This window comes from Paenibacillus sp. 01T424, assembly GCF_056398745.1.
In genome coordinates this window covers 115,343-230,685 of the sequence record NZ_JBFTPZ010000004.1, presented here as the reverse complement: position 1 = coordinate 230,685, position 115,343 = coordinate 115,343, and the positions used below count along the sequence as shown (strand labels likewise).

At 43.5% G+C, this 115,343-nt stretch carries 91 protein-coding genes and 1 pseudogene (2 of these 92 running past the window's edge); 55 read left to right on the top strand and 37 right to left on the bottom strand.

Translation table 11 applies throughout. The annotated features are described in order from the left end of the window. The 5 genes from AC1DPK_RS05555 to AC1DPK_RS05535 all read right to left on the bottom strand — a co-directional run. Positions 1–170, bottom strand: partial view of a response regulator transcription factor gene (locus AC1DPK_RS05555; RefSeq protein WP_477509592.1) — the beginning only. The gene continues 1,402 nt to the left of window position 1, outside the view; 170 of the gene's 1,572 nt are visible here — the first part of the coding sequence; it begins with the start codon at positions 168–170; its stop codon lies beyond the left edge, outside the window. 3 nt (positions 171–173) lie between these two features. Next, complete coding sequence (locus AC1DPK_RS05550; RefSeq protein WP_477509591.1) at positions 174–2,012, bottom strand: sensor histidine kinase; 1,839 nt, start codon at positions 2,010–2,012, stop codon at positions 174–176. Between the two features lie 144 nt (positions 2,013–2,156). Continuing rightward, complete coding sequence (locus tag AC1DPK_RS05545) at positions 2,157–3,821, bottom strand: extracellular solute-binding protein (protein WP_477509590.1); 1,665 nt, start codon at positions 3,819–3,821, stop codon at positions 2,157–2,159. Positions 3,822–3,901: 80 nt separating this feature from the next. Beyond that, complete coding sequence (locus AC1DPK_RS05540) at positions 3,902–4,786, bottom strand: carbohydrate ABC transporter permease (RefSeq protein ID WP_441878201.1); 885 nt, start codon at positions 4,784–4,786, stop codon at positions 3,902–3,904. 18 nt (positions 4,787–4,804) lie between these two features. Beyond that, entirely contained in the window at positions 4,805–5,725 is a 921-nt protein-coding gene (locus AC1DPK_RS05535) for an ABC transporter permease (RefSeq protein WP_141500841.1), read from the bottom strand. 147 nt (positions 5,726–5,872) lie between these two features. Between AC1DPK_RS05535 and AC1DPK_RS05530 the strand changes: the two genes are divergently transcribed. Further along, positions 5,873–6,619, top strand: a complete 747-nt coding sequence (locus AC1DPK_RS05530) for a glycoside hydrolase family 16 protein (protein ID WP_477509589.1) — start codon at positions 5,873–5,875, stop codon at positions 6,617–6,619. Between the two features lie 185 nt (positions 6,620–6,804). On the opposite strand, the gene AC1DPK_RS05525 is transcribed toward AC1DPK_RS05530, so the two are convergent. Further along, positions 6,805–7,560, bottom strand: a complete 756-nt coding sequence (locus AC1DPK_RS05525; RefSeq protein WP_477509588.1) for an SDR family NAD(P)-dependent oxidoreductase — start codon at positions 7,558–7,560, stop codon at positions 6,805–6,807. A gap of 152 nt (positions 7,561–7,712) precedes the next feature. Between AC1DPK_RS05525 and AC1DPK_RS05520 the strand changes: the two genes are divergently transcribed. The 3 genes from AC1DPK_RS05520 (at position 7,713) to AC1DPK_RS05510 (ending at position 10,199) form a co-directional block, all read left to right on the top strand. After that, entirely contained in the window at positions 7,713–8,966 is a 1,254-nt protein-coding gene (locus tag AC1DPK_RS05520) for a helix-turn-helix domain-containing protein (protein WP_441878207.1), read from the top strand. Positions 8,967–9,055: 89 nt separating this feature from the next. After that, a complete protein-coding gene (locus AC1DPK_RS05515) occupies positions 9,056–9,628 on the top strand; it encodes a TetR/AcrR family transcriptional regulator (RefSeq protein ID WP_441878209.1) in 573 nt (190 codons plus the stop codon). 73 nt (positions 9,629–9,701) lie between these two features. After that, positions 9,702–10,199, top strand: coding sequence for a DUF2798 domain-containing protein (locus tag AC1DPK_RS05510; protein ID WP_477509587.1), 498 nt, complete (start codon positions 9,702–9,704; stop codon positions 10,197–10,199). Between the two features lie 107 nt (positions 10,200–10,306). Here AC1DPK_RS05510 and AC1DPK_RS05505 read toward each other — a convergent pair whose 3' ends face one another. After that, positions 10,307–10,918 (bottom strand): TetR/AcrR family transcriptional regulator, encoded by a 612-nt coding sequence (locus AC1DPK_RS05505; RefSeq protein ID WP_477509586.1) that lies wholly within the window; start codon positions 10,916–10,918, stop codon positions 10,307–10,309. Positions 10,919–11,147: 229 nt separating this feature from the next. Between AC1DPK_RS05505 and AC1DPK_RS05500 the strand changes: the two genes are divergently transcribed. Continuing rightward, positions 11,148–12,647: a DHA2 family efflux MFS transporter permease subunit gene (locus AC1DPK_RS05500; protein ID WP_477509585.1), complete on the top strand. Its 1,500-nt coding sequence runs from the start codon at positions 11,148–11,150 to the stop codon at positions 12,645–12,647. A 99-nt stretch (positions 12,648–12,746) separates the two neighbouring features. On the opposite strand, the gene AC1DPK_RS05495 is transcribed toward AC1DPK_RS05500, so the two are convergent. Further along, positions 12,747–13,349, bottom strand: a complete 603-nt coding sequence (locus AC1DPK_RS05495; RefSeq protein ID WP_441878217.1) for a TetR/AcrR family transcriptional regulator — start codon at positions 13,347–13,349, stop codon at positions 12,747–12,749. Between the two features lie 137 nt (positions 13,350–13,486). On the opposite strand from AC1DPK_RS05495, the gene AC1DPK_RS05490 reads away from it, so the two are divergent. Further along, positions 13,487–14,749, top strand: coding sequence for an MFS transporter (locus tag AC1DPK_RS05490; protein WP_477509584.1), 1,263 nt, complete (start codon positions 13,487–13,489; stop codon positions 14,747–14,749). Positions 14,750–14,835: 86 nt separating this feature from the next. Continuing rightward, positions 14,836–15,420 carry a Crp/Fnr family transcriptional regulator gene (locus AC1DPK_RS05485; RefSeq protein WP_441878222.1) on the top strand — a complete coding sequence of 195 codons (585 nt, stop codon included), beginning with the start codon at positions 14,836–14,838 and terminating at the stop codon, positions 15,418–15,420. Positions 15,421–15,425: 5 nt separating this feature from the next. Here AC1DPK_RS05485 and AC1DPK_RS05480 read toward each other — a convergent pair whose 3' ends face one another. Continuing rightward, the gene (locus AC1DPK_RS05480; protein WP_477509583.1) at positions 15,426–16,148 is read right to left on the bottom strand and encodes a DUF4386 domain-containing protein; all 723 of its coding nucleotides are present in this window, start codon (positions 16,146–16,148) and stop codon (positions 15,426–15,428) included. Between the two features lie 97 nt (positions 16,149–16,245). Between AC1DPK_RS05480 and AC1DPK_RS05475 the strand changes: the two genes are divergently transcribed. Next, on the top strand, positions 16,246–17,196 hold the full coding sequence (locus tag AC1DPK_RS05475) for an alpha/beta hydrolase (RefSeq protein WP_477509582.1): 951 nt from the start codon (positions 16,246–16,248) through the stop codon (positions 17,194–17,196). A gap of 69 nt (positions 17,197–17,265) precedes the next feature. Here AC1DPK_RS05475 and AC1DPK_RS05470 read toward each other — a convergent pair whose 3' ends face one another. Continuing rightward, the gene (locus AC1DPK_RS05470) at positions 17,266–18,156 is read right to left on the bottom strand and encodes a diguanylate cyclase domain-containing protein (RefSeq protein WP_441878228.1); all 891 of its coding nucleotides are present in this window, start codon (positions 18,154–18,156) and stop codon (positions 17,266–17,268) included. Positions 18,157–18,436: 280 nt separating this feature from the next. On the opposite strand from AC1DPK_RS05470, the gene AC1DPK_RS05465 reads away from it, so the two are divergent. The 3 genes from AC1DPK_RS05465 to AC1DPK_RS05455 all read left to right on the top strand — a co-directional run bounded on the left by AC1DPK_RS05465 (position 18,437) and on the right by AC1DPK_RS05455 (position 20,594). Then, complete coding sequence (locus AC1DPK_RS05465; RefSeq protein ID WP_477509581.1) at positions 18,437–19,246, top strand: SDR family NAD(P)-dependent oxidoreductase; 810 nt, start codon at positions 18,437–18,439, stop codon at positions 19,244–19,246. A gap of 125 nt (positions 19,247–19,371) precedes the next feature. Continuing rightward, on the top strand, positions 19,372–20,106 hold the full coding sequence (locus AC1DPK_RS05460) for an SDR family NAD(P)-dependent oxidoreductase (protein WP_477509580.1): 735 nt from the start codon (positions 19,372–19,374) through the stop codon (positions 20,104–20,106). A 68-nt stretch (positions 20,107–20,174) separates the two neighbouring features. Next, positions 20,175–20,594 (top strand): MarR family winged helix-turn-helix transcriptional regulator, encoded by a 420-nt coding sequence (locus AC1DPK_RS05455; protein ID WP_339205714.1) that lies wholly within the window; start codon positions 20,175–20,177, stop codon positions 20,592–20,594. Positions 20,595–20,740: 146 nt separating this feature from the next. Here the strand turns inward: AC1DPK_RS05455 and AC1DPK_RS05450 are convergent, their stop codons facing one another. Next, positions 20,741–23,359 carry an S-layer homology domain-containing protein gene (locus AC1DPK_RS05450; protein ID WP_477509579.1) on the bottom strand — a complete coding sequence of 873 codons (2,619 nt, stop codon included), beginning with the start codon at positions 23,357–23,359 and terminating at the stop codon, positions 20,741–20,743. 400 nt (positions 23,360–23,759) lie between these two features. On the opposite strand from AC1DPK_RS05450, the gene AC1DPK_RS05445 reads away from it, so the two are divergent. The 6 genes and pseudogenes from AC1DPK_RS05445 to AC1DPK_RS05420 all read left to right on the top strand — a co-directional run bounded on the left by AC1DPK_RS05445 (position 23,760) and on the right by AC1DPK_RS05420 (position 34,315). Further along, complete coding sequence (locus AC1DPK_RS05445) at positions 23,760–24,659, top strand: 3-hydroxyacyl-CoA dehydrogenase (protein ID WP_477509578.1); 900 nt, start codon at positions 23,760–23,762, stop codon at positions 24,657–24,659. Positions 24,660–25,214: 555 nt separating this feature from the next. Further along, positions 25,215–27,629, top strand: a complete 2,415-nt coding sequence (gene helD, locus AC1DPK_RS05440) for an RNA polymerase recycling motor HelD (protein WP_477509603.1) — start codon at positions 25,215–25,217, stop codon at positions 27,627–27,629. Positions 27,630–27,797: 168 nt separating this feature from the next. Continuing rightward, the gene (locus AC1DPK_RS05435; RefSeq protein ID WP_477509577.1) at positions 27,798–30,869 is read left to right on the top strand and encodes an ATP-binding protein; all 3,072 of its coding nucleotides are present in this window, start codon (positions 27,798–27,800) and stop codon (positions 30,867–30,869) included. A 196-nt stretch (positions 30,870–31,065) separates the two neighbouring features. Then, positions 31,066–31,539, top strand: a pseudogene (locus tag AC1DPK_RS05430) (TetR/AcrR family transcriptional regulator); the annotation flags it as partial. Between the two features lie 211 nt (positions 31,540–31,750). After that, on the top strand, positions 31,751–33,325 hold the full coding sequence (locus AC1DPK_RS05425) for a sigma-70 family RNA polymerase sigma factor (RefSeq protein WP_441878243.1): 1,575 nt from the start codon (positions 31,751–31,753) through the stop codon (positions 33,323–33,325). A gap of 45 nt (positions 33,326–33,370) precedes the next feature. After that, entirely contained in the window at positions 33,371–34,315 is a 945-nt protein-coding gene (locus AC1DPK_RS05420) for a hypothetical protein (protein WP_477509576.1), read from the top strand. 316 nt (positions 34,316–34,631) lie between these two features. Here the strand turns inward: AC1DPK_RS05420 and AC1DPK_RS05415 are convergent, their stop codons facing one another. Continuing rightward, positions 34,632–35,033 (bottom strand): RidA family protein, encoded by a 402-nt coding sequence (locus AC1DPK_RS05415; protein WP_441878249.1) that lies wholly within the window; start codon positions 35,031–35,033, stop codon positions 34,632–34,634. A gap of 465 nt (positions 35,034–35,498) precedes the next feature. Between AC1DPK_RS05415 and AC1DPK_RS05410 the strand changes: the two genes are divergently transcribed. Beyond that, positions 35,499–38,285: a glycoside hydrolase family 3 C-terminal domain-containing protein gene (locus tag AC1DPK_RS05410; protein WP_477509575.1), complete on the top strand. Its 2,787-nt coding sequence runs from the start codon at positions 35,499–35,501 to the stop codon at positions 38,283–38,285. A 117-nt stretch (positions 38,286–38,402) separates the two neighbouring features. Here AC1DPK_RS05410 and AC1DPK_RS05405 read toward each other — a convergent pair whose 3' ends face one another. Next, complete coding sequence (locus AC1DPK_RS05405; RefSeq protein ID WP_477509574.1) at positions 38,403–39,464, bottom strand: phosphatidylglycerol lysyltransferase domain-containing protein; 1,062 nt, start codon at positions 39,462–39,464, stop codon at positions 38,403–38,405. Positions 39,465–39,614: 150 nt separating this feature from the next. Here AC1DPK_RS05405 and AC1DPK_RS05400 point away from each other — a divergent pair, with 150 nt between their 5' ends. Then, positions 39,615–40,148 (top strand): isochorismatase family protein, encoded by a 534-nt coding sequence (locus tag AC1DPK_RS05400; protein ID WP_477509573.1) that lies wholly within the window; start codon positions 39,615–39,617, stop codon positions 40,146–40,148. Positions 40,149–40,216: 68 nt separating this feature from the next. Here the strand turns inward: AC1DPK_RS05400 and AC1DPK_RS05395 are convergent, their stop codons facing one another. The 3 genes from AC1DPK_RS05395 to AC1DPK_RS05385 are packed head-to-tail and all read right to left on the bottom strand — an operon-like array spanning position 40,217 to position 41,725. Further along, entirely contained in the window at positions 40,217–40,459 is a 243-nt protein-coding gene (locus tag AC1DPK_RS05395) for a hypothetical protein (protein WP_441878257.1), read from the bottom strand. Further along, entirely contained in the window at positions 40,456–41,007 is a 552-nt protein-coding gene (locus AC1DPK_RS05390) for an RNA polymerase sigma factor (protein WP_477509572.1), read from the bottom strand. The genes AC1DPK_RS05395 and AC1DPK_RS05390 overlap by 4 nt, the downstream gene beginning before the upstream one ends. A gap of 10 nt (positions 41,008–41,017) precedes the next feature. After that, entirely contained in the window at positions 41,018–41,725 is a 708-nt protein-coding gene (locus AC1DPK_RS05385) for a hypothetical protein (RefSeq protein ID WP_441878261.1), read from the bottom strand. A 165-nt stretch (positions 41,726–41,890) separates the two neighbouring features. On the opposite strand from AC1DPK_RS05385, the gene AC1DPK_RS05380 reads away from it, so the two are divergent. From AC1DPK_RS05380 to AC1DPK_RS05340, 9 genes are all read left to right on the top strand, one after another. After that, positions 41,891–42,547: a response regulator transcription factor gene (locus tag AC1DPK_RS05380; protein ID WP_477509571.1), complete on the top strand. Its 657-nt coding sequence runs from the start codon at positions 41,891–41,893 to the stop codon at positions 42,545–42,547. A 4-nt stretch (positions 42,548–42,551) separates the two neighbouring features. Continuing rightward, positions 42,552–43,991, top strand: a complete 1,440-nt coding sequence (locus AC1DPK_RS05375) for a sensor histidine kinase (protein ID WP_477509570.1) — start codon at positions 42,552–42,554, stop codon at positions 43,989–43,991. Then, complete coding sequence (locus AC1DPK_RS05370) at positions 43,988–44,755, top strand: hypothetical protein (protein WP_477509569.1); 768 nt, start codon at positions 43,988–43,990, stop codon at positions 44,753–44,755. Before AC1DPK_RS05375 ends, AC1DPK_RS05370 begins: the two co-directional genes overlap by 4 nt. A gap of 284 nt (positions 44,756–45,039) precedes the next feature. Then, positions 45,040–46,440, top strand: a complete 1,401-nt coding sequence (locus AC1DPK_RS05365; protein WP_477509568.1) for an ABC transporter substrate-binding protein — start codon at positions 45,040–45,042, stop codon at positions 46,438–46,440. Next, positions 46,433–47,329 carry a carbohydrate ABC transporter permease gene (locus AC1DPK_RS05360; RefSeq protein ID WP_477509567.1) on the top strand — a complete coding sequence of 299 codons (897 nt, stop codon included), beginning with the start codon at positions 46,433–46,435 and terminating at the stop codon, positions 47,327–47,329. The genes AC1DPK_RS05365 and AC1DPK_RS05360 overlap by 8 nt, the downstream gene beginning before the upstream one ends. A 52-nt stretch (positions 47,330–47,381) precedes the next feature. Then, positions 47,382–48,215: a carbohydrate ABC transporter permease gene (locus tag AC1DPK_RS05355; RefSeq protein WP_441878486.1), complete on the top strand. Its 834-nt coding sequence runs from the start codon at positions 47,382–47,384 to the stop codon at positions 48,213–48,215. A gap of 21 nt (positions 48,216–48,236) precedes the next feature. Then, positions 48,237–49,376 (top strand): efflux RND transporter periplasmic adaptor subunit, encoded by a 1,140-nt coding sequence (locus AC1DPK_RS05350; RefSeq protein WP_477509566.1) that lies wholly within the window; start codon positions 48,237–48,239, stop codon positions 49,374–49,376. A 341-nt stretch (positions 49,377–49,717) separates the two neighbouring features. Further along, positions 49,718–52,276, top strand: coding sequence for a winged helix-turn-helix domain-containing protein (locus tag AC1DPK_RS05345; protein WP_477509565.1), 2,559 nt, complete (start codon positions 49,718–49,720; stop codon positions 52,274–52,276). Between the two features lie 214 nt (positions 52,277–52,490). After that, positions 52,491–57,530 (top strand): cadherin-like beta sandwich domain-containing protein, encoded by a 5,040-nt coding sequence (locus AC1DPK_RS05340; protein ID WP_477509564.1) that lies wholly within the window; start codon positions 52,491–52,493, stop codon positions 57,528–57,530. Between the two features lie 282 nt (positions 57,531–57,812). Here the strand turns inward: AC1DPK_RS05340 and AC1DPK_RS05335 are convergent, their stop codons facing one another. The 3 genes from AC1DPK_RS05335 to AC1DPK_RS05325 form a co-directional block, all read right to left on the bottom strand. After that, the gene (locus tag AC1DPK_RS05335) at positions 57,813–59,459 is read right to left on the bottom strand and encodes a glycoside hydrolase family 19 protein (protein ID WP_477509563.1); all 1,647 of its coding nucleotides are present in this window, start codon (positions 59,457–59,459) and stop codon (positions 57,813–57,815) included. A gap of 272 nt (positions 59,460–59,731) precedes the next feature. Further along, complete coding sequence (locus AC1DPK_RS05330; RefSeq protein ID WP_477509562.1) at positions 59,732–61,534, bottom strand: CBM96 family carbohydrate-binding protein; 1,803 nt, start codon at positions 61,532–61,534, stop codon at positions 59,732–59,734. Between the two features lie 45 nt (positions 61,535–61,579). Then, positions 61,580–64,189: a CBM96 family carbohydrate-binding protein gene (locus AC1DPK_RS05325; protein ID WP_477509561.1), complete on the bottom strand. Its 2,610-nt coding sequence runs from the start codon at positions 64,187–64,189 to the stop codon at positions 61,580–61,582. A 249-nt stretch (positions 64,190–64,438) separates the two neighbouring features. Between AC1DPK_RS05325 and AC1DPK_RS05320 the strand changes: the two genes are divergently transcribed. Next, positions 64,439–65,311: a helix-turn-helix transcriptional regulator gene (locus AC1DPK_RS05320; protein ID WP_477509560.1), complete on the top strand. Its 873-nt coding sequence runs from the start codon at positions 64,439–64,441 to the stop codon at positions 65,309–65,311. A 103-nt stretch (positions 65,312–65,414) separates the two neighbouring features. Next, on the top strand, positions 65,415–65,714 hold the full coding sequence (locus AC1DPK_RS05315; RefSeq protein ID WP_477509559.1) for a hypothetical protein: 300 nt from the start codon (positions 65,415–65,417) through the stop codon (positions 65,712–65,714). A gap of 109 nt (positions 65,715–65,823) precedes the next feature. Here AC1DPK_RS05315 and AC1DPK_RS05310 read toward each other — a convergent pair whose 3' ends face one another. Together AC1DPK_RS05310 and AC1DPK_RS05305 are read right to left on the bottom strand one after the other, a co-directional pair. Continuing rightward, entirely contained in the window at positions 65,824–66,870 is a 1,047-nt protein-coding gene (locus AC1DPK_RS05310; RefSeq protein WP_477509558.1) for a bifunctional transcriptional activator/DNA repair enzyme AdaA, read from the bottom strand. A gap of 391 nt (positions 66,871–67,261) precedes the next feature. Next, the gene (locus AC1DPK_RS05305) at positions 67,262–72,118 is read right to left on the bottom strand and encodes an S-layer homology domain-containing protein (protein ID WP_477509557.1); all 4,857 of its coding nucleotides are present in this window, start codon (positions 72,116–72,118) and stop codon (positions 67,262–67,264) included. 409 nt (positions 72,119–72,527) lie between these two features. Here AC1DPK_RS05305 and AC1DPK_RS05300 point away from each other — a divergent pair, with 409 nt between their 5' ends. The 3 genes from AC1DPK_RS05300 (at position 72,528) to AC1DPK_RS05290 (ending at position 76,098) form a co-directional block, all read left to right on the top strand. After that, complete coding sequence (locus tag AC1DPK_RS05300) at positions 72,528–73,385, top strand: class II fructose-bisphosphate aldolase (protein ID WP_054025684.1); 858 nt, start codon at positions 72,528–72,530, stop codon at positions 73,383–73,385. A gap of 182 nt (positions 73,386–73,567) precedes the next feature. Next, positions 73,568–74,788: an amino acid deaminase/aldolase gene (locus tag AC1DPK_RS05295; protein ID WP_477509556.1), complete on the top strand. Its 1,221-nt coding sequence runs from the start codon at positions 73,568–73,570 to the stop codon at positions 74,786–74,788. Beyond that, on the top strand, positions 74,776–76,098 hold the full coding sequence (locus AC1DPK_RS05290; protein ID WP_477509555.1) for a D-arabinono-1,4-lactone oxidase: 1,323 nt from the start codon (positions 74,776–74,778) through the stop codon (positions 76,096–76,098). The genes AC1DPK_RS05295 and AC1DPK_RS05290 overlap by 13 nt, the downstream gene beginning before the upstream one ends. On the opposite strand, the gene AC1DPK_RS05285 is transcribed toward AC1DPK_RS05290, so the two are convergent. Further along, positions 76,082–77,002, bottom strand: a complete 921-nt coding sequence (locus tag AC1DPK_RS05285) for a LysR family transcriptional regulator (RefSeq protein ID WP_441878293.1) — start codon at positions 77,000–77,002, stop codon at positions 76,082–76,084. The two genes, AC1DPK_RS05290 and AC1DPK_RS05285, sit on opposite strands and share 17 nt — an antisense overlap. A gap of 198 nt (positions 77,003–77,200) precedes the next feature. Here AC1DPK_RS05285 and AC1DPK_RS05280 point away from each other — a divergent pair, with 198 nt between their 5' ends. Together AC1DPK_RS05280 and AC1DPK_RS05275 are read left to right on the top strand one after the other, a co-directional pair. Beyond that, positions 77,201–77,944, top strand: coding sequence for an SDR family NAD(P)-dependent oxidoreductase (locus AC1DPK_RS05280; protein ID WP_441878295.1), 744 nt, complete (start codon positions 77,201–77,203; stop codon positions 77,942–77,944). A gap of 59 nt (positions 77,945–78,003) precedes the next feature. After that, positions 78,004–78,759 carry an SDR family NAD(P)-dependent oxidoreductase gene (locus AC1DPK_RS05275; protein WP_477509554.1) on the top strand — a complete coding sequence of 252 codons (756 nt, stop codon included), beginning with the start codon at positions 78,004–78,006 and terminating at the stop codon, positions 78,757–78,759. Positions 78,760–78,837: 78 nt separating this feature from the next. Here AC1DPK_RS05275 and AC1DPK_RS05270 read toward each other — a convergent pair whose 3' ends face one another. After that, positions 78,838–79,491, bottom strand: coding sequence for a TetR/AcrR family transcriptional regulator (locus AC1DPK_RS05270; protein ID WP_441878297.1), 654 nt, complete (start codon positions 79,489–79,491; stop codon positions 78,838–78,840). Between the two features lie 221 nt (positions 79,492–79,712). On the opposite strand from AC1DPK_RS05270, the gene AC1DPK_RS05265 reads away from it, so the two are divergent. Then, positions 79,713–80,507, top strand: coding sequence for an SDR family NAD(P)-dependent oxidoreductase (locus AC1DPK_RS05265; RefSeq protein WP_441878299.1), 795 nt, complete (start codon positions 79,713–79,715; stop codon positions 80,505–80,507). 120 nt (positions 80,508–80,627) lie between these two features. Here the strand turns inward: AC1DPK_RS05265 and AC1DPK_RS05260 are convergent, their stop codons facing one another. Next, complete coding sequence (locus tag AC1DPK_RS05260) at positions 80,628–81,356, bottom strand: LysM peptidoglycan-binding domain-containing protein (RefSeq protein WP_477509553.1); 729 nt, start codon at positions 81,354–81,356, stop codon at positions 80,628–80,630. 407 nt (positions 81,357–81,763) lie between these two features. Here AC1DPK_RS05260 and AC1DPK_RS05255 point away from each other — a divergent pair, with 407 nt between their 5' ends. Together AC1DPK_RS05255 and AC1DPK_RS05250 are read left to right on the top strand one after the other, a co-directional pair. After that, positions 81,764–83,716, top strand: a complete 1,953-nt coding sequence (locus AC1DPK_RS05255) for an ABC transporter ATP-binding protein/permease (protein WP_477509552.1) — start codon at positions 81,764–81,766, stop codon at positions 83,714–83,716. Then, positions 83,713–85,527 carry an ABC transporter ATP-binding protein/permease gene (locus AC1DPK_RS05250; protein ID WP_477509551.1) on the top strand — a complete coding sequence of 605 codons (1,815 nt, stop codon included), beginning with the start codon at positions 83,713–83,715 and terminating at the stop codon, positions 85,525–85,527. The genes AC1DPK_RS05255 and AC1DPK_RS05250 overlap by 4 nt, the downstream gene beginning before the upstream one ends. Before the next feature lie 124 nt (positions 85,528–85,651). On the opposite strand, the gene AC1DPK_RS05245 is transcribed toward AC1DPK_RS05250, so the two are convergent. Both AC1DPK_RS05245 and AC1DPK_RS05240 read right to left on the bottom strand, forming a co-directional pair. Beyond that, a complete protein-coding gene (locus AC1DPK_RS05245; RefSeq protein WP_477509550.1) occupies positions 85,652–87,313 on the bottom strand; it encodes a sensor histidine kinase in 1,662 nt (553 codons plus the stop codon). A 7-nt stretch (positions 87,314–87,320) separates the two neighbouring features. Further along, positions 87,321–88,004 (bottom strand): response regulator transcription factor, encoded by a 684-nt coding sequence (locus AC1DPK_RS05240; protein WP_477509549.1) that lies wholly within the window; start codon positions 88,002–88,004, stop codon positions 87,321–87,323. A 225-nt stretch (positions 88,005–88,229) separates the two neighbouring features. Between AC1DPK_RS05240 and AC1DPK_RS05235 the strand changes: the two genes are divergently transcribed. From AC1DPK_RS05235 to AC1DPK_RS05210, 6 genes are all read left to right on the top strand, one after another. Next, on the top strand, positions 88,230–88,586 hold the full coding sequence (locus AC1DPK_RS05235) for a nucleotide excision repair endonuclease (RefSeq protein ID WP_076266468.1): 357 nt from the start codon (positions 88,230–88,232) through the stop codon (positions 88,584–88,586). A 209-nt stretch (positions 88,587–88,795) separates the two neighbouring features. Beyond that, entirely contained in the window at positions 88,796–89,773 is a 978-nt protein-coding gene (locus AC1DPK_RS05230) for a ring-cleaving dioxygenase (protein WP_441912931.1), read from the top strand. A 111-nt stretch (positions 89,774–89,884) separates the two neighbouring features. Beyond that, positions 89,885–90,226, top strand: coding sequence for a zinc ribbon domain-containing protein YjdM (locus AC1DPK_RS05225; protein WP_054025674.1), 342 nt, complete (start codon positions 89,885–89,887; stop codon positions 90,224–90,226). A gap of 209 nt (positions 90,227–90,435) precedes the next feature. After that, positions 90,436–91,125, top strand: coding sequence for an N-acetylmannosamine-6-phosphate 2-epimerase (locus AC1DPK_RS05220; RefSeq protein WP_477509548.1), 690 nt, complete (start codon positions 90,436–90,438; stop codon positions 91,123–91,125). A 3-nt stretch (positions 91,126–91,128) separates the two neighbouring features. Then, positions 91,129–92,028, top strand: coding sequence for an ROK family protein (locus AC1DPK_RS05215; protein ID WP_477509547.1), 900 nt, complete (start codon positions 91,129–91,131; stop codon positions 92,026–92,028). Between the two features lie 12 nt (positions 92,029–92,040). Beyond that, positions 92,041–92,895 carry a MurR/RpiR family transcriptional regulator gene (locus AC1DPK_RS05210; RefSeq protein ID WP_441878316.1) on the top strand — a complete coding sequence of 285 codons (855 nt, stop codon included), beginning with the start codon at positions 92,041–92,043 and terminating at the stop codon, positions 92,893–92,895. 139 nt (positions 92,896–93,034) lie between these two features. Here AC1DPK_RS05210 and AC1DPK_RS05205 read toward each other — a convergent pair whose 3' ends face one another. Further along, the gene (locus AC1DPK_RS05205) at positions 93,035–93,658 is read right to left on the bottom strand and encodes an acetate uptake transporter (RefSeq protein ID WP_430056472.1); all 624 of its coding nucleotides are present in this window, start codon (positions 93,656–93,658) and stop codon (positions 93,035–93,037) included. A gap of 187 nt (positions 93,659–93,845) precedes the next feature. Then, on the bottom strand, positions 93,846–94,988 hold the full coding sequence (locus tag AC1DPK_RS05200) for an acyltransferase (RefSeq protein ID WP_441878318.1): 1,143 nt from the start codon (positions 94,986–94,988) through the stop codon (positions 93,846–93,848). Positions 94,989–95,202: 214 nt separating this feature from the next. Between AC1DPK_RS05200 and AC1DPK_RS05195 the strand changes: the two genes are divergently transcribed. Further along, a complete protein-coding gene (locus tag AC1DPK_RS05195; protein WP_477509546.1) occupies positions 95,203–95,556 on the top strand; it encodes a VOC family protein in 354 nt (117 codons plus the stop codon). A 238-nt stretch (positions 95,557–95,794) separates the two neighbouring features. On the opposite strand, the gene AC1DPK_RS05190 is transcribed toward AC1DPK_RS05195, so the two are convergent. After that, entirely contained in the window at positions 95,795–96,451 is a 657-nt protein-coding gene (locus AC1DPK_RS05190; protein WP_477509545.1) for a TetR/AcrR family transcriptional regulator, read from the bottom strand. Positions 96,452–96,567: 116 nt separating this feature from the next. Between AC1DPK_RS05190 and AC1DPK_RS05185 the strand changes: the two genes are divergently transcribed. The 4 genes from AC1DPK_RS05185 (at position 96,568) to AC1DPK_RS05170 (ending at position 99,450) form a co-directional block, all read left to right on the top strand. Continuing rightward, a complete protein-coding gene (locus AC1DPK_RS05185) occupies positions 96,568–97,746 on the top strand; it encodes an MFS transporter (RefSeq protein ID WP_477509544.1) in 1,179 nt (392 codons plus the stop codon). Between the two features lie 176 nt (positions 97,747–97,922). Beyond that, positions 97,923–98,444 (top strand): GNAT family N-acetyltransferase, encoded by a 522-nt coding sequence (locus AC1DPK_RS05180; protein ID WP_339205651.1) that lies wholly within the window; start codon positions 97,923–97,925, stop codon positions 98,442–98,444. A gap of 58 nt (positions 98,445–98,502) precedes the next feature. Further along, positions 98,503–99,096 (top strand): DUF1349 domain-containing protein, encoded by a 594-nt coding sequence (locus AC1DPK_RS05175; protein WP_477509543.1) that lies wholly within the window; start codon positions 98,503–98,505, stop codon positions 99,094–99,096. A gap of 75 nt (positions 99,097–99,171) precedes the next feature. Next, on the top strand, positions 99,172–99,450 hold the full coding sequence (locus tag AC1DPK_RS05170) for a hypothetical protein (protein ID WP_477509542.1): 279 nt from the start codon (positions 99,172–99,174) through the stop codon (positions 99,448–99,450). A gap of 417 nt (positions 99,451–99,867) precedes the next feature. Here the strand turns inward: AC1DPK_RS05170 and AC1DPK_RS05165 are convergent, their stop codons facing one another. From AC1DPK_RS05165 to AC1DPK_RS05155, 3 genes are all read right to left on the bottom strand, one after another. Next, positions 99,868–100,797 (bottom strand): metallophosphoesterase family protein, encoded by a 930-nt coding sequence (locus tag AC1DPK_RS05165; RefSeq protein ID WP_477509541.1) that lies wholly within the window; start codon positions 100,795–100,797, stop codon positions 99,868–99,870. Between the two features lie 182 nt (positions 100,798–100,979). Next, on the bottom strand, positions 100,980–101,825 hold the full coding sequence (locus tag AC1DPK_RS05160) for an aldo/keto reductase (protein WP_477509540.1): 846 nt from the start codon (positions 101,823–101,825) through the stop codon (positions 100,980–100,982). Then, the gene (locus AC1DPK_RS05155; RefSeq protein WP_076266459.1) at positions 101,822–103,027 is read right to left on the bottom strand and encodes an MFS transporter; all 1,206 of its coding nucleotides are present in this window, start codon (positions 103,025–103,027) and stop codon (positions 101,822–101,824) included. The genes AC1DPK_RS05160 and AC1DPK_RS05155 overlap by 4 nt, the downstream gene beginning before the upstream one ends. Positions 103,028–103,183: 156 nt before the next feature. Here AC1DPK_RS05155 and AC1DPK_RS05150 point away from each other — a divergent pair, with 156 nt between their 5' ends. Further along, positions 103,184–103,588, top strand: coding sequence for a winged helix-turn-helix transcriptional regulator (locus tag AC1DPK_RS05150; protein WP_339205642.1), 405 nt, complete (start codon positions 103,184–103,186; stop codon positions 103,586–103,588). Between the two features lie 62 nt (positions 103,589–103,650). Here AC1DPK_RS05150 and pepT read toward each other — a convergent pair whose 3' ends face one another. Further along, positions 103,651–104,883 carry a peptidase T gene (gene pepT / locus AC1DPK_RS05145; protein ID WP_441878328.1) on the bottom strand — a complete coding sequence of 411 codons (1,233 nt, stop codon included), beginning with the start codon at positions 104,881–104,883 and terminating at the stop codon, positions 103,651–103,653. 171 nt (positions 104,884–105,054) lie between these two features. Here pepT and AC1DPK_RS05140 point away from each other — a divergent pair, with 171 nt between their 5' ends. Then, on the top strand, positions 105,055–105,762 hold the full coding sequence (locus AC1DPK_RS05140) for a DUF421 domain-containing protein (protein WP_477509539.1): 708 nt from the start codon (positions 105,055–105,057) through the stop codon (positions 105,760–105,762). Positions 105,763–105,817: 55 nt separating this feature from the next. On the opposite strand, the gene AC1DPK_RS05135 is transcribed toward AC1DPK_RS05140, so the two are convergent. After that, positions 105,818–107,341, bottom strand: coding sequence for a DHA2 family efflux MFS transporter permease subunit (locus AC1DPK_RS05135; RefSeq protein WP_441878334.1), 1,524 nt, complete (start codon positions 107,339–107,341; stop codon positions 105,818–105,820). A 1-nt stretch (position 107,342) separates the two neighbouring features. Next, on the bottom strand, positions 107,343–107,879 hold the full coding sequence (locus AC1DPK_RS05130; RefSeq protein WP_441878336.1) for a PadR family transcriptional regulator: 537 nt from the start codon (positions 107,877–107,879) through the stop codon (positions 107,343–107,345). Positions 107,880–108,131: 252 nt separating this feature from the next. Between AC1DPK_RS05130 and AC1DPK_RS05125 the strand changes: the two genes are divergently transcribed. Together AC1DPK_RS05125 and AC1DPK_RS05120 are read left to right on the top strand one after the other, a co-directional pair. After that, positions 108,132–108,731: a TetR/AcrR family transcriptional regulator gene (locus AC1DPK_RS05125; protein ID WP_441878338.1), complete on the top strand. Its 600-nt coding sequence runs from the start codon at positions 108,132–108,134 to the stop codon at positions 108,729–108,731. Further along, positions 108,718–109,803: a DUF418 domain-containing protein gene (locus tag AC1DPK_RS05120; RefSeq protein ID WP_441878340.1), complete on the top strand. Its 1,086-nt coding sequence runs from the start codon at positions 108,718–108,720 to the stop codon at positions 109,801–109,803. Before AC1DPK_RS05125 ends, AC1DPK_RS05120 begins: the two co-directional genes overlap by 14 nt. A gap of 104 nt (positions 109,804–109,907) precedes the next feature. Here AC1DPK_RS05120 and AC1DPK_RS05115 read toward each other — a convergent pair whose 3' ends face one another. Then, the gene (locus tag AC1DPK_RS05115; protein WP_441878490.1) at positions 109,908–110,846 is read right to left on the bottom strand and encodes a DMT family transporter; all 939 of its coding nucleotides are present in this window, start codon (positions 110,844–110,846) and stop codon (positions 109,908–109,910) included. A 216-nt stretch (positions 110,847–111,062) separates the two neighbouring features. On the opposite strand from AC1DPK_RS05115, the gene AC1DPK_RS05110 reads away from it, so the two are divergent. After that, positions 111,063–111,938: a LysR family transcriptional regulator gene (locus tag AC1DPK_RS05110; protein WP_441878342.1), complete on the top strand. Its 876-nt coding sequence runs from the start codon at positions 111,063–111,065 to the stop codon at positions 111,936–111,938. A gap of 53 nt (positions 111,939–111,991) precedes the next feature. Here the strand turns inward: AC1DPK_RS05110 and AC1DPK_RS05105 are convergent, their stop codons facing one another. Continuing rightward, positions 111,992–112,423: an NUDIX hydrolase gene (locus tag AC1DPK_RS05105; protein ID WP_441878344.1), complete on the bottom strand. Its 432-nt coding sequence runs from the start codon at positions 112,421–112,423 to the stop codon at positions 111,992–111,994. A 182-nt stretch (positions 112,424–112,605) separates the two neighbouring features. Between AC1DPK_RS05105 and AC1DPK_RS05100 the strand changes: the two genes are divergently transcribed. After that, positions 112,606–115,343 carry the 5' portion of an S-layer homology domain-containing protein gene (locus AC1DPK_RS05100; protein ID WP_477509538.1) on the top strand. 1,240 nt of this gene lie beyond the right edge of the window, so the window shows 2,738 of its 3,978 coding nt (coding positions 1–2,738); it begins with the start codon at positions 112,606–112,608; its stop codon lies off the right edge, out of view.

The following is a 115,343-nucleotide window of genomic DNA, read 5'->3' as shown; positions in this document are numbered from 1 at the left end:
ATAATATCGGTAATCACCAGATGAATGTTATGCTGACGCAATAAGTGCAGCGCCTCAATTCCGTTAGCGGCACAATAAATAGCATCAAGCTGCAGTGGAAATTGGCGCAGCATGGCCTGCAGGCCATCGCGTATGTGCTTTTGATCATCTACAATTAGAATATTGATCATGCCCTACCATCCTCCAAGATTCACATTTTCCCAAGGCAAACGTAAGGTTACACAGGTATAGGCGCCCTGCACACTGTCAATTGAAAGACCGCAGCCCTTGCCATAATGAAGCTGCAGGCGCTTATGCACGTTTTCGAGGCCGAGGCCGTTTTTGCTGGTCACAATTGGCGTATCTGAATCGCCGCTCAGCACAGCTTGCAGGCTAGCCAGCATCTTCGGATCAACACCCGCACCGTCATCGCGTATCTCAATTCGTAATAGGCTGTCATTCTCGACTTTTACGGTCATTTGTATGTGTACACTGCCGCCTAAAGGTGCCGCATGATGAACCGCATTTTCAACGATGGGCTGCATGCACATTTTAGGAATAGCATAGTGAAGCACCTCCTGCGGGAGATCCGCCGTCAATACGATGCTGCCGCCCTCCATAAAGTTAATGAATTTGATATAGCTTTCAATGTTGGCGAGCTCCTCACGGAGGGCGACGGTATCGCTTCGCCATTGCATGCTGTAGCGCAGCTGTGAGCCTAATGATACGAGCGCATCGGCGATTGCAGGCTGCTGCTGAACCTCCGCCAGCATCCGAATGGATTCCAGCGCGTTATACAAGAAGTGTGAGTTGATCTGCGAATGGAGCGAGTGCAGCTGTGCGTTTTTGGCAATGAGCTGCTTATCCACCACCTGCGTCATCAGACGACYAATTTCGTCCAGCATTTTGTTGTAGCTGATGGCTACCTCATCGATTTCATCACCGGTCTCGTGTTCATCTAGGCCGATATTAATCTTCGCATCCAATTGGCCTTTACGCACCTGACGCATAGAAGATAATACGCTGTCCAATCGGCGGAAAATGCGCCGGGTCGTATGCGATACGAGCAGCATGATAAGGAGCAATACACATAAAGCAATTACTACCACAAAGGCATACCAGCTGCGCGGACCCTTCATCAGTGCTTGATGGGAAGCAATATCCACAACATAAGCGTTCAGTGGAGCAATATAACGATAAAGCGCGTAGTAGGTTTGATCTCCTACTTGGACCTTCATGGGGCTATCCTGTTGAAGTACGTCCAGCTGCCGGTGAATGCTGCCAAGGATACTGTTCAGCCCCTCCCCAGCGGTTTGAGAAAATAGATGCTGCGGATTGTATATATTTTTTGAAGGGTTTGTTCCGTCCATGACAACCGAGAAGAAATCCCCTCCGCTCTCCTCCAGCAGGTCGTTGAAAAATACGCTGTGCTCGGCACGAATTTCCATAATGGTAGGAAACTTGTTCTGCTGGCCTTGAAGCCGTACCAATCGATAATAGGCTAGCGTATGCTCGCCATCCTTAAAAGCAAACAGGCGGTATGCTGCGCCGCCTTCATCTCGAAGGGTCTCCCAATAATCCTGCGGCCAAAACTTGTCATAATGATAAATTTCAGGCCAAATTTCGAACAGGTTAGGGTTATCGACATAAAAGCTGAGCTCACTGATCATCTCATGGCTTTCGATGATATTATGCATCTGCTCAAATTGATTTTGTTTAAATTTCACGAGGCGGAGGCCATCCCCGCGCATATTTGAGTGGATAAAATCCACGAATGCCTTTTGTGTCAGCGCTGTTGAGGAAGCGTTTTCAAACATGTCCATTTTGCTGCGCAGCTGTTCGTTCAGCCGTGCGACATGGCTGCTGCCGGTGGCCATAGCGTCTTTGTATAACTGGGCTTCCTGTATACGGATAAATAAAAAGGACACCAAAATGGCAGGGATCGCAATGACTAGGCTAAAGGCTAGAAACAGCTTTTGGGATATGCGGGCATTGCGGTAAAGCTTTCTCATTTTGGTCAGCATATACTTCATTTAACGGCCCTCCCTACCTCCGTAATATACCATATATTACAAACCGGCTGGTAGGTAACAAGGCGTTACTTACAAATGTGTAAGTAAAGTCGGAAATACCGGCCACCATTTCGGCAGCCGGCAGTAAATGGGATATAGGTGTAATTACTCCGCCATTTTTGCTTTTCGTACATCCAGCTCGGCTTGGCGATATTCCATCACCTTGTCGAAACCGTAACTCACGCGGCGGGCAAGAAAATTATCAAAGATTTTATCAAAGGCTGCTTCATCCTTAGCCGTAATCAGCTCAGGCAGCACTTCCTCCCAATTTTGAGAGATGCGTGACCAGGCTACCGCTACCTCAGAATCACCCAGTGGATCTAAGCCTTTGTAGATGCCGCTGTCAATATCGGCCTGCGCATTGGCGAAGTCCTCCATTTGCTTAATGACGGGAGCTTTCTCCGGTCTCCATTGGTTGATAATAACAGGGTTCCGCATCATCCAGTAGGTATCCATAATGCCGTATTCCTTTTCAAACTTTTCAATATCAGTTTCAAGCAATTTCACCATTTCAGCCTTCAGCTGCGGCTTGCCGCTCACCATTTCCCACGTCTCGCCTTCCTTGCCAAGGAATAAATCTCGTTGGCCTTCTTCGCTAGCTAGATACGTCAGGAAGCGGATAGCACGTTCAGGATTTTTAGTCGATTTACTAATCATTGTAACCATCCAGCCGTCCATGTTGCCAGGGAACAGCTTCGCAGAATCACCCTTGCTGTTCTGCGGTCCATCTACTGCAATGTAGTTGGAATCCGGGTTCCCGCTAGCGGCCAGCATCGGATTGACAGCCGTCATTCCCGTCCATTCGCGAATCATCATGAAGTAGCGGGCGTTGTTCGTTTTTTCCTCTACTTGCGTATCGGAGTCCACTAGGAAATCTACATTAATCAGTCCGCGCTCGTATGCTGTGCGGAAGGTTTTCAGCCAAGTGAGGTAATCTGGATCGGTAATGCGGTCGTATACTTTGCCGTCTTTTTCATGCGGAACAGCGAGTAGATTTTGCAGGTATTCACTCATCCCATAAGGAACATTCCCCTGTGCAAAGAAGGGACTAATCGGTTGGCCTTTATACTCGGGATACTTATCCTTGAGCAGCTGCAGTGCATTTAGAAAGCCCTCCGGCGTGCTCAAATCTGGTTTGCCCATCTCCTCGTACAGATCTTTTCTCACCAAAAAGGTTTGATTGGCGGCTGTCATGCCTGTTTCATGCATGAGATTAGGGCTATATGAGTCATTCGGAATGCCATACGTATTGCCATTTTCTTGACGATACCACTTCAGTGTGCCGTCTCCCGCCACCTTGAAGAAGTAGGGATCATACTGCTCTGCCAATTCATTTAAAGCATAAACATGGTCGCCTTCCCATAGTTTCTTGACAGCGTCTTCCCAAGAGCCCATAGAAATTAAGTCTGGCAGCTTGCCAGAGGTCATCATCAAGGTAATATGCTCATTCGCTTCACCAGAAGGAACTTCGAGCTTAATATTGACGCCTGTTTTTTCGGTTACGTACTTGGAAGTCAAGCTCTCTCCCCAGCTGTGGGCATACCAGGATGCGCCTACGAACCACGAGAGTTCGACTGGGCTGGTATCCAGCTGCCAAGCAGGCTGTTCGGGGCTCGGCGTTGATTCGCCTTGTGGCTGCTCGGTACTTTCCGCAGGGGTTGAGGTCGGCTTATTTTCGTTATTCTCCGATTTGGTACATGCGGCCAAGCCTAATGTAAGTATTACGGCTAAAACAATTACCATGCTTAGCTTGATGAGGTTGTGCTTCATGATATGAACACCCTTTCTTTACTGTTTTTTTATAGGTCCCATACGCCTCGCTAACGATCGCTTAGAGAAACGCACAGCACTTACCCTTTAATCGCGCCAATCATTACGCCTTTGACCAGATAGCGCTGAATAAAGGGATAGAACACGAGAATTGGCAGCGTTGCCACCATCATCGATGCAAATTTGATGGAGTTGCCAGGCAGTCTTGCGCCGAATTGAGCCATGGCTTGCTGCTGCATGAAGGACATGGAGTTCTCCGCAATGATTTTGTACAGTATGGTTTGCATAGGCAGCTGATCCTGCGAGCGGATGTAGATCACACCCTGGTAATAATCATTCCAGTGATAGACGGCTGAGAAAAGCGATATGGTAGCCAGTACGGCCATGCTGTTAGGCAATACGATTCGAAACAGAACGCCATAATCAGAAGCACCATCTACCTTTGCGGATTCCTCTAAGCTGTCGGGAATGGTGCGGAAGAAGCTCATGAATATAACCATATTGAAAAAAGTGTACATAGCCGGGATGATGAATACCCAAAAGCTGTCGTAAAGGCCCAGCTTCGTCATCAGAATAAAGGAAGGGATTAAGCCGCCTGAAAACAACATCGTAATCAAGGCGATTTTGAGATAGATTTTGCGGCCGATTAAGTTGGATTTGCTCATTCCATAAGCTACAATGGCGGTAAATAACACATGTACCGCTGTTCCTATCACCGTGCGCAGCGTAGTAATGTAGAAGCCGTGCATTAGACTTTTATCATTGAATACAACACTGTAGCTGGCTAGTGAAAATTCCTCTGGAAACCAGTTTACGGTGCCCAGCATGGCTTGCTCCGGTGCATTAAGTGAATTTATAAATACAAACCACATCGGGTACAGTGTTATGAAGCAAACTGCCAGCATCAGCAGCGCATTGCACACCTCAAATACTCCAATTCGCCGCAATCTTCTGCGTCTTTCCATGTATCTGCCCTCTCTTTCTTAAAAAATGCTGTCGCCAGTTAATTTCTTGGATGTGTAATTGGCTAAAAATAATAGTCCTAACGCCACAATGGAGCGGACAAACAAGACGGCTGTTGAGAAGGAATGGCGCCCAGATACCAAGCCCATATTATAGATGTATAAATCCAGGCTTTCGGCCATCTTCATGTTCATGTTGTTCTTCAACATAAAGATCTGTTCAAAGTTGCTGCCGAGTATCCCACTGACAGCGAGGATGAACAAAATAGCGATGGTAGGACGTATGCTCTGAATGGTAATATGCCACATCCGCTGCCAACGGTTGGCGCCATCGAGCTCCGCTGCCTCGTATAGCCCTGGATCAATGCCAGCGATTGCAGCGATATAAATGATGGCACTCCAGCCCGTTTCCTTCAGCGTATCGGAGAAATAGGTAATCCACCAAAAATACTTAGCGTCACTATTAAACAGAATTTCGCGATCCTGCAGTCCGAGCGCCATCATCAGTTGGTTGATGACACCGCCCTCGCCCAGCCAATTGAGCATAATGCCGCCAAAAATGGTCCAGGCAATAAAGTGCGGCAGGTATGAAATGGTTTGTACTGTGCGCTTAAATCGAATCGTCCGTATTTCATTAAGCATCAGGGCGAAAAAGATGGGAATGGGAAAACCTAGCAGCAGCTTGATGCTGCTCATCCCTAGAGTATTGCGGATCGAGCGCCAAAAACGGTCATCCGTAATAAAATCTTGAAAGTGTTTCAGCCCTACAAAGGGTGATTGCAGCATGGGCTTGGCGATACTGAAGTCCATAAATGCAATAATCAGCCAAAACATTGGAATATAACAAAAGATGAACATCCATATAATGCCTGGGATTACCATGCTTTGCAATTGCCACTGCCTAAAAAAAGTTTTTATTTGTCCCGTCCTGTATTGAAACATGTTCTGCGCCCCCTTCCTTTTCATCGTATGAAAATAGACCTAGGAAAAAAAGGCCATGATTTTTGACCCTATCCCATTTTTTTGGATTTGTTTGACTGGGCGTCAAAATTAAGTATGCTGTGAATAAATGAAGGGAGTGTGCATGGGATGAGCAAGCTTTTATGGGAGCAGGATTTTTTAAATAGAAACACCGATTTGAGCGCATGGAACATTCGCCTTGGCAACGATTTGCTTGATAATGATGGCAAACCAATAGACCCGGGCTGGGGCAATGGGGAACAGCAGTTTTATACCGGACATACTAACAATCTATATATCGATGAGTTGGGGCTAAACCTATGCGCGCGACTTGAAGTCATTGAACAAGACGGTCGACAATTTGCGTACACCTCGGCCCGTATAGATACAAAAGACCATCTCTCCTTTTGCTATGGAAAGCTTATCGTTCGCGCAAAGCTGCCAGTGGGACAGGGGTTATGGCCTGCCATATGGCTGCTCCCGCAGCATCAGGCTTACGGTCCTTGGCCTGCCTCTGGCGAGATTGACATTATGGAAGCTAAAGGCCGCTTGCCGAGGCAAGTATCCGGAACGCTGCACTACGGGAAGGATTGGGACCATAAGGTTACCGATGAGTTCTCCTACCAGCTTGAACAGGGAACCATTAACGAATTCCGTGATTATTCATTGGAATGGGATGCTGGCTCCATAAGGTGGCTGGTAGATGGGCATTGCTTCGCCGAGCGCCCTATGGAGCCGGGCATTATGCCCTTTGACGAGCCTTTTTATTTGGTGCTTAACCTTGCTGTTGGGGGCTGGTATGACAATGTGGCGGTGGATGAAACAGCGCTGCCAGCGGTCATGACAGTTTCAAACATATGGTTATATCAAAGTTGAAAAAATAGCTGCTTGGGGTCGTTTTTGGGGGAAGAAGAGTAGACGGAGTTACAACTGTAAAGCCAAGAATAATAGGGCATACCCGTATTGGGGATGCCCTATTTTCACTATAGTCTGGATGGGGGGAACCTTATTGGCGTATACTTTGAACGGTTTGAATTCAGCAAAGACGCATTCTCATTCGTTTAAAGTGTCAGCCCACCATCGACCAGTACGATGGAGCCCGTCATGTAGCTGGAGCGATCGGAAGCAAGGAATGTGACGACCTCCGCCAGCTCGTCCGGCTTAGCATAGCGGCCCATACGCATATTTCCGACTTCCTCTGGCACATATCCACCGGACATGAAAGCCTGTTCTACGCTCTTCGTCAGAGCCGTTTCCACACCACCTGGACAAATGCCGTTGATACGGATACATTTTTTCACATACTCGATTGCCGCACCTTTCGTCAGGCCGACAACCGCATGCTTGCTTGCGGAATAAGCGGATGCGCTGTGCTCACTTTTGACCCCAGCTGTCGAAGCGGTATTAATGATCGTTCCGCTTTCTTGCTCCTCCATTACCTTTAATACATATTTCATGCCGAGGAAGACGCCCCGGACATTAACGTTCATAATTCGGTCGAACTCGTTCTCATCAATATCCGCGAGCTTCGAGAACTTCTGTACAACGCCGGCATTGTTGAAGAAAATATCGATACGCCCGTAAGTATCGACGGCTGCTTTTACATAACGCTGAACATCCTCGCTTTTTGACACGTCGGCCGGTACGAAGATGGCTTCGCCGCCCTGTTCCTGAATCATTCGAACCGTCTCTTGACCGGATTCCTGATTAAAATCAACAGCGACAATCGTTGCGCCGTTGCTGGCCATTTTCAAGCTGCTTGCACGGCCGATGCCGCTCCCTGCTCCAGTAACGATAGCTATTTTATTTTCCAACATATGAGTTCATCCCTTTCGAGTGTAATAGCAAAGGATCTTTGCTTTCTTCATTGTAATGCGCTTTCATTTTTGAAAATTGTATTTTTCAACGATTTGTAGTACTTTCTTATCATCTACTTTTTTAACCTTAATCGTACCCAATGGAGGTTCGTATGAATAAGCTCTCTGAGCTGGTTGTTTTTGGCCAGCTTCTCTCTGATGTGATTGAAATCCCTGTATTTATCATTCATCCGGGTCGGACAATTGAAGCGGAGTTTGTAGACCGTTCGCTTCACTCTAATCCTTACTTTACATCCATTCGTGAACAGGTAGCCGGCTACGCTTATGCGCTTTATGCTGCAGAGCAGCCGGTTCATTTTACCCGATCACGTCTCCAATATTTTTTTGTGAATGCGATGGATGAGAACCAGCTTACTGGTACGCTTGTTGTTGGTCCGTACATGAATGAGAAGCCGCAAGAGGGTGAATGGAACGAGACAATAAGCTCCCTCCCCATTGATAACCGGAGGCATTTGCTGGAGTTGTACGAAGAGATTGCGCTGCTCTCCACGGAGCGCATAGCCGCATGTAGCCGAATGATTTATTATGTACTTCGCAGGCAGCTCGTTGATTCGTCGATCAGTCTTCTAGCGGATGCAATGTCGATGCAGGAACCGGTTGTGGAGAAGAAAGAGCCGGATGCTGAGCTGTCGCGAAGACGTCGCAGCGGTATGCTGCACGCCAACCTGTCGCATGAGCGTGTCATGCTGCATTATGTGCGTAGCGGAGAGCGGGAGAGAATAAGAACATTCGTCATGGAATCCATTATTGCCGAGGACGAGTTTGGCGTGCTGGCCAAGCGGAGCAGGATTCGAAGCGAGAAGAACCTGATGATTACGGGAATCGCCCTGATTTGCCGAGCTGCAATTGAAGGAGGAATGCACGAGGAGGATGCGTTTACGCTGAGTGATTTCTATATTCAGCAGCTGGAAGAGAAGGATACGCTGCAAGCAATAAGCGCCATCATGACTGAGGTGCTGTTCGACTTCGTTGACCGGGTCTCGGAGGTTCGCCGGGGTCACTACTCACCCGCAATACAGGATAGTCTTCACGAAATCGCTAACCATTTATACGGTGACATTACTCTTGAACGGCTAGCCGAGAGTGCGAATCTTAGCCCCAACTACTTGTCGAGCTTGTTCAAGAAGGAGGTTGGACTGACTATTTCCGAGTATGTCCAGCGTGAACGGATTGAGGAAGCGAAGAGGCTGCTCACACTGACCGATTACCCGATTACCGATATCGCAGCATGGCTGAACTTCAACGATCAAAGCTATTTCAACAAGGTATTTAAAAAGTGGAATGGAATGTCGCCGAAGGCATATCGGAAGAGCGAAAGGCGTCCGGCGCAAAAATATTCGGAATGAAGTGTAAAAAAACACTTACATCGGGGATAAATATTTTGTTATAATACCAAACAGACCAGTCGGTATGGTTTTGGGGGAGGTGTTTTAAATTGCATACAAAATCGCTAATCATTGAGAAGGCTACCGTCCTATTTCAGCAAAAGGGATACAAAAGTGTAGGTCTGAATGAACTTTTAAAAGTCTGCAACGTTACAAAAGGAGCGCTGTATCATCATTTTCCAAATGGTAAAGAAGAGCTGTTAATTGCTTGTTTGCAAGCTTTAAACGAAGCCATTACGACAGATATCGAAAATATTTTTAGAAGGTATCCATCAACCATAGAAGCCACACAAGGCATGATCGAAAAACTAATTCACAACTTAGAAACAGAAGGTACGATTACCGGTTATACATTTAGCAGTATTGTCAGTGAAATGGCCACAGTGAGTGAGCCTGTCCGCAAAGCATGCAGTGTGCTGTATGAAAATATTCAATATATTTACTATGTGAAACTTATAGCTGAAGGTTATTCTGATGAATCAGCTGCTGCTATTGCCTTGATGATGACTGCTACAATCGAAGGTGCTATGCTGCTTTGTTTAACGCAAAAATCATCAGCTCCCTTAAAAACGATCGCTAAAATGTTGCCAAATGTATTGAAGACCTTTAATACAGAAAATTAGTTATGTTGACTGTATCTGATCTGTATTTATTGAATGATTAAACAAAGAAATGTCTTTTGAAAGGAAGAAAAGAATGAACTTTGAAACAAGATTGCCGAGAAACGGAAAAGAGGGAGCGTTGTATGGTGCAATTATTTGTACATTGACCGTTCTGTTTATGACGTCATTAAATATAGTTTTAGCTTCCCGAGAATTTAATGGAGAAGTTGCCTTCATGATTCTTAAAACGCTTCCGATCATGTGGATTATTGTCATGATTTTGGAGCCTGTGTTTATTGGCCGTATCGCTGAAAAATTGGTTGATAAATTTACTGAACCAACGGACAGCTTTAATTCCAAAATAATGTTCCGTATCTTATTTACTGTTCTAGGAATGTCAGCTTGTATGACGCTTATTGGTCATATTGTAGGAAACGGATTTAGTTCAGAAATTTTTAGCAACTTCTTAACCAACTGGCCAAGAAACTTCTTAATTGTACTAATTGCAGAGAGCTTAGTCATTCAACCCATTGCGCGATTAGCGATGGTAAAGCTACATGCTGTCCAAGACAAAACAATGATGGAGTGTTGATGTCATCGCAACCATATAGCATTTAAAGCAACAATACTGAAAACATAAATAAGCTCTCAGTCGAACGAATCAGTTCTACTGAGAGCTTATTTATGTTTTCGGAAAAGTTATTCCAGATCTACGAGCTGTTCCGTATTTTGATGCAAACGGAACAGCTGAGAGAGCTGCTTGGCGAGAAAAAGCGGTGTATAAGGCATATCATTGCGAAGCCAGCAGACAATTGTACCAATAAAGGCGGAGGAGCCGTACCAGATTGCAATATCTTTGGATACGATTACGGCCGGTTTAGATGAGTTGTTGTTTTGGTACTCTCTTCTGCTGGTGATAAGATCAACAATTAAATTCGATAGCTTATCCGTGAAGATCGGTATGCGCTGCGAAGCGAGCAGAACCTTATAAAACTTAGAATTCTCAGCAATATGCTCGAGCACTTTAAGCAAAATGGACCAATCCAAATCAGTAGAACGAGGCTGATTTCTAATATCATGAAGAATAGTATGTATTTCATTAATCATGTCGTCTGATAATCTCTCAAGCATTTCCGGAATATCTCGGTAATGAAGATAGAAAGTAACACGATTGATGGTCGCGCGTTCCGCAATACGATTCACCGTTATTTTTTCTAGATCCGTCTCCTGCAGCAAATCTACAAAGGCATCTCGAATTAATTGACGCGTGCGAAGTACACGTGGATCCATTCGCGGTGATGTTGTTGACATAGGTACTCATTTCCTTTCCCTACAAATGATTTAAACGACAAGAATAGTTATTTATGTAGTTTATTCTCGGTATAGACGACAGAATCTGATGATCTGTAAACTAATAAACATTTTCAAAAAATCTGTAGTTTGTAAATTAGGCGCGATGTAATTATAATCTTTTACATTGAGTTTATTATACTACAAAGTGTTTATTAAATTCACGAACAATTTGAAGGGATTGAACATCATGAGTACAAGTTTAGCTTTTGACAGTAATTCAATTAAGAAAGGTCCCTTATTGTTTGTCATGATACTGGGTGCGTTCATCGCAGTTCTGAATCAGACGATAATGAGCGTTGCGCTGCCAGAGTTGATGATTGACTTTAGCATTGAGGCTTCTACAGCGCAGTGGCTGACAACCGGATACATGCTGGTTAACGGGGTACTTATTCCAATCACTGCATTCCTCATGCAGCGTTTTACGACCCGTGAGCTGTTTCAGTCTTCCATGATCATTTTTCTCGTCGGTACGATTGTTTCGGCAGTTGCGCCTAACTTCGACATTTTGCTAACTGGCCGCCTTATTCAAGCCGCTGGAGCGGGGATTATTATGCCGCTGTTAATGAATGTTATTCTGACCGTATTTCCTCCAGATAAGCGCGGAGCTGCCATGGGAATGGTTGGATTGTCTATTATTTTTGCTCCTGCAATTGGACCTGCAGTCGCTGGTTATATCATGGAGCATTATTCATGGCGTACGATGTTTTATGGAATGCTTCCAATTGTCGTCCTCATTATTGTAGTTGCTTATATTTTCCTGAAAAATGTAGCTGAACGAACCTATCCTAAAATTGATATTTTCAGCGTCATTCTGTCAACAGTCGGATTTGGTACCGTTCTTTATGGCTTCAGCAGTGCTGGAAGCAAAGGCTGGTCAAGCGCGGAAGTGATTGCATCGATTGTTATTGGTGTGGTTTCCTTGATTTTGTTTACATGGAGACAGCTGATTTCGAAGGATCCGCTTCTTGATCTAAGAGCGTTTAAATACAGCATGTTTTCTCTTACCACCATTATTAATATTGCTGTAACCATGGTCATGTATGCAGATATGATGCTGCTTCCGCTCTATTTGCAGAGTGCACGTGGATACACCGCTTTGGAGTCAGGGCTGCTTATGCTCCCTGGTGCGCTTCTAATGGGACTTATGATGCCGGTAACAGGAAAGCTATTCGACCGGTTTGGGGCAAAATGGCTGTCCATCATCGGTATGGCTATTACGATCATCACAACCATCGGCTTCGTTAATCTGACCGATTCGACTAGCTATACGTATTTAGTGCTGATGTCCACAGGACGACGCTTCGGTATGGCAATGTTCCTGATGCCAATCACTACGGCGGGTCTGAACCAACTGCCAGCAAGACTAAATGCGCACGGTACTGCAATATCTAACACCATCAAGCAGGTAGCTGGCGCAATAGGTACTTCTCTGCTTGTTACGGTTATGGCTAGCCGGACAAAGGCACATCTTCTAGATATGTCTGCAGCAGGCGACGCGGCTAATTTTTCGAAGGAGCATATTATGATGGAGGCTTCTATTCAAGGTATTAACGATGCGTATCTTGTCATCATTGGAATCGGAGTAGTAGGTCTGGTGCTTTCCTTCTTCATTAAGCGTGTAGGGCAAGCCGAGGAAGTAGAAGAAACTAAAATAGCTCTGAACCGAAAAACAGCTGTTGAGGCGTAAGGAATAACGGTAGTCAAGTTTCCTAAATGTTTGCTCATTACAAATTATTAAGAAGAGCCTCGTGACTACTCACGAGGCTCTTTTTTGGCTTGAAATCATCTAACTGGATTCGCGTAAGCATGCTGTTTTTAAATAAGCAGCAAAGCTCTTAATATTCATCCGGATATGCCGATTATTGCCTTCAAGCTTGCTCATCATAATGCCGCCCTGCATGATGGAAAGGGAGAAGGTAGCCAGCGCCTCTATATCAAGGTCTTCTTTGAACTCACCGCTTTGCACACCTTCGGATATAATTTTTCTTTTGGCTTCCAGCGTACCTTGCAATGCTTGCTGGGCTTTCTCGCGTAGGCCTGGATGACTGTCGTCGCTTTCGATAGCAGTGTTGAGGAGGGGGCAGCCCCCGATGAAGGGAGGCGCTTCAACGACTTTCTCGTATATATTTAAATATGCCAGCAGCTTGCCAGAGGCCGTTTCCTGCTGACTGATTGCATGAGCAAGCTGAGCCCCAACAATACGCCCGGCATAACTAAAGGCTTCATATGCAATCTCATCTTTACTGGAAAAATGACGATAAATGCCGCCTTTCTTAATGCCTGTCAACTCTGTTATATCAGATAAGGATGAGCCCGAATATCCCTTTTGGTTAAAAAGTTCAGCGGCTTTCGTTATGATGTAATGGCGTGTCTTTTCACCTTTCTCCATCGTCATCCCCCTCGTACGTAACTGTATTTGTACACGTAGTATATCAAACGAATTTGCACTCTTGCAAAACATAACATCTATGTTATCATAAAAGATACCGAACGGTATCTTTTATGAGCGGCAGGGGTGAAACGATAATGGGCACAACATGGTTTAAGGAATCCAGCTATGCATGGATTGGATTAGGGTCTCTTTGGATTATTGGATTTATTGGTGCATTGACCAGGTTCAGCATGTCTTTTTTTCAGGTGCAAATAGCAATGGATTTACAGATTAGCAGGGGATTTATTTCGATGGCATGGTCGACTAATTTATTAATTACAGCGATATGCGCTCCTTTGGGTGGCTGGCTTGTAGATCGTTACGGTGCAAAAAGGATATTGTTTATAAGTGCAGTCTTGAGTACCTTGGGTACTGGCGTTGTCGTGTTAGGGAACCAGCCTATCTTGTTTTTCATTGGATATGGTGTAATCTCTGGTTTAGCTGGTATTGGGCTGRCGACAAGTTATATATTGATGTTTGAATGGTTTAGGCATCATCGTGCTAAAGCAATGGCACTGCTTGGGAGTGCTTCCTCTGTAGGATTAGCGATTATTACGCCAATTTTCGTATCCGCGGGATGGCTGACTTGGAAGGATGCCTTTATGGCTTCTTTTGCCCTAGGAATAGTTGTGACATTACCTGTTATTTGGCTTGGAATTAAGAGCTCTCAACAGCAAAATATAAATAAAGCTCAAACGGATCATCCAGTAGAGGGCGTAGAGCATGAYATACCGCTTAAAGTAACAACATCACCTAAGAAATTTGTCTATCTTCCTATCTTTGTCGTTGTCGCTATTGCGCTGTTTACCTGCGGTATTAATATGGGTTCCGTCGAAATGAACTTGGTAGCTATACATCAGTTGGCAGAAGTGTCACCAAGTATGCTCGCCTTATCCATGAGTATACTTGGCATTATGGAAATTACGGGGGCTCTCATTTGCGGCTATTTTCTAGATCGATACAATAAATTAATGATGATGTCCATATTGTATGGCATACGTATTTTGGGTTTTGTTTTCCTCTTTATGCACTTGGGAAGCTCACCCATTGTATTTGCAATCGCGTTCGGAATTACTTACTTAACCGCAGTACCGGGAGGAATCCTTGTCATTAATGAATTTGCAAAAGGAAAAGGAAAACATACGGGAGTCCTTCTTCTATTCCATCAGGGAGGTGGTATAGTGGGGGCTTTAATTGGAGGCTTATCTTTCGATTATTTTGGGAGTTATCAGAACCTGATTGCCGTTGACATTCTAATCTGTATCCTCGTAACGCTGGGGTACTTCATATTATTTACGACCCATAAACGGAAGCTTCGAATCCCCAATAATAAGGTTGCAGCAAGCAAGGCGCTTTGAATTATTTTAAGGGCAGGTGCGCTTTAAAATTGGCTTTCTAGATGATATGCTGAACCGTAAAGCGGTACTGATGAAAGGATAACGAAATGAAAAGCATATTGTTTAAGTATATGACTAAATTCACGTCTCTTAGCGATGAGGAACAACAGGCTATCGTTGATGACATCCTTATCGAGGAATATAAAAAGGGAACAGTACTCCTTAGACAAGGAGATGTTCCCACAAAGTGTTATTTCGTGCTGAAGGGCATTGTCAGACAGCACTTAATAGATGAAGCGGGAAAAGAGGTTACATCGAATTTTTTCACAGAAGAGCAAGCCGTATCGATTTTTAATCGTCATCAGCAAAATAAGCCGTCCGCGTACACCTTAACTTGCCTTGAAGATTGTATATTGGTGGTTGGGGAGCTCGATGATGAAAAAGGCATGTTCAATAAACACTTACAACTCGAATCAATGGTACGCATAATGGTAGAAGAAAATCTGGGTGAGGTGCAAGATGAGTTGACATCATTCATTGCTTCTGCACCTGAAGAACGCTACAAAGCGCTATTACGAAAAAGGCCTCATCTCGTCGATCGTGTACCCCAACATCAATTGGCAAGCTATCTTGGCATAACGCCAGAGTCATTAAGCAGAATCAAGAAACGGGTCAACACCAGCGATAGTTAAGGAAGCTATTTTTCACTTTTGGGAAGTTTTCCTCCTCTGAGCAGCAGCCAAACTCCAAAGCCTAGCTCTCCTGCAATCATTGGCGCCATAAATACGACATTAAGTACATCAATTACCCCATCGTATTGTGAAAGAAACGTTTTGCTAAGGTGAACGACGATATAGCCTATTGAAGCAAGCAGCAATAAAATGCTGATCACTTTAGGAATACGGTTTGATTTTAAAGCCACATAGCCCACAATGAACAAATGCCCGCCAAAAACGATCAAACCAATAGACCAAATCGATTGGAATGCCTCAAGAAATAGCATCATAAGTGATTGCGTTTGTTCGATGTTGAATGAGACCGACTGGTCTGTATTTTTCGAGAGCAGAAATACAAGAATCAAGTTTAAAATGGCAATACCGAGTATTGTCGTATAGGTAAGACGGAGCCATGCACCTAGCAAGGAAAGGCTTTTATTCAATGGCTCTAGGAACACATAAAAAGCCCAGGTGACTAGAATGTCAGAAATCATAATGATGACCCAGCCAAAGATTTCTCCTTTGAAGAGGTTATTTGATGATACGATGTTGTTGAATGTGGTGCTGGCATCGCCCTCCACAATAAGGCTCCCATGGACAAAGCCATAGGAAAAAAATGAGGCAAGAGTCATGATGATGAGTGAAATGCCAGCCGTTAGAGCAGCAGTTCGCTGATTTGATTTTTCTTGTACGGTGATAGTCATAAGATAGCCTCCTATAGATCCTGTATTGTTTTCATTTTAACTAGGAGGAGTATGACTGGTCATTGACTTAAATCAAGGAAGAGGGATTTTTAAATTCATGAATACGCCTCAAACCTATAATCAATCGGTGGATTACTGGAAGCAATATCAGAAGTTTTTTCCTGAAGAAATGCAGATAAATGAAAACGGATTTCCAAAAGAAGAATGGATGACTTGGAACAATGTTCATATTCATCTGGATCGAATGCCTGCTCCGGATGCAAAATTAAAAATTATTTTCATCCATGGCGCTGGCGGGAATGGCAGATTGCTGGCTCCGTATGCACGAATACTGCAAACATACGGTTACGAAGTCGTATCTCCGGATCTGCCGCCTTATGGCTTAAGCTATACAAAATCGACAAAACAATTAGATTATCAACTTTGGATTGACATCCTTACGGCATTGATTGATGAGGAATTGAAGCAAGACGGTAAACCGATTATCTTGCTGGGTACTAGCATAGGAGGCATGTTAGCTTATCACACCGCTGTACAGAGTAAGAAAGTGAAAGGATTAATAGCAACAACTTTTGTTGATACGAGTGATTCCAGCGTTCGTGATCAATTAGCTCCTAACAAACTCATTAGCCGGTTGGGGAAATTTTCGATGGACAGTTTTCCTAAGCTGTTAGATTCCTTACATATCTCTGTTAATCGTGTATCTCGTATGAAATTAATTACGAACAATGTCGATTTGACCAAGCTTATTATGAATGATGCTCATGCCGCAGGAACGAAGATCCCTTTGCGCTTATTAAGAACGTTCTTAAATATGAAACCTGCAATAAAACCTGAGCATTTTGATGTTTGTCCGGTTTTGCTCGTCCATCCTCAATTGGATCCTATGACTCCGTATAGCTTCAGCAAACCATTTTTTGAAAAAATAAAAAGTAAAAAGGAATATGTAGCTTTAGAAGGGGCAGGCCATTTTCCAATTGAACAACCGGGGCTAGAGCAGATGAATGCTGCGGTGCTTTCTTTTTTGAAAACAATAGAGAACGAATAGTAAGTAGAACATCTATTCATATCGACTTAAAAAAGCCCTTTTGCGTAAAGCAAAAGGGCTGATATACGTTCATATGCTGTACGATTCTATCGCGATGGCGTTTGTCCCTATTTTTCTTGCATGGTTAATAACTTCGATGGAGTCTTCGATAATGCTCCGTATATTGGTAACATTTTTGGAATTTGCGACTAATCCACCGATATAGCAGCCCATGTTTTTGTTGCAGCCAATACTTGAAAAATCAAAGTTTATCATATCATCAATAATAGCTTGGGCAGTTTTTTGGATTTCTTCCTTTCCGGCTTTGGCAAATACAACGAATTCATCGCCATGAGCACGGCCAATGGCTGCCTGACTTAAAAAAGCTTTGATATTAGATTCAATGATTTGAAAACAAGCGACAATGACACGATCACCAACATCAAAGCCAAAATCATCATTGACCTGCTTGAAGTGGCTGATGTCAAATCGAAAAACGGCAATATCATCATTTTCTGCGCATAATTCCGTGATACTAGCAGCTGTTTCCAGAAACATTTCCATATTGGGAATGTTCTTTTTGATTTCATGGACGCTCGTTTGTTCGATTTTTAGCAAATGAACTTGTTTATCCATATTAAACCCTTCCTTCTCCAATATTAAGATGAGTCGATCAATTGCGATTTTCTTCTGTATTTGCTCATTTAAAGCAGAGGTAATCTCAATGCGCTTGCGTATCAACTGGTTAATAATTTTTGAGGTTTCGGTAGGTGCGATTAAAGCTTCCTTGATCTCATGCAGAGAGAATCCAAGATTTTTAAGTATGATGATCCAATTTAAATAATGAGCTTGCTCAGGGTCATAGCAGCGATAGCCAGTGAAAGGGTCGATTTTTGATGGTTTTAGAAGCCCTACCTCATCGTAATGTCGAAGCATTTTCGCGGTAACCTTATTTAATTGTGCGAATTCGCTGATTCTCATTTGGAACATCCTTTCATAGAGTACTCCGGCCGGAATAACTTATCATAAACATAAACCTTACCCTAGCAGGAAAGTCAATATTTACTTATAAAAGGACGTTATTCTGCCGAGGAAGGCACTAATATACAACCACACAAGTGCAAATTTACGATACCAAATTGTACCCTTGCACGATAATTATTAATTTGATAATATTTAGACATCAAATAGTTAGACGTCTAAATATAATGCAATCATATTACTTTATCGTGAGTGTCTCTAAGGAAGGGGTTTACGAATAATGGGAAGAATGAACGAGAAAGTGGCGCTTATCACTGGAGGAGCTTCAGGCATAGGCTTGTCCGCAGCTAACTTGATGGCAAAAGAGGGAGCAAAAGTAGTCATTGCCGACTTTAATGCTGAGGGGGCCAAAGAAGCTGCCGAAAATATTAAAATCCAAGGCGACGAAGCCGTAAGCGTATTTCTTGATGCCGGGGACGAAGTGTCCATTAAGGAAGCAGTTGAATTTACGGTACAACAATATGGTAAAATCACGAGCCTGTTCAACAATGTCGGCTCGACAAACCTGAAGAAGGATATAGATGTTGTTAACGTTGATCTGGATGAGTGGGATCGGCTTATGAATGTTAATTTAAAGAGTGTCTTACTCGGCTGCAGATTCGCTATCCCTCATATGATCCATGCTGGTGGAGGCTCGATTATCAATACAGCTTCTATGGCGGGTTTTCATGGAGATCAAGTTCGGGTTGCATACGGAGCTTCGAAGGCAGGCGTTATAAATCTTACCAAATATATCGCTACCCAATATGGGAAGAATAACATTCGTTGTAATGCAGTAGCATCTGGATTGATTTTGACGCCAGCTGCTAAAAATAATATGCCCTCGGAGGTATTGGATATCTTCGCTAAATATAACGCACTGCCTTATCACGGAGAACCGGATGATATTGGACATACCGTCCTGTTCCTGGCTTCAGATGAATCCAGATTTATTACGGGACAGACGATTCAGGTTGAGGGAGGGCATTATATTGCAAACCCATCCGTCCCTGATTTCGAGCAATATATGAAACTGGCACAGCATCCATGACAGCTGAAGATTGCGACTGAAGCGGCCAGCCAAAATATGCTGACATGAATTATAGAAATTCGCTATGCGGTTTTAATGATAGGAACAAATAGCAGATCAATCAAATTAAGTTAGGAGAATGCGATATGGGGAAATTGGATAATAAAGTAGCAATTATTACTGGCGGGGCATCGGGTATAGGCGAACACATGGTTAATCTGTTTGCACAAGAAGGAGCTATCGTTATTGCCGCAGACATTAATGAGGCAGCTCTTGAACAAGCAAGTCAAAAACAGAATGTTTACGGAATGAAATTGAATGTTGCCTCTGATGATGATTGGCATGCGCTGGCAAAGGATGTTCATGATCGTTTTGGTAAAATTGATATTCTCGTCAACAACGCTGGCATTTCTTCTGAAAAACCATACGAGCAAATCAATATCGAGGATTGGCAGAAAATGCTCTCCATTAATGGGTTTGGCCCATTTGCCGGGATGAAGCATGTCACTCCCTATATGGCAGCCCAAAAGAAAGGCTCCATCGTTAATATTTCTTCGTACACGGCTTTGATCGGCCAAGGCTTTAATCACTATTCAGCCTCTAAGGGTGCAGTTCGCGCGATCTCTAAAGCGGCGGCTACAGCTTTTGGCCGTCAAGGCATCCGGGTAAACGCACTATTTCCTGGGATTATTGAAACACCAATGACACAAGCTTTGAGTACCTCAAAGGACCTGTTAGACCGCTTAATCCAGGCCACACCTCTACAGCGTTTAGGCCAACCTGACGATATTGCTCAAGCAGCGTTGTTCTTAGCTTCTGATGATTCTTCGTATATTACAGGATCTGAGTTAGTAATTGATGGTGGATACTCAGCTCAATAATGTGTAATATGATGACAGCCCTTAATTTTAATTAAGGGCTGTCATTTATGTGCACCAAGGAGGTCTTTATGGAAGAGCAAACCATCTTCAATCTCATACATAACATGGATAAATTCACCAATAAAATGATTATTCAGTGGAACAAGTCATTCAATGAGGACTTAGGTGTTTCTCATGTGCTTGTGCTCGGCCATCTTAAACAAAACGGAAAGAGCAGGCCATCGGACATTGCAAAAATATTAGGGCTTACCCCGCCTACGCTTAGTTATTTATCGGAAAAACTTGTCGCCAAGAAATTAGTCGTCAGATTAATGGATGAGTCTGATCGTCGAATTATTTATTTGGGCATTACCGACAAAGGTGCAGATATTCTTAAAAGAGCACAGCTGGAGGGGCAACGGCTGCGTACAAATCTATTAGACAAATTGACTGAGCAGGAGCGGGAGCAGCTAGCCAACCTGTATAGTAAGCTGAATAAAGAGGACTAGATTTTCTGTATACGCAAGATTGTGGTTGCGGTGAATAGTACTGGTGTTTGTTAAAAAGAGGATAGGTAAAGCTTTGTAGCTACCTATTATTTAAAATATGCCTAAGACTGTCCAAAGGACGGTCTTAGGCATGTTCTTGTTTATGCTTATTTCTTTAATTGTAGCAAATTGATAATGATAGTTACTGCTTCGGCTCTTGTTGCCGTATCGTTGGGCACAAATAGGTTGCCGCTGCGTCCGCTTATGATTCCCAATTCCTTCACTGCGGCTACTGAACCTTTTGCCCATGCTGGAATTTGGCTATCATCAGCAAAATTTGTCACTGTAGCAGCTGTTGTATCTGCTTTAGCAGCTCTAGCCATCATAACCGCTAATTCTGACCGAGATATGCTCGCTGCTGGACGGAAGCTGCCGTCTTCATAGCCATTTACAATCTTCGCTTCGGATGCTTGCGCAATGGTCTTCTGAGCCCATTCTGCAATAGGATCTGTGAAGCTCAGTTTTGTATCATTATCGGCAGGTTTTAGCGCATTCATCAGCATAACTGCAAATTCAGCGCGTGTTACTGTAGCATTTGGTTTAAACGTTCCGTCGCTATAACCTTTGACGATCCCTTTGCTTACCGCTTGTTTAATCTGAGCTTCCGCCCAATGTCCTGTAGTATCACTAAAGTTGGACGAGTCTGATACTGGCAATCCCGTTGCTTGGTCTACAACGAGTACAGCATACTTCGTAAAGTGATCAACCTCTACAGCAATATGGCTGCCGTTAATTTTGCCGCCATTAACCTTCACCCATTCCTTCTTCACTTCATCAAAGTAGAAGATTGCGACCGTTTGATTACTGTTCAGTTTGGCTGAATCGAATGCAAACGTCAAAGTAACGGGTTTATTGAAGTTTTCAGGGAAGTTTTTTAGAACCTCATAGATCGAGCTCGCGAGAATCTCATGTTTGCTAAGCAGATTTTGAGAATTTAATACTTTCTCAATTGTTAATTTTAGCTCCTTGTTACTAGCACTGGCTGGAATGGTTATAATGAGCTCATTGTCCAATCTAACCTCGCCGGCTCTTCCAATAGGAAGCGTTAGGCTCCCATTCGTGGAGATGACTGGTTCGGAGCTGTTGCTTGAACCACCGCCGTTATTTCCATTGTCTACTGTACCATTGTCTTGAGCAGCTCTTGTTATCGTTGCTGTATATTTAGTTCCAGTGCCGTCCTGAGCAATGACGAATAGTTCAATCCGATTGCTGCCTACATTAAGGGGAAGCTCACTGCTTGTTTCTCCATTTGCTAAGCTAATCGGACCTGCTACAAGTACATTGGCACTATTGTATACACTTGCTGTCACAGTGCCATACGTTGAATCACTGACCGTAGCTGATATGGTAATGTTGGACAAAGAGTTAGGCACATTGCCCGTATAGGCGTATACATTTTCGCTTACCGTTTGATCTAATGTCACATTGCTTAAGGTTAATGTTTTCAAGCTTGCACTAGAGCTCAATGTTCTAAAATCAACCTCATTACCATAGCTTACTCCAATTTCATTTATCACATATGCACGTGCATAATAGATTGTAGCGGATTGAAGTCCTGTGAGATGAACAGAAAAGGCTTCTGTCCCATCTAATTCAGCTGCGGATTTTCCATCTATTACAGTAGGATTCGGATGAGTGGAGTATACGATTCCCCGTTCGGCAACCTCGCCGCCACCATCTGAAGTTACTGTTCCTCCTGCGACAGCCGACATAGAGTTGATTTGACTTACCTCTAGGTCCGTTTCAACAGTTGCAGGCTGAATAGAGGAAGCTACAAAACGGTAAGTATTGGAGTAAGTTGTATAACCATCGTCATTCATAGCTTCAACTTTCCAATAATAGGTTGTTCCTTCTTTTAACTCTATTTCGAATTCCTTCATATCTAAGTTGTTTTCTGCGATATGTTCAATACTCCACCCAGAATTAAATTCAGGATCATTACCTAAAATGAATTCATACGAAACGGCATTGGCAGCAGTCTCCCACTGGAAAGTTGGAGATAGGGAAGCGAATGTACCATCTGCTGGACCTATGAGGTGGGTATAACCCGGAAACAGTTCATTATTCAATAAAATCGGCTCATACTGAGCATGACGAATCATTGTATAGCTGCCTTGATCATCCGGAATAAATTGAATGGCTTGCTTCTCAGTCAGGCTCTTCTCTCTCAGAGAATACGTTACATAGTCGCCAATGTCACTTTCTTGTATTCCGATTAAGGCACTTGAACCAAATGATTTATTAGCTAAACTGATTCTGATTTCTTTATCGTCTGAATTGGTGGCCATAAGATTAGGGTATTGCAGTTGAATAACATTAGTAGATTCATATAAGATGACTTGGAAGGTTCCGAAGGGGTTCATATTAGAGTTGCAACAAAAGCGCATATTCGTATATTGTAATACAAATTTCCGATTTGGTGCTTCTCCAATCGTTTTGTAGAGGACTGTACCATCCAGCTCTAGCGAAAGATCAGCCAAAAAAGCTGTAATATAATGATTGGGACTCTCCAAAGGCAGTTCTTCTAAGCTTTCAGGTGTTCCGAAATCATTGGTAGGATTGTTGAACATGAGGAGGCCGTTGGTATTAGCATAAACCTGTTCATTTTTTGTCCCGTAGAAATCAAACGAAAATCCAATAGGAATAGCTCCGGACACACCATCATCCCAATCATCAAAGTCTATCTTGGTTGCATCCTCATAAATGGACTCAATAGGTTGATTCACAGGTAATACACTAGCAGCGTAAGCTTCTGAAGAATGTAGGGTAGACCCCCAACTTACCATAACCACAAAAGCTAAACCTAGCAATAAACCTTTACGTATGTTCTTGACTATCCGCACGTTTTACTTCCCCTTTTCCCATTTCAAAATGATTGGCGGCTCTAAACTTACGCAGTTCTCCCGCATCATTTAACGCCACTATCAAATATAAATTATTATTCAAGTTACAAATAGTGTGCGTTGTCACCAGTTTTGTCATATGACAAGTTTATTTATAGAAGGCAATATGACCTTTCAGGGTTAGGGTCGAGGCTTTATTTGCATGTGCTTCCTGAGTTAGGGAATATTAAAGATCGATTAAGCATGTGCAAATATGACCTATAACAAATGAAGGAGAAGTGTTATGAATTACAGGAATATCACCGTTGCCGGCAGCGGCGTATTAGGAAGCCAAATCGCGTACCAAACTGCTTTCAAAGGGTTTAATGTATCTGTATATGACATTAACGATGAGGCTCTAGAGCGTGCCAAAGAAAGAATTGTAAATTTGAAGCCGCGGTATCAAGAAGATCTTGGGGCTACGAGTGAAGCGGTAAATGCAGCTTATGACCGTATCTCGTTCAGCTCTGATTTATCACAAGCTGTTGCAGATGCTGATCTTGTCATTGAAGCCATTCCTGAGGTCGTACAAATGAAAATTGATTTTTACAAGAAGTTGGGAGAGGCAGCTCCTGCCAAAACGATTTTTGCAACAAACTCTTCAACTTTATTGCCAAGCATATTTGCGCATGCAACAGCTCGTCCGGAAAAGTTTCTAGCGCTGCATTTTGCAAATGAGATTTGGAAAAACAATACGGCGGAAATCATGAGGCATCCGGGAACAGATATGAAGGTATTCGATGAAGTTATTGCGTTTGCGAAAGCCATCGGAATGGTTGCTTTGCCTTTACATAAAGAACAGCCAGGTTATATTTTGAATTCTTTATTAGTTCCTCTATTGGAAGCTGCGCAGCTGCTCCTAGTCAAAGAAGTTGCTGATGTAGAAACGATTGATAAAACATGGATGGTAGCCACAGGAGCGCCACTAGGCCCGTTTGCCATCTTGGACGTTGTAGGCATCAATACCGCTTACAATATCGGACTTGCAAAAGCGCAGGCTACAGGTGATCAAAATTTTGAGAAAGTGGCTGCGCTATTGAAGTCAGAGTACGTAGATAAAGGAAAGCTTGGAAGAGCCACCGGAGAAGGATTTTATAAATACCCGAATCCTAATTTCATTAAACCGGATTTTTTGAAAAGTTAGTTCTTTATCGTTGCAAAAGAAAAGGAGCTGTCCCAAGTAGATTTATCTACGATTGGAGTAGCTCCTATTTTTTTATGAAGCTTAGGCAGAATGATTTCCTCCCCTTAGCATATTTACAGCTTACGAACCTAGCAGGTCTTATTTTAACCATTTGTAGTGGATTAAAATTGTAACGAACCCCAGAATCGTTATTTCGAGAAAAGCAGCTCATAACACGTTACAAAGCATGCAATAACGTTAATAAGATTCGTTAAAATGGAACAGAAGCCGTTTTCTGCATAATAAGCATCATACAGTTCGTTAGAGAAATGGCCTTGGGATGTTATGAGCTAAATTAAAAAGACCCCGGCAGACGCTGCCGAGGTCAACTATATAAATAAATTGCGCACAAAGAAGGACTATGTTAATATTAATGAACCACTGAATAGTTTTTGTAAAGTTCACAGATTTATTACATCTTATCTACACTCTTATCTTATCACATGGATTTACAGTTTGTCAAATGTTCTTTTTCTTCTCCAGACCAAACTAACAAGGAGCGTGTTCAGGAGGATGATGAATGCAAAAGATTGGCAGCAAGAGCAGGAACGGTTGGATATGGTTACGAAACTGCTGCAAACAAGTATCGCTGAGCTAGAGCCTGAAGTGGATCAGCTTCGCGATCAGGCGGCGGACATCCGCAAACGATTTTGGGAAGAGGTTACGGTCGATACGAGCACAGACGAAGATTTTGAAGAGACCTTCTTAACGATTAAGCAGCAGTCTGCGGTGTTGTCCGAACGGGAACGAAGCCACGCGCAGCTGAAGAGGCAGTGGAAGAGTATGAACCGCTTGCTGCCTTCTCCCTATTTTGGGCGTATCGACTTTCATGAGGATGGTCTTGAATCCAAGGAGCAAGTGTATATCGGCGTATCGTCCTTCGTCGATGCAGATGGTATGAGCTTCCTAGTGTATGACTGGCGTACACCTATAGCGAGTGTATACTACGACTATTCGCCAGGGGCGGTCGCTTTTGAAACACCCGGAGGGCATGTCGCTGGGAAGATGGAACTGAAAAGGCAATACCAGATTCGAGGCGGGCAGATTCAGAATTTGTTCGACTCGAGCTTAACTATAGGTGACGAACTGCTTCAGCAGGTGCTTGGCAAAGGCGCAGATGCACAGATGAAAAGTATCGTTGCAACTATTCAAAAGGAGCAAAATGAGATTATTCGCAATGATAATAGCCGAATGCTCATTGTGCAAGGAGCCGCGGGAAGCGGGAAAACCTCTGCGGCACTGCAGCGTGTGGCGTACTTGCTGTACAAACACCGCGAGAGGCTGAAAGCGGACCAAATCGTGCTTTTCTCGCCCAATCCGATGTTTAACAGCTATGTCTCTACCGTTCTTCCCGAGCTTGGCGAGGAAAATATGCAGCAGACGACCTTTCAGGAATATCTGGAATATTGGCTTGGACGGACATTTCGTCTGGAGGACCCGTTCGATCAGCTCGAATATGTGCTGACGGAAGAATCCGATCCGGGGTACGAGGCGAGAATGAAGGGGATTCAATATAAGTCGTCGGAAGTTTTCCTTCAAGCTCTCCGAAACTATGCCTTATGGCTCGGCCAGAAAGGCATGCGATTTCAGGCGATTCAGTTCCGAGATCGTGAACTAATTACCGCGGAGCAAATGAAATCGCAATTTTACAGCTACGACCCCTCCATCCGCTTGGTCAATCGTGTCGTTTTACTGCAGGAGTGGATAATGCGTGAGCTGGTCATGCTGGAGCGTAAGGAGCGGGACGAAAGCTGGGTGGAGGAGGAACTTAACTACCTCGATAATGATCAATATGCGGCAGCCTATCAGTTTTTGCGTAAAGACAAAGGGATCTTCGAGTTTGCAGAGCAATATGTCGAAGCCTATAACATCATGAACAATAAACACCAGCAAGAGGACGATGTATTTGATTTTGCCCAGCAGGAGGAAGAGCTGCTGCGCCGAATGGTTGTGAAAGAAAACTTTAAACCACTGAGGCAAAATGTGAGACGGTTGTTATTTATAGATATGGTTGGTATTTATGATCAGTTGTTTAGTGATAATAACGCCTATCAGGAAATGACGAATGAAACCGTAGTGCCTAGTGATTGGACAGAAATATGCAAGCAAACGAAAGAGAAGCTGAGCAAGCTCGAATTGTTTTATGAGGATGCGACACCATACTTGTATTTAAAAGAACTCATTGAGGGTATTCGGACCAATACGGAGGTTCGGCATGTATTTGTTGATGAGGGCCAGGATTACTCGATGTTTCAGTATGAATTTCTCAAAAAGCTGTTTCCCCGTGCTCAAATGACGGTGCTCGGTGATTTCGACCAGGCGATCTTTACGCAGGCGACGAACTTGCACGAGATGGATTCGCCGCTTATACGGCTTTATGGCGAAGGAGAAACGAGACGCTTCTTTCTAGTTCGCAGTTATCGCTCCACCCGAGAAATTGTTGGATTTACGAGGTTGTTGCTGCCATACGGGGAGGCGATCGTGCCCTTCGAAAGAGGTGGCAAGAAGCCGCTTCTCTTTAAGGCGGATAGCAGTGAGAAAAGAGTGGAAAGAATCGCGGCAGATCTTGCTGCCCTTCAAGCTGAAGGCTTCGAATCTATCGCCGTCATTACGAAGACAGCGACCGAGAGCTGTGATGCCTACGAAGCGTTGACAGACGTGGGCTGTCAGACGCTTCGGCTCATTACGAAGAAGACGCCTACCTTCGAGAATGGAGTGCATGTCATTCCTGCGTATCTTGCCAAGGGAGTGGAATTCGATGCCGTACTGATCTACGATGCTTCTTCGCAGACCTATCATCGGGAAAGCGAACGCAAGCTTTTCTATACGGCATGTACACGTGCGATGCACCAGCTTATCCTCTACACGACAGGAGATTGGACACCTTATATTCAAGCCGTGGATCGTTTCTTGTATGATTTGGAGCAATAAGAAATTGATGCACGTTTATTAGATAATTATTTATGGTCCGATCGCTACTTTTGGGAAATAAGCTTGAGATATAAAAATTTTGAAATCATTAGGCTTATGTTCCATTTTTCGCGATTTAATATTTAAAATCAAAGGAATTACTTTGGTTTTGTCGAAATAGGTTGGATTATGATGACAAAAAGAAAAGCGGTCCTTGTTACAGGGTCATTCTTTATCACCTTATTGCTAATTCGAATCATCTGGGCTTTTCTTCAGGCGTCACCAGAGCACCCTCGTGCGGTTCGGGGCGAGTTGGATTTGCGCGGCTTCGACTTCACCAAGGATCGCACGGTTACAGTAGACGGAGATTGGGAGTTCTATCCCGGCAAGTTTGTGATGCAAAGCGAGTCGAACACAATCTCATCCGAAGAGGGAAGAATGTTCATTCATGTTCCCGGAACGTGGAACCTGTCTTTATCCGAGAACAACTCGCCATACGGCTATGGCTCCTATCGTCTGCGCGTCAAGGTCAACCCGGATAATGATCTAACCTATGGCATTCGCGTTTCGAACGTGCGTACTTCGTCTGAACTATATGTGAATGATCGTTTTTTGGCGAGAGAGGGGCAGCCGGCAAAGATCAAACAGCAGTATACAGCCCGAAGCATGCCTTATACCGCTACTTTCAAGGCCGATACAGGCGAAATCGATATTGTCATACAAGTTGCGAATTATGACAACAGTATACGAGGCGGTGTGGTAGGATCAATCAAGTTAGGCAGTGAACTTGCGGTGGACAAAGAAGTAGGGTTTTCCATCAACATGCAGTTAGTCGTATGTGTCGTTCTGATGATTCAGGCCTTGTATACGCTTATTCTGTATGTGATCGGCACCCGACAAAAAGCTTTGATCTACTTCTTTATGCTTGTTGTTAGTGCCGTTGTCATGACACTGCTCGACGATGATAAGCTTTTGCTAGTTTGGCTGCCGGCCATCAACTATGAGTGGTCCATTAAACTCGTTCTTCTGTCCTTTATTGGAGTAGGAGCCTTCCTACTGCAGTTTGCCAAAAGTCTCTTGCCAGAGCATGCGGAAAACAGAGTGTTCCGCTGGTTCCCCTTGCTTTGTTTGATTGCCACACTGCTGATTGTGTTTTTGCCAGCCAGGTACGCACTGAGCGCATTAGCTGTATACTACACCATAGATTTGCTCGCTTGCTTGTACTGTCTGATGTTCTCGCTGCGTACGGCCCTGAAGAGCGATAAGAACGCCATTTATTTGGTTGTTGGTCTAACCTCTGTTTTGACTAATATTATTGGAGGGTACCTCAAGAGTCTGCTAGATATGGGCTATTATCCGATCGACCTGATCGTTGCGTTCCTCGCTTTTGCGTCTTTCTGGTTCAAACGTTATTCCGATACTTTCGCCCAAACGGCGAAGCTCGCCGAGAAGCTTCAGAAAGCGGACAAGCTGAAAGACGATTTCCTGGCCAACACATCCCATGAATTGCGGAATCCGCTGCATGGCATCCTTAACATCGCCCAAACCGTTCTGGATAACGGTATTAGAGATCAGGACGACAAAAACAAAGAGAACATGAAGCTGCTTATTTCCGTAGGCAAGCGAATGTCATACATGCTTAACGATCTGCTGGACATGACGCGGCTTCAGGAGAATGGCATCCGCTTGCATATAGGGAGTGTCCACGTTCAGGGAGTCGCCTCCGGTGTAACCGATATGCTTCGTTTTATGACGGAAGGCAAGTCGATTCGCATCGTCAGCGACATTCCCGACAACTTTCCTAGTGTCATGGCCGATGAAAACCGGCTTACACAAATTTTGTTCAACCTGCTTCACAATGCGGTGAAATATACTGATCAAGGACATATTATAATAAAGGGCGAGGTCAAGGACGGTAAGGCGAGCATTGTCGTCGCCGACACCGGCATCGGGATAGATCTAGAGACACAGCAAAGGATGTTTGCTCCCTACGAGCAGGGGGACCCTGGCATAACGGCAATTGGAGGCGGGCTCGGGCTCGGGTTAAGTATATGCAAGCAGTTGGTGGAGTTGCACGGAAGCACGTTGGAGGTTAACTCCATTCCGGGCCATGGTTCGGTATTCAGCTTTACCTTGCAGTTATCCGATTCATCCATCCGACATTACGAGAAGGCTATGATTGCTCCGGTATCGGGTGTTTATGCAGAAGCGGTGGTTTCCGCTTCCTTTGGACTTCGCGGTGACATTTCCAAACTGGAATCGGCGACCGGTTCAGACCGGCCAAACATTCTGGTCATAGACGACGATGCTGTCAATTTAAGTATATTGAGCAACCTCCTTACTTCGGAAAAGTATAAAGTCGTCACGGCTGCAAACGGGCGTGACGCACTTGCCATACTGAATACGAGAGAATGGGATTTGATCATTACCGACATCATGATGCCACGCATGTCCGGATACGAATTGTCCCGTATCATTCGTGAGCGCTTTTCCGTCACGGAGCTACCCATTCTGCTCTTGACCGCCCGCAGTCGACCGGAAGATATAGATACCGGATTCCTGTCGGGAGCCAACGATTACTTGAGGAAACCGGTAGATGCGCTGGAACTGAAATCCAGGGTACGGGCATTGACTGAATTGAGGCAATCGGTGCGCGAAAGACTGCGCATGGAAGCGGCTTGGCTTCAGGCGCAAATTCAACCGCATTTTCTGTTCAATACGCTTAATTCGATAGCCGCACTCAGCGAAATCGATAATGAGAAAATGAGAGCGTTGCTTGAAGAATTCGGCCATTACTTGCGGGCAAGCTTTGACTTTCGGAATTTGGAACGACTCGTTCCGCTTGAGAATGAGCTTGGTCTTGTCCGCTCATATCTGTATATCGAAAAGGAACGTTTTGAGGACAGAATAAACATTCGCTGGGATGTGGATGCAAGAATTCATTTGCAAGTTCCACCGCTCTGCATCCAACCTCTTGTCGAGAACGCAATACGACACGGCCTGCTAAGCCGTGTTGAAGGCGGAGAAATTCATATCCGAATTACCGCAAAAGAACATGAGGCGGAAATTTCGGTCACAGATAATGGTATAGGGATGGATGAGGAAACTGTACGGCGCGTCTTGGACAGCCGCTTGGACGTAAAGGCGGGAATCGGCTTGTACAATACGGATCGGCGATTGAAACAACTATACGGCAAGGGATTGCAAATCCGGAGTGTTCCGAATCAAGGCACTATTGTCAGTTTTGTCGTGTCAAAATGAGGGAAGAGAAGAGCATTAATTAAGATCTTAAGATTCTAGTGGATTAATTCTCTCTGCGATTCGTTCACCGAAAGATGGCAATGTGAACGTAAGACGGATTGACGGCAGGAACCGTTAATAGCGAGTATGACGCATGCCGAATTTACGGCATTAATCGTAAGATTGCTCAAAGCGGCCATTCTGATTAATAAGTAAAAAAGAACAGCTCTATGCCGATACATTGATGGACTGGATGGACAAGCAGTTGGTGGTGTATGACAACATTCTTGATTCGGAACTGTCTTTTCCTGAAAAAACTAAAGAAATCATGCTGTTGGAGGCCAAAAATTCAAACATGTTAGCGGATGAATTTCCAAAGGCCCCATCCTCTGAGTTGAGTGGATTGATGCAAATGATGGAGAGCTATAGCGAGCAGAAGGTCGTGCACTTTTTTGAGAAGTTTGTCGCGCTTGGCAAGCAAGAGGGTTATATCCATAAAGGCCAAACAGAAGAGATGTCGATGCGTTACTTCACTATGTTTAAGAATGAAATTGGTCGTCATTGGGAGTCATCGAATCAAGAACACATAACTAGGAGTATGGATCAATTGATGGAGTTGTTCTTTTATGGGTTAGTGGGACAGGTGCAGAAGCAGAAACATGCCAAGGAGCAAAATGGATCTACCTTTTAAAGAGCCCATAAAGCTGGACCTTATCACACAAATCGAGTGAAAACGATAGTTCGCATGATTCATGTTTACAAAGAGAGGGCCGTCCTGCAAAGGAAGGCCTTTTTCTCTCCTTCTCATAATGTCATATGTATTTTATTGTTTTGACCTTTACCTGTAACCTTTCCATAGATAGTAGGCACTTCTATATCATACGGAAGAAAGGAGCGGGAGCATGCTTCAGTATATTGAAGACGCAAAACAAGGGGATCGGCAAGCTTTTGAATCTATTGTCCGGCACTATACAGCAATGGCAAACGCGGTTGCGTACGAGAAGCTGCACGATTTTCAACTAGCGGAAGATGCAGTGCAAGAAGCATTCACTGAAGCCTTTCTGCATTTAAATAAACTGCGAGTAGGAGAAGCATTTCCGGGATGGTTCAAAGCTATTGTGATACGGCAATGTTATCGTATGACGCGTAGAAAGCATCATCCCATCGTGCCTTACGAGGAAGTAGCGCAATCGGCAGAGGCTCAAATTAGTGTCTCTGATATTATTGAGAAAAGAGAGCTGCAGCAGTCCGTTCATGATTCTATAGCTTTATTAACACCGAAAATGAGAATTGCGGTTCAATTGTTTTATATTCAAGGGTATTCTCTTCAAGAAATTTCGAGCTTTGTGGGCACTTCGGTTCCGATATTAAAGAAACGGCTCTTTGATGCTCGTCGTAAATTGAAGGGTGCTCTGCCAGTAGCCGATTTGATCTCCGTATATAATCATTTGTATGTAGGAGGAAAAGGTGTGCTTCATATTGTAAACGGAGATTCAGTAGCAGAGAAGCTGCGGCAAGGCATCGTGCAGGGTGAGATTTTAGTATGGCGGGAAGTGTACCCTCATGGTCCTGTATTTTTAGATTCTGCTGCAGTAGACCATCGTTCTAGACGATCACAATATTTGGAACAAACAATGGGAATCCCTCGCTCTGAGTTTGTTCAGGGTAGTGAAGCGCAGGAGAAAGTGTTGGCTGATTTTCATAAATATGAGGAGATTGTGCTTTGGTTTGAGCATGATTTGTTCGATCAGACGATGCTGTGCTATTTGCTCCATTCGTTCTCAGGGCAGCCTTTGCTGAAAACAAAGCTGAGCTTATTGTGCATCGGGGAATATCCAGGAATTGAACTGTTTCGCGGGTTGGGACAGCTTTCTCGGGAGCAAATGGAGACGTTATCGGGAACTTGGAAATTGATTGGGGCAGAGGAGCTGGACTTAGGCAGAGCGTTTTGGCAAGCCTATACGTCACAGAATCCACAACAGTTGCAGCAATTGTTAAGTCAAGATACGTCCGTGCTGCCATTTGCGCATGATGCCTTCCAATTTCATTTATCACGGTTCCCGTCTACCCACAATGGGCTTGGTATCGTAGAGCAGATAACGCTTGCGATGATCCAGGGGGGAATAAACAGTCCGTATGAATTATTTCAGCATGTTGGAAACAAACTCAACGCCTTGGGTATGGGTGATCTGCAATACTGGCATATTTTAAAGGAAATGTCTCGAGATCCGTATCCATTAATACAAATCGGCGGATTACAGACGATCCCTTCTTATCTCGATTCATCGATATCATTCCGCGATTGTATCGTTACGTTAACCGAATTCGGAAAAAAGGTGTTGGATGGAAAAGAGGACTGGATTGCGAATAAAGGAATAGATGAGTGGTATGGCGGAGTGCATTTGCAGGGATATTTTCCGCGGTGGCGCTGGAATACAATCGAACAAAAGATCATTGAGATAGGCGCAGAAACGTGACCTTATTTAAAAGATAAAGTTTATGCTTAAAGGTGGGGTGGGGAGATGGACAATCGCATCTTAGAAAGAGGCCTATCGATCATATCGCAGTGCAAGGGTCGAACGGGTGATATATGGGAGGCGCATTTTGGGGCGGCAGCAATCGCAAGCTATTTTTTCGTAAAAGAAAACCTGATGCCAGCCGAGACGTCAGCTCGAATTGCAGCAGAATCAGGCGTGATGCTTCGCAGTCGAGCATACGAGCATATCGCTCGCAGCAGAGGAGAGCTGGATGCCGAAATAGCCGAAAAACAAATTCTAGCAGCTCTACTGCCTACAATGGATGGGCTCCACTGGGTCGGACACAATGTTATCTATGCAGCTATCAGTTTGATGGCGATCAGAGAACTTGACGGTTGGGGGCATGCGGATGATATTGAAGGCATTACGAGCTTGATTGCATCTTTTAATAAAACCATTCCCGGAAGGTCATGGCTAGGGTATTCGGCATCGGACGTGAAGCGGCTTGAAGTAGCAGAGAGCGATCGGTTTCCTGCTATTCAAAATGCAGAGCAGCTATCCGAATTTATCATAAATGAACTTTCGTCTTTTCAAACCATTTACAGATCAGAGGCTCACCATGATCTAATTGGACATATGCTAACTTTTTCGCAAGCATTAACAATTTTGCATGAGCTTGGTCATGTCGAATATTTTCTGAAAGGCATTTCCTCTCTTCAAAAGCTGGTTAAAGTTCTTCGTACCAGTCATCACATAAATCCGGAGCAGCCGCCAAAATTGTTCTCTTCAGTAGACCGTTGGCCTCTTACACTGGCATGTCGATCAGAGTGGCTGCCTATTGAAGATGAATATTGGCTGCAAGGCTTTCAACATACGGATTGGGATTTTGGTCACACATTTAAATTCCCGTACAGCTTTTATAATCATATTAACCGGCTCGACACACCTAACCTTCAAGCAGTGGAAAACTTCCGATACATTATCGGGTAATCACGAGCGCATTAGCGACCGTTGCGATTCCGATGCATTACAGTACGAAGGCGTTAGGGATTTTAGGRAGATCTGTTTTCGCCAAGGCGGATATGTTCATTAAGGCTGTAGGACAGCGAACGACAGAAGTGAATACATTAGAAGTTACAAAGGAAAACGTGTCCCAATTTGCCGGCGTCGTCACGATGCAGTATGAATAATAGAAGAGAAACTCTATGTTATTAAGGGTTAGAGTGTAAAAAAAAATGGCTCCGCGAGATGATCATGTCATCTGCGGAGCCTCTTTTAGCTTGATTTATGTGCAAAGAGTCTGGCTCTAGCCCGCTGCCCAAACGTCTAATTCAATTTTTAATTCGGGCAAACCTAATCCTTTAATATAAGCAACCGTCATGGAGGGAGGCGTTTGGCCAAACACTTTATCCCAAATGGAATAGAAATGATCCCAATCTATTTCTTCCGTAGCCCAAATGTTGATTTTAATGACATGATCAGGAGTTAATTGTTGGGAAGAGAGGATATCAACAATATTACTCATTGTATTGGTTACTTGTTGATTAAAATCGGTAGGAATATTGTTGTTCTGATCAATGCCAATTTGGCCGGAAAACACGTACATCTCCGCATTTCTGCTTATTTTCGTTACATGACTATAGCTGCCAACCGGCTTCGCTATATTTTCCGGATTATATCTATGAACAACATGATTATTTAAATTCATCGTTTGTAACGTCTCCTTATAAATGGAAAATAAATAACTATGAATAGGTTATCTATTTCACTGTATTTTAACTTTTTATGATTGTAGACAGAGCTATCCCGTCTTGATCAATTTTAGAAAAAAACAGCAGTAGAATACCCGATTCCAACAGATAATGATTTAATCGATCTCTTCTTCATCAAGTATCCCTCCTTCATTTATAAGTAAAATAACTTACTGTAGAATAATAACATTGTTGAAGTGAAAAGAATAGCAAGGTTGTTGCATGATCACCAATGAGGTAAAAACTGTTGACTTTGCTTTTTTAGAAGCTGTGCTTGTATATTGTTAGTATATCTTTTATTTTTTAAAGGATTTTATAGGGAACATGCATGGGTTCGTGAAAACTAGAAATGTAGAAAGAGAATAAATACTTTTCTATCGAACCAGCCATATGTGTGGAATAGACAACCGGGAGGAAACAAAATGAGTACACAGAGTCTGGGAGTTCCATTAGAAGGTTTTGCTGAATTTAGTCGAACCGTAGCTGCAGAAGGCGCGGTACTGTTAAAAAATGAAGGACAGGTGCTTCCGCTTCGAGATGGCGAAAACGTTGCTGTTTTTGGCAGAACCCAAGTGAATTACTACCGCAGCGGTACAGGATCAGGCGGGAGCGTCCATGTTTCTTATACAACGAATTTATTAGATGGTCTTCGCGGTAAAAAGAACCTGACAGTCAATGAAGAGCTTGCGGCTGTCTACGAAATGTGGATTGAGCAAAATCCATTCGATAATGGCGGCGGCGGCTGGGCTGCTGAGCCGTGGCACCAGAAGGAAATGCCGTTAACTGATGAACTAGTGTCGAGCGCAAGAGCTAAATCGAGCAAGGCGATCATTGTGATCGGACGTACAGCGGGAGAAGATCAGGATAATGCCGATGCACCGGGAAGCTATCAGCTGACCTCGGACGAAAAAGCGATGCTGAAGCAGGTAACCGCCTACTTCGAGCAAACCATTGTAGTGCTGAATGTATCGAACATTATTGATATGAGCTGGATGAACGATGAAAGTTATGTCCACCCCATTTCAAGTGCGATCTACTCTTGGCAGGGCGGCATGGAAGGCGGCAACGCCATTGCCGATGTTCTGGCCGGAGAAGTGACTCCGAGCGGTAAATTGACGGATACCATTGCTTATTCCATCGATGATTATCCATCCACTCGAAACTACGGCAATGAATTTAAAAACTTTTATCAAGAAGATATCTATGTAGGCTATCGTTATTTTGAAACATTTTGCCCAGAGAAGGTTCAATATGAATTTGGATACGGGATTTCGTATACCTCATTTAAAGTCGATGCTGAGCAAGCAATATTGACCACTAAAGATGGGAAAAAATACGTTGAAATTGACGTAACGGTTGCCAATTCAGGAGCTGACTACGCGGGTAAAGAGGTCGTGCAGGTTTATTATGAAGCACCGCAAGGGAAATTGGGACAACCGGCTAAAACTTTGGCTGCATTCGGCAAAACCAAAGTGCTTCAAGCAGGTGAATCAGAGCGCCTTACAGTGAGTTTTCCTGTAGATACAATGGCATCTTATGATGACGCTGGTGTGACAGGGCATGCTTCCGCTTATGTTCTAGAAGCGGGAACGTATCGCTTTTATGTAGGAACAAGCGTTAAAAACCTTATTGCAATAAGCGTACAAGGTAAAGACGGTTACGTTGTGGAAGCTCTTGAGGTCGTAGAGCAGCTGCAAGAGGCGCTTGCACCAATAGAGGGCTTTAGCAGAATGAAGCCGGGCGCTCGGAAGGAAGACGGTTCATATGAGCTGATTACGGAAGAAGTACCCACTCGCAGCGTTTCCTTAGCAGAACGAATTGAGAAGAATCTTCCTGCAACACTTAAGCAAACTGGAAACAAAGGATTTAAATTAAGAGATGTTTATGAGCAGAAGGTTGGCATGGAAGCCTTTATCGCTCAGCTTAGCGATCAAGATTTGGCTGCCATTGTCAGAGGAGAGGGCATGAGCAGCCCGCTTGTTACGCCGGGTACAGCTTCGGCTTTTGGCGGAGTAAGCGACAGCTTATTTAATTACGGAATTCCGGTTGCTTGTACAGCAGATGGCCCGTCAGGTATTCGCATGGATAGTGGCCAGAAAGCGACCCAGGTTGCTATTGGCACTTTACTTGCGGCAACTTGGAATGCTGAGCTGGTCGAAGAGCTCTACGTTATGGAAGGGCAAGAATTGTTAAGCAACAACGTGGATGCTCTGCTTGGGCCTGGCCTCAATATTCGCCGCAGCCCGCTGAATGGCCGCAACTTTGAATATTTCTCAGAAGATCCGCTCATTTCCGGCGTATTTGCAGCAGCATGTACTCGAGGAATTATGAAAGGCGGCTCTAATGCTACGCTAAAGCATTTTGCCTGCAACAACCAAGAAAAGCATCGCAGTAAAGTAGACGCTATCGTATCAGAGCGAGCTCTTCGTGAAATTTATTTGAAAGGCTTTGAAATTGCGGTAAAAGAGGGCGGCGCGAATTCAATTATGACCTCCTATAATCCAATTAACGGACATTGGGCGGCTTCTAATTATGATATGAACACTACCGTGCTTCGCGGCGAATGGGGCTTTAAAGGTATTGTCATGACTGACTGGTGGGCCATCATGAACGATGTCGTCAATGGAGGAGCAGCGGATCGTAAATATACGAACTGGATGGTTCGTGCACAAAATGATCTGTATATGGTTGTTCCTAACTATGGCGCGGAAATCAATGGGTGGGATGACAATACGATTGAATCGCTGGAGAATGGAACGTTAACAAGGGGCGAGCTTCAACGCTCTGCGATGAACATATGTGAGTTCATTATGCATGCTCCTGTATTCTCGAGAAAACAAGTCATTGAAGAGAAGGTCGATACATTCAAAGCGAATGCATCTCTATCTTCGGAGCAAGCACAAGCACTTTCCGAAAATRCACAAGTTAAACCGGCAGCAGCAGGATCAAGCTTTATGAAAGTGGATCAAGCTGGCCAATACCGGATTATTGTCAGCATTATGTCTCCTGAGCCTGAACTGGCTCAAAGTGCTTGCAACGTGACGCTGAACGATCAATTGATGACGACTATTCAGACGAATGGGACGGAAGGCAAATGGATCAAGCAGAAGCTTGTGAAAGTCGAGCTGGAAGCAGGTTTTTATGAACTGAAGCTAGAATTCATCAAACCAGGCTTGCAAATTGAATGGATCGAATTTAAAAAAGTGTAATGCAGAATAGCTGTGTGTCATACTTACCAGAAAGAACGAGGGCACCCGCAAGGGTGCCTTTATTTTTGAATGCTTATGAATTCGGTATAGTAATGCTGTGACTTCATTGCTCTACTGCTAAGCCCTTTTCTTTGAAGACAGCACTTTATGTATGAAATGCTTAGGCGGAATTTGGCCGGGTGATTGTTTATTGGAATCGTTAGAATGAATGATTAATGCCAGTAGTGCAACGTTTATGGAAGTAGCTGCAGCCTGCGAAACGAGGTAGACATTTTCCCAGTTCGGAGCAAATTTATTTTTATATTCATAAAGCCCCTTAAAGTTATACAGCTTGTTCCCATACTTATAGAGAAGCTTGATGATGTGCGAATCAGTAACGTTAGCAAGCGGAGCCATGCCTAAGCTGCAAACGCCGTAGGCTTGTTCTTTGGCCCAAAGGAATAGGGAAACAAATAGAACATCCATTGTGCCATGCGGGCATGCTTTTGTATAACGCATGAGATCAACCGTTAATCGCCGACAAACAGATTCTTCTTCCATTGTTTTAATAAATGGCTGATGATCCCCTGCAATGGAGACAAACGCTTCGTAATTTCCATCAGGCCCAACGAGCACCGCGACTGGAAAACGCATGACATACTCCTTTGCGAAAGAGCCTACAGAAAAGCTTTTTTCTTTCCGATTACCCAGCCATTCATCTGAAATGTCTTGAAGACGATGGAGGAAGGAGTCGGAATATGGCGGGTGCAGAACCTCGAAGGTAAACCCGGAACGTCCAAATTTACTCATGCGATTTCGCAGCTTAAGCCATTGCTTACCATTCAGTTGAAAGGTAGATAAGTCGACCTGAGCTTCTTCTCCGATTTTGGAGCAGCGCAGCCCAAGCTTCTCATACAGCGATAGAAATGAGGATTTTGCTTGATAGAACACGGGTATTTGCTTATTCTCATTGCAGTCTGCTACAAACTGCTCAATAACGCGCCTAGTAAACCGGGGGTTTCCAACAGGGTCGCCAAGTACAATTCTTCTATTTAAGGCTGTGCGGTACACGATCAAAGCCTCGTAATCGGAATCCCAGAACCATTCTTTATCACCAAGGTAGTATAAATGCGTGTGTGAGTTATTGCCGTATCTTTCAAGCAGTTTTGTCAGACGTTCTTCAGAATGGATATCAATCATGGTGAAGCCTCCAAGTAAGCAGTCTCTGGGAGCCAGCTGAAATAATATTTGTCTTCCTATTAAACAGAGATTATAGTTAAAAATTATACCAGTAATACCTATGTTTTAGGTTTTTTTCTTGCGAATATAACGAATGTGGAGGAAGTTTTCATGAAAAAAGCATTGGTCGTAATCGATGTACAGGAAGCCTTTTTTTCGTTGCCGGAAAATTATCTTCACAAAAAAGAAGAGTTGGTAGCGCGGATCAATGAGTGGATTACGGCCGCGCGGGAGGGTAAGGTCCCAATCGTTTTTATCCAGCATACGGATTATGACAACGCAGATGATGAATTTTATGTAGATTCATCGGATTGGAAGCTGCATCATGGACTCGACATAAGGGCTGAAGACACAGTGATTCGCAAAACAAGCTGGGATTCGTTCTATGATACCGAACTGGCATCTACGTTGGAGGAAATGTCGATAGAGCAGCTTATTTTTGCTGGAGCACAAACGGAGTTTTGTTTGGACACCACCATTCGGGCAGCGTACAGCCGTGGTTACAAGAACAATATTTTAGCAAAAAACAGCCATAGTACATTAGATAACACCGTCCTGACTGCACCAAAAATCATCGAACATCATGAGAAGGTTTGGAATAGAAGATTTGTTACTATTCTTGATGTGAATGAAGTGACATTTTAGGAGTTTAGGCTTGCAGGACAGCAAGAAAGGGACCGCTCAAGGCGGTCCCTTTCCATTTGTTAAGACGATTATCCAGAGCGTTTATATAAATAGGGTGAAACGATAAATGATTTATTATGAAATGGAAATTGATTAAATAATGAATGCCACCATTCGCAGCCTAGATCGTTCGAAACCGTAAATAGTTGTGTGTTGATTTCATCTGTTTGCTGTGAAGAAAGCTGGACATGATGAGCCCAGGTATCCAGCAATTCATCCAGCATTAGCTCGACATCCGAAGGCAGCTTCAAATCTGACTCGTAATCGCTCATCCATTTCCCTTCCTTCCTACAGCCTTTTCTTTGGGCAGCATACCAAGCGCTTCGGCAAGCTGACGGCGTGCCAGCAGTATTTTATAGCGAACGGTGCCTGAAGGCAGCCCAAGCGCTGCGCCAATTTCACCGCTTTTCATGCCGCCAACAGCCTTCATGAGCAGTATAGAACGAAGCTCCTCGGGCAATTCTCGGATGGCTGACTCAAGCTCGTGAAACTGCTCACGGCCAGCCAACAATTGTGATAGGTCACCATTCGGACTTGGAAAGCTATACAGCTGGATTTTGGATACAGCTTGTTTATAGCTCTGCGATTTCCGATAATAATCCTTTACCCGATTGGCAGCAATCGAAAATATCCAATACAAATGCTGATCCTCGGGTATACTTTCGACGACATCTTTGCGGTTCCAGATTTTCATGAATACGTCCTGCAGCAGGTCGGAGGCCGTTTCTTTACTTTCTGTTCGTCCGAGCAGATAAGAATAGATTTGCCTTGAATGTGTACGATACAATTGCTGAAACAAAGCCTCTGCGTTTATCGGCATAGCTTGTTTCTCATTCATCATCTCTTGTTTTGATCGTTCCTGTTTTTGAAATGGCAAGGTACTGGAGTAGAGGCACAATAGCCTTCGAAGCTGTTATATCGCCAATGACTACAATCTCGGAAACTTTACTTTTAATTAATTCAAGTTGCACATCATCATCCATTTCGAAATTTCCAATCAGCACCATACACATTTTTTCCTCGACAAATTCAAAGAAGCTGTTGGAGAACGTGTCATCTCCTAGAAATAACCGCACATTGGAGGATGTATTGGAATAATAAATGATTTGACCGAGCATGCGCGATATGGAGCTTCCTAATACGACTTCGCTCCCCTTAGGCAGGATCAGCTGTCCAGCTAAAATGACATCTTGAAACCCGATCTTCTCCACCGGCGAAGTGATGACCGCTTGCCCCGCAATGACGACGATATCCTCGGGAGCGCCATTGCTGTTGGCAAAAAACTCGCCTCCCAATGAAACTTGCCCGGACAAGATTTTCACTTTGCCTGCCGTAGAAGGGACTAAACAAACGCAGCCAATATTTTGCTGGGGTATGCGATTCAAAGCACTAGATAGCGATTCTGGGGCAATTATAATACCAATGTTGCTAATGGAGGTTACATTAGCTAGATCCTCAGCTTTCACTCCAGTCAAATCGAGAAGACCCATATTCTCCAAAGCTCTTTCTTGAACATTAGCTTGCTGTACGTTTTCCATACGCTTCACGCTCCCATCATTTTCTAATTACACTAAATATAACGTATGACATTTAAAAGTGTTGGGAGAAAACAAAATAAGTTAATTCATTGCATCTTTAACGTTGCTTCGTTATCGTAGCATTAAGAGCGGTACATTAATGATACGTGTTAGGAGATTCGGGAAATGAAAAAAAAGATCTTGATTGTTGAAGATGATATTCATATATCCAAAATTATTAAAATGAATCTCAACCTTGTGAACTACGATACGGCGGAGGTTTATGACGGCTTGGCGGCGCTGGAGCTGCTTCAGCGGGAAAAGGTTGATCTTATATTGCTGGATGTGATGATCCCGCATTTGGATGGATTTGCGCTGATGGAACGAATTAAGCCGTATCAGATACCGGTTATTTTTTTGACGGCCAAAAACTCTGTCTACGATAAAGTGGATGGATTAAAACTGGGAGCCGATGATTACATGGTTAAGCCTTTTGAGGCCATCGAGCTGCTTGCCCGCATAGAGACGGTATTGCGAAGATACGGCAAAGAAGAAAGTGTATTACAATTTCAATCTATTGCAGTCAATATGGATAAACGAGAGGTAACCAGTCAAGGGGAAGTTGTCGAGCTGACGCCGAAGGAATATGAACTGCTTGTTGTTTTGCTGAAAAATAAGAACATTGCCCTCTCGAGAGAGCAGTTTATTAGTAAGGTATGGGGCGGCGACTATTATGGCGAGACGAGAACGGTCGATATGCATATTAAATCACTGCGCAAGAAGCTAGAGCTGCAGGATCACATCAAGACGATTTATAAACTCGGTTATCGGCTGGAGGATTAAGAGAATGAAATTTTGGCAAAAAATTTATGTCTTCTCTATTCTGGTCTTCATTATTATTTTTAACGCTGCCTCTATTATGGTGATCGAGCGGAGCCATAATCGAATGCTTAAGCAGGAAATCAACAACGCTTTAAGCCAGAACATGAGCATTCATTCCAGCGTCGATGCGATTGTACCCATCCTTCGAATCTATGACTCCATTGATTACGAAAAAACGGTATTAACGAGAATTGCTAATGAATTTGTTGGTAAAAATAATGAGCAGCTCGTTTATTTGGAGATTAGGGACGAGCAAAATCGGTCAGTCTTTAACAATACCGATTTCCAAATCCCAAAGCAGCGTGAGGAACTGGACAAGCTGGCCGTAGACAAAATTAGTTATATTTTGCGGGATATCGATCAGCGAACGATACTGTTCACATCAAATATTGCGAATATAAACCATAAGAGCTATGTGTTCACCTATATGATCGATGTTACTTCTGTGTACCAGGACCGCGTAGATCAATATCAGTTTTTTGCAAAAGTAGATGTGGCAGCCTGCATCCTCTATATGCTGATTATGTTTTTTGTAAGCCGAGGGCTGACGAGGTCAATTGATCGCCTTAGCCAGACCGCGCAGGTTATTTCACAAGGCGATTTCTCGGAGCGCGTCCGGATAAAATCAAAGGATGAAATCGGCATGCTGGCTCAAAATTTTAACGAAATGGCTGCTGTTGTTGAGGATAAAATTACGATTCTCGAACGAAATAATGAAGAGAAACAGCGGTTCATTAACAATTTTACACATGAATTGAAGACGCCTTTGACTTCCATTATTGCCTACGCCAATTTTATGAGGACAACCAAATATAACGAGGAAATGTTCATGGATAGTTTGAATGTCATTTATTCGGAAGGAAAGCGTCTAGAGTCGTTGTCATTGAAGCTCATGAACCTGATTTTGCTGCAGGAGGACGATTTCCAGATGGAGCTGCACGATTTAGGGGCGATTTTTGCTGAAATAAAGCCGACGCTTCGTGTGATGGCGAGCGAGAAGCATGTGGGAATGATCGTGGAATGCGAACCGTGCGAGCTGCTGGTGGAGAAGGATTTGATAAAGGTGTTGATCTTCAATCTTGTAGATAATGCGCTGAAAGCTTCAGCTCCGCAGCAAACCATCATCCTGCGCGCTCTGTGGCGCGGAGATCAATATATTTTGCAGGTACAGGACGAGGGCATTGGGATTGCCAAAGAACATCAGGATAAAATATTTGAACCTTTTTATATGGCGGACAAGTCTAGAACAAGAAGCAGCAACGGAGCAGGTCTAGGGCTTGCGATATGTCAAAGTATTGCAGGCGTACATCATGCTGCAATCCATATTGCAAGCAATGAAAACCAGGGCACAACCGTAGAAGTTGTGTTCACTCCGGGTCATCCGAAAGGCGGGATTAAGGAATGAACAAGCTCATTCTGGTTATGGTGCTCGCAGCGCTTGCAATCATTTCGACGGGGTGTGGCAACGTATTGGATAGGACCCCCAAAAACACGGTAATGGTTAAAAAAATAACGAAAGAAACGGGCAGCAACGATGTGGAATACGAGGGTGTTCTGTCCCAAGAGGCGGTGAAGACGCTTAGTTTGAATGCAGTCAACAAGTATTTGGAAAAGAGTCTATCGATCGATGAGCTGCAATTCGAGCTGATGGCTATTGACCAGCATAAATTTAGAGAGCTGCTAAATGAAGCGGAGTATGGAGTTGACCCCAGACCGGAAAGGGCGCAGGTAATTGAACAGGGCGCTGAGGACAAGCTGGATTATCAAACCGAACTGGATGACATTTCTGGCGGCTTGTATTATATAACGCTCACTAGATTGTCTGATCCTAATGAAGTGTATGACATCGTGCTGAACGCCAAAGACGGTGATGTGATTAAACTTTCCGAGGTAGGCGTCGTGCGGGCCCCTTCCTCCAGCAGTCAAAGTGAACAAGAGAAAATCATTGCTCTCGCAAATGCGTTTATCGATAAAAAAGGAAGCTACCCCTTATCTGAATTGTCGCTGAATGAGGACATTACCCGCTGGGACAGCGTTGTGGAATTGTATTATACGAGCAAGGATGATAAGAAGTTGAAATATTGTGTCACGGTGAATGTGAGGCAAAATAAGGTTGTCGGGTTTAGCAAGGACGTTATGGCATTGTTAAGCTACTATTCCAGACTGTAAATAGAATGAGACGAAGAGAGCCAATTGCATGTGCAATTGGCTTTTTTGAAATATAAGAATTTATAAGTTTGTTAGCTTATAAAGGGCTTATATTTCACCGTCAAAGCTACTTCAGCGTCTAAAGGACGCCGAAGGCGTTTTTGCTTGCATTTTTATATTTTACAACTTCAATACAACTCTATCTCACTTATCATATATCCAGTCACTATACTGATGAAGTAATGCCTCGGAACGATAGAAGTGCAAGCAGTAGACAATGATAGCAATTGAAAGGAAGAGAACCTATGAAAAAAGCATTGTTCATTTTGTTGACGATAATGATGATGGTAGTATCGGCATGCAGCTCTGCTGCAGGCGGAAATTCAGGAGGTACGCAGACAAAGAGCGAGGGGCAGACCAGTACAAATCCGCCTAAGGAAGAAACGGTTGAACCGAAAAACAGCAATGAGAAAAAAACAATTGTGTTCTCGACTTTTTTTCAGAACGATTTTTTTGTAGAAGCCAAAAAGAAATATGAAGACAAGCATCCCAATATCACCATTGATCTCAAATACATCGATACAGAGGATGCGGATTTAGAGGTCAATTTGGAGAAGTTTATCAAAACGACAGGTACGGCTTTGTTGTCCGGTAAAGGGCCTGACCTGATTGAGATGGACCAGCTGCCATCAGGGGATTATATAAAAAAACAGCTTTTGGTTAATATGAGTGAGCTGATCGATAAGGATCCAACTTTTAAGAAGGAACAGTATTTCGGCAATATTTTGGACGGAATGAAAGTGAACGGAGGATTATATGGGATGCCGCTTGGCTTCTTTATTTATGGTCTATTCGGCAATAATACGTTGATCGAGAAAAGCGGCGTTAAGATTGACGACAGCCATTGGAACTGGACTCAGTTTATAGAAACGGCTAGAGAACTCGTCAAGCATACAGATGAGAATCAATCGGTATTAGGCACAACTGAGCCAGAATATATGATTACGCAGCTGGTTAATGATCAATATGGGACGTTTGTGGATAAAGAGAGCGGAAAGGCTAATTTTGACTCTGCTGCCTTTACTGATTTGCTGAAAGAAGTAAAATCCGTGTTCGATGACAAAATCATGAGTGGAGATAAAGGTTTTCCTATATTTAGAGACACCCAAATTAACTCGCCTGACGATTATATTCGTGAGGTAAAACAAAGCGAGTTTTTGACAGGGGGTCTATCCCACAAGACAAAACTATACTTAAAGCCGATCGCAAGCGGTCAGCAGGCAGGCGGCTCCTTCAGAACGTATCAAACGCTGGGCATAAACGCAAAGTCTTCTGTAAAAGAGGAGGCATGGGATTTCTTGAAATTTATGCACTCTGATGAAATGCAGCATCGAGCAGGCAGTGCCGGCTTCCCACTCAGTAAAGCTTCATACAGCAGGGTCGTCCAGGACGTTTTAAAAAAAGGGACGGTTGAGTCTATTCAACCGATCGGACCGATGAAGGGCAAAGTGTTTGAAATTACCCAAAAGGATATTGACGATCTAGATAAATTCCTTACTGGGGCCAAATATTCGGTTCAGTTCAACAATACTCATATTGATGACATTGTAAGAGAAGAGTCCTTAGCTTACTTCACCGGACAAAAAACGCTTGAAGCCGTGGCAAAGCTAATTCAAAATAGAGTGACGACTGTTTTAAATGAATAGGAAAAGCATCAAAAGTGTTCTGATCAGGCTGCTGCGCARGGATGGTGCTGCGGCAGCCTGCTTTTTGGCACCGAGCCTGATTGGTTTTTCCTTATTTTATCTTGTCCCGTTTGCCATGGGATTTGTATATTCATTTCAGGATAGTACCGTTAACGGTTCATTTGTTGGTTTGGACAATTACAAGGATTTGCAGGCCAGCGCATCCTTTCGGAAAGCGGCAGCCAATACATTTCTGTTCACTGGCGTTAGTGTACCGCTCATTATCGCTTTGTCTTTGTTGTTTGCGCATTTGCTGAATCAAAAGCTGTTTATTCGAAATTGGCTGCAGACCGCCTTTGTACTGCCGCTTGTCGTGCCTGTCGCCTCTATTGTGATGATATGGCAAATCATGTTCGACTGGAATGGGACATTGAATGCTTGGATGCAGAGCTTGCATCTGGATCGAATAGATTGGATGAAGTCGGAGTGGTCAATCGGTGTGCTCGCCATCGTATATACGTGGAAAAACATCGGGTATAACATCATATTATTTTTGGCGGGGCTTCAAAGCATCCCTAAAGACTATTATGAGACGGCGGATATTGAGGGAGCGGGCATTTTTCATAAATGGATTCATATTACGCTCGTTTATTTGACTCCGACCCTGTTTTTTGTCGTCCTTATCTCTATTATTAATTCGTTTAAAGTGTTTCGTGAAACGTATCTGATCGCAGGCAATTATCCTCATGACCGCATCTATATGCTGCAGCATTACATGAATAATATGTTTTTATCCCTTGATGTACAGAAGCTGACAGCCGCTGCAGTTCTAATGGTAGGCTGTATTCTTGCTTTTGTAATGGTCATGCTTTCCATCGAAAAGCGTTTTCGGAATTCCATGGATGGGTGAAAAGGTGGTGAAAGGATTGCCATTATTAAAGAAGCTTGTGTTGTCAGTTATCATGGGGGGGCTTGCTGCGGCAATGCTATTCCCCATTGTTGTTACATTTTCCAACTCATTCATGACAGAGACCGAAATTGACTATAACTATAATCTCATTGGCAAGATGGTTAATATTGCGGCAGGGGAAAAAGACGGATATATCAATCTAAAGCTGATCCCAGATTGGGTATCATTCGGTCAATATGCGGAGGTATTGGTTCATAAACCGATGTTTCTCCATATGTTTTGGAATTCCGTGTTTTTGGTCGTACCCATTATTGTACTGCAAGTGATAATCGCGTCTCTAGCCGCTTATGCATTTGCCAAGCTGCGGTTTTGGGGGAGGGATAAGCTGTTTGTCGTATATTTGATGACTATGCTTATGCCGTTTCAAGTGACGTTAGTGCCCAATTATATTATTGCGGATAAGCTGGGGCTGATGAATACAGCTTCCGCTATTATACTGCCGGGGATTTTCAGCGCTTTTGGCGTGTTTATGCTTAGGCAGTTCATGATGCATATTCCATATACGTATGTTGAAGCCGCCAAAATAGATGGGGCAGGGCATGCAACTATTTTTTATCAAATTATTGTACCGCTCGTCAAGCCGGGAATCGCCGCTTTAATTGTTTTGTTATTTGTTGATAATTGGAACATGGTTGAGCAGCCGCTTATATTTCTTGAGGACACATTCAAGCAGCCGTTGTCACTCTATTTATCGCGTATTAGCGAGGGTGCAAGGGGCGTTGCTTTTGCTGCCTCCGTTTTGTATATGACTCCGATGGTGCTGTTATTTTTATATGCAGAGTCTTACTTTGTTGAGGGTGTTCAGCTATCGGGAATTAAAGGTTAGCCCATTCACGGAGGGATTTTAATGGAATTACAACTAGCTGGCCAAGCAGTGCCTGGACGCAAAAGAAAAATTCGCCTTCTGTTTGGCTTGTTTATGGGGCTGTTAATCGGATTTACGCTGTTTAGCAATACGCTAATGTCCTTAACTTTACCCAATGTCGTGTTAGTTACGCCAAACCGTGGTGAACTTAATCATACCTTTCAAGGCAGCGGTATTGTGAAATGGCGGGTGCAAACGGCTTTGTCGGGTGAGCCCGGTATGAGGGTAAACAAAGTGAATGTTAAGGAAGGGGAGCCTGTTAAGAAAGGGCTGGTATTGATTGTTTATGATCAGAAGGCTGCAAAAAATCAAATACTAGACGAGCAGGCCGCTCTTAGTAAGCTGCAGCTCCTCAATAAAGAGCTGGAGCAAAGCTATGTCGAAGCCTCCCAAAGCGGAGATGAGAAGAGCGTCGAAAGCGCCAAACATGCGCTGAAGGTAAACGAGATAGATAGGGATATGCAGCAGCGGAGAATTCAGAAGCTGCAGGAGAATTTGGCAGAAACGAGCACATTGGTTGCGCCTTTTGACGGGATTGTAACCAAGGTTGGCGCGGTCGAGGGTGTGGCTTCATCCGAAGGAGGACCTGCTGTTATGATTGCCAATACGAGCCTTGGCTTTGAATTTGAATTACTAGTTCCCGAGGCTGCAGCGGCTCCTCTGGAAAAAGGAGCGAAGCTCGATGTTCAATTGAGCGGCACTCAGGCTAGACAAATCGAGGGCAGCCTAGTGGAAATTCAAGACACTGATGCTCTTAGCCCAGCAGGTGAAGGCGGGAGCACAGCCTCACATACGGCAATGAAGAAATTGCTTGTTGCGATAAAGGATAATCAATTGCAGGGAGGAGAGCGTGCCGAGGTTATGCTGACTCAGAAGACAGATGATGTCATTCTGGTACCGAATAAAGCGATTCACGATGAGGGTGACAAAAAATATGTGTTTGCCATGGAGGAGAGGAGTGGACCATTAGGCAACGCCTTTTACGTTCGCAAAGCGTACATTACAGTCGTTGATTCAAATGATACACAATCTGCCGTTACGGATGGGCTGTTCGAACAGCAGACCATTGTATTCGAGAGCGGAGATCCGCTTCAGGATGGTGACAAGGTTCGCGTTCACTAGGGTCGTATCCTATAAATGTTATAAGGTTTGCCCGCTGTAGCTCTCTGGCTTGGTCAGTAAAACCAATACGTTGAAGTTTGCTAGTGCAAAGCTATATCAATACATTAAGCAGGAGCTTTACTCCATGTAAAAAGGGGTAAGGTTCTTTTTTTAGGTTCAAATTCATCCTTCCATATTTTAATACCGAGTTAACTGATATACTATTCCTATTAGATAAGACTCCTAAAATGGTAATTAAATGTAAATTCATGATGTGATTTTTCTATTATAAACAGCAGGTTCGCTGCGATATTTAAAAATTATGTTCTACCAATCGCAACAGGTATACGGAGGAACTTTCATTGATTGTAAGTACAAAAATTCACATCCCCCATGTCCGTAACTCTTTAGTATCAAGGCCACGGCTAATACAAATGCTTAATGCGGGAATGGAAGCCAAGTTGACGCTTGTTTCTGCGCAGGCTGGATACGGGAAAACGACAGCTTTAAGTGAATGGGTGCGGCAGTGCAATAGAGCTGTTGCCTGGATTTCACTGGACAAGCAGGATAATGACTGGATTCAGTTTTGGAGATATGTCACAGCTTCTATTCAGGAGAGAATTCCCGGCTTTGGCTCCACAGTTGGGGTGCTGCTCGAAAAAGGTTCATCGACTTCGATGGAGCTTGCCATTATAGCGCTGCTTAATGAGCTCAGTCAATTAACCAGCGAGCTTGTCATCATTCTCGACGATTATCATGTTATTGAACTTCCCTCTATAAACCATTCCATGGCCTATTTGCTCGAGCATTTACCTTCTCAAATTCATCTCTATATCGCAAGCCGTACCGATTTGACGATACCTACCGCCAGACTGCTGGCAAAAGGTGATTTACACCGAATCGTCATAGACGATTTACGTTTTAAGCTGGAGGAAGGCGTTCTTTTTTTTCGGGATACGACTGATTTATCATTGTCTAAAGAACAAGTGACGGAGCTGTTCCATCAGACAGAAGGGTGGATCAGCGGCTTGCAGCTTGCAGCAATCTCTCTGAAGCGAAGTGATAACATAGCTGCGACCATTCAACAATTTAAGGGTCAGCAGCATCATATATCCGATTATTTATTGGAAGAAGTATTTCAGCATCAATCGGCATCCATACGCACTTTTTTATTGGAAACCTCTATTTTAAGTCGGATGAATCATTCATTGTGCGAGGCTGTAACGGGCCACCCGAATAGTCAGGAGCAATTGGAGAGATTAGTACAGCTGAATTTGTTTGTTATCCCGTTGGATGATCAGAGAAATTGGTATAGGTACCATCATCTGCTTTCAGATTTTTTGCAGCAAATATTGTTTCGAACAGACCCGGAAAAGTGGATGCAAGTACATATTCATGCTGCTGCTTGGCTGGAGCATCATGGCTTTGACGAAGAAGCAGTAGACCATTACTTAGAGGGAAAGCAGATAGAGGACGCTGTCCGTTTGATTGAGAAAAATTTGCATAAGTTAGTGCATTCGAAAACTGTTTTGTTAGTTAAATGGGTATCGCTTTTGCCGGAAAACGCTTTTGCTGAGAAACCTATGATCGATCTATTGTATATTTCGGTCTTACTAGGAATCGGAGAATGGCAAGCCGCCTTCATAAGAATTGGGGAAGTAGAAACTCGCCTACAAGCGCTGCAGGGAAAGATGAGCGAAGTGGAATGGCGCCAGGTCATGGGCAATATCTACTTTTTTTATTCTATTTCCTCGTATCTTCAAAAGGACGTGGAGCGACTGTCGACTTATCTCGAGTTGGTAGAGAAATATGTGCCGGAAGGCAGCTTTTTTCAAACGATGGGGCGTAACAGACATCAAGCTTATGATATATTTGATGATCATTTGGCGCATATCAATGATCTTCATGCCGTAGACACATTCCTCTTGGAATGGATTAAAGTTTGGGAGAATAAAAAAGAATATCCCTTTATCGGTTTTTTATACGCTTCCTATAGCAAATTGCTATACGAGTGGAATCGATTGGACGAGGCAGAGCTATATGTAAATAAGGCTATTGAGCGTAGGGACATCGTGCCATATGCCCGGATTATGATTCCGAATTATATAAGTGCTTCGAGAATTCAGCAAGCCAAAGGAAATCCAATCCGTGCATCAGAGCTGCTCACTCAGTTGACACGCCAAATTGACTCACCTGATTATGAATTATTTATGTTGGGCATAGAAGCGGAACAAGCTTATTTATCACTGCAGCAAGGTTCGCCCCAAGCTGCTTTTGATTGGATGCAAAGATGTGGTCTGGCGCATACGGATGAGGTTCCATTGTCTCGTATGGCAGAGTATGTATCTTTGGCCAGAGTGCTTGCAGCGTGTGAGCGGATAGAAGAAGCGCTTTTCTTATTGGAACAGATGTATCGTATATTAGAGAAGAAGGATCGTCTCCGAGATCAAATTAAAATTTTAATTATGCAAAGCGTGATGCATCAACGTTTGGGTCATACTGAGGCTGCCAGGAAACAGTTGGAGAAGGCATTACACTTAGGGCAACCAGAGGGGTATGTACGCAGCTTTATCGATGAAGGACCTATAGTAGCTGTACTGCTGACTGCTTATATGAAGGGAAAGCAAGAAAAAGTTTTATCCGCTCCTCCCATGGTTTCACTGGAGTATGTTAGACAGTTGCTTCAAGCATTTACTGTCATACAGGTAGAGGACAAATCGCACAAAGTCCTGCTAACCGAACAAGAGACAAAGGTTTTAATGTGGATTGCGGGCGGATTGTCAAACAAGGAAATCGCTAATCGCCTGAACATAACGGCTGAAACTGTAAAGTTTCATATAAAAAATGTGTACAGAAAGTTTGGAGTAAACAATCGGGTGCAGGCGTTGCAGCATGCCAAACAATTAATGCTAATCGTATAATAGCCCCTTTTTCTTACGCATACCTCCCCATTCGGGGAGTTTTTTTTTTGAAAATATAGTCTTATAGTTAGAAGGATCATTAGGAGATTCGACATAAAAAGATAATCTACAACAATAATTTAGTATAAAAGGGGGATAAAGGCTATAAGTCTAAAATGAATAAAGCAGAAATCGGGAAAAACTAAAGTCTATCCATAGGAGAGTTAAAAAAGCGATGTTTAAAAAAAGAATATCAGGCTCGACGCGAGTATTGTTAAAAGGTTATATGGTTCGTTTACTATTGGGTTTAATGGTTTTTTCATTGTTTTCGTCGTCTCTTGCGTTGCCTGCATTTGCAGATGCGCCAAGCGTTGGCCCAGACGGCAGTGCGGGTTGGACATATTGTGCGGATGAGCGTACTATGTGCAGCTTTGAAGGAACAAAAGAAGTACGATACTGGGGTGATGGTGGTAGTTATAGCTTTAATACAAAAATTGCAACTAACAGTATAGCTTGTTCAAATGACGTATTCGATGATCCTGCTGCAGGAACTCCCAAAAAGTGTTACTACCGTAACCTTCAGCTTGATTCTGGGGAAATGACCAAAGCCGTTAGTAATTACAATAAGACATTTACGGTTACGTTTAACGTATATGCGATACAAGCTGGCACTTTAGAGGATTTGAAAAGCAAGATTACCATTAAAAAAACAAGTAACGGCAACTTTACAGCTCTTGATGCAGACGATACCGTTACGAACGCAACATATACAGCTACATCTAGCACGCTTCAAATCAATTTTAAAGACAATCTAGTTGGTGCGGCAAACGCCATAAAGATTGATGCAGGGGCTTTTTTGGATAGCGATAACACGCCTTACGGTTTGCCGTTAGAAATTACGGCTATCACGTTCACCCCGCCCACAGTTATAGCGGACACGACGGATAACAATAATGCGAATGATATTGAGCTTACGTTCGCTGACGATTCGGAGTGGCGCCAAGCAATCACGGCGGTGAAGGATGGATCTGCCACACTCGCTATGGGAACGGAATATACGGTCAATAACGGGAAAATCACGATAAAAGCCGGCATCCTGGCAAAAGGCAATCATAATATCAACATATCCGCGTCTGGCTATCCAGACGTAGGGGTAAGCCAGCTTGTTAGAAAGCTGTATCCAGGAGCAGGAGCGGGAACAATAAGTGATCCATATCTCATAGAAACCTCTGATCATCTTAATGAGGTTAGAAATAATATGGATAGCGGCACTTATTACAAGCTCATAGCAAACATTAATTTAAACGGTTTCGCAAACTGGGAGCCGATAGGAAATGGTATTGAGCCGTTTAAAGGATATATAGACGGCAGCGGATATCCAATTTCAAATTTAAAAATCGATACTAATTACGCTGCAAACATAGGATTATTTGGTTCTGTGAATGCAGAGGGCACCCTTACAAATATGGTGTTGGAAGATGTTAATATAATTGGACAAAGCAGCAACGTAGGAGGGCTGGCTGGTACTAATTATGGAAAAATTAGCAACAGCAGCGTTACAGGAACGGTACAAGGTTCTACCTCTGTAGGAGGCTTGGTTGGCTATAGTGAAAATGGAACCATACAAAACAGCATGGCGGCGGTAAATGCAAGCGGGATCTTTTATATTGGCGGATTGGTTGGTTTTCGTCAATACGGATCCATTAGCAACAGCTACGCGACAGGTAGTGTGAGCGGAGTAAGTTATGTTGGCGGTTTGATTGGTGTCGCTCAATTTGGTTCAATAAGCAATAGCTACGCAACAGGAGCTGTGTCGGGGAGTTCTTTAGTAGGTGGCTTGAACGGTAATATAGCTTATGATTCAATCAATAACAGCTACTACGACAGTCAAACCACTCACCAAGGAGATACAGGAAGAGGTACTGGGAAATTAACCGCTGAAATGCAAATGAAATCCCATTTTAACAGCTGGAATTTCATTACTGAGTGGTATATTCTCCCGGAAAAATATCCTCAATTATGGGCGTTTGTAGCCTTGGCTCAAGGAACGGACAGCGGTTCAACCAAATTAATCCACGTAACAGAGGGGATGGAATATTCACTTGACGGCAGCACTTATATTCCAATTACCGGTATGGAAGTGGATAACCTTATTGCAGATGCGGGAGATAAAGTCTTTATTCGTGCAGCAGCAGATATATTGAGCACAAAAACATTGACGGTTTCACTAGCGAATATTAAGTCGGGTACTGCACCTACAACGTCGGCATTGACCGCTGGGACAAGTGCGGGAACAACAAAGCTAACTGGCGTGACGAGTGCAATGGAATATAAAGTAGGCTCTGGATCGTACTCGGCAATAACGGGTACAAGCATGGACAATATTGCTGTCAATGCAGGAGAAAAGATTTCCGTTCGATTAGCGGCTGTGACGACACAACCTGCATCACTTGACCAAACGTTAACGGTAACACGCGAGAACATCAAGTCTGCGGCGGCACCGACAACGGGCACTTTGGAACCAGGAACGATTGGTGAGACAACCAAGTTAAACGGTGTTACCTCAGCGATGGAGTATAGAGTCAACAATAATTTGTATGAGAGAATTTCTGAAACAAGCATCGATAATATTGCTGTTAAGGAAAATGATACAATCTCCGTTCGTATAGCGGCAACAGCTCTGCAACCGGAGTCTGAGCCGCAAATACTGACCGTGCAGTCGAATGTAAGAAATCCGAAGAGTGCAGATGCATCGCTTAGCGAGCTTACGTTAGGCGGAGTGACGCTTAGTCCAACGTTTGATAGTGAAACAATGGAATATACATCAAATGTAGCTAACAACGTGACGAGCACGTCAGTTACGGCAATCAAGGGAACTGCAACAGCTACGATTATAGCAGCTGATTTAGGTGTGAAACAGTTATCGGTAGGAGAGAATGTGATTACAGTGCATGTAACAGCGGAAGACGGCATTACGAAAAATGAGTATACCGTCACCGTAACGCGTGCTAAAAGCCCAGATGCAACGCTAAGTGCATTGACGTTAAGCGGCGTGACACTCAGTCCGGCATTTGCTAGCGGTACATTAACGTACACGGCAAATGTGGCTAATGACGTGACGAGTACGACAGTTGCAGCAAGCAAGAGCGATGCAACAGCAACGATTACAGCATCCGATCTAGGTTTGAAACAGTTATCGGTAGGAGAGAATGTGATCACCGTTCATGCAACAGCAGAAGACGGCAGCACACAATACTATACGGTAACCGTAACGCGTGCTAAAAGCCCAGATGCAACGCTAAGTGCATTGACGTTAAGCGGCGTGACACTCAGTCCGGCATTTGCCAGCGGCACATTAACGTACACCGCAAATGTAGCTAACGACGTGACGAGCACGACAGTTGCGGCAAGCAAGAGTACTGCAACAGCTGCGATTACAGCAGCCGATCTAGGTTTGAAACAGTTATCGGTAGGAGAGAATGTGATCACCGTTCATGTAACAGCAGAAGACGGTAGCACAAAAGATTATACGGTCACCGTAACGCGTGCCAAAAATTCAGATGCAACGCTAAGTGCATTGACGTTAAGCGGCGTGACACTCAGTCCGGCATTTGCCAGCGGCACATTAACGTACACCGCAAATGTGGCTAACGACGTGACGAGCACGACAGTTGCGGCAAGCAAGAGTACTGCAACAGCTGCGATTACAGCAGCCGATCTAGGGCTGAAACAGCTGACGGTAGGAGAGAATATGATCACCGTACATGTAACAGCGGAAGACGGCAGTACAAAAAATTATACGGTCACCGTAACACGTGCAGCAAGCTCAGATGCAATGTTAAGCGCATTGACACTAAGCGGCGTTACATTTAGCCCAACGTTTGACAGCGAAACTTTGGAGTATACAGCAGATGTAGCTAACGACGTGACGAGCACGACAGTTGCGGCAATCAAAAGTGATGCAACAGCTGCGATTACAGCAGCCGATCTAGGTTTGAAACAGTTATCGGTAGGAACGAATGTGATTACCGTACATGTAACAGCAGAAGACGGCAGCACACAAAACTATACGGTTACCGTAACGCGAGCAGCAAGCACAGACGCAACGTTAAGCTCATTGACTCTAAGCAGCGTGACACTTAGTCCAACGTTTGACAGCGAAACTTTGGAGTATACGGCAAATGCAGCTAACGACGTGACGAGCACGATAGTTGAAGCAGCTAAGAATAATGATGCGGCTGCCATTGCAGCTGATGATCTAGGTCCGAAACAGCTTTCAGTAGGTGAAAATACCATTACTGTGCAAGTCACAGCAGAGGACGGCAGTACAAAAAAATACACCGTCATCGTAACACGTGCGCAAAGCGCAGATGCAACGCTCAGCGAACTGACATTAAACGGCGTCACACTCAGTCCGAAGTTTGTAAATGGTACATTCGCTTATACCGGAAATGTAGCCTATAACGTGACGAGTACAACGATTACAGCTACTAAGAGTGATGCAACAGCTACGATTAATGAAACAGATTTAGGTTTCAAACAGCTTTCAGTAGGAGAGAACACATTCATCGTTCACGTAACAGCCGAAGACGGTGTTACAAAGAAGCAATACAATATCATTGTTACACGTGCAAAAGAGGTTGTATCTGGTGGAGGTGGTTTGCCGGTACCTACACCAGCGCCAACACCAACTCCGGTACCTACGCCAAAACCGACACCGTCACCAACACCAACGATTAGCTTAGTTGATATCTCCAGACACTGGGCTGAAGATAACATCAAGCAAGCGATTAGCAATGGAATCGTGACAGGTTATCCGGACGGTACATTTAGACCTAACCATACCGTGACACGCGGAGAATTTGCAGTCATGCTGATGAATTTGTTGAAGCCGCAAGAAGCGGGAGCGGAACTGTCATTCATAGATACAACAAAGATTCCAGCTTGGGCGCAGAAAGAAATCGCACAAGCGGTACAGGAAGGTATTATTAATGGCTATGAGGACGGCACTTTCCGTCCGAATGCAGAGATTACACGCGCAGAAATGGCAGTTATACTAGCTAAAGCTTTGGGTCATTCTACGGAAGCCATTGCTGCAACAAGCTTCGCGGATGATAATGATATTCCTGCGTGGGCGAGAGCTAGCGTTGCTTACGTAAAACAAGCGGGCATTGTAAAAGGGAAGGGCAATAATGAATTCGCCCCTCAAGACCATGCCACAAGAGCTGAAGCTGTAACCGTTTTGCTGAACATACTGGCAAGTCGGAATAAGTGAATAAGTTCATCCTAGAGTCTGAAACTTGGAATTTTTATTAAAGGATGGAGTTATATGCCTCACTACTATTTTAATGAAATTTGGACACCTTTTAAAATCATAGGTATTCGTCTATATCGCGATGATGATAGGGACGTATGGATCAAGTTCTGGAACGCGAAAAGACGCCGAGTCATCCGAGCAGGATAGATATCTGCATTTCACTTAAAACAGCAGCCCTTAACAAATAGGGGCTGCTGTTTTAGTCTTTTCAGCTGCATCGATTGGCTGGTTTTTACTTTGTTAGAACGGGCTCATCCCGATTGTATTGACTTTCTCGCCAGTTATACTGATGCCCATTCTCGTCGTAATGTCACGGTAATGACCAACACGGCGACCGACTCTGTAGTCCGTCTCGTCTTTGTTTCCTTCAAAGTTGCCGTTAATAATCATAATGGTTACACCAAACCCAGCAGGCGTTAACCCTTTGGCAATGTCTGACGCAGATGGTGTCCAGTTGCCGACCATTACATCATGTGCAGAAGGTTTCGGCGGTTGTGGAGTCATCCAAAATAAGATAGCTGTCATAAAACCTAGCTTGCCGTCGTTTACGATTAATTCAGGTTGTTGGAGCAATGTGTTCTGAGTGCCATAAATAATTCCGCTAATAAGTCCGTAATTGTAGTTCCAGCTAAGCTGAATTGGTCCACGTCCGTGATACGACTTGCCTGGAACTGGAGGGAATTCAGCATGGCTTTGAATGTACCCTGTGTTTGTGGAATTAATATAAGCGACTTCTTCATTCCAAAATAGTCCCCAGCTCAGCTCGCCGCCAGGTGCTGTCGCCCAGCCTCCGCCTGTTTCATGCGCAATATTCGCGAGGAAAGCTGCCAGCTCGCGCTTGCGGTTTACAGCGGAACCTTCTTTAATAAATGTGCCAAAATCAACCGTTTTAGAGATGACCGGTACGGTCAAATTCCATGAAGCGTTGAAATCTGCATTTTGAGAAATGAGTGTTTCTGTTTTCGTTGTTTTGTTCAAGCGGAATACACGGTTGTTCCATGTAGCACCTTGGCGGTATTCAAGCTTGTACTTAATGTTTGCAACGTCTGTTACTGCAGCGATTAGGTTGTCATAAGAATAATAGTCGACTTGACCAGGTTTATAATACGTTTTGCTAGCAGCGAAAGTGTGCCATGCAGGTGTGCCGATACGCATCGGGAACAGTGCTTCATATTCTGTTTTTGGCAGTGCGGTTTGTACGGCTGCCGCTGCGTTTGCTGGTGAATATTGAGGATCAATTCCACCCCATTGTGCTGTAATTTGTTCATCGGTTAGAACGCGGCTTTGTCCGACATTCAGTTCGGCAAGAGAGGTTTTTACGGTGATGGGCGTACTTGCTGTTGTGTTGTTGGAGCTGTCTTTTGAGGATACAGAGTAGATATACGAAGTGTCTGGCTGCAAGCCAGTATCGGTGTAAGTTAATGTGGAGGCGTTTGTGGAACCAACTTTTGTAGCGCCGCGGTAAATATCGTAACCGGTAACAGCAATGTTGTCTGTTGCAGCATTCCAAGTTAATGTGACTGAATTAGCGGTTTTTCCTGGCGAGGCAAGATTCGTTGGAGCTGTAGGTGGAGTTGGGTCTTGGTTGCCCCCGCCCGTACCTGGCTCAAGCAGCAGCCATGGTGAGCTCGATGGAGCGCCAGCACCGGGTATATCGCCTTGTGTCCACCATTTGGCTCGATAGTTGTTGTTATTGTAGCTCACTTCATCGCCGGTTAAATACACTTGGGTGGACACCCACGGTGAGGCCGTTAATGCAGCTTGCTGCTGAGGAGCATTGGCGGACACGGTTTTTGACACCGCTTCCAATTGAGCCAATAATAACAAAGTGGATAATACAATGACGGTTATGCGGATGAGCTTTCTGCTTATCAGTTTGCGTTTCATAGACATCCTCCTAAACTATTTTGTTAATTTCAACAACAAGTATATAATCTTCCAAAAATTTAATATATAGACGGTAATAACTATATTATTTTGTTTGTTTGTGTCGATTGTTACAACATTTGAACTATTTTTAGGGATAAATTTATGAGATATTAATATTTTTATGTAAAATAATACAAAAATACCCCAGTGCAATTGTACTGGGGCTTTGATCGATTTATTCGGTGTCTACTTATTAAAGCGACAAAGGGGCTGCTATTTTTTATAAGCTATTAATATAGGGTAAACTTTCCTTTATACAGATTAGAAGAGCCGTCGGATCTTGTGTTGTCCTTTACTTTAGCTGAACCGCCTACTGCGTTAACGATGTACCCGACCCCGTCCAAGTGGACATTATTGTTTTTGAAATCATTATTGGTGCCAGTTGGATAGCTTGAGCCGTGGGTGCGATTCTGGAACGCATCGACTACGCTGCTATTGCCATTGCGGCTGCCAGTATTGTTGTAGATCTTGGAGTTAACACCCTTCACGTCAATAAAGCTGTCCGCTGAGTTTGCTCCGGAAATTCCAGTGCCGTTAAATGTGCAATATTCCACGAGAGTTCCGTCAGCACCCTCTTTAATATCGATATGCTCAGCTGTTATTCCAGGGCCGAAAGTGGTGTATCTTATAGTATTGCCAATGACGGTGTGCTCGTAAGCAGCACTTTCATCCGATCCTACATAAGCGCCTTCACCGTATCCCGCTTGATATTTTCCAGTATCATAAATGTTGGCGTTATCCAGTGTATTGTAGGAGCTGCCGTCTCTGAAATGAACGCCTTCGTCGCCCACATTGTATATTTCGGCCTTGTAGATGAAGTTGTAGTTTCCATTGTCAATCATGATCCCCTTTTGTGCTCTTGTTACTTTAATATCGCGAATGTCCCAATAGTCGCCTGTAAGATGAATGCCATAAGAACCATCATTGGTGGCGGGTCCTTGCAATATAGGGGGATTAGCTGGGTCACAACCCTTCAACACGATGCGGCTGCCGGAAGTGCCGCTGGCGCCAGAATAGAAAACACCAGTTGGAACGCCGTTAGCATCCAATCTAGGATCACCGCTTGCAGCTCGAATACCCGAGTAGGTTCCTGGCGCAATCGTGATTATCGTACCTGCGCTCGCATTGATCATCGCAGCTTGAATAGCAGCTGCGGAGGTTAATGCGCCGGAACAAGCTGCTATCCCGCCGGACTGTGTAGTAGCGCTGACGGTATTGCTCGAAACGGACTGATTGCCTGCCGCATCCTTTGCTTTTACGTAATAGCTGTAGGTTGTCGACCCGGACAAGCCAGTATCACTGGCTGTAGTTGTGGCTACCGATTTGAGAAAACCGCCGCCGCGGTAGATGTCATATCCAGTCACGCCCACATTATCCGAGGAAGCGTTCCAGCTCAAGTTAATTTGACTGCTCGAAGCAACGGAGGCGCCCAAACCAGTTGGTGCAGTCGGTGCGATTGTATCTCCTCCCCCTCCACCGGTGCTGGAGACGACAACCAGCTCTGGTTTATTGGAGGTATTCTCCTTACTATTTATTTCTGTATATTTCCCAGCCGTTTCTGATAATACAAAGGAAGCAGCACCATCGCCGCTCGCTTGCCCTTGCACGTAGGCCGTTACATCAATTTCTACATATTGAAAGCTGGTTGTTAGAGCTGCACTATTGATAAGGCTGCCGGTTGCAGGTTTGCTACTCCATGTAAGTGCTGCTTGTGTCCAGCTGTCTGCCGTTTGAGAAGCGGTTAAGGTAGAGGTTGATGATGCTTTCGCATAGACCCGAAGCTTAGCGCTTGTAATGCCAGAAAGGCCATTCAAACTAAATTTCAGAAACGTGAGCCGCTCTGATCCACTAGTATTTTTAACGAACATGGAAGTAGCAGAACCATAATTTGTAGCTGCATTGCTTTCATAAACATAAGAGTCATCAGTAGGACTGAGTGTAGAGGTGGCACCAAACACGGCGCCAACATTCAGCATCGATATCATCATAAAAATACTCATTAACAGACCAATGGACTTAAAAGACTTAGTCACGTCTTCATCTCCTTCAAAATAAACCTGGTTTTGCGGATGAACAAATTAATTTGTAACAATGAGCTCTGGCTTATTGGCCGAGTTCTCGCTGGAGTTGAGCGTGGTATACTTCCCAGCAGATTCACTGAGTACAAAAGAAACAATAGCATCCCCGGCTGCTTGAGCCAGCACGTAGGCCGTTACATCAATCTCGTAATACGCAGCGGTTGTATTCATCACTACAGAACCAACAGCTGTGCCTATTGGAGGTTTATTAGCCCAAGTCACTGCGGCTTCCGTCCAAGAATCCGTTGTCTGTGATGCCGTTAAAGTAGTCGAGGCAGATGCGCTTCCATAAACACGAAGCTTGGCATTCGTTACTGTTCCGGTTATAGAGCCGAGGCTGAATTTAAGAAGGGAATAACGAGTTTGCGAGGTGTCCGTCTTCACATACATGGATGCGGTGTCACCGTAGTTTTTTGCTCCATTGCTTTCATGTACATAGGAGTCATCTGACGGGCTTAGCGTAATGCTGGTACCGCCGCCACCGCCAGCTTGTGTTGTTGCGCTTGCTATATTGCTCGAAGCAGATGTATTTCCAGCCGCGTCTTTCGCTCTTACGGCAAAGCTGTAAGCTGTACTCGCTAGGAGTCCCGTATTGCTATACGAAGTGCCGGTTGCACTGCCAATTAGTGAACCGTTGCGGTATACATCATATCCGGTGACGCCTACGTTGTCTGAGGCTGCCGTCCAGCTTAAATTAATTTGTGAGCTTGATACCGCAGCTGCAGTTAAGCCCGTCGGCACGGTTGGCGCCTGCGTATCTGGGGTTTCTGGGCTTGTGCACGTATTGGTCGCTGTGCCGCTGCCAAGCAAGGATGCACCCGTGAATGACAAGCATGCATATACGCCTTTATTGGAAGAAGAGGTGAAATCTACTTTTTCGTTGCCGCCCCATGTGCTGATGAACGTGCCTGTTGGTTTTTGTAAATGAGCCCAAGCCGTGCCATCCCATCCAAGCTGATAGATTTTATTGAGTTGGTTGTAAGGCGCGTAGCTGACATAAGGGCCGCCTTTTGTCTCTTGTTTCGCCATCGTGTTGTTGAAAAAGACGTTTTGTTCACCTGTCGATCCGGACCACTTTGTAGCGTGCGGGCCAGCACCATACCAAATCGGGTACCAAGTGCCCTCAAGCACATCCTGACCGCCTTCTCCTTCACCCCATGAGCTGTGTTCAAAAGGGATATTAATCGTATTTTGTTCAATCAGATTTCTGCGTTCCCAGCCGCCATGCAAGTTCATATCTGTTGTGAGCGTATTATTTTGAACAACATTGCCTGTTGCTGACCATTGAAGCGTGAGATGGCGCACACGGTCGATTTTGTTTCCGATTATTTTGCTGTCATTCAGCTTGGAGCCCCGAACGTAGCCGTGACCGCCTTTGCCTTTGTTCCATGAGCCGAAAATAATATTGTTGCGAATCTCCATATTTTTGGCGAATTCGGTTACGATCGGATGAGAGCCTGTCATATAAGTCTGAATGCCCTTTACCCAGCCGTCTTGCGCCCATTTGAACAAAATGCCGTGCAGGGCATACTCCAATGCCCCATTTTTGTACTTCAGTCCGACTCCACCGGGATTTGATGCTGCATCATAATCGTCGGCATTTATCGTTGAGGCATAAGGTGTATAGGAAATGTCTTGCGTAAAGTAGAAATCTTCGAATCCAACGCCTTTTACCGTCGTTACTTTCATTACTTTACTGTAATAGGTCGCGTTCGAACCGCCAGGATCTGCAGGCAGCAGCCCGCCGTTGCTGAATGGAACATCAAATTCAAGCGGCTTATCGAGCGTTAGCGTATCCCCGCTGACGCTGGCTACCGTAAACATTTGTGTCCGCATATGGCCGTTGTAGCGATACTGCTCGGGACCTTGCATTTGATCATAAAAGGCGACCGTGTTCGCAGCTCCCACATATACGGTGTTGCCTGCCTGAAACGAGCTGCCTTTGCCGGAAGCGACCTTTATTTGTGTACTGCCTTTGGTACCGCCACCGCTGGAAGCGACTCGTTCTCCGCTCAGCCAGTGAAAATTAATGCTTCCTTCATAAGTAGAATCGTTAGCGTGCTTGGTGCGGTCTTCGACTCGAAATGCAGCGTAACCAGGCCACAGCTTCCCGTCAATTAACGGGGCTCCAGGGTTTGCGGGGTCTTCGGAGTAAGTAGCTGACGGCTTGAAAACAATCTTTGTTCCAGTCGCAGCGTTATTGCCTGCACCCCGAATCGTAACGTAGCTCGCATCCACACGAACCTGTTTATTTAGATCGATTTGTCCGGCCGGGAATTTTAGAATTGCCCGATTGGAATCACTAACTGCTTGACCATTTACTTTCAGTGTACCGCTACGAATATCGTTAATGACCTGCTGGAGTGCATTCGAATCATCAACACCGTCGTTAGCCAAAATGCCCTTTGTGGTTAGATCAATAATTGTACCGCCCGTTGGCAGCGCTTGCCCGCCTTTGTAGCCTGCGGTAGTCCAGTTTGGCAAAGAGGGATCAACAGCAGCTTCAACGGAAGAAAGGCCAAGAGATGAGAAAATGATGACCGAAGAGAGTATAGCCGTACAAAAATGTTTGGTTTTTAAATCTTTTACAGCTGAATTTAAATGAAACATCCTCATTCCTCCTTTAATTGATCGTTTTACATTCGGTCTCTTGAAGCTGCATGCATGCAGGGCAGGGCTTCACCACCTTTTATGAAAAGAATGAGGACTTCCTTTAAATGTCTGACATACTTCCAGCATAACAAAATGTAAGCGCTACAATTTTCATTTCATTGCTAGAAAATGATATTTTGTTGCTGTCTTTTGCTACAATTATTAGAAGCGCTTTCATTATAGATTTCATGATGCAGGAGGGATCGTATGAAGCTTAGCACGAACGTGAATTTGAACAAGGAGCCTTTCCATCTTAACTATTTTAAGACAAGCAATCAGCGCAGCTGGGAGGTGTTCCACGCTCACCAAAGCATGGAATTCCTATATGTGTATGAAGGCGAAGGCATCGCCCACATCCATGGTTGCCAATTTCCAATTAAACCGGGTACGCTGCTGCTTTTCCAGCCTTTCCAGCTGCACCGGCTGGAGGTGAGCGAGCGTTTTGTACGGACTGTGTTTATGTTTGATCCTTTTCCTGTGTCTTCGGCACTCGCGATCTTTCCATCGCTTCACAAGTTTTTTTCTGTTCTATGGAAGTCCACGCTAACTCATCCTGTTCTATATATGCCACCAGCCCAAAATGATTTTATAAACCTCTATGAGATGCTCAATATAAGGTTAAAAAATGTCCCTCCCTCCAAATGGCATGAGGAATATCTATTATTCGTTATTTCCTTTCTACAGCAGCTCCGTCACTTCGAAAAGCAGTTGGCGCCGATAAAGACCCCAGCACCTGAGCCAAAAACCTCGTTGACGATCAAGCTGATTATCAACTGGGTGGATGCAAACTTTAGAGATAAGTTTATGCTGGAGAGCCTGTCGGACGAGCTTCATCTGTCTACCTTCTATTTGTCCCACACTTTCAGTGAAAAAACAGGGAGCAGCCTAACGAAGTTCATTTGTTCTAGGCGATTAAGAGAGGCATGTCACCTACTGGAGACGACATCGAAAAGTGTTAGTGAAATAGCAAGTGAGGTTGGATTTCAAAACTCCTCTTATTTTTGCAGGGTGTTTAAAGGAGCTTTAGGCGTAACGCCTAAGAAGTATCGGGCTGAGGTGTTTGGTGAGGGGCAGCTTTAAGAAAATTTGCAAGAATTTAATAAAAAATAAAAAGAAAATAATGTAACATTATGTTATTGTGGAAAATATATCAAAAATAAAATTAAAAGGAGGGGGAAGTGTTATGAAAAAATTAGAAATTATAAAAATAGGGCCGAAGAGTGCTTTTAAAGCGACATTATATTTTGCTATTATTCCATTATCGATTATGGTTGTTTTAGGCTTTTTAGTCGCGATTATTGGACTCGCTATTGGCAAACCAGGCTTACTGTCAGCAGGAATTCCTTATATTATTATGCCCGTTATACTTATTTTTGTTTATGGCTTGATTGGGATGTTAAGTGCCTTTATCTATAGTAAGCTAGCGACAAAGTTTGGCGGTCTTGAAGTAACGGTTGTAGAAAAGGATAACCCTATAGGATAATCCGTCATGAAAGACCGATCTCAGCTTCGTGTAGAACGCTGAGGTCGGTCTTTCATTTTTAAAAGCGCAGTTGGTTATGCACGGACAGCGCACTTCTTCCAACGTCATATTATTCTCCTTGTTTCTCGTGATGTAATAGCCAGTTTTTACGTGTTAATCCACCGCCATAGCCGCCTAAATCACCATTTGAGTTGATGACTCGATGACAAGGAATCATAATCGCGAGCTGATTTGCGCCATTGGCCTGAGCGACAGCACGATAGGCGGATGGTTTACTGAGTGCAGCGGCGATGTCTGAATAGGAACGCGTTTCGCCCGGCGGAATTTTCATTAATTGCTCCCATACGCTCTTCTGAAAAGGTGATCCAAGCAACGAGACGGGGGTTTTAAATTCGGTCAGTTTTCCGTCAAAATAGCGGGTCAATTCACTTTCAATCGATTGGATTGGTTCCGTGACACCTGGAATGATGGCGGATTTTGTCCGTTGACGAAGCCTTTCTACTTCGCGTTCTAGCCCTCGCCGATCAACAAATTCAAGAAGATAAAGTGCACTCTCATCCCCAATTGCAATCATCGGCCCAAGCCTTGTGTCGATCCAAGAAGCTTTCAAAACCTGACTATTCTCTACTAATGTAGGCGCGGCCCCCATAATTCGCGAGAAAGCGTCTCTGAAACCGCTGCTGGATTCATAACCAGCAGATAGCTGAGTATCAATGATCGTTTGACCCGATCTAATGTTCTTCAAGGCAAGTCCCATGCGGCGAGCGCGAGCATATTCAACAAACGTCATGCCAAATCGCTTCTTGAACTGACGGCGCGCTGTTGACTCATCAACCGAAAGATTTTTGAAATCTTGTTCTTTCCATCGTTTTTCAGGATTTTCCTCAACGGCAGCAACAAGCTGGCGAACAACCTCCGATACATGGTTTGGGTGGGAAAGCGGACGGCATCTTTGGCATGGCCGATAGGAGGCAAGCAGCGCTTGTTGTGCCGTCTCATAAAATTCGCAGTTTTCAAATTTAGGCTTTCGTGCCGGGCAGGTTGGACGACAGAACACGCCAGTCGTTTTGACGCCTACATAAAATACGCCTTCATATTCCGTTCTTTTCTCTAATAACGCCCTGTAGTATTCTTCGTTACGCTCTGCAGGTACCATGTTTGCACGCCCTAATCTTAGATTATGCTCTTATTATAGAGCCTTCAGAAATATAACGTAGCCGAAAATCAGGCATTAATTTTTTTGATTCGCTTGTATGAAACCTGATCATTATGTGCAGCTGCAAGAGCGACGCCAAAGCGGAGATTCGCGAACACTTGCCGGGTTGTTTTACTTGTATTCAGATGAAGTTCGTAATCTGATTACCAGAACGCAATCCAACAACGGATGACGCTTATCTTGACTTTGACACGGCTTTACAGTCCTTCATGTTGATTGTGCAGTAAGAGAAAAGCCAAGAAATATGCTAGTTATAACCCAGCATTTTCTTGGCTTTTGAGTATGAATGAATTGTCGAGCTTGAATCCACTTCAATAGCGACAGGATGGTGCTATTGCTTAAATAATAGCTCTTTACCATCCGAAAGATACGTATAATAGTGATCTTTTGAAGCTTCTTCAATATGCTCGAATGCCCAGTGAGCAGAAGTCGCATCCGGCCAAGATGGTGTTGTCACGCCTGTAAGCGGTCCTCTTCCTAGCAAACGGTTCATAATGGTAACTGCTTGCGCACGTGTTACATATTCCTTCAGACCGAACGAGCCATCTTCAAAACCGATCATAACCCCCGCTTTGTTTACAGCGGCAATAGCTGCTGCAGCCCAGTGCTGATCAGATACGTCCTCAAATGTGTTCGTGAATGGTCCGTTAAGATCAGCATTTAACCATTTGGCCGCAATCATTGCCATTTCGGCTCTCGTTATGCGGTCATTTGGCCGGAAGTTGCCCTGCTTATCGCCAATCATTAATCCAATATCTTGTAGCTGCTCGATGTTAGCTGCGGCCCAGAAGCCTTTTGCAACATCTGGGTAGAGCTTTTGGTATTCATAAACATTAGGTAAATTTTTGTTGCGTGCTAGTAAAGCCGACATCTCCGCTCTCGTGATCGTGTTATTCGGGCGGAATGTGCCATCAGGGAAGCCTTTAATATAAGCATTATGATGGCCAGGGTTTGCAATGTTCAGGTCAGTGAAAGACTTCAAAGTGCCTGTGAAGCCGCTGCCCGGCTTATAAGATACGGTTGCTTCATAACCAACGGGAATAGGATTCTTCAGCTGAATAATAACTTGATTGCCATCCATTCTAACGTCTTTTATTTCCACTGCCTTGCCACTAATTTTTACTATAAAGCCTGATGTGTCCACCTTACCGCTGCCATCAACTAGATCAAGAACAATGGTTCCCGCTTTTGGATCGATGGTGGTCTTCTTCACTTGCTCCGTCACAGGCTGAGCGGGTATGACGGTGCTTTCACCTGTCGACCGTTCTGTTAACTGAATAACGGAGAAAATGCTAAACTTGTCAATTTCAATCTCTAGCCCAATTGGAGTATCACCGCTGTACACAACGGCAGGTTTCATTACCACTTTTTCTCCATCGCTATGCTCTACAAAGATTCGCAGCGAATCTAAAAAGCTGTCGTAGTTGCTTGCAGGTACGGTGATTCCGTTTTTTGCAAATGGTAAGAACAGTGTTGTTGTGTAATCGCGATAGTTTGTTTCAATTTCCAACGAGGAGCCAATCACTGCAACATTTCGGCTTCCAGCCGCTGCTCTGACAACTGTCTCATTCACAATGCTGGTATTTAATTCCGCTTGATGACCAGCATCTTTAACAGGAATTAAGCGGAAAAACAAGTCAAGATAACGATCTGCCATGCGGTCAATAACATTTGCAGCAATGGATATAGTTGCATATTCTGTACGTATATCTAGCGTATTTTGGTTGGTGTTTAACAGTCTTATAGATTGTCCAGGAATTTCGACAGCAATCTCACCTGGCTCGTCTCCTGTAACCTCATCAACAAGTACAGTTGATACTCCGTTTTTTGTTCTAAGATCATTAATAAACCTTGCTGCTGCTGCCGGATCAAAAATGGCTTTGTCAATTTTTACTCCATTTGATAACATAACACGATTAATGCCAACCGGCTCACTCACCTCATTGTCTGAGCCGCCAACAACAGGGACTTGTCGATAATTCTCGATTGTTGTCTTTGTTAGGTTCTCGGCTTTGACAATTAACAGGAATGTGCGGGTTTTCGTTACACCATTTTTAGAAACGGAAGCGGTGAGTATAACACTCTCATCCTTTGCATGACGATGAACAAGTGTCTTGATTGATCCATTCTCAGGCAATGAAATTTCAATTGCACTTGGCTTGTTGGAAGTCCAATCGATCATCGTTTCATTTGCCCCTGTTGTTACAATGAGTACAGGAAGCGTAACACTCTCCCATGTATCGTTTGCTTGGTAACCGATTTGCAGGGCCCTCAGTGCATCATCAATGGCTTCGTCTGTCGTGAATTCGACCGTTATAAGTAAGGGCTTGCTTTCATATCTGTCTTTTTCCGTTAATGTCACTTGAATTTTGGTTCCAGGCTCAAGGTCAAGTCCTCCGATGACAACGGTTCCCGTCTCTTCTCCGGCATTTACCGCACGTTTCAACTCTGTACCATTTTCGTCGTATACAATAATGGTCGCCCCAGCAGGCACCTCTACTACCTTAACGCTGCCATTCGATACACTTGCTTTAATCGTTGAACTTTCCGGTGAGCCACTATCTATTTTTGCTGTGCTAGAAGTGGATGGGCTTTCCAGCTTTCCAACTTCTGCAATTGCAACCTTAACCAAGTCTCCCTCACCAAGTACATGCGGGGCTTCAATGTTAACTACAACGGTAGCTATGGACGTATCCGTGTTTGTAACTGTACCAATAACATCGCCGTTCTTGTCATATACGTTGATAGTTGCACCTGGTGGTACGTCTTTAACGGTTACTGCGTTTTTCGTTGCGTTTGTTTCCACATTGTTACTCTCAAGCGGCGCGCTTTCCGTTTTTGCTTCGCTCGATATCGGTTTACTTTCCAGATGACCGTCTTCTGTGATCGTAACTTTTACAATATCGCCTTCAGCAAGCGCGTTTGTAGGTTCAATAGTAACGACAACGGCTGTTTTTGATGTGCCTGTATTTGTAGCCTTACCGATAACATCACCGTTCTCGTCGTATACTAGAATGGTTGCACCCGGCGGTACATCCTTAACGGTTACGGTATTGTTTGTTGCGTTCGTTTTAACGTTATTTGTGTCAAGCACGCTGTCCAGCTTCGCTTCGCTAGACACTGGCTCACTTTCGAGCTTACCTGTCTCTGTAACTGTAACTTTAATGTTGTCTCCTGCCACAAGCGTATTCGGTTCTTTAATTTCAACTACGATATCTGCTTCCGTGCCAGTGTTAGTAGCTGTTCCAATAACCTCGCCGTTCTTGTCATATACGTTGATGGTTGTACCTGGCGGTACGTCTTTAATCGTTACCGTATTGTTCGTTGCGTTTGTTGTGATTTTTTTCTCGTCCAACGGGTCGCTCTCCAGCTTCGCTATGCTTGTTACTCGTTCGCTTTCTGGCTTGCCGTCTTCTTCTGTAATTGTAACCTCAATGATGTCACCTTTTTGAAGCTTGGTTGGCGGATCAATAGTGACTACCACTTCTGTTTCTTCATTGCCGTTGTTAGTTGCTGTACCGATGAGCTCGTCATCGTCACCATACACTTTAACAGTCGAGCCCGGTGGGACGTCTTTAACGGTTACTGTGTTTTTGGGTACATTCGTAGTGATTTTCTCTTTTTCAGGCGCACTGCTCCGTAAAATAGGAGATACTGCTGTTACGTTGCTGGCTACTTCACCATTTTTTGCATAAGAAATATCAATTTGACTGGCGCCAGCTAGTATATCCTTGCCATCGTCGGTCAATGTCAAGCGAACCGTTCCGTTCGTTGCAATTGACGAGGTTGCAATGACTTCATGATTGTCGTCGTATAGGGTTACGGCTACTCCATTCGGAACGCCATCAATCGTCACAATGCCATTAGCCGTATAGGACAACACAATGTTACTTGCCACAGGCGCCTCAGTCATAATCGCTGAGCTGCTCGCAGAAGTGCCTCCGTTACTGGTGATCACAGTAATATTGTTATTACCGGCCTGCAGATGACTCGAATCATCAAAGGTATAAACAAGCACGCCCTCACTATTTGTACTGTACTCGCCATCTACTAATTGATTGTTAACATAAATATCAACCTTTTCATTAGGTAAGTTATCACTTTTGCTAATGCCGTTGACCTTGATATCAATACCCTTCTGTGCTCCAACACCTGTGGAGAATACTTTATTGATTGTAACTGCACTTGGTCCTTGCTTGTAATTTCCGTCGGGTTTTAGTCCTCCATCAACGTAGGAGTTTTTGAAATACCATGCCAGAATATCATGATGGGAGTTGGCTCCCCCTGTACTCGCGCCAAAGCCTACATATACCTCTTTGTTCATAAGGGATGTACCGACATTACGAGTCAGTGATCTGTTATTCGCATTCGTTCGATTATCACTTGGACCATAAGTTGTAGTTAGACGTCCATTATCGTCATAATCAACCCAAACATGAACGTAAGCATCGCTTGCGGCGTAATCGTACAAACGGAAGTTGGCTCCTTGCAAATTATCAATAACGTCGCCACTGCCCTGTTGATGATGGTTGTTGCCATTCATTACAATAGCGACATGATCGGCAGTAGGGCCGGTTGGGTTGGTTGCCGGATGGTATCGATTTGAGAGACTATAAGGGAGATTAGGATCATTGTATTGAATCCCCTTATGAGGTCCGAGGTTTTTCCACGTATCGAACTCTACACCTACGGAGTTTGGAATACCGGCATAGCCTACGCCTTCGCCTACCCCGCCTAGAACAGGAGTCGGATTATCCTGAATAATAAAGGTTAGACCATCAGCGGGTCCCGGAAAGTTTAAATTATTTAACGAAGTGCTTCCATTCAAATGCATGACAAAATAAGTGCTAAAGCCGCCGTCAAGCTTAATTTTATTTGTACGAACGACGATGCCGCTTGAATCATTCGTAACCGGCACTACTCTTAATCGTCCGTTCGCTGTTGTGGCGGTGTTATTTCGGCCCGGAATAGCCGGGAAGCTCAGCACTCTGGTCGCATCATTAGATACAACTGCAGTAGGACCGGTATGATTAAAATTTTGCCAGCCGACATAGATTGGCAGCGAGTCCGGCTCGGAGCTCGCCAGCACAGGCGTTATCGGCGCCGCTGAGAGTACCAAAATAAAGGAAGTAACAACTAATAAAATCCTTCTAAAAAATGAATCTTTGTGTAGATGATCAACATGCATGATTTTTCCTCCTGGTTGTGGTCATCAATTTGTAAAAATATGCTAATTGGCACATTCCTAATTATACCATCCTGCTCTGTACAAACTCTAAACATCCCTTGATATGTTGATCAGCACTTGTAAATCATGAATAAAATTTACTTTATTGCTTCACTATATTATTTTCGAGAAAAAAATGATGAAAAACCTATGTGTAAGCGATTGCAGCTGGGAAGTGTTCGTTATTTAGGGGCAAAATAAGTTGATTTATTAAAGGATAAAGATGTACAATAGTTGGGTGATTGATAAAGAAGTACTAGGTATTCAGAATGTTAATGGTCCTGACTATTCATTAGTGATTATTCTCACAATATAATCAGGCATTTACATGATTAAAAATAGTTAGTTAAACTCTAAGGAGGATTTTAATATGGCATTGGTATCAATGAAAGAAATGTTGAACAAAGCGTTAAAAGAAGGCTATGCAGTTGGTCAATACAACATCAACAACTTGGAGTGGACACAAGCCATTCTAGGCGCTGCTCAAGAAGAGCAATCCCCGGTTATCCTTGGCGTTTCTGAAGGCGCAGCTCGTTACATGGGAGGTTTCACAGTTGTAACTGCAATCGTGAAATCACTAATTGAAGAAATGAAAATTACAGTTCCTGTTGCGATCCACTTGGATCACGGTTCTAGCTTTGAAAAATGTAAAGCTGCGATCGATGCTGGATTTACATCCGTTATGATCGATGCTTCACACTCACCATTTGAAGAAAACGTAAAAACGACTCAAGAGGTTGTTGCATACGCGCACGAGCGCGGCGTTTCTGTTGAAGCTGAGCTAGGTACAGTTGGCGGACAAGAAGACGATGTAATAGCTGAAGGCGTTATTTATGCAGATCCTAAGGAGTGCTTCGAGCTAGTACAACGTACTGGTATTGACTGCCTTGCTCCTGCACTTGGTTCCGTTCACGGTCCTTACAAAGGTGAACCAAACCTAGGCTTCAAAGAAATGGAAGAAATTTGCCAAACAATCAAATTGCCACTAGTATTGCATGGCGGCACAGGTATCCCAACTGAGCACATCAAAAGATCCATTTCGCTAGGAACAGCGAAAATCAACGTAAATACAGAAAACCAAATCACATTCACAAAAATCGTTCGTGAAGTGTTGAGCGCAGATTCCGAAGCTTTCGATCCGCGTAAATTCCTTGCTCCAGGTCGCGAAGGAATCAAACAAACCGTTATGGGCAAAATGCGTGAGTTTGGTTCATCCAACAAAGCGTAAGATCATTTTCGAATATACAACAAAGAGCTGTCTTTCAAACGCCGCTGGCGGGAGAAGGACAGCTCTTTTTTTTGTAATCGGATTTGCGGCAAACGCAAGGCTGCTCACATTCCCGGCAAGCTAAGCGCCAGCAAATAAAAAGGATTTCAATTAGAAATGAGGAATATAATGTAAAAATAAACATGCGTAAACAGAATGGAGAATGGCCTATCGAGCTCCCTCACTATGAGCAATATAAAAGGATTTTTGCGCAGACAGCGAAGCCTTTTGCTTATGTAAATCTTGATTTATTGGATGCGAATAGCAGAGCCATAGCGGCTGCGGCGGGTGACAAGAAAATTCGTGTCGCAAGTAAATCAATAAGGTCTGTGGAGGTTCTTCGACGTATTCTTCATTCAGACAAAGTGTATCAAGGTATCATGTGTTATACGGCAAGAGAGGCGGCTTTTCTGCTGAGGCATGGCTTTGATGATTTGCTGCTTGGTTATCCCGCTTGGGAGCCGGGCGAAATTTCAATTCTGTTAGAAGCTGCAGCTAGTGGCCGAACGGTTGTATTTATGGTTGATTCCATTCAGCATGTGGAGCATATCGAGCGGCTTGCAGCGGCCACTGGCGTACAGGCAGCGCTTTGTTTGGATATCGATATGTCTGCAAACTATCCAGGACTGCATTTTGGCATATGGAGATCACCGGTAACCTCATGGCCACTGGCTAAGCCGATTGCCGAACGGATTATGCAATCCAAATGGGTAAGGCTGGATGGTGTAATGGGCTACGAGGCGCAAATTGCTGGAGTAGGGGATCAAGTCTTGGGACAGTGGTTAAAAAATTCATTCATCCGCCAGCTGAAGCGGCGTTCAATTCGAGAAGTAGCTGAAAGGCGTGAGGAAGTGCTGCAAGGTATTCACGCGTTAGGCGGGGAACTGCGCTTTGTAAACGCTGGAGGTACTGGGAGTATAAGCAGCTCCAAATTGGAGCAGGGAGTAACGGAAATCACCGTAGGCTCTGGTTTTTATTGTCCTACGCTGTTCGATCATTATGCTGATTTTCAGTATTTTCCTGCTGCTGGATATGCGGTGGAAGTCGTGCGGAAGCCTAGATTAGATATGGTAACCTGCTTGGGCGGGGGTTACACCGCTTCAGGTGCTGTTAGCGCGGAAAAAGCGCCGCAGCCGCATTTGCCTGAAGGCTTAACGTTGATTTCGTTAGAAGGCGCGGGTGAGGTGCAGACGCCGCTTCGTTGTCCAAGCGGTTTGGCTCTCGAGCTGGGAGATCCAATCTTTTTCCGGCATGCGAAGGCTGGGGAATTATGTGAACGGTTTCCGAAGCTGTATGCGATAACTGGGGAAGGCATTGTTGACGAGTACTTAACCTACCGCGGAGAAGGGGAATGTTTCCTATGAAAGCGAATCGGAAAAGCTGGACAAATTGGTCGGGGTCAGTCACTGCCGCTCCTGAGCTTATTCGGCATCCGAAGACGATAGATGAAGTAGTGGCAATCGTTCGTCATGAGTGTTTGAATAAAGGCAAGTATTTGCGCGTTGTAGGGTCAGCGCACTCTTTTACGGCGGTTGCTGCTTCTGATCAGGTGCTTGTATCGCTTGACGAGCTGCAAGGAGTGGTGAGTGTAAATGCTGACGAGCAGACGGCTGTCGTCTGGGCAGGAACGAAGCTGAAGCGGTTAGGCGAGCTGTTGCATGAAGAGGGACTAGCGCAGGAAAATCTAGGCGATATAGATGTTCAGTCGATTGCAGGTGCGATTAGTACAGGAACTCATGGATCAGGGCTGCGCTTAGGAAGTATAGCTACACAGGTGACTGGCATAACGGTCGTAAACGGCTTAGGAGAAGTGATGGAATATACGCTGCAGTCACATCCGGCTGTATTTCGAGCATTGCAGGTTTCATTAGGAACATTAGGCATTATTGTTCAGGTAAAGCTCCGTTTAAAGAGCTCTTATGTACTGTCCTATGAGAGCAAACGTATGGCTTTGACGGACTGCTTGACGCAATTGCCGAAGTTTGTAGAGGACAACCGGCATTTTGAGTTTTTTTGGTTTCCATATGCGGAGACTTGTCAGGTCAAACTGATGAATGAGACGGATGCGCCCATTCCTACGAACAAATGGATTGAATATGTAAACGAAAAGCTAATTGAAAACACATTGTTTGGCTTACTATCAGGGCTTTGTAAGATGATCCCCACAGCAAGTGCTGCCATAAGCAGGTTAAGTGCATCAAGTGTACCCGTTGCGACGAAAGCGAATTATAGCCATCGCATATTTGCGACAGAAAGAACCGTCCGTTTTTATGAAATGGAATACAGCTTGCCGAAAGAAGCCATGACGTCGGTCATACGTGAAATGCGAGAGGCAATGGAACGTGAGCGATTCCATGTTCATTTCCCTATTGAGTGCCGTTACGTGGCGGCTGATGAGATCTGGCTTAGTCCCGCTTATGGCCGCGATTCTGCCTATATAGCAGTCCATATGTATAAAGGCATGCCGTACAAACGTTATTTTGAAGTGATGGAGCAAATCTTTCTTCGATATGAAGGCAGACCCCACTGGGGTAAAATGCATACGCTCAAAGCTGCCAATTTAATTAAGCGCTATCCGATGTGGCAGGAATTTGCCAAAATAAGAAAGCAAATGGACCCTCATGATTTGTTCATGAGCCCTTATTTGCGGGAGTTGTTTACGACTCAAAATTAGCTTTTACATCCGCTAGATCATGTTTAAGCCGGGTAATAAAGCTCTTTGAGATCGGGGTAGAGTGATGTCCTTCAGGCTGAATAAGGCCTAAATAAACAGCACCTTGGCCTGTTAAATCAAGCTCCAAAATGACCGATTGATCCCGAATAATGGACAAATCACTCACAAAAGAGTAATCAAGGCCAATAGTGACGGCATGATGATTTAGGAGTGCCCTGCCAATCGAATTCGGGTTGTTTGTCGTAAACAAAATATCCACAGCGCCATATTTGGCTTGAAAGTCATCCATAAACCATTTTACATAATCATCATTATACAAGACGATCGTTTGCTGCATAATTTCCTCTGGTGTAATCGTTTTGTTAAGCGCCAATGGAGACTGTGTGCTTACTGCAGCAACCATCTTTACACTCATCAAGCGTTCAATGGACAGTCCGATATTTTCAACAAGGCGATTCTCAAACAAAATAATAAAACCCAAGTCGGCTCGATTATGCAGAATGTCGTCAATAATTTCCTGAGAGCCCTTCTCGAAAATTTCCATTCGTATTTGCGGATAATCCTTTTTAAAATCCATGACGGCATTCTCAATCAGAAAAGCATGGCCGGGAATGGTGGCGAATCGCAAATGGCCTTGTACAGAATTAGAATAGCCCTGCGTGGTCTCGACTAGCTCTTTGTACTTGTTCAGAACTTCATACACCTTCTTTATAATGACAATTCCTTCGGCTGTTGGTACTGCTCCTGACCGAGATCGCTTGAGGATAACAACCCCCCATTCCGATTCTAGACTTGAAATCGCTTGGCTAATAGCCGATACGGTGACATGAAGATTTTGAGCGGCAGCCGAGATTGACCCCGTTTTTACAACTTCAACAAGATACTCCAGCTTTTCGATATTCATGAATGACCTATCTCCTTTGTTTTAGTTTTTCTTAAGTATTATTCAATTTGTTTAAATTTATCTTAACTTATATCAATGATAAGATGAAATCAAGGTACAGAAACTTGTACTTATAAAGTAAGAGTGAGATTGGCGGATTGTGGACAACGTAATCGAGACCGTTTATGGGCTCGAATCATAAGAAGGAGTGTTGATAACATGAGATTCCAAGATAAAGTTGTTATTGTTACAGGCGGTGCAAGCGGTATTGGCGAAGTAACCGTCCGCTTATTTGCCGAAGAAGGGGCGAAAGTGGTCATTGCGGATTTTTCTGATCATGGGCAGGGCGTTTCCGATCAGTTGAATACAGAAGGCTTTGATACCTTGTTTGTAAAAACGGACGTGTCCAACGAGGACGACGTCATTCATATGGTATCCCAGACGGTGAACAAATATGGCAAGCTGGATGTTCTGTTTGCAAACGCAGGTATAGCTAAGGACGGGCCTGCTGATCTATTAAGCTTAGATGCCTGGAATAGAACCATTGATATCAATCTAACAGGCGTATTTCTCTGTGATAAATATGCAATCAAGCAAATGCTTGCACAAGGCACAGGCGGTTCCATCGTAAATTGCGGCTCCATCCATAGCCACGTTGGCAAAGCAAATGTTACTGCGTATGCTTCTGCGAAAGGCGGCGTTAAGCTTTTGACACAGTCGCTGAGTGCGGACTATGCAACTAAAGGCATTCGAGTCAATGCAATATGCCCAGGATACATTGATACACCGCTTATCGCAGGACGGAATGAAGCGATTACGCAGCATCTTATCGATTTGCATCCGATGAAACGCCTTGGCAAACCTGAAGAAGTCGGTAAAGCCGTTTTGTTCCTTGCCAGCGATGATGCTTCATTTATAACAGGTGCCAGCCTGCTTGTTGATGGCGGCTACACAGCGGTCTAATTTGCATTTCAGTAACTAGGATCTCGTAAGGAAGACAAATCCGAAAGGAAGGATCAACGATGAGATTACAAGGCAAAATTGCTGTTATTACAGGTGCAGGTACAGGTATAGGAAAAACAACAGCGCTTAGGTTTGCTAAAGAGGGAGCCAAAGTTGTCGTAACGGATATCAATCTTGAAAATGTTAAAAAAACAGCGGACGAGATTCAACAGTTCGGCGGTGAAGCGTTAGCTTTACACCATGATGTCAGTCATGAGGATAGCTGGACGCAGGTCGTTGACGCATCCTTATCCGCATATGGACAAATTGATATTTTATTTAATAATGCGGGAATCTATTTCATTAAGCCTCTCGCAGAAACGACGTTGGATGAGTTTAATCGCATGATGAGCATCAATGTCACCAGCGTATTTCTTGGGATGAAGCATGTTATGCCGCTTATGGCGAAGAAAGGCGGCGGGTCGGTCATCAATGCCTCCTCCGTTGCAGGTCTAAAAGGGGCTGCAGGTCATATTGCATATGGTGCCAGCAAGGGCGCTGTACGAATTATGACCAAGGATGCTGCCGTTGAGTACGCTCCGGCTAATGTCCGCGTCAATTCGATTCATCCGGCCTACATTAATACGGCGATGGGAGCCTACGCTGTTAACACAGCTAAAATACCTGAGTCTGAATTAGCCGAAATTGTGGCGCCATTAGGACGTTTTGGTACGGTAGAGGAAGTCGCGAATTTAGTTGTTTTTCTAGCATCCGATGAATCATCTTTCTCAACGGGGGCAGAATTCATTCTCGATGGCGGGGCTACTGCGAGATAAATAAAAAAAGTAAGGGCACCCAAGCGTGGGTGCCCTTACTTTTTGTCTAGCCTTAAATAGAGAAAGGTATTATTTTAATCAACTAGCGTGCCGAAAGAACGTCTGAATTAAATTGGACACCGTCCTGTCATATAATGTTTTCGCCATCGCTTCACTTTGAATATGACCACCTAAGTAAAGGTGGATGACTCCGTGTAATGAAGCCCAAACCACATGAACAACAAGTATCGGGTCTTTTTCGGCTATCAGTTCTAGCTCTATTGCCTCAGCGATCGTGTTTATAACTTGTTGCAAAGCAGTTATCGTCGCTTTTAAACTTTCCTCTTCCGGTTTGAATTCGCTAAAAGCTCCGCCAAACATCAACATATAGTAGCTTGTATAGGATTGTCCAAAACTCCAATAAGCTTCACTCAAGTCACGAAGATATTTCTCTAGGTCTGCTTGTTTTGGCACCGAGTCAAAGGACTTGGCTAACAGCTTGCAGCCTTCCAAAAATAATTGCTTAGCTAAACCTTCTTTGTTATTAAATAAGTTGTAAATGATTTTAGTGGAACATTCCATTTTCTCAGCAACTCGCCGAACCGTAACCGCCTCTGGGCCATGTTCCTGCAAAATACTTGCAGCTGCCTCTACAACGTTTTGTCTTAAATTCTCGGTATGCTGCAGTCTCGTTTCCTGATAGGTTTTAACAGTACGGTTATCTGTGAAAGGCATATCGGAAGGATTGTTCATCTAACTTCACCCTCAGACCTTTAATTTTTTCGAGATACGATGTTTCCTGACATTCATTTTACTATTTTTAATTACATAACACCAACTAAAATGGGTGTCGCGTTAACAACAATCATGACTTTTGATCAGTAAGTTGACATTAAGCGGGTAATTAAATACAATGGTTTCATTAGGAAACAATGTTTCTATATGAAAACTTAATATCTGAGAGGGTTGAGACAATGATACAAGTACAAAACAAGTGGGCACTGGTTACAGGTGCTTCTTCGGGTATAGGAGAAGCGTTTGCTCATGAATTGGCTGCTAAAGGAAGCCATTTGATCTTAACCGCACGCTCGGAATCTAAGCTCGTTGCATTAGCTGAGAAACTAAGCAAGAAACATGGCATTCAAACGGAGGTTATCGTCTCAGACCTATCCAAAGAAGGCTCGCCCGCGAAGCTATATCAAGAATGCCTAAAACGTGGACTTAGCATAGATATATTAATTAATAATGCGGGATTTGCTAGCCATGGATGGTTTGATCAGTTGCCTAGTGGCCGAGTACATGAAGAAGTGATGCTCAACGTAGTTGCAGTTGTGGATCTTACTCATTTGTTTTTACCGGATATGCTTAAAAAACGGAGCGGTATCGTCATTAATGTAGCTTCTACTGCAGCATTTCAACCGGATCCGTATATGGCGGTGTATGGAGCGACCAAATCTTTTGTACTGTCGTTTACACAGGCGCTTTGGGAAGAAAACCGCAAACGCGGTGTCCAATTTCTTGCTTTATGTCCAGGTTCAACGGAAACCCCATTCTTCAGCGTTGTAGGAGCAGAAGAGGCATCTGTCGGAAAGCGCGATACGCCAGAACATGTTGTACAAGTGGCGCTTCGCTCATTAGAGGCTGGTCGGCCTTATGCTGTTGCTGGGATCAAAAACTTCATAACAGCTCAAGCATCTCGTTTTTTAACAAGCAAACAAATGCTTCGTATTGTGGAGCGGATGCTGCGTCCGCGTGTACTTTTAAAATAAAAATGTGAAGTTCGTTATCTGTGGTGGAAGAACTTATTTGTTTAAAGTGAAAAGGCACCCAAGCGGGTGCTCTCTCATTTTTAACAACAAATAAGCCGGCTTATATTCACATTCCGTTAGTTATTGAAATGCATGGGGGAATTGTGTGACGATGCCAGCTGTAAATGCATCCGCCATATCCAGTGCTTGTTTCTCAATTTGATCAAAGGCTTCGATGTCAGATTCATAATTTTTGGATAATCGAAATACGGCTTCATCTTTGGTCATGCGAAGATGCTCATGCAGCATGTTCTCCAAGGCTGACTTCGGCCAATTGGGGTTGATACTGTTCATAAAGCCAGCGATTTCATCTGCATTGGCATACCATTTCTTTTCTGCTTCCGCAGCTGCTTGATTATTGCCAGCCTTCGCAGCTTTAACGAGCTGTGCAGCCAAAACAAGATGTTCTCTCATTAAACGGTCAAACTGAGAAGCTACCGTATCTCCGTAATAATATTTAAAAACGGAGGCCATGTCTGTGGGATTACGGAGGAGACGCTCGGTAACTAACGCTTCATCAGGCAAGCCTTCCGCAATACTAATAATGAGCATCCTCGTCCAAGCGACGTGTTGCTCCCAGAGCGTTCGGAAAGTTTGGTTTAATTCTACTTCGGCTTTACTTATACATGTATTACTTTGTACGTTACCCCATTTCATTCTAAAAAATGGAGTAGGCGTTTGCCTATAGGGGATATAATTCGTCTGCCATGTGTATGGGTTATAAGGATAAGTACCTGGATAAGCAGCATTTCTTGCAAAGAAAGAGGGTTGATGCCGTGGATCTGATATCCAAGGAATCGAATAGAACATAAGTGTTGCCTCCTTAATATAGGTATTCACCTAATAACTATACGTAAAGAAAGTAGTATGCGATTGGGCTATTGACTATATTTATCACTGTAAACCCTGCACGTATGAGGACAAGGAATACTACATGCTGATTATGGCCTACAAAGTGAACGATAACCTCGTGCAATTCATTTATGTAATCGATAATAAATAAGTCGTTATAAACAATTGAGCGTCAGCAAGTAACCTATGGTGAAACATAGATTATTTGCTGACGCTCTTTTTATTGTTTCTATGCATCAAACAAAATTTGTATTGGGCTGCATATCTCATCCTATATATTGCCGCACCGCCACCTGAATGACACATTGACCCCTTATAGTATAGAAACCGCCATCAATAATAAAGGAAAGATAGGAGAAATAAACATGTATGAAATTCATAATGTATCCAGATTATTCGGCCAGGAATATGCACTTAAAAATATATCTCTTGAAATCAAGGGTGGGCTTAACTTTATCGTAGGTGCATCAGGAAGCGGGAAAACAACCCTCCTCAAAATATTAGCAGGCTTGGACCAGGATTTTAAAGGTGAGGCTTATTACAAAAAGCAAAATCTAAAAACGCTCAGCCAAAAGGATAAGAGTGAGTATCACAATAAAAAAATCGGGATCGTATGGCAGGAATTTAATTTGATCGACGATTTATCGGTATTGGATAACATAAAAATGCCTCTCTATTTAAAAGATACCATTTCAGGTGAACGAATAACTCAGCTCATGAAGCAGCTTAAAATTAATGAACTCGCAAAGCAGAAGGTCAGAAATCTATCTGGCGGTCAAAAGCAGCGGGTGGCTATAGCAAGAGAGCTTATGAAAAATCCTGAGGTCCTTATTGCTGATGAGCCCACAGCCGCGCTTGACCCGAAATCAGCCAGTGTAATTATTAATATATTGAAGCAAATCGCCAAAACGCGTACAGTCATTATCGTCACGCATGATAGCTCGATGCTTGACGATAAGAGCAGTGTTTTTGAGTTTGATAAAGGTGAGCTCGTGTCGGAAACCAAAGTCGAACAAGCTAAGCCAAAACCATCTCCGATGACAGCAAAACCCGCATTATCTGTGAAGCGGACCATGTCAATCTCAATGACCAATATAAAGAGTAAAATAAGCAGATACGCGGTGTTGGTGATTGCCATATTGGTATCGACAAGCTTTCTATTAATGAATACAACAGGCCGTATACAAAACACGAGTAAAAACAGCTTTGATGAATTGTACGCTGCGATTGGCGAGGGCCTTTTTGATATTGAGATTGCATCTAAATTTATAAGCGCAGGCAGTTCAAGCGAATCTGATCAAGAGCAAAAGCCAAATGTCGATGTGGATCAGGACATTGCAGGCCTTTATGAAAAATACTTAAATGATGAACGTGTGAAGCACGTGGTATTTGCCCAGGCAGTGAATAATATTACGGTAGTCTTAGATGGCAAGGAGCACAAGATTGAGGGCTCAAACAATGTCCCTGTATTCAAAAAGCTAATATCTGGTAAAATGCCTACGGGTGATCATAATGAAGTGGTTGTCTCAAACAGCTTGGCAGATGTTTTAGGCGTTTCCAATAATGATCTCATCGGCAAAACGATTGACCTCCGTGGGACGCTTTTTAATTGGGATTCCGGTGAGCCAGTTGAAAAGCCAGTTGGTACGACTGTCAAAATTGTTGGTGTAGCGGATACCACAGCTGTGGTAGAGTTTAACGGTGAGATTAAGGAGTATCCAGTAAACGACTCATTCTTTTTCAGTAAATCATCGGTTATTGAACTGCGCGAACAGGCGAACATGAAATCCAAAACGTCTAATTTCTCGATGAGAGCAAATAGCGCCGAGGACATGATTTCATTGAAAGACGAGCTGCTGGCGATGGGAATTGTGCCGAATGGCAGATTTGAACTGGTCGAAGATATGGTTCGATTAAATGCTCAGGCGAAAGAGCAGTCAGGCTCAGCTGTCATTGTCATTAGCATTCTGTCTTTAATCGTTTCGCTTGCCATTTCGTTTATGACAGCAGCTATGCGTAAAAGAGAATATGCGATTTTCAAAATAAACGGCTATAGGAATAGCGATCTAACAAAAATGACGTTCGTGGAATACATGTTTGTTAGCTTAGCGGCATTTGTATTATTTGTGTTGGCCTCTCCACTCATCAACATGGCTATGAATTCAATTACTGGCTCGCCGGGTGTTTTGGAAGCCAAATCATATGCTATAGAGGCGGGCCTGATTATCCTCATTGCTTTGTTTTGCGGCTTGATAACAACGATGGTGATTGGGACTGTCAATACATTTAAATCGTTGAAGTCAGGTGACAGAGCATGATTATTTTAGAAGAGGTAACAAAAAAATATGGTGACCAAACTATTTTAAACCGTATAGGATATACGTTTCGGAATAGAGGGATTACCTGTATTCTTGGCGCATCAGGCAGTGGGAAAAGTACATTATTGAACCTGCTCGCAGGGTTCGATATGAATTACAAAGGAAACATTACGGTATGCGATGAGAAAATTACAGAAATGACACCAGTAGAGCTTTGCCAATTCCGACAAAACCATATTGGGTTTATTTTTCAAAGTTACAATTTAATAAGCGGCTATACGGTTATGGAAAATATTTTACTCGCAGCTGAGTTGAATGGGAATTCAGCGCAAGAAAACCGTGATAAGGTATTTGCATTAATCAAAGAGTTAGGCATCGAAACGAAGGCAGAAGAAAAAGTGGAAAATCTATCAGGGGGGCAAAAGCAACGCGTAGCGATTGCGAGAGCACTTGTGAATGATCCACAAATATTATTCGCAGATGAGCCTACTGGAGCACTTGATCGTGAGTTAGCTAATCAAATCATGGATATCTTAAAGGAAGTGGCAAGGGATCGGCTGGTCGTTGTCATTACCCATGATAAAAAGATATGTTCGTGGGCTGATGAAGTTTTGTCTATTGAAAATGGGAAGATATATGTTATTTCATCTCAAGTAACATCAGCAGAACAAACGATAGTCCAAAAGCAAATCAAAGCAAAGCATACGAGTAACCGTACCCAGGTATCCATTTGGAAACGTGCTTTTAAAAATTTTAGAGTGCGACTATTTCGTTATATGGCAGTTAGCTTGGTCATTGCAATAGGAATTGCGCTGTTTGTTGTCTCACTCTCATCCAGCAACATCATGAGTCAGTCTATTACTGATTTTAAAGATAAAAACACCGCGTTCAATAATGGATACATCGCGTTAAATGAGAAACAAGATCCATTCAAACTACTAAGCCAGGATTATAGAATTGAAAATGTCTATTATCAATACGTACTCAAGGACGTAGAACTTACCCTAAGTGTAGGGATCGTTAGCTTTAAAGAGAAAATACCCATGCCAAGAGCCACTGAAAATATGTCATATGGCATAATGCCGAGATATGGGGAGAACGAGATTTCAATTACGCCAAGTGTAGGGAGAAAACTTACCGATAATATTCGTGAGCTCATTGGCCAAAAAATAACGCTAAAATATAACGGACACAGTTTCCCTCTCACAATCAGCGGTATCTATAACGCAGGTTATGATGATTTTTTCATCAGCTCCGATGTGGAGCAATCACTTTATGAGCATGAGAGAGGAGAGAAGCCATTCTCAGTTTCTTATGATGTGACAAGCTTTTCGGATATTGTGCCGGTAACAGAGGGTTTGGAAAAACAAAACATAACGACCAAAACGGCTGTGGAGCAAGTCGCTGCTCTGGAGAAAACCTTTAACAGCGTAAAGAAGCTTTTTCTTGCTGTGTCCATTCTTATTTTATCCATCGCACTTTTTATTAGCATTGTACTGCTTGCTAAACAAACAAACGCTAGATACCGTGAGATCGGAATTTTAGCAGCTCTCGGCTACAACAAGGGATGGATCAGGGGGATATTAGCAGCTGAAAACATCCTTTTAGCTAGTACATCAACGATTCTCAGTCTCGGAATGTTCTTCGTCATCAGTTATGTATATAGTCTTTTGCTAGGGGGCGGAATGATCATACAAGCCCTGCAAATTGCGATTACTGTCATTTCAACATTTATCATTATTCTTTTAATGAGTACGATTGTTAGTCAGAAACTAATTGCTGCTGAGCCGGCGGATGCTCTTCGGAAATAAAGGATTACAAAGTAATACTTAGTGATGTTAAAAGGCAATATCGTGTTGCAAACGAAAACAGCCTATACTCCTGAATGATAGGGGTTTAGACTGTTTTTTTATATTTACAGCTAATTGACCTGATTTAATTATGATCTAGAAGAGGAAGGGTCAAATAAAACGTTACACCATCCTCTTCATTAAACACGCCGTACTCACTTTCATGTCGTTGTAAAATCGCTTTTACGATTGACAAGCCGATGCCGGTTCCTCCAAGCTCACGGCTGCCTGAATGGTCGGCTCTATAGAAAGTGTCCCAAATATAAGGCAGATCCTCTTCGGGAATAGGTGTGCCCTCATTTTTAAGCGCTACCCGTACGGATGACTTTTCGGTCTTTATACGTATTTCAAGACGTCCTTGAACGGGGGTATGGCGTATAGCGTTACCAAGCAGGTTGATCAGCACTTGCTCCAGCCGCTGCCGATCTGATCGCACCCATTGTTCTTCAGCATCTAGTCCAATCAGCTGAGGACGAATGGATTTCTCATGCAAGAGTGGAGCCATTTTCGTTAGTACCGATTGGACCGTTTCATAAAGCGGGACCGTTGACCATTGCAGTGCAAACCGGCCGCTCTCTAGTTGGGATAGATCCAGCAAATCGGCGACAAGACGGGCCATCCGCTCCGATTCCTCGATAATCACGGCCGTATATTTATCGCGTTTCAGTCCGTTTGCTACATTGTCTTGGAGCGCTTCTGCATAACCTTGGATTAGACTGACCGGTGTTTTTAATTCATGTGATACGCTTGCTACGAATTGCCTGCGCATGCGTTCTAGCTGCTTTTCTTTCTCGATATCATCAAGTAATTTCATATTCGCTTCCTGCAATTCGGCCATCGTTTGCTGCAGATTAAGGGCAAGGCTATTCATCGTTCCCGCGAGCTGGCCGATTTCATCCTTCCGGTTCATACGTACGAATGCTGTGAAATCGAGCTTAGCCAGACGCTTTGCTACTTTGTTCAGCTGCATCAGCGGCAATGTAATGGTGCGTGAAAGGAAATAAGCGAAAAGTAAAATAGGGATGGCAGCAAGCGCGTAAAAATACATATAAAATCGGCTCATAACTTGAACAGCATCGCCGACGGGCTGGAGTGTAGCTAGCGCAATCAAATACGCATCTCCACCTCTATGGTTCACTGTGTTCGGCAGCTTCACTGCGGCAAGTAGCATGTTTTCGTTATCAGCATTAAAGGATGATATTTTCGTTACGCTCACATGTCCTATTTGGGATAGTGTGCTGAATCGGTTGTTATTTTGCAGCCAAATGCTCATGGCGTCTGACAGCCGATTACTGTAGGGATTAACATAAGCTGCAGGTACGAGGGGTTGGCTTCTAATGTTCTTATCATCCAGCGGAGGCTGGACGTAAGGCTCGGGATCGAGTTGAATCGATAGATCGTAATCATTATTAAGGATGATGGAAGGCGTCACAGGTATAGCAGGAATGGCTTTGTAGCCCCCAGCATACACGTCGATTTTATTTCCTTGCTTGTACAACGTGGCTGTTACACCGTAAAAGCGTTGTTCGAAGCTGACGACCTCTTCTGGCTTGACGTTTAGATCGTAAACACCGGATGCATACTTATGATAAATGCTTTCCATCTGCTGAGATAGCTCATTCGACTTCTGCTCGCTATAAAACGTTCCGAAAAATTTAGTCTGGAGCACCATCCATAAGATGATAAATAACATCAAAGCGACCAAGGTCACCCAAAATATTTTGAAATCCAATCGCTCTCTCTTCATAAATACCTCATGTTTTGTTTTGAAATTTATAACCATTGTTGCGCACGGTTTGGATGTAATCAGCCTTGTCTCCTAGTTTTTTGCGTAGACGTTTAATCTGCGTATCGACTGTACGGGCATCGCCGAAATAATCGATCCCCCATAAGCGATCAAGAAGAGTATCTCTTGTTAATACGATATTTGGATGCTGGTAGAAGAACAGCAGCAGTTCGTATTCTTTTGGCGACAATTCGAGAAGCTTGCCGTAAAGATAAACTTCATGGGCTTGCTCATTAATTTCCAAATCATGATGCTTCTTCAGCTCTGCGACCCCATCATGAACATGCCATCGGCTTAATAAGGCTTTAATTTTCGCGATCAATACTTTGGGGCTAAATGGCTTAGTTACATAATCGTCTGCACCCAATTCGTAGCCATATAACTTATCTTCTTCCTCTGACCTAGCCGTTAGCATAACAATTATAGTCTGGGAGTGACTGCGAAGCTGCTTGCATACTTCAAAACCATCTATACCGGGCATCATAATATCAAGCACAACGAGATCAGGCGGCGTATGGCGAGCATGCTCTAACGCTTCATAGCCATTTGCTGCTTGTATGATGTGGTAGCCCTCTTCTTCCAAGTAATCTGCAACAAGCTCCCGCATGCGAGGCTCATCCTCAACGATGAGTATTAAGGGCTGTTTCACCATATTGGATTTCTCCTCTTTAGCCCTTGTCATTCCACTGTCATAGGGGCATTATGATTCATATTGTTGAAGCTCACTAATTACCACCATTATGGAGGAAATGATCCTGTAAACGCAATGCTGCCCTATATACCGGCTCATTCGCCTCTAATTTGCATTGCTAATGGTTTTCATTTGTCGTTTTATGATAGTATATAGACCTATACGTTAAGAAGGAAGTGAACCATTATGATCAACATAACGATTCCGGCGCCGGACGTAACCATAACGAAGCAGGTTAATCCACAGCTGAGCAATATTTATGGCTTTACTGATTTTCACCTGATTACGAGGGAGCATGGCGGTTTCTTTATGTTTTACAACGATAAGGACGAGCTGCTGTTTGTCGGCAAGGCACGGAAGCTAAGACCCCGTATCAAAAAACATTTTGAGGATTCCGTATCCGTCATGAAAAATCATCGCAATGAGGTTACTAAAATTGAGGTTTATGTTAATGAGGATTCGGTTGATCGCGAGATTTACGAAACATACCTTATAAACAAATTCAGAGCGAAATACAATGTAGAAAAAGTGTTCTTTAAATAAATAGATCGACAAACACAAAGCAATGAGCGCAGTCATTAGGACGAGGCTTATTGTTTTTTTGTTTAGGTAAGATGGCGGCTTGTTGACATCGAAAAGTAAACCTGTTATATTTATCTTAAATTAAAGATAATTAAATTAAAGATTGTTTTTAGAAGATGATTTGTATTCATGAACCACGGGAAAGCTAAAATTGAATGGAGGAATATATAATGAATCAATTAAAAGGTATCCATCACGTTACGGCAATTACAAGCAGTGCAGAGCGCAACTATGACTTTTTTACAAACGTGTTAGGCATGCGATTAGTGAAAAAAACGGTGAACCAAGACGATATTCAAACGTATCATTTGTTTTTTGCAGATGATAAAGGCAACGCAGGAACTGACATGACATTTTTCGATTTTCCACATATTCCGAAGGGCGTGCATGGAACGAATGAAATTTCAAAAACTTCATTCCGAATTCCGAATGATGCGGCTTTGCAATACTGGGTAGAGCGATTCAACCGTCTAGATGTGAAGCATACCGGCATTCAAGAGATGTTTGGCAAGAAGTCACTTTCGTTCGTTGACTTTGATGACCAACAGTATCAATTGATTTCGGATGAAAATAATAAAGGGGTAGCTTCAGGGGTGCCTTGGGAAAAAGGACCAATCCCATTAGAGCACGCGATTACGGGTCTAGGACCAATCTTCATTCGTATTTCTAATTTCGAGAACTTCAAAACGATGCTGGAGAAAGTGCTGTTGTTTAAAGAAATTGACCAAGACGGCTCATTCCATCTATTTGAGGTTGGTGAAGGCGGAAACGGAGCACAAGTTATTGTGGAATACAATGCTGTGCTTCCACAAGCGCATCAAGGCTTCGGCACCGTTCACCACGTGGCATTCCGTGTAGAAGACCGCGGCGTATTAAATGAATGGATCGAGCGCCTAGAGAGCTTCAGATTGCCGTCTTCCGGCTATGTAAACCGTCACTTTTTCGAATCGTTGTACGCTAGAGTGGCTCCGCAAATTTTATTCGAATTTGCAACAGATGGTCCAGGGTTTATGGGTGATGAGCCTTATGAGACGCTTGGTGAAAAATTATCGTTGCCTCCTTTCCTAGAGCCTAAGCGTGAAGAAATCGAGAAATTAGTCCGTCCGATCGATACGGTTCGCAGTACGAAGGAGTTTATTAAAGAATAATGCTTCAGAAATAGACAGAGGCAGTGGATTGATTGGACAATATCCCCTATACTTGTAAGGCAACTTCAAGGAGAACTTGAATGTATAATAAGGAATGGGGGACATGAACTTATGTCTAGTTTGCCAAATTGCCCGGAATGTAATTCTGAATACACATATGAGGATGGCAGTCTGCTAATCTGTCCAGAATGCAGTCATGAGTGGAGCTTACAATCAGAATCCGATAACGATGAAGATAAAAGAATAATTAAAGATGCGAATGGAAATGTGCTGAACGATGGTGATTCTGTAACGGTCATTAAAGACCTTAAAGTTAAAGGCAGCTCGCTCGTTATCAAAATAGGCACAAAAGTAAAAAACATCCGCTTAATTGAAGGCGATCATGATATTGATTGCAAAATCGATAGCTTTGGCGCTATGAAATTGAAGTCGGAATTTGTTAAGAAGATTTAGGATTTGCTTTTAATTCATGTATAGGCGAGGCCCGATTGGCTCTTTAGAGCTTATCGGGCCTTTTTATTGATGCTTAGGCGAAAATAATTTTCATAAATTAAATAGTGGTGAAATTAATTTACAAAATGAGGGTATTATGATATGTTGATTTTGCCTAGATGGCAGCGGCAGTCAGTGAGTAAATAAAAACAGCAGCGGAGTGGAGTCCAATGAATACAAATAGAAATGTACTTGATAGGATAAGAAGAAAGCTGGTCGTTTCCTGCCAAGCCTTGCCGGATGAACCGCTTCATAGTCCATTTATTATGGGGAGAATGGCATATGCAGCTTTTTTAGGCGGAGCTTCAGGAATTCGTGCCAACAGCGTAGAGGATATTAGGGAAATTAAGCAGCAGGTAGATCTACCGATCATCGGTATTATAAAAAAGGATTATGAGGGCTCTTCCGTATTTATCACCCCTACGATGAAGGAAGTGGATGAACTTTGCCGCGAAGGCGTGGATATCATTGCAATGGATGCAACAAATCGTGTGAGGCCGGACGGATCAACGATATCGGAATTATTTCCTTTACTACGAAAAAAGTATAAAGATCAGCTCTTTATGGCGGATTGCTCGACCTATGCTGAAGCTATCGAGGCTGCTGCGCTAGGGTTTGACATTATTGGGACGACTCTTAGCGGCTATACGGAAGCAACAAAAGATAATGTTTTGCCAGATTTTCAGTTGATAGAGAAGCTCGTGAATACGATATCCGTTCCGATTATTGCGGAGGGCGGTATCTCAACACCTGAGGAACTAAAACGATTATTTGACCAAGGGATTTATTCAGCTGTAGTGGGATCTTCCATTACAAGACCGATGGAAATAACCAAAAAATTCGTAAAGGCTGTTGAATAGCCCATGGGAATGAACATTTTAGCGGCAGATATTGGCGGTACCCATACGAAGATAGGCATTTGCGATGAACGAGGCCATATCACTCAGTTCAAGGAGTATGCGACCGAAGCTCATATGGGCGGCAAGCATCTCATGGAAAAGCTGCTTTCCCAAATGGAGTCATATCAGCATTTTGATGCTGTCGCTATTAGTACGGCCGGACAAGTGAACGCAGATGAGGGCTGCATCTTGTATGCCAATGAGAATATCCCAAGCTATACAGGCATGAAGGTCAGAGAGATCGTAGAGGATCGGTTCCATAAGCCTGTGAAGGTTGAAAATGATGTGAATGCAGCTGCATTAGGCGAGGCGTGTTTTGGAGCGGCAAAGTCGTTTACTGGTTTCTTATGCTTAACGTTTGGGACGGGGATTGGCGGAGCCATCGTCATGAATCGTCAAATCTATCGTGGTGCGAGCGGCTCAGCTGCTGAATTCGGTCATATGTTTACCCGTCCATTGTCGCAAACGAATGGCGGCACGTGCAAATCATTTTATGAAACCAATGCCTCAACAACAGCCTTAATTCGAATGGCCCAAGAAGCTGATCCTGAAATTGTAGACGGAAAAGGTTTTTTTGATAAAATACAGGTAGGAAACGAACCATTACAACAAATATTGCATGCATGGACGACCGAAGTATCCGCGGGTTTGGCTTCACTCATTCATATTTTCAATCCACCTGCTATTATTGTAGGAGGCGGAGTGATGGAGCAGGATGAGCTTGTTCGAATGGTTGAGAAACAAACCAAAGCATTAATTATGGAGAGCTTTGCGGGTGTGAACATCGTAAAGGCTTCTCTTGGAAATAAAGCTGGCTTATTAGGTGCGGCATCATTATTTCTACGCGGAATGGACAGGATTTAGGGAGGTGATCGGTTGCGCACTATCAATATTTTTACAACGATTCATTCGAAATACAACAACCTGACGAATACCGAAAGGAAAGTAGCAGACTACATTCTGGAAAACTCGGAAGGTGTCGTCTACATGTCGATTACCGATCTTGCAGATCACTGTGGAGTGGGCGAGTCCAGCGTATTCCGGTTTTGCAGGTCGTTAAGCTATAAAGGGTATCAGGATTTTAAGATTGCCCTTGCACATAGCATCACCGCGGAAAACGAAATACCGCAGCTTACGGACAAGGTCCTGATGAATGATACGATGGATCAAGTGTCCTCTAAGGTGCTGTCATCCAACATAAGTGCATTGAACGAGACCTATAACTTAATCGATAACGAAAAAATGGATCAGGCGATTGAGCATTTGCTCCAAGCGGAACGGGTCATATTTTTTGGCGTAGGCTCCTCCTTAATGACGGCAATGGAAGCGAAAATCAAATTTATGCGTATCACAAACAAAACGGAATGCAGCATCGATTCGCATCTGCAGATGATGTCAGCGGCTTTAATGACGAAACGGGATGTCGCTGTCGTTATTTCTTATTCCGGTTCTACAAAGGATACGATTGAAGTAGCGAAAAGGGCCAAAGAAAGCGGTGCTACCGTCATTTCGATTACGAGGTTCGTTAAGTCACCGCTGACCTCTTACTCTGATCTGACACTGCTATGCGGAGCGAATGAAGGACCTCTGCAGGGCGGCTCATTATCTGCGAAGATTTCACAGCTTTATTTGCTCGATGTTTTGTATGTGGAATATTTCAAGAGAACCTATGAAGATTCAATAAGGAATAAGGAAAGCACCGCTGCGTCGGTAGCTGTGAAATTGCTATAAAGCTTACGGTGAACAAAAAGAGGTAGAGTGCGATCGTTAAGCACTCTGCCTCTTTTTGATTTTCATAGAAAAAGCCGCTCTATCGCGGATCGGCACGAAGAGCGGCTGGCTTTAACATTGTATAATGATGAGATTCCGATTATGAACGAGGCTTGAAGATGCCAAAAGGCCGGCCGATTGGCAGAAACACACGTCCAAAATGGGTGTTCAGTACAGCTGCGCCTGCGGCATATAGCGATAGGAGAGCAATACCCATCTCAGCATAGGCAGCTAGTGCGTGGAACACGTCTGGTGCTACTCCGAATGCATCGAAGCTCAGTCCAAGGAAAAGCAAATCAATTAGAACGAAGATGAAGAATAATACTTTATTGGTCTCCGCTGCTCCGATAGTCATCAGCAGCGAGAAAATGAGATAACCGACAAAAGCAAAACCAAGCTGCTTGCTATCTGCGATTGCAGCCAGCTCAGCGCCGAACACACCGAGCTTGATCAGCCAACTGCCAGCCATCGCCATCCAGAAGAAAGCATAAGCGCCAAAGGCGGTCATACCGAATGTATTGTTATGTTTTGCATCTTGAATAGAAGCAAAGAGCTGAGCAAAGGCGCCTAGAAAAATCGCCCATGGAATAACGAGGCTTAGACCGTCAGTTAAGCCGAGCTTCTGTGAGGAAGCTACGAGCGTAACGATAGCCAGCCCAAATAAGCCGATGGCGCTTGGGTCGGCTGTTACAATTTTGACATTGGAATGATGTTCATTATGCATGTTAGAAAAGAAACCTCCAATAGTTTTCAGGGGTAAACCTGCAATAGTATAGTTGATTCTGCCGATACCAGAATTTCTAGTTTAACGGAAAAGATCTGGCGCGCATAGGGGGAAATTATTGAAAACGCCCCTTTTGCCTTGTTTCAGCAGAGGGGCGTCACATAAATGTTTTAAATTCAGACTTAGGCTACTGTCCGAGTGATTTCTGTTTGGGGATAGGTCCGAATAAAACCCAATGTCCTTTCACTTTGCCGGCCCAAGCAACGATGATCCATGAGCCAACTAAAGCCAGGAAGAAGCCTCCTGCAATCCATGCTCCGTAAACGAGCGGACTCCCATTCACATCCATCATACGGTAATATCTGAGGAACATCGGATGCAGCAAGTACATGCCAAATGACGCATGGCTGAGATGAATAAGTACCGATTTCAAATATTCCATGCGGGATGCCTTAATCCGAAGGGCAAGATGAATAAGCAGCAAACAAGCCGATGTAATATAAATTTCATTTTTAATTTGCACCAAAAAGCTATCGTTAAATAGTAGTTTTCCCTGCGCCTCACGCAAGAAGTAGATCACGTTGAGCGTACCGGAAATGGCTACTACTAGAATTAATGTGCTTCGTAAAGCAATGCTGCTGCGTTTGCGCTCCCAGAAGGCATAAAATTTCGTATAGTTGATTCCTATATAAGCCCCGATACAAAAGTACAAGCTGTATGCGAAAAAACCGCTGGTGACGTATTTGATTCCCATTTCCTTGGCGTTCAGCATATAAATCCACTGAATGAGAAGTCCACCTGTGATCAACCAATTGACGAGACGCGGCCATTTTCTCATCACATACCAAAGTACAGGGAAGAGCAAATAACACTGGATAATAATAAAGATAAAATACAAATGAGCATAGGTTTTTCCAATCAGCAATTTAACGAGAAAATCCCAAGTCTGAAAATAAGAGATAAACTGCTCGAAATTAATAAATCCGTATCTGAAGTAGATGATAGTGGCATAATACATAAACGAAAATAGGAGAAACGGCAGCATAATTTTAGTGATGCGTTTCTTGTAGAACATCGTAGCTGTTTGTTTGTTTAATGGTTTATCATTGTAATTGTAGAAAAGAGATATGCCGCTGATCAGAATGAAGAGAGGTACGGCGAATTTGGATAACGTATTAAACAGGACAAGAATCAAAAACAGTGTGGAGTTAGGATCGGAATTGACTACTGAAGAGGATGTCGCGTGAATCATAATGACAGCAAGTATGCCAAATGCGCGTAGGCTCTCAAGCTCAGTCAAAAGCGCCTTCTTAGCTGGCGGTTGAGACATTTATGCACCTCGTGAGTAAGTAGATAATTTAACAATATTTGTTGCTAAAATGCTGACAAGCTAGTATAGCACAAAAGTGGAAAAATATAATGTAGTAGTTTGTGGAGAAATTGTGCGCGGGCAGGGAAATTGAAAAAGGAACTTAAATTTAAATCTCGAATATTTACTGTAATCGGATAGCTAAAAATCTAATGACAGACAGGAGTTGGATACAATGATAAAAGGTTTTGGCGGTATATTTTGGAGAACCAAAAATCTTGAAATGATAACAAAATGGTACAGTGAAGTGTTGAAGCTTGAAATAGGGAATTGGAATGGGACGATGATAAAACCCGAATCCGGAAATGAGACTATCTTTTCTTTTTTTAGCGAGAATGACAGCTATTTTCCAACAGAACAACAAGTGTTGTTAAATTTCCAAGTACATAATGTAGACGAGACTATTAAGCATCTTGAACATATGAAAGTACCTCTTGCAAAGAACTTAGAGGTTAGTGAATTTGGGAAATTTATTTGGATTGAAGATCCAGAAGGTCGATTGATCGAGCTTTGGGAGAAAAACGGGTAACTATAACTCAACAATCACTATGGCGAGGCTACCGGCATGAATCGGTAGCCTCGTTGAACTAACAATCGAGTTTGAGGTCTGCAGGGAATACAACCTCGAAGTCGCATCAGTCCATTTTAGATACTAAGCTAATCATGAGAAATCCGTCTTTGATTAACGAAGGTGCTGCAATGGCTGGAACAGCAGCATGCACGGCAACCTTTTTACTCATTAAAAGTTGGTTCAAGAGAAAATAGCGTCAATTGCGTCTTGGCTGCGCTTTTGACGCTATTTTTGTTTTAGTGAGGTTTTTTGAAAGGTTGGAAAAGGTAAAGGAATCTCCTAGCATACGCTCGATTATTCGTGTGAATGCCAGCTTCTTACGTTCTACTATATCTTCGGACCATAAGAAAATTCCGGGATCAAACATAAAGTTGATGCCAACTAGTATGAATTCGGCAGTTTCCTGTGGGTCTTGAATTTGAAAGATTCCTTCCGCCATTCCTTGATTCAGAATTTGTGTCACGTAAGGGGCACTGTCTTGTACAGCTTGTACGAGAACCTTCTGGTGAATCGATGCATTATGTTCATGATGCAGAAATTCAATAATTTTGCTCTCATCCTCGTATGGTTGTTCCCACAAGATGGTATACATCTTTGCTTCTACAGTCATTCCTTCGGTTTCCGCTAGAACTTTGACCATATTAACTTTTTCTTCAGCCAAACGTTCTACAATGGCGATCATAATATCATATTTGGTTTTGAAGTGATAATAAAATGTACCCTTAGCAATGCCCAGTTTATTGACTATATCGTCCACAGCAGTTTGATTGTAGCCATTTTCTCTGAATAACTCTAATGAGGCTTCTATTATTTCGGCGCGCCTAATTTCTGGTTTTTTATTAACTCTCGACAAGTTGTTCATCCTCCTCATGTATTTACTCTATTGACAAACTGACTAAAAGTCAATAAAATTGGCTGGGTAACATTAACCGACTATTAGTCAGTCAGAATGAAAAGGAGAAAATACTCATGAATCTGCGCATTATATTATATCTCATCGGATTTAGTGCCTTTGCAGGATCGCTGGGGCAAAACTTATATACGCCTTTACTTGCCGACATGCAGAACGATCTGCAAACAACAAGTTATTTAATGAGCTTGACGATTTCTTTATTTTTGATTGCTTTAGCTGTCATGCAGATCGTATTCGGACCACTAGCAGATACAAAAGGAAGGAGAAAAGTGCTGCTGCCTGCACTCGCCGTATATTTTGTGGCATCTTTAGGCTGTGCATTTTCCTATTCCATTGAATCATTTCTGGTTTTCCGCGTCTTTCAGGGCATAGGCTCCGCAGCGGTTCCCGTTGTAGGAGCAGCAGTAATCGGTGACCTGTTCCGTGGAAAAGAATTGGCAAAGGGAATGGCTACTTACCAACTTATGCTTTTGCTTGCTCCAGCTATCGGACCTCTTCTCGGAGGACTCATCGGGGAAAAACTCGGATATCAAGGCGTGTTTTTCTTTTTGTCAATCCTAATCCTGCTGCTTCTGCTCGCCAATATGAAGCTCTTGCCCGAGACAAAGCCACAGAATGTATCCGCGACAAGGTTCAGCCTTAGCTCGTTTATTGTAATTTTTAAAAACCATCTCGGTGCGGTTGTTTTGTTATATGGATTTGTACAATGTGTAGTTTACTTAGTATATCTTGTGTTCTTGCCTCAAATCCTAAGTACGTCGTATAACATGTCTACGGGGATGGTTGGGATTGTACTGCTTATTATGTCCGCCTGTACGATTCTGAGTATTAGAGTCGGCAGTTGGATGCGTAACCGAATGGGAAGTGGACGAGCATTAATGTATGCATTCCTTTTACAATCGATTACAGTCGTTCTTTTTGCTTTAACCGCCAATCTCTCGTTACCGATTTTGATCGTGGATGTTTGCTTGTTCGGCCTCACGATGGGGCTGACTGTGTCCATGCCAACTACTATTTTGGCGGAACAGTTTCCAGAGGAACGCGCCACTGCCATCGGTGTGTATAACTTGATCCGATATATAGGCATGGCAATTGGCCCGATGATCGGCTCCTTACTTTATGTTGAGAATGACTTGAAGCCTTTGTTCTTAACTTGTGGCATAGCCTATTTAATCTCTGTCTTAGCAGGAGGAGTGTGGTTGAGTTCGAAGCGTCTGAGGGTTATTCCTTCTTGAGCAATTGGTAAAAGGCGTCACGTTGCGACAAATATTTTTTGCATAGCCACGTTTCGCCTCCGCCAATACCATTTTATTAATCTAGCGGGCAGGTCAGTTTAAATTGAGGGAGGGGAATTAGTATTGAGATGGAATATATACACTGAGCTTTACTTTCCGTAGGAGGGGGAGATTCAATGTACATAAGAAAAGCTTGTTTAGAGGATGCAGAGGGTATTGCCAAGGTTCATGTTGATAGTTGGAAGTCTACGTATAAAAACATTGTTTCAGATGAGTTTTTAAAGAACCTTTCTTATGACCAACGAAAGAACTTGTGGAATCGAAATATCTCTGATAAGGAGAATTATACATTTGTCGCAGTAAATAATGAGGGAGAAGTCGTAGGATTTGCAGATTGCGGGAAAAGAGAAAGTAATAATATCGATAATTCTGGTGATTTAAAATCTATATATTTGCTTGAAGAATATCAAGGAAAAGGTGTGGGGAAGCAACTTTTCAAACAACTTTTTCTTCAATTTGAAGAACTCGGCTACAATAGAGTTTTTGTTGAAGTATTAGAAGATAATAAAACCCGTTATTTCTACGAATATTACGGTGCTCATTTATTTAAATCGGATAAGATAACAATTTCCGGCAATGAATTGAATCTTCTTATATATGAGTGGAGCAATATTGGCGAAGTATTATCTAAATTGTGAATACAGCGTCGAATAAGAAAAATATGTTTGTTAAATTTCGATTTATGGAGGAATCAAAATGGATGTAACATTCCAAAGAGATCACTTATTCTGGGTACATGAGCCTGAAGAATATACGATTACAGATGGAGAAATTGTGATTAAAACAGAAGCTGGAACAGATTTTTGGCAAAGAACCTATTATGGCTTTCAAAACAATAATGCTCCTGCTTTGTTAATGAAAACCAATGAGAAATACTTTTCGTTTATAGTAAAAACGGAATTTGACAGTAAACAACGCTTCGACCAGTGCGGTGTAATTATCTATCAAAATAGTGATAACTGGATAAAGGCTTCTATTGAATATGAAAATGAAGAATACCAGAGATTAGGAAGTGTTGTAACGAACTTAGGATATTCTGATTGGGCAACTACGGATATTTCTGCAACAAAGAAATTTATGTATTACAGACTGAGCCGACGTAAAAGCGATTATTGTATTGAAAATTCTTATGATGGCATTCACTATAAGCAAATGCGTATTGCACACCTTTTTGAAGGAGCAGACAATATTCAGATTGGTATTTATGCTTGCAGTCCAGAAGACTCTTCATTTAATGCCGTTTTCACAGAAATGAAATTTACTGAATGCCAATGGAAAGAACACAAGTAACAAATTTCCAGTGTAACTAATAGATAAATATAAATGATCGAATAAATAATTGGTAAGAGAAGGATATTCAAATTCATGACTCATAAAGCGGGAAGAGGTATTATGGAACCACCAAAAGGAAGGTTAAAAGTAATTATTTTGTGTACAGCATTATCACTTGTAGCCGTTTCTGTATTCCTGTTCATATATAATTTCCCAAAAAAGATTGATCTTGAGTATCCAGCATTGGAATATCGCGTAGGCAAACCTGAAAGTGGAGAAGTAACAACAATCAAAGTTAAGGGAACTATATATAAACCCTTGTTCCGTGATCCATCCTTTCATGGACAATTCATTATTAATAAATATGATTAAACAAAAAATTATCAATTGCGGGATATAGATTTTTATCAAGATTTATTATTTTATCATCAGAATGAAAATGGAACACCTGTTCACAAGCCTTTAGGTTATCTAATGATATCGGATAATTTTGCCCAACTGAACATAGATGTGAATGAAAAAATGAATGATAACCAATTGATAGGTAAGGACCTAAGAATATCGGCACCTGCTAAAAATTACGAGGAAGCCATGAGAATTAACGCAGAGTTAAAAGCGAACTAAATCGGCAAAAATCTGAAGCACCCCCATCGACAACAGGGATGCTCTATTAACATATACAGTGTCACTTTATATAAAAACTATCTACGTCGTTGAGATTCCAGTATTATTACATCAGTTATGTTTACACATTGGCGGTTCGTATTAATATCGTCCTAATGGTTGCCATTAACCTTTCTCAGGAAGATGTTCAGGCTGATTGACGACAACAGATCCATCATCTAGTCTCAGCCATGTTTGGAAGTCAGCTTTCCCTTCGGTCAATTGTATGATCCTTGCACCACGCGGAAAACCCTCTTTTCCATAGGTGTTATAGCCTGTAGCCCTTCCATAACATAGACGAATGCCGTGAAGCTCACCCCAGTAATCATTGATATGATCATGCCCTACGAACGTACCGCGGACATCTTTCATTTCAAGAAATGCAGTGAAAAGTCCGGAATTGATTTTTGGGCTCGCTACGCCCTCGTGCTTCTGCCCATAGCAGGTATGCTCGTTCCATACCTCGTTATATTCGGGCACAGGGATATGGAAAAACGCAAGCGAGGGCAGTGGAACATCATTGTTTTGTTTCGTCAAACGAGCGGATTGCTCCTTATACCAGCCAATTTGGCTATGAGTAACCCAGGCATAGCCGCCAACGGGCTGATCGGCATACTCGCCTGAATCCAATAGATATAATGCGGCAGCGGGGCTGCTATTATTTTTAGAATGAATTTCCAGCACATAATTTCCAGCACGATCCCCTAGGCTAGGGCCCATTTCGGTTAAGCTGAGCGGTCTTTCCTGCTGCAAGCGAATAAGCTCTTCTCTGGTGGTGCCAACCTCGGTATCATGATTGCCAAATACAGCTGCCCATGGGATATTAAATTCTTCCGCTGCTTTGACAGCATTTTTAAAGGACTCTTGTCTATCAGTACAATGCTCGCTATAAATAACGTCACCGGTAAAGATCACCAAATCTGGTGATTCTTCTTGCAGGACGTTCTTCATTAGAGAATATGTTTGTAAATCCTCTTGCTGCCCGTTTTGCCAGTGCAGATCGGTAAATTGAACAATTTTGAATGTGCCGTCTTCTCGAAAGTTTAAGTTCGCCATAGTACCCTCCACTTGAATCCCATTCGAATGATTTTCGCCAAAAATATGTAGACAATGGTTTACGTACATTCATTTCGATATCATTCCGCATTATCCTGCAATAAGGCACGATTAAATAAGGGCTGTCCCAAACGTAGATGTATCTGCGTTTGGGACAGCCCTATTATTGTTCCGCTATGATATTAAAAATCAAAGTTGTCGGGATCTGGACCCACCCGAAGATTTTGGTTCAGAGCGTCTATTCGGGACAGCTCACTCTCAGATAGTTCAAAATTAAATACATTACTATTTTCGATGATGCGATGCTCTTTCGTTGACTTCGGAATCGTTACAATGCCGTGCTGCAAATCCCAGCGCAGAATGACTTGAGCAATGGATTTGTTATGCGTTTCAGCAATCTCCTTAAGAACGGGATGATCTAACAGCTGACCTTGCATAAGCGGAGACCATGCTTCAATTTGGATGCCTTGTTTCTTGCAATAGTCGATTAACTCTTTCTGCGTTAGCTGCGGATGGAGCTCCACTTGATTAATCATCGGTTTAACGGCAGCATCTTTCATTAACGTCTCCAAATGATGAATCTGGAAGTTGCTTACGCCAATGGCTTTGACTCGGCCATCCTTGTAAAGGGTCTCCAAAGCTCTCCACGCCTCTTGGAATTTGCCTTCTACAGGCCAATGAATCAGGTACAGGTCAAGAAAGTCTAAACCGAGTTTATTTAGCGTAGTTTCGTAAGCCGCCAGTGTAGATTCATATCCGAGATCAGCATTCCAAACCTTTGATGTGACAAAAAGCTCTTCTCTCGTCACGTTATACTCAGCCATAGCTTCACGAATGCCTTGTCCGACACCTGATTCATTGCCATAAATAGCTGCGGTATCAATACTGCGGTAACCATTTTTAATCGCTGCTTTGACGGACTCGACCAGCTCCGCGCCATCCTCAACTTTAAAGACGCCAAGACCAAACCAAGGCATTTGAACACCGTTGTGAAGTGTAGTTGTATCCTGTAAATTTTTTGCGATCATAGTGAAGCCCTCCTGTGTTTTGTTTCATCTTTTTTTTCTAAAGCTCTAGCCCAGCCGGTTAAAATTACAGCGCCGAGAACCATCAATCCGCCAACCCAAGCCGTATGAATAAGTCCCATCGAGTCCGTAATGACACCGCCCAAATAGGCGCCAATGGCGATACCTGCGTTAAACGCAGCGATGTTGACAGCCGAAGCGACATCTACTGCCTTCGGCGCATAACGTTCAGCGAGCATCACGACATGCACTTGCAAGCCGGGTACGTTCATGAATGCAAACAGTCCCATCAAGATAATCGTAATTAAGCCAACCACTTTAAACGGTGCGGTGAAGGTAAGAACAAAGAGTATGATAGCCTGCAAAATAAACATGTAAAACAAGGCGGTAATCGGCTTCTTATTGGCAGCTTTCCCACCAATGACATTGCCGATGGCGATGGCGATGCCGTATACCAAAAGAATGGCCGCTACCGTACTTTCCTTAAATCCGGTTATATCGTGAAGCAACGGGGATAAATAAGTAAAGACAACAAACGTACCCCCGTACCCAATAGCAGTAATCGCGAATGCAAGCAGCAATCGTCCATTCGTAACCAGTTTTATCTGCTCGCGCAGCGGTGTTCGAGTTCCTTTGCGCAAATCGGAAGGAATCAACACCATATTGGCTATAAAAGCGATAACGCCAATAAGAACTATGCCAACAAAAGCAGCACGCCAGCCCATATGCTGTCCAATCCAAGTACCTAACGGTACGCCTGTAACGGTAGCTACAGTGAGTCCTGAGAACATAATTGCGATTGCGCTAGCTCTGCGGTTCTCGGGAACGAGATCGGCTGCAATGGTAGCGCCAATTGACATAAATACGCCATGAGCCAGTGCTGAGATGACGCGCGCGGTAAGTAAAATACCAACGCCGCTTGCCGATGCCGCAAGGCTGTTTCCAGCAATAAAAACAATCATGATCCAAAACAATAATGTTTTTCTCGGAATCGTAGATGTTAAAGATGTTAATATTGGAGCTCCAAAAGTAACCCCAAGAGCATACAACGTAACGGTTAGTGCCGATGTTGTAACCGATATATTCAAGTCTTCAGATATAAGCGGGAGCAGCCCTACACTGATGAACTCTGTTGTCCCAATCGCAAAGGCGCTTATGGCTAACGCTAGAAGCGCCAGGGTACTTCTTTTTTTATCTAATGCCATTTGTATAACCCCTTTTGTATAGTATTGCCGGCCGGTAAGTGCTATTATGATGGGTTTAGGCAGTAATGAACAGTACGTACTTTGAAGTGCTATAGGTACTAAAAAGTAATAAATGCATGAATAGTAGGCGATAGCTCGGTTGGGGAGGATATATCTATGATTAAGAAAAAATACAATATTTCAGTGGAAGCGACCCTCGAGGTTATTGGAGGGAAATGGAAATGCGTAATCCTTTGTCACTTAACGCATGGCAAAAAAAGAACGAGTGATCTCAAACGTATTATGCCCTCCATAACACAAAAGATGTTAACACAGCAGCTGAGAGAGCTGGAGCAAGATGGCATCGTGAATCGAATAAGCTACAATGAGGTCCCGCCGCGGGTTGAATATGAGCTCAGTGAATACGGATGGAGCTTAAAATCGATATTGGACTCCCTTTGCTCATGGGGCGAGATTCATATTATTAAAGAATACGGTAATAAGGCTGCCGTATTGGAAGACAATGGCCTAAATAATCTTGAGATGGACATCGTCGAACAGGAAGAAGATGTGCTTTGCTAAACCATCTAATAACAAACAGGCTGTCGTCATGTGGACGACAGCCTGTTTGTTTATGACGATTATTAAGCTTTTTGTTCATACAGCTTAACGATTTCAATAATCGTATTGACGGCTTGTACCATATTGTTAACCGATACATATTCAAATCGGCCATGATAATTTTCTCCGCCGGTGAAAATATTCGGAGTCGGCAATCCCATGTAGGAAAGCTGCGAGCCGTCTGTGCCGCCGCGAATCGGCTCGATTAGCGGGGTAATGCCAAGGTTGATCATCGCTTGCTCTGCGATGTCTACGACTTGGATCACCGGCTCGATTTTCTCCTTCATATTGTAGTATTGATCCTTTATTTCAAGCACAATACGTTCTTCTCCGTACTTCGCTTTCAGTTCCTCTACGATACGAGTAAGCTCCAGCTTTCTTTCTTTAAATCGGTTGCGGTCATGATCACGTATCAAATAATGAAGCTCCGTTTGCTCGACGTCGCCTTGAATGGATGACAGGTGGTAGAAGCCTTCATGGCCTTCTGTCTGCTCAGGTGTTTCATTAGCCGGCAGTTTTGCGTGGAGCTCCATCGCCATTTTTGCGGCATTGATCATTTTGCCTTTGGCCGTTCCGGGATGCACGTTTTTGCCCTTGCATATAATGACAGCGCCAGCGGCATTAAAGCTTTCGTATTGAAGCTCGCCCAGCGGACCTCCATCCATTGTATAGGCATAGACCGCATCAAAGGCTTGTACATCAAACTTATGCGGACCTCGGCCGATCTCTTCATCAGGAGTGAAGGCTACTCTTATTTTACCGTGCTTCAACTCAGGATGATTAATGAGATGAGCCATCGCCGTCATGATCTCAGTTATGCCTGCTTTATCGTCTGCACCAAGCAGTGTCGTGCCGTCTGTTGTAATCAACGTATGACCTTTATAGCCGTGCAGCTCTGGGAAGTCGTTCGGTGACATAATGATGCGCTGTGCTTCATTTAAGATAATGTCGTTCCCGTCATATTGTTCAATAATTTGCGGCTTGACGTTCGTGCCAGTAAAGTCAGTTGCTGTATCGATATGCGCAAGGAAACCGATGGTTGGGATCTCTTTATCCGTATTGGCTGGAAGGGTAGCCATGACATAGCCGTTAGCATCCATCGTAACCTCTTGCATGCCGATGGCTTTCAATTCCTCTACTAGCATATTAGCTAACGTCAGTTGTCCGGGCGTGGAAGGGCAGGTTTCGCTGCTTTCATCGGACTGTGTGTCCACCTGCGCGTAAGTGATAAATCTGTTTATAATCTCGGTTTTCATCATTCTCAGCTCCAATACAAATAGTCATATAGCAAAATACAATACAAAAGCGACGTATCTTCATCGTCACTAGAAGTGGTCTCTAATCTGTTCACTTTAAAGATGATACGCTGTTCCATGATTTTTTTCAAATCGCTTGGGTAACAATAAGAGTAGAGGTGGAATCACAGCATGCATACCTATATGGATATTTTAATACGTACGATTGTTGCTATTTTACTGCTTCTACTAGTAGCTAGAATATTGGGGAAACAGACGATTTCCAACATGACATTTCATGATTTTGTGACCGGCATTACGATAGGGGCACTTGCAGCCAATTTGGCATTCAATGAAACATTGAAATGGTCGCATATTACTTTGTCACTCGCGGTTATGACGGTTACGTCTTATCTGTTATCTGTCGTTGCCTTAAAGAGCCGTAAATTAAGAAGCTGGATTTCAGGCTCCCCAACCGTTCTCATCGAAGGCGGGAAGATTCTTGAGAATAATATGAAGAAGGTTAGATATACTTTGGATTCTTTGGATCAAGCTTTAAGAGAAAATGGGATTTTTAATATGGATGAGGTTGAATATGCAGTTCTTGAGGATAATGGAATGGTGTCTGTATTAAAAAAAGACGAGTATCAGCTTGTCACGAAAAAGGACATGAAGCTTCAATTAAACAAACAGGAGTTTCCAATTGAATTGATTATGGATGGTTCACTTTTGGAAAAAGAAATGAAAGAGAATGGGCTGACGAAGGAATGGCTGGAAAACGAACTGAGAAAAAAAGGGAAGAAAATATCTGACGTTTTCTACGCGGTAAGAGGGACAAAGAAGCAGCTCATCTTTGACTTTTATGAAGACGGTATACATAAACCTACGGATAAAGAATAAGGATGCACGCAACGGTAATTTGCATCGCAGATTACCGTTGCGTGTCTATTTACCTCTATATGTGTGTAGCGCTGGTCGTTGTTTTTTTTGTAGCTCCGAGTCTGCTTGCACCAACAAACATAGCGGTGATTAAGCCAATGCTGCCCACACAAATGCTGAGTATAAAGCCGTGATTGATCGCTGTTGCCAGCGCCTCTTGCAGAAACTTGCGTATTTGCGGGTCTAGCTGACCGCCTGCTCGCATGAGCAGTTCTGGATTGGCTAGAGTATTGATTTTGTCAGAAGGAATGCCAGCCTTATCTGCACCTGCCGTAATTAATCGATGCAAGTTGTTATTTACAATCGTCGCCATAATAGATGCACCCAATATGCCGCCAATGTTGCGCCAGAAGCCGACGATAGATGAGCTGACGCCCATATATTTAGGATCAACGTTTGCAGCAATCGAGCTCTGTGCGACACTCATTAGAGGACCGACGGCGCCAAAGCCAAGCAGAATCATAAGTACAATCATATAGCCGCTGGAAGCATGAGCGCTAACTGTAGAAAGCAGCGTAGCTACAATAATAGTCATTAGCATAGTGAACAGCATGAGTGTACGGAAGGCGAATTTGGATTGCAGGAAACCAAATAGAATAGCACCCCCGATTAACGAGGCCATCATAGGCGTCAATACGCCGTTTGAGTTGCTATTTCCTAACACCCCTACCGTAAAGCTAGGCAAATACGTAATGGCGGAGAACATAATGACGCCCTGGCAGAAGCAAAGAATACTTGTGCCCAAGACCATCTTATTTTTAAAGATGCTCAGAGGAAGGACGGGTTCAGGAGCACGCAGCTCGACAAAAATAAACAGAGCGCCAATTACAGCTGAAATCGTGAATAAGCTAATTTCCTGCCAGGAACTCCATGCGTAGGTTTTGCCGCCCCATTCGAGCGCTAGCATTAAGGAGACCGTAGTAATGATCAAAAACAAGGTTCCCAAATAATCGATTTTTGGTTTTTTCTCGGAACGTGTTTCTTTGAGCGCAATCATCAGAACAATCATGGATGCCAAACCGATGGGAATGTTGATATAGAAGTTCCATCTCCAACCAAAGTGTTCGGCAATGAAGCTGCCGAGCTGCGGGCCTGCAACGGAGGATAGGCCGAAGATCGCACCGAATACGCCAGACATTTTTGCTGCATCCTTCGGATCTTTAAATATCGTATAAATAATGGTGAAGCTGATTGGGAACAAGGCGCCGGAGCCAATCCCTTGAATGACGCGGAACCAGATGAGCTGATCAGCACTCTGAGCGATACCGCATAAGGCGGAGCCGATCAAGAACATGCCAATACCAATCATATAAAACATTTTTCTGCCGAATAGGTCGGACATTTTGCCGAAAACGAGCATCGTGCTTGTTGCTGCCAGCATGTAGGCGGTAAATACCCAGCTGACTTTATCGAAAATGTTAAAGTCCTGACTGAGCTTGTTAATGCAGGAGGCCACAATCGTATTGTCCAAAGATGCCATTAATAACCCTAGTGCCATGGCAAGAATGATGAGGTTATTGTTTGAACGTGATTTTTCCATCCTAAACCCTCTTTTCCTCTTCTAATTTATCCATACGATCCAGCCCCTCTTGGATCGCTTCCAGCTTAGCACTATATTCCTTAATTCCGATTTCAATGCATATGATATGTCCAGGCTGCATGCTGCTTTTATATAGGGCGTACTTATCGCGCAGCTGATCGAGCTGTGTCTGTGTATACTCTTGTGCCTGCTTCAACCACATAACTACCATGTCATTACCTACCAGCTGGCCGAAATAAAGCCGCATCAGGAAATCTGATTTAACCGTATCCGTTTCCATCGGGCTGTGCAGATATTCGTAAAATCTACTTTTTCCAGCCTCTGTGATGGTGAACACATTTTTATTCGGCTTGCCCTCTTGCTGCACATTTTCCTTCGTGATCAATGCCTCTTTTTCCATCCGATGCAGCATCGGATAAATCGTTCCATAGCTTGAGCTATAGAAATAAGAGAAAATATCCTCGAACAATTGTTTAATTTCATAACCGGATAATGATCGTCTCATAAGCATGCCTAAAATAACGTCCTGACTGTTCAAAGCAAATGTGCCTCCTTGTCTTTTTACTTAGGATAGAATGGGAATAGGTGTAATAAATATCCATATTTATATTACGATCCATAATATATCACTCCGATATAGGTGGTGTCAATATTTAGAAATAAAACAATTGGTAAATAAAAAAGGTTTAGTAGATCATTCACTTTTCATAAAATTCTACCTAACGATAGGTTGAAAAATAATAATAAGAGTGATATGCTAAAACAAATTCAAGGTACAGGAGGAGTTGCAATGAGTAAAAGCGAGGAAACATTGGCATCCATCAAAGAAGTGAGCTATCAACTATTTGCAGAGGTGGGCATTACGAAAACGACGTATTCGATGATTGCCAAAGCGGTTGGAATAGCTAAACCCTCTATTTATTATTACTTTAAATCGAAAGAAGATCTCATAGCGGCAATTTTTGAAGACTTGTGCAGCGCGATTCAGTTCTCGACATTTTTTGAAATGGATACTTTTACAAAAGATAATTTTGAGGAGAAGCTTGTTGAGCTCGGAATCCATATGATTGATGAGCAGGCTAAGGACCCTTATTATAATCGTGTCGTACAGGAATATATGTTAATGGCAACAAGGTATCCCTTTTATCACGAGAAGCTGCTTATGATCCAAAAAGGGTATTTGTACGGCTTTGAGATGCTGATGGAGAAAGCTAAACATTTTGGACTTGTTTCAGATCAGGCGAGTGCTGCCAAAGCACATATGCTTGCCTTAGTGCTTGATAACATTGGCAACTTTATGATGCTGGTTGAACATATTGATTATAAACAGATCTGGGTAGAGGCTGTAAGCGGCGTTTTCAAAGGAAGTGATGCTAGTGGAAGCAAGTAAACGATTGATTGGGCTGGATTTTGCCCGTGCATGGGCACTGTTCGGTATGCTTATCGTAAACTTCATTGTAATTACAAATGCTGAGCATAATGGCCCCGCGTGGTTGATTACTGTTACTTCGTTATTTCAAGGACGAGCCTCGGCTTTATTCGTTTTACTTGCTGGCATAGGCATTTCGCTCATGTCTCGGAAAGCTGTTGCTAGTCACGATAAAGCAAAGATTATAGCTGTTCGCCAAATGATTTGGAAAAGATCGCTGTTCTTGTTTGTAATCGGATTACTGCTATATGTTATGGAATGGACAGGCGATATTTTACATTATTATGGTGTTTATCTGTTCATGGCAGCAGTGCTAATTACGGTAAGAGACAGGATATTGTATGGACTGGGCGCAGCTATATTAATAACAGCACAATGCCTTCAGCTTGTATTCGATACCTTTAAAGGATGGGGCGGTCCTGTACCGTTTATGCATTATGTGGATTTTTGGACGTTGGAAGGTTTTGTTCGCAATTTATTTTTTAATGGCTATCATCCTATATTTCCATGGTTTTGTTTCTTCATCATCGGACTCTTGATAGGAAGAATAGATTTTCATAACAAGGCGCTTCGAATGAAGCTGCTGATCATTGGAGCAAGTGTCACGATTACCATGGAGCTGCTGTCAAAAATGCTAACTTATTTGTTCATCCCGAGCATGGGTAGCGAAAGTGCTGAGTTTTTGTTCAGCACAGGTCCGATTCTGCCGAATGTTTTGTACATATTATCTGCATCGGGTTCGGCTATTGCCTTCTTAATTCTAAGTCTGTTCTTGACTGAAAAATACGATAAAAGCTGGTTTATAAACGTTATCGTACAAACAGGCCAGTTAACGTTGACTCATTATGTGAGCCATGTGGTAATTGGTATCGGTGTTCTCATTGCACTAAATCGACTGGAAAACCAATCGTTGATATTCGCCTCTATATACTCATTTTGTTTTTTCTTATTTAGCATTTTATGTAGTGTGCTTTGGCGTAAGAGATTTTCAAGAGGGCCGATTGAACTGCTGATGAGGAAAATTACGGGATAAAGCGGCAAGCTTATCCATCCGCATTCTTTTACAATAACGAAGTTAACGAAAACACCACTCTATCAGGAGTGGTGTTTTTGTTTTAGATTAACCTTATAGTTTGGTTAAGAGGTAGCTTTGACCGCCTGACCTTTGGGATGACGAGGAGCAGCATAAGTGCTCGGATTAGCTTTGCTCATTGCTTTTCTCTGCTGCACATTGTTTCGAACAAGCGCGAAGATGACGAGCAAGGTGCCGAAAAACTCATAAGCGCTAATGTGGTAGCCTTGAAAAGCCATAATGACGAAAGTAGTAATCGGAACGAAATTAATAAACAATATGCCATTTAGCGGCGATAATAATTTGATGCCTGCATTCCAGCATAACAAAGCAGCTAATCCAGGCAATAGAATCATAAAGGACATTTCATATTTGATTGAAAGTATCGTTTCCCAAGTGGGTACAGGCAGCACGCCAAAGGTGGATGCAAGTGTAACGATAACAAAAGATACGGCGCTGCCGAGCAAACAGGTTAACGTGGAATAGCGGAGTATGGACCACTGTTTAAACTGCGTACCGCCCATGGAGTAGATCACCCATCCAACAACTCCTGTAAAGATGAGCAGGAGCGGGAACATATGTTGACCAGCCATCATGAAGAAAGCTAACTTTCCGTTCGTAATAACGAGTAATGCGCCTACAAGGGCGATGGCTACACTCGTCAGCATATATTTTTTGGGTGCGGTTTTTTTAGTGACCCACAATACCATAATAGATATCATTGGCATAAGCACTTCCATTATGGAAGCAGCGACGGTGCCGGATTCCCCCATGAGATGCTGTCCAAGGAATACGGCCATATTGTAGACTGTAAAGGCCATTGTCCCATAAAACAACAGAGATTTACCTCTGCCCTCTAAGCGGAATGCAGATTTACCCTCTTTCACTAGCAAGAGCACGCTCAGAATGATTGCAACGACAAAATAGCGAATAAACGAGAAATAAAATGGATCAATTTGCTGTAAAGCAACGTGGGCTACAGGAAACATGGCTCCCCACGACATACTTGCAACGAGGCAAAGTATAGAGCCGATAATGACTTGTTTTTTAAGCACGAGTGGTCTCTCTCCCTAAAAGAAATTATGCCGAGTTATTGTCTATTTCCAATGATAGGGGGTTGCAAGACGATAGTAAAACGATTGAAAATAAAGTTTATCATCATTTATAATGATATCTAACATATAAGATCATCTGAAACGAATGGCAGTGGAGGGGTGCGCTTGGAATTCAAGGATTTGAAAATTTTTCAAACCGTAGCAGCACACGGGAGTATCAGCAAAGCAGCGCTCGAGCTGAATTACGTGCAATCAAATGTAACAGCAAGAATTAAACTACTGGAAAAAGAGCTGGATACGCCATTATTTTATCGCCATAAGCGCGGAATGATTTTAAATACGGAAGGCAAACGTCTGCTCGAGCATTCGAAAGAGATCTTGTCCAAAATGGAAGAAATGAAGCGTACCTTTCACAATAAAACAAATCCTTCCGGTGTCCTAGAAATCGGAATTGTGGAAACCGTTATCGCGCTTCCTCATATTTTATCGTCGTATTACAGCAAGTATCCTAATGTAGAATTATCGCTGAAAGCCGGAGTGACGGATCAGCTGCTGCAAGAAGTTCTGGATATGAAGTTGGATGGCGCTTTTGTTACCGGACCAATCAGGCATCCCTTAATCGAGCAAGTAGAGGTTATTCAAGAAAAGCTAGTGCTGGTGACCAAAGGTGATGCGTTCTCGATGGACGACATTACGACAAAACCGCTCTTGCTCTACAACAAAGGCTGCGGCTACCGCGGGAGACTGGAAAGCTGGATGAAGGTAGAAGGCATTATTCCAAAACAAATTATGGAGTTTGGCACTTTTGGGACGATTATTGGCAGTGTCGCAGCGGGGGTAGGCATAACGATTATTCCCGAATCCTCGATTGTTGATTTGGCTGCTAACGGCACCGTTTACTGTCATAGTGTACCTGAGCCATATCGTGATATTACGACGATTTTTATTCGGCGCAAGGATTCCTATTTAACGAGTACATTACAATGCTTTATTGATGAAATTATTGCTCGGACAAGCGGAGTGCAATCGAATATGATATGAAAAAAAGTCGGTGCAGGGATTACGCCTGCACCGACTTTTTTCATAGCCTTTGATTATTCGAACCACTGTCTCGGCCCTATCGTGTGGAAGCTCTCCGTCTGATCTGGATTCAAAGCATCTTGGATACGTTTATAAGTAAAGTCACTCAATGGTCTAGGCAGATCATCAATACTGCAGTACTGGCAGGCTGTAATTTCTTTATAACAAGGTTGAGGAGCTTGATTGTTTACGTTTTTGCAAATGAAAACAAAGTGGTGCATATCATGATGCGGCTCGTAGTATACACCTGTTAATCGATCTACAGTTACCTCGAGACCTGTTTCTTCTAATACTTCTCTTCTCGCAGTTTCCTGCGCAGACTCGTTTTGTTCGGATAACCCGCCGGGTATTTCCCAATTGTATTTACCATAGTTATGTTTCACCAGCAGAACACGATTTTCAGAATCAACGATAATAGCAGCCGCACCAACCGGTTTGTTTGACAATTAAAGTCCTCCTAGTTATCTGTATGAATAATGGCATTCTCTATACGGAACCATATGGAAAAAAGTTGCAGCGATATTTACAATACCTTCACCCTGAGATAATAGAGCAATGATATCTTCTTGTTATGATGAGGCAGTCATGTTTATGTGGATTGTCAAAATTGTTTACAAAGGAGATTATTATGAACTACGTCAACAAAAAGGTATTATCTATTCTGTTATCCTTGGCATTATTGCTTGGTTTGCTCGGAGCAGCCGCACCATCCCCGGTCGCTGCTGCTTCTGCGACTGAGCCGGTGACGTTACTGCCGGGAAATTCGGTTTGGAAATATTACGATAAAGGTATAAATCAAGGCACAGTATGGAGGTCTACTTACGACGATTCAGCGTGGAGCTCAGGCAGTGCCCCGCTTGGTTATAAGGATTCTGGCGCAATAATTAGTGCAGCTGGTTTTGGCGCACTGAAAACAATCGTAGATTATGGAACGAATAAAAGTAAAAAACCTCGGACGACATATTTTCGGACGAATCTGAATGTAGATAAGAACAGCATGGATCATTATGGACAGCTGCTAGCTACCTTTGCCATTGATGATGGTGCAGTGGTTTATGTAAATGGAGTAGAGGTTGTCCGTCTGGGCATGCCGATAGGTGATATTGAGTATTCTACAGCGGCATCTTCGAATGCGAGTGATCCCGTTGTTTATCCAGATGTAGACCTAACAGCACCATTAAAGGCTGCCTTAAAAGACGGTAACAATGAGCTTGCTGTTGAGGTTCATCAGCAAAGCGACGGCAGCTCCGACCTCTTTTTTGATATGAAGCTTATTGCTCTGCAAGAGGCACCGAAGGTAGAAGTAAGTAAAGTGACGGTCACTTTCAATGGTGATCCTGTCAGTTCGAAAGGATTTACATGGTACACGCCGTTTGATGCGAGTCGAGTGAGTCAAAGTGATTTGCAAGTGGTAGAAAAAACTGGTGCTGCAGCGGATTTTACGAACGCAACGGCATTTACGGGTCGTTCAACCATTGCTAATAATTCCTTGGCAGAGCTTGTTCATAAAGCGGAAGCGACGGGCTTGAAAGCAAACACGACATATTTCTTCCGTGTCGGCGATCAATCGTTGAATTTGTGGAGTGAAACAGGAACATTCCAAACCGCACCAACAGGCGGAGCGTTCTCCTTTATTGATTTAACGGATACACAAGCGAAGGAAGAGGACGAGGCGCAAACATCGGGCTCAACCATTGCTAAGGCGCTGGAAACTGTGCCAGATGCAAAGTTCGTCGTTCATAATGGCGATGTAGTTGAGAACGGAACAACCGAGCAGGAGTGGAATTGGCTGCTTGGACATTCACAACCAAGTTTGCTGAATACAACGATTGTACCTTCAGCAGGTAACCATGAAAATAAAAACTATGCGTTTTACGATCATTTTAATGTGAAGCAAGCTGAAAATTCAGCAACAGTAACAGGTGCTTATTATTCGTACGATTACAGCAATGCTCACTTTATCGTGCTGAATTCGAACGAGAACTCAACTGAGTATGCGAATTTCTCTGTAGAGCAAGTAGAATGGTTGAAGAAAGACGCGACAGCAGCGAAAGCGGCAGGCGCAGAGTGGATCATCGTTAATATTCACAAAGGTCCATATACAACTTCAAACCATGCGACGGACAGCGATATTATGGGCGCTAACGGCGTAAGAAACAAAATCGCTCCACTCATGAATGAACTAGGCATTGATTTTGTACTTCAAGGACATGACCATATCTTTGCTCGTACAAAACCAATTAAAAAGGATGGAACTGCAGAAGCGGTTGAAAAAATTACAGAAACTCTAAATGGACAAACGATTGAATATGCAGTAAAGCCTGACGGCACGATTTATATGATTCCAGCTACAGCTGGTGCGAAGGTATACTTCAAAAACCAGAAAGTACAGCTTGGCGATGCGTATTATAATCTCTTCGACAAAGCTGACGAAAATCATGCTCGCAAGTATGGCGACACGACAAGTGCTGCACGTGGAAAGGTACAGAACTTCGTTGGCGTTAACATTGACGGAGGTAAACTAACAGCAGTTGTTTATGAAATTGACCAGCAAGTAAATGCAGGTAAGCCATTCATCGTTGATCAATTCGGTATTACGAAGGAAGACAAGCCTGATTACAGCAAAGAAAAAGTAAGCAAGGTTACAGTAACCTTTAACGGCGACCCAGTAAGCTCCAAAGGTTTTGCATGGTACACTTCACTACTTCTTAAAGGCAATGACCTGCAAGTAGTAGAGAAAACGAACGAAGCGCCAGATTTCACAAAAGCAATTAATTTTGCAGGGCGTTCTACCGTTTCTTCCAACTCACCTTCTGAGCTTGTTCATAAGGCAGAAGCAACGGGCTTGAAGGCGAATACGTCGTACAATTTCCGTGTGGGTGACGCGGCACTGAACATTTGGAGTGAAGTAGGAACATTCCAAACCGCACCAGTAAATGGAGCATTCACATTCATCGACTTGGCGGATACACAAGCCAAAGAAGAAGATGAGGCGAAGCTTTCAGCTGAGACGCTGGAGAAAGCACTAGCTACAGTACCAAGCGCACAATTCGTTGTGCACAACGGTGATATTGTAGACACAGGCACAAAAGAAGAGCAGTGGAACTGGCTGCTTGGTCATTCACAAGAAAGCCTGCTTAACACAACCATTGCACCATCAGCAGGTAACCATGAAGATAAGAACAATGCATTCTACGAGCATTTTAATATCAAACAAGCAGAGAACTCTGCAACGGTAACGGGCGCATACTACTCGTACGATTACAGCAACGCACACTTTGTTGTGCTGAACTCGAATGAGACTTCGGCAAAATATGCGAACTTCTCCGAGGCGCAAGTCGAGTGGTTGAAGAAAGACGTGGAAGC

Excerpts from the sequence above, each read along its gene's own strand:
- AC1DPK_RS05545 (WP_477509590.1), bottom strand. The coding sequence starts at position 3,821 with ATGAAGCACAACCTCATCAAGCTAAGCATGGTAATTGTTTTAGCCGTA.
- AC1DPK_RS05540 (WP_441878201.1), bottom strand. The coding sequence starts at position 4,786 with ATGGAAAGACGCAGAAGATTGCGGCGAATTGGAGTATTTGAGGTGTGC.
- AC1DPK_RS05535 (WP_141500841.1), bottom strand. The coding sequence starts at position 5,725 with ATGTTTCAATACAGGACGGGACAAATAAAAACTTTTTTTAGGCAGTGG.
- AC1DPK_RS05530 (WP_477509589.1), top strand. The coding sequence starts at position 5,873 with ATGAGCAAGCTTTTATGGGAGCAGGATTTTTTAAATAGAAACACCGAT.
- AC1DPK_RS05525 (WP_477509588.1), bottom strand. The coding sequence starts at position 7,560 with ATGTTGGAAAATAAAATAGCTATCGTTACTGGAGCAGGGAGCGGCATC.
- AC1DPK_RS05520 (WP_441878207.1), top strand. The coding sequence starts at position 7,713 with ATGAATAAGCTCTCTGAGCTGGTTGTTTTTGGCCAGCTTCTCTCTGAT.
- AC1DPK_RS05510 (WP_477509587.1), top strand. The coding sequence starts at position 9,702 with ATGAACTTTGAAACAAGATTGCCGAGAAACGGAAAAGAGGGAGCGTTG.
- AC1DPK_RS05505 (WP_477509586.1), bottom strand. The coding sequence starts at position 10,918 with ATGTCAACAACATCACCGCGAATGGATCCACGTGTACTTCGCACGCGT.
- AC1DPK_RS05500 (WP_477509585.1), top strand. The coding sequence starts at position 11,148 with ATGAGTACAAGTTTAGCTTTTGACAGTAATTCAATTAAGAAAGGTCCC.
- AC1DPK_RS05495 (WP_441878217.1), bottom strand. The coding sequence starts at position 13,349 with ATGGAGAAAGGTGAAAAGACACGCCATTACATCATAACGAAAGCCGCT.
- AC1DPK_RS05485 (WP_441878222.1), top strand. The coding sequence starts at position 14,836 with ATGAAAAGCATATTGTTTAAGTATATGACTAAATTCACGTCTCTTAGC.
- AC1DPK_RS05480 (WP_477509583.1), bottom strand. The coding sequence starts at position 16,148 with ATGACTATCACCGTACAAGAAAAATCAAATCAGCGAACTGCTGCTCTA.
- AC1DPK_RS05475 (WP_477509582.1), top strand. The coding sequence starts at position 16,246 with ATGAATACGCCTCAAACCTATAATCAATCGGTGGATTACTGGAAGCAA.
- AC1DPK_RS05470 (WP_441878228.1), bottom strand. The coding sequence starts at position 18,156 with ATGAGAATCAGCGAATTCGCACAATTAAATAAGGTTACCGCGAAAATG.
- AC1DPK_RS05465 (WP_477509581.1), top strand. The coding sequence starts at position 18,437 with ATGGGAAGAATGAACGAGAAAGTGGCGCTTATCACTGGAGGAGCTTCA.
- AC1DPK_RS05460 (WP_477509580.1), top strand. The coding sequence starts at position 19,372 with ATGGGGAAATTGGATAATAAAGTAGCAATTATTACTGGCGGGGCATCG.
- AC1DPK_RS05455 (WP_339205714.1), top strand. The coding sequence starts at position 20,175 with ATGGAAGAGCAAACCATCTTCAATCTCATACATAACATGGATAAATTC.
- AC1DPK_RS05445 (WP_477509578.1), top strand. The coding sequence starts at position 23,760 with ATGAATTACAGGAATATCACCGTTGCCGGCAGCGGCGTATTAGGAAGC.
- helD (WP_477509603.1), top strand. The coding sequence starts at position 25,215 with ATGAATGCAAAAGATTGGCAGCAAGAGCAGGAACGGTTGGATATGGTT.
- AC1DPK_RS05435 (WP_477509577.1), top strand. The coding sequence starts at position 27,798 with ATGATGACAAAAAGAAAAGCGGTCCTTGTTACAGGGTCATTCTTTATC.
- AC1DPK_RS05425 (WP_441878243.1), top strand. The coding sequence starts at position 31,751 with ATGCTTCAGTATATTGAAGACGCAAAACAAGGGGATCGGCAAGCTTTT.
- AC1DPK_RS05420 (WP_477509576.1), top strand. The coding sequence starts at position 33,371 with ATGGACAATCGCATCTTAGAAAGAGGCCTATCGATCATATCGCAGTGC.
- AC1DPK_RS05415 (WP_441878249.1), bottom strand. The coding sequence starts at position 35,033 with ATGAATTTAAATAATCATGTTGTTCATAGATATAATCCGGAAAATATA.
- AC1DPK_RS05405 (WP_477509574.1), bottom strand. The coding sequence starts at position 39,464 with ATGATTGATATCCATTCTGAAGAACGTCTGACAAAACTGCTTGAAAGA.
- AC1DPK_RS05400 (WP_477509573.1), top strand. The coding sequence starts at position 39,615 with ATGAAAAAAGCATTGGTCGTAATCGATGTACAGGAAGCCTTTTTTTCG.
- AC1DPK_RS05395 (WP_441878257.1), bottom strand. The coding sequence starts at position 40,459 with ATGAGCGATTACGAGTCAGATTTGAAGCTGCCTTCGGATGTCGAGCTA.
- AC1DPK_RS05390 (WP_477509572.1), bottom strand. The coding sequence starts at position 41,007 with ATGCCGATAAACGCAGAGGCTTTGTTTCAGCAATTGTATCGTACACAT.
- AC1DPK_RS05385 (WP_441878261.1), bottom strand. The coding sequence starts at position 41,725 with ATGGAAAACGTACAGCAAGCTAATGTTCAAGAAAGAGCTTTGGAGAAT.
- AC1DPK_RS05380 (WP_477509571.1), top strand. The coding sequence starts at position 41,891 with ATGAAAAAAAAGATCTTGATTGTTGAAGATGATATTCATATATCCAAA.
- AC1DPK_RS05375 (WP_477509570.1), top strand. The coding sequence starts at position 42,552 with ATGAAATTTTGGCAAAAAATTTATGTCTTCTCTATTCTGGTCTTCATT.
- AC1DPK_RS05370 (WP_477509569.1), top strand. The coding sequence starts at position 43,988 with ATGAACAAGCTCATTCTGGTTATGGTGCTCGCAGCGCTTGCAATCATT.
- AC1DPK_RS05365 (WP_477509568.1), top strand. The coding sequence starts at position 45,040 with ATGAAAAAAGCATTGTTCATTTTGTTGACGATAATGATGATGGTAGTA.
- AC1DPK_RS05355 (WP_441878486.1), top strand. The coding sequence starts at position 47,382 with ATGGGGGGGCTTGCTGCGGCAATGCTATTCCCCATTGTTGTTACATTT.
- AC1DPK_RS05350 (WP_477509566.1), top strand. The coding sequence starts at position 48,237 with ATGGAATTACAACTAGCTGGCCAAGCAGTGCCTGGACGCAAAAGAAAA.
- AC1DPK_RS05340 (WP_477509564.1), top strand. The coding sequence starts at position 52,491 with ATGTTTAAAAAAAGAATATCAGGCTCGACGCGAGTATTGTTAAAAGGT.
- AC1DPK_RS05335 (WP_477509563.1), bottom strand. The coding sequence starts at position 59,459 with ATGAAACGCAAACTGATAAGCAGAAAGCTCATCCGCATAACCGTCATT.
- AC1DPK_RS05325 (WP_477509561.1), bottom strand. The coding sequence starts at position 64,189 with ATGTTTCATTTAAATTCAGCTGTAAAAGATTTAAAAACCAAACATTTT.
- AC1DPK_RS05320 (WP_477509560.1), top strand. The coding sequence starts at position 64,439 with ATGAAGCTTAGCACGAACGTGAATTTGAACAAGGAGCCTTTCCATCTT.
- AC1DPK_RS05315 (WP_477509559.1), top strand. The coding sequence starts at position 65,415 with ATGAAAAAATTAGAAATTATAAAAATAGGGCCGAAGAGTGCTTTTAAA.
- AC1DPK_RS05310 (WP_477509558.1), bottom strand. The coding sequence starts at position 66,870 with ATGGTACCTGCAGAGCGTAACGAAGAATACTACAGGGCGTTATTAGAG.
- AC1DPK_RS05305 (WP_477509557.1), bottom strand. The coding sequence starts at position 72,118 with ATGCATGTTGATCATCTACACAAAGATTCATTTTTTAGAAGGATTTTA.
- AC1DPK_RS05300 (WP_054025684.1), top strand. The coding sequence starts at position 72,528 with ATGGCATTGGTATCAATGAAAGAAATGTTGAACAAAGCGTTAAAAGAA.
- AC1DPK_RS05295 (WP_477509556.1), top strand. The coding sequence starts at position 73,568 with ATGCGTAAACAGAATGGAGAATGGCCTATCGAGCTCCCTCACTATGAG.
- AC1DPK_RS05290 (WP_477509555.1), top strand. The coding sequence starts at position 74,776 with ATGTTTCCTATGAAAGCGAATCGGAAAAGCTGGACAAATTGGTCGGGG.
- AC1DPK_RS05285 (WP_441878293.1), bottom strand. The coding sequence starts at position 77,002 with ATGAATATCGAAAAGCTGGAGTATCTTGTTGAAGTTGTAAAAACGGGG.
- AC1DPK_RS05280 (WP_441878295.1), top strand. The coding sequence starts at position 77,201 with ATGAGATTCCAAGATAAAGTTGTTATTGTTACAGGCGGTGCAAGCGGT.
- AC1DPK_RS05275 (WP_477509554.1), top strand. The coding sequence starts at position 78,004 with ATGAGATTACAAGGCAAAATTGCTGTTATTACAGGTGCAGGTACAGGT.
- AC1DPK_RS05270 (WP_441878297.1), bottom strand. The coding sequence starts at position 79,491 with ATGAACAATCCTTCCGATATGCCTTTCACAGATAACCGTACTGTTAAA.
- AC1DPK_RS05265 (WP_441878299.1), top strand. The coding sequence starts at position 79,713 with ATGATACAAGTACAAAACAAGTGGGCACTGGTTACAGGTGCTTCTTCG.
- AC1DPK_RS05260 (WP_477509553.1), bottom strand. The coding sequence starts at position 81,356 with ATGTTCTATTCGATTCCTTGGATATCAGATCCACGGCATCAACCCTCT.
- AC1DPK_RS05255 (WP_477509552.1), top strand. The coding sequence starts at position 81,764 with ATGTATGAAATTCATAATGTATCCAGATTATTCGGCCAGGAATATGCA.
- AC1DPK_RS05250 (WP_477509551.1), top strand. The coding sequence starts at position 83,713 with ATGATTATTTTAGAAGAGGTAACAAAAAAATATGGTGACCAAACTATT.
- AC1DPK_RS05245 (WP_477509550.1), bottom strand. The coding sequence starts at position 87,313 with ATGAAGAGAGAGCGATTGGATTTCAAAATATTTTGGGTGACCTTGGTC.
- AC1DPK_RS05240 (WP_477509549.1), bottom strand. The coding sequence starts at position 88,004 with ATGGTGAAACAGCCCTTAATACTCATCGTTGAGGATGAGCCTCGCATG.
- AC1DPK_RS05235 (WP_076266468.1), top strand. The coding sequence starts at position 88,230 with ATGATCAACATAACGATTCCGGCGCCGGACGTAACCATAACGAAGCAG.
- AC1DPK_RS05230 (WP_441912931.1), top strand. The coding sequence starts at position 88,796 with ATGAATCAATTAAAAGGTATCCATCACGTTACGGCAATTACAAGCAGT.
- AC1DPK_RS05225 (WP_054025674.1), top strand. The coding sequence starts at position 89,885 with ATGTCTAGTTTGCCAAATTGCCCGGAATGTAATTCTGAATACACATAT.
- AC1DPK_RS05220 (WP_477509548.1), top strand. The coding sequence starts at position 90,436 with ATGAATACAAATAGAAATGTACTTGATAGGATAAGAAGAAAGCTGGTC.
- AC1DPK_RS05215 (WP_477509547.1), top strand. The coding sequence starts at position 91,129 with ATGGGAATGAACATTTTAGCGGCAGATATTGGCGGTACCCATACGAAG.
- AC1DPK_RS05205 (WP_430056472.1), bottom strand. The coding sequence starts at position 93,658 with ATGCATAATGAACATCATTCCAATGTCAAAATTGTAACAGCCGACCCA.
- AC1DPK_RS05200 (WP_441878318.1), bottom strand. The coding sequence starts at position 94,988 with ATGTCTCAACCGCCAGCTAAGAAGGCGCTTTTGACTGAGCTTGAGAGC.
- AC1DPK_RS05195 (WP_477509546.1), top strand. The coding sequence starts at position 95,203 with ATGATAAAAGGTTTTGGCGGTATATTTTGGAGAACCAAAAATCTTGAA.
- AC1DPK_RS05185 (WP_477509544.1), top strand. The coding sequence starts at position 96,568 with ATGAATCTGCGCATTATATTATATCTCATCGGATTTAGTGCCTTTGCA.
- AC1DPK_RS05180 (WP_339205651.1), top strand. The coding sequence starts at position 97,923 with ATGTACATAAGAAAAGCTTGTTTAGAGGATGCAGAGGGTATTGCCAAG.
- AC1DPK_RS05175 (WP_477509543.1), top strand. The coding sequence starts at position 98,503 with ATGGATGTAACATTCCAAAGAGATCACTTATTCTGGGTACATGAGCCT.
- AC1DPK_RS05170 (WP_477509542.1), top strand. The coding sequence starts at position 99,172 with ATGACTCATAAAGCGGGAAGAGGTATTATGGAACCACCAAAAGGAAGG.
- AC1DPK_RS05165 (WP_477509541.1), bottom strand. The coding sequence starts at position 100,797 with ATGGCGAACTTAAACTTTCGAGAAGACGGCACATTCAAAATTGTTCAA.
- AC1DPK_RS05160 (WP_477509540.1), bottom strand. The coding sequence starts at position 101,825 with ATGATCGCAAAAAATTTACAGGATACAACTACACTTCACAACGGTGTT.
- AC1DPK_RS05155 (WP_076266459.1), bottom strand. The coding sequence starts at position 103,027 with ATGGCATTAGATAAAAAAAGAAGTACCCTGGCGCTTCTAGCGTTAGCC.
- AC1DPK_RS05150 (WP_339205642.1), top strand. The coding sequence starts at position 103,184 with ATGATTAAGAAAAAATACAATATTTCAGTGGAAGCGACCCTCGAGGTT.
- pepT (WP_441878328.1), bottom strand. The coding sequence starts at position 104,883 with ATGAAAACCGAGATTATAAACAGATTTATCACTTACGCGCAGGTGGAC.
- AC1DPK_RS05140 (WP_477509539.1), top strand. The coding sequence starts at position 105,055 with ATGCATACCTATATGGATATTTTAATACGTACGATTGTTGCTATTTTA.
- AC1DPK_RS05135 (WP_441878334.1), bottom strand. The coding sequence starts at position 107,341 with ATGGAAAAATCACGTTCAAACAATAACCTCATCATTCTTGCCATGGCA.
- AC1DPK_RS05125 (WP_441878338.1), top strand. The coding sequence starts at position 108,132 with ATGAGTAAAAGCGAGGAAACATTGGCATCCATCAAAGAAGTGAGCTAT.
- AC1DPK_RS05115 (WP_441878490.1), bottom strand. The coding sequence starts at position 110,846 with ATGTCGTGGGGAGCCATGTTTCCTGTAGCCCACGTTGCTTTACAGCAA.